Origin of the sequence: Microbacterium sp. No. 7, assembly GCF_001314225.1 — a bacterium.
GTDB lineage: Bacteria > Actinomycetota > Actinomycetes > Actinomycetales > Microbacteriaceae > Microbacterium.
This window is the reverse complement of record NZ_CP012697.1, coordinates 3,689,674-3,805,016: the sequence shown is the minus strand read 5'-3', so window position 1 is coordinate 3,805,016 and position 115,343 is coordinate 3,689,674. Positions and strand designations below refer to the sequence as shown.

Annotated in this window: 92 protein-coding genes, 1 tRNA gene and 2 pseudogenes (2 of these 95 only partly in view); 56 read left to right on the top strand and 39 right to left on the bottom strand. The window is 73.1% G+C overall.

The annotated features are described in order from the left end of the window. The 13 genes from AOA12_RS17630 to AOA12_RS17570 all read left to right on the top strand — a co-directional run. Positions 1–1,591: the 3' portion of an OmpL47-type beta-barrel domain-containing protein gene (locus tag AOA12_RS17630; protein WP_054685780.1), read on the top strand. It extends 1,946 nt beyond the left edge of the window; 1,591 of the gene's 3,537 nt are visible here — the last part of the coding sequence; its start codon lies beyond the left edge, outside the window; the stop codon is at positions 1,589–1,591. An 85-nt stretch (positions 1,592–1,676) separates the two neighbouring features. Then, the gene (locus tag AOA12_RS17625; protein WP_054685776.1) at positions 1,677–2,108 is read left to right on the top strand and encodes a hypothetical protein; all 432 of its coding nucleotides are present in this window, start codon (positions 1,677–1,679) and stop codon (positions 2,106–2,108) included. Positions 2,109–2,224: 116 nt separating this feature from the next. After that, positions 2,225–5,623 (top strand): hypothetical protein, encoded by a 3,399-nt coding sequence (locus AOA12_RS23250; protein WP_054685773.1) that lies wholly within the window; start codon positions 2,225–2,227, stop codon positions 5,621–5,623. Then, complete coding sequence (locus AOA12_RS17615) at positions 5,620–6,198, top strand: hypothetical protein (RefSeq protein WP_054685770.1); 579 nt, start codon at positions 5,620–5,622, stop codon at positions 6,196–6,198. The genes AOA12_RS23250 and AOA12_RS17615 overlap by 4 nt, the downstream gene beginning before the upstream one ends. A 184-nt stretch (positions 6,199–6,382) precedes the next feature. Then, entirely contained in the window at positions 6,383–8,677 is a 2,295-nt protein-coding gene (locus AOA12_RS17610) for a WxL domain-containing protein (RefSeq protein ID WP_054685766.1), read from the top strand. 98 nt (positions 8,678–8,775) lie between these two features. Further along, a complete protein-coding gene (locus AOA12_RS17605) occupies positions 8,776–9,951 on the top strand; it encodes a hypothetical protein (RefSeq protein WP_054685761.1) in 1,176 nt (391 codons plus the stop codon). A gap of 81 nt (positions 9,952–10,032) precedes the next feature. Next, positions 10,033–11,238: a WxL protein peptidoglycan domain-containing protein gene (locus tag AOA12_RS17600; protein ID WP_197280967.1), complete on the top strand. Its 1,206-nt coding sequence runs from the start codon at positions 10,033–10,035 to the stop codon at positions 11,236–11,238. After that, complete coding sequence (locus AOA12_RS17595) at positions 11,228–12,151, top strand: hypothetical protein (protein ID WP_054685755.1); 924 nt, start codon at positions 11,228–11,230, stop codon at positions 12,149–12,151. Before AOA12_RS17600 ends, AOA12_RS17595 begins: the two co-directional genes overlap by 11 nt. A gap of 95 nt (positions 12,152–12,246) precedes the next feature. Beyond that, complete coding sequence (locus AOA12_RS17590; protein ID WP_082406355.1) at positions 12,247–13,038, top strand: glycosyltransferase family 2 protein; 792 nt, start codon at positions 12,247–12,249, stop codon at positions 13,036–13,038. A gap of 19 nt (positions 13,039–13,057) precedes the next feature. After that, on the top strand, positions 13,058–16,963 hold the full coding sequence (locus tag AOA12_RS22745) for a glycosyltransferase (protein ID WP_156366565.1): 3,906 nt from the start codon (positions 13,058–13,060) through the stop codon (positions 16,961–16,963). Positions 16,964–17,831: 868 nt separating this feature from the next. Then, positions 17,832–18,815, top strand: coding sequence for a glycosyltransferase family 2 protein (locus tag AOA12_RS17580; protein WP_054685751.1), 984 nt, complete (start codon positions 17,832–17,834; stop codon positions 18,813–18,815). A gap of 10 nt (positions 18,816–18,825) precedes the next feature. Next, a complete protein-coding gene (locus tag AOA12_RS17575; RefSeq protein ID WP_054685748.1) occupies positions 18,826–21,309 on the top strand; it encodes a hypothetical protein in 2,484 nt (827 codons plus the stop codon). A 183-nt stretch (positions 21,310–21,492) separates the two neighbouring features. Continuing rightward, positions 21,493–23,094, top strand: a complete 1,602-nt coding sequence (locus AOA12_RS17570; protein ID WP_054685746.1) for an HNH endonuclease signature motif containing protein — start codon at positions 21,493–21,495, stop codon at positions 23,092–23,094. Positions 23,095–24,583: 1,489 nt separating this feature from the next. Here AOA12_RS17570 and AOA12_RS17565 read toward each other — a convergent pair. Then, positions 24,584–25,819, bottom strand: coding sequence for an IS256 family transposase (locus AOA12_RS17565; protein WP_054678746.1), 1,236 nt, complete (start codon positions 25,817–25,819; stop codon positions 24,584–24,586). 139 nt (positions 25,820–25,958) lie between these two features. On the opposite strand from AOA12_RS17565, the gene AOA12_RS17560 reads away from it, so the two are divergent. Next, on the top strand, positions 25,959–26,300 hold the full coding sequence (locus tag AOA12_RS17560; protein ID WP_054685743.1) for a histone-like nucleoid-structuring protein Lsr2: 342 nt from the start codon (positions 25,959–25,961) through the stop codon (positions 26,298–26,300). A gap of 141 nt (positions 26,301–26,441) precedes the next feature. On the opposite strand, the gene AOA12_RS17555 is transcribed toward AOA12_RS17560, so the two are convergent. From AOA12_RS17555 to trhO, 4 genes are all read right to left on the bottom strand, one after another. Continuing rightward, positions 26,442–26,738, bottom strand: coding sequence for an antibiotic biosynthesis monooxygenase family protein (locus AOA12_RS17555; protein ID WP_054685739.1), 297 nt, complete (start codon positions 26,736–26,738; stop codon positions 26,442–26,444). Positions 26,739–26,791: 53 nt separating this feature from the next. Then, the gene (locus tag AOA12_RS17550; protein ID WP_054685736.1) at positions 26,792–28,675 is read right to left on the bottom strand and encodes an ABC transporter ATP-binding protein; all 1,884 of its coding nucleotides are present in this window, start codon (positions 28,673–28,675) and stop codon (positions 26,792–26,794) included. Continuing rightward, on the bottom strand, positions 28,672–31,452 hold the full coding sequence (locus tag AOA12_RS17545) for an ABC transporter ATP-binding protein/permease (RefSeq protein ID WP_054685733.1): 2,781 nt from the start codon (positions 31,450–31,452) through the stop codon (positions 28,672–28,674). Before AOA12_RS17545 ends, AOA12_RS17550 begins: the two co-directional genes overlap by 4 nt. Before the next feature lie 265 nt (positions 31,453–31,717). Next, complete coding sequence (gene trhO / locus AOA12_RS17540; protein WP_054685731.1) at positions 31,718–32,635, bottom strand: oxygen-dependent tRNA uridine(34) hydroxylase TrhO; 918 nt, start codon at positions 32,633–32,635, stop codon at positions 31,718–31,720. 103 nt (positions 32,636–32,738) lie between these two features. Between trhO and thrC the strand changes: the two genes are divergently transcribed. Both thrC and AOA12_RS17530 read left to right on the top strand, forming a co-directional pair. After that, the gene (gene thrC, locus AOA12_RS17535) at positions 32,739–34,151 is read left to right on the top strand and encodes a threonine synthase (protein WP_054685728.1); all 1,413 of its coding nucleotides are present in this window, start codon (positions 32,739–32,741) and stop codon (positions 34,149–34,151) included. A 138-nt stretch (positions 34,152–34,289) separates the two neighbouring features. After that, positions 34,290–34,703: an ester cyclase gene (locus AOA12_RS17530; RefSeq protein WP_054685725.1), complete on the top strand. Its 414-nt coding sequence runs from the start codon at positions 34,290–34,292 to the stop codon at positions 34,701–34,703. 72 nt (positions 34,704–34,775) lie between these two features. Here AOA12_RS17530 and AOA12_RS17525 read toward each other — a convergent pair whose 3' ends face one another. Then, complete coding sequence (locus AOA12_RS17525) at positions 34,776–35,345, bottom strand: flavin reductase family protein (protein WP_054685722.1); 570 nt, start codon at positions 35,343–35,345, stop codon at positions 34,776–34,778. A 127-nt stretch (positions 35,346–35,472) separates the two neighbouring features. Between AOA12_RS17525 and AOA12_RS17520 the strand changes: the two genes are divergently transcribed. The 4 genes from AOA12_RS17520 to AOA12_RS17505 all read left to right on the top strand — a co-directional run bounded on the left by AOA12_RS17520 (position 35,473) and on the right by AOA12_RS17505 (position 39,561). Further along, a complete protein-coding gene (locus tag AOA12_RS17520) occupies positions 35,473–36,771 on the top strand; it encodes an O-acetylhomoserine aminocarboxypropyltransferase/cysteine synthase family protein (protein ID WP_054687190.1) in 1,299 nt (432 codons plus the stop codon). A gap of 50 nt (positions 36,772–36,821) precedes the next feature. Beyond that, positions 36,822–37,805, top strand: a complete 984-nt coding sequence (locus tag AOA12_RS17515) for a Gfo/Idh/MocA family protein (protein WP_054685719.1) — start codon at positions 36,822–36,824, stop codon at positions 37,803–37,805. Positions 37,806–38,078: 273 nt separating this feature from the next. Then, positions 38,079–38,669: a PadR family transcriptional regulator gene (locus AOA12_RS17510; RefSeq protein ID WP_054685716.1), complete on the top strand. Its 591-nt coding sequence runs from the start codon at positions 38,079–38,081 to the stop codon at positions 38,667–38,669. Positions 38,670–38,733: 64 nt separating this feature from the next. Beyond that, positions 38,734–39,561 carry a sulfurtransferase gene (locus AOA12_RS17505; RefSeq protein ID WP_054685712.1) on the top strand — a complete coding sequence of 276 codons (828 nt, stop codon included), beginning with the start codon at positions 38,734–38,736 and terminating at the stop codon, positions 39,559–39,561. A gap of 101 nt (positions 39,562–39,662) precedes the next feature. On the opposite strand, the gene AOA12_RS17500 is transcribed toward AOA12_RS17505, so the two are convergent. Beyond that, positions 39,663–40,619, bottom strand: coding sequence for an alpha/beta hydrolase (locus tag AOA12_RS17500; RefSeq protein WP_156366563.1), 957 nt, complete (start codon positions 40,617–40,619; stop codon positions 39,663–39,665). A gap of 135 nt (positions 40,620–40,754) precedes the next feature. Here AOA12_RS17500 and AOA12_RS17495 point away from each other — a divergent pair, with 135 nt between their 5' ends. Further along, complete coding sequence (locus AOA12_RS17495; RefSeq protein ID WP_054685709.1) at positions 40,755–41,648, top strand: MmyB family transcriptional regulator; 894 nt, start codon at positions 40,755–40,757, stop codon at positions 41,646–41,648. 50 nt (positions 41,649–41,698) lie between these two features. Here AOA12_RS17495 and AOA12_RS24100 read toward each other — a convergent pair. The 6 genes and pseudogenes from AOA12_RS24100 to AOA12_RS17470 form a co-directional block, all read right to left on the bottom strand. Next, positions 41,699–41,917: pseudogene (locus tag AOA12_RS24100) on the bottom strand (TetR-like C-terminal domain-containing protein); the annotation flags it as partial. Between the two features lie 362 nt (positions 41,918–42,279). Continuing rightward, positions 42,280–43,035, bottom strand: a complete 756-nt coding sequence (locus AOA12_RS17490) for a tyrosine-protein phosphatase (RefSeq protein WP_054685706.1) — start codon at positions 43,033–43,035, stop codon at positions 42,280–42,282. Continuing rightward, the gene (gene phnE / locus AOA12_RS17485) at positions 43,032–43,868 is read right to left on the bottom strand and encodes a phosphonate ABC transporter, permease protein PhnE (protein ID WP_054685703.1); all 837 of its coding nucleotides are present in this window, start codon (positions 43,866–43,868) and stop codon (positions 43,032–43,034) included. The genes AOA12_RS17490 and phnE overlap by 4 nt, the downstream gene beginning before the upstream one ends. Continuing rightward, positions 43,855–44,697: a phosphonate ABC transporter ATP-binding protein gene (locus AOA12_RS17480; RefSeq protein ID WP_231637115.1), complete on the bottom strand. Its 843-nt coding sequence runs from the start codon at positions 44,695–44,697 to the stop codon at positions 43,855–43,857. The genes phnE and AOA12_RS17480 overlap by 14 nt, the downstream gene beginning before the upstream one ends. Continuing rightward, entirely contained in the window at positions 44,694–45,605 is a 912-nt protein-coding gene (gene phnD / locus AOA12_RS17475) for a phosphate/phosphite/phosphonate ABC transporter substrate-binding protein (protein ID WP_054685699.1), read from the bottom strand. Before phnD ends, AOA12_RS17480 begins: the two co-directional genes overlap by 4 nt. A 128-nt stretch (positions 45,606–45,733) precedes the next feature. Continuing rightward, positions 45,734–46,306, bottom strand: coding sequence for a J-domain-containing protein (locus tag AOA12_RS17470; protein ID WP_054687185.1), 573 nt, complete (start codon positions 46,304–46,306; stop codon positions 45,734–45,736). Between the two features lie 53 nt (positions 46,307–46,359). On the opposite strand from AOA12_RS17470, the gene AOA12_RS17465 reads away from it, so the two are divergent. The 7 genes from AOA12_RS17465 (at position 46,360) to AOA12_RS17435 (ending at position 53,866) form a co-directional block, all read left to right on the top strand. Beyond that, positions 46,360–46,935: a hypothetical protein gene (locus AOA12_RS17465; protein ID WP_054685696.1), complete on the top strand. Its 576-nt coding sequence runs from the start codon at positions 46,360–46,362 to the stop codon at positions 46,933–46,935. Positions 46,936–47,001: 66 nt separating this feature from the next. Next, a tRNA-Arg gene (locus tag AOA12_RS17460) sits at positions 47,002–47,074 on the top strand. A 205-nt stretch (positions 47,075–47,279) separates the two neighbouring features. After that, entirely contained in the window at positions 47,280–48,728 is a 1,449-nt protein-coding gene (locus AOA12_RS17455) for an MmgE/PrpD family protein (RefSeq protein ID WP_054685694.1), read from the top strand. A 102-nt stretch (positions 48,729–48,830) separates the two neighbouring features. Further along, positions 48,831–50,294 carry an aldehyde dehydrogenase gene (locus AOA12_RS17450; RefSeq protein WP_054685691.1) on the top strand — a complete coding sequence of 488 codons (1,464 nt, stop codon included), beginning with the start codon at positions 48,831–48,833 and terminating at the stop codon, positions 50,292–50,294. Between the two features lie 47 nt (positions 50,295–50,341). Further along, positions 50,342–51,499, top strand: coding sequence for an acyl-CoA dehydrogenase family protein (locus AOA12_RS17445; protein ID WP_054685689.1), 1,158 nt, complete (start codon positions 50,342–50,344; stop codon positions 51,497–51,499). A 52-nt stretch (positions 51,500–51,551) separates the two neighbouring features. After that, a complete protein-coding gene (locus AOA12_RS17440) occupies positions 51,552–52,685 on the top strand; it encodes a CaiB/BaiF CoA transferase family protein (protein WP_054685687.1) in 1,134 nt (377 codons plus the stop codon). Further along, a complete protein-coding gene (locus tag AOA12_RS17435; protein ID WP_197280964.1) occupies positions 52,682–53,866 on the top strand; it encodes a CaiB/BaiF CoA transferase family protein in 1,185 nt (394 codons plus the stop codon). Before AOA12_RS17440 ends, AOA12_RS17435 begins: the two co-directional genes overlap by 4 nt. A gap of 28 nt (positions 53,867–53,894) precedes the next feature. Here the strand turns inward: AOA12_RS17435 and AOA12_RS17430 are convergent, their stop codons facing one another. Next, complete coding sequence (locus AOA12_RS17430; protein ID WP_054685684.1) at positions 53,895–55,394, bottom strand: DUF3459 domain-containing protein; 1,500 nt, start codon at positions 55,392–55,394, stop codon at positions 53,895–53,897. A gap of 238 nt (positions 55,395–55,632) precedes the next feature. On the opposite strand from AOA12_RS17430, the gene AOA12_RS23245 reads away from it, so the two are divergent. From AOA12_RS23245 to AOA12_RS17415, 3 genes are read left to right on the top strand one after another with little or no spacing between them, the layout of a single operon-like run. Further along, positions 55,633–56,814 (top strand): sugar ABC transporter substrate-binding protein, encoded by a 1,182-nt coding sequence (locus tag AOA12_RS23245; RefSeq protein ID WP_054685681.1) that lies wholly within the window; start codon positions 55,633–55,635, stop codon positions 56,812–56,814. Next, entirely contained in the window at positions 56,811–58,445 is a 1,635-nt protein-coding gene (locus tag AOA12_RS17420; protein WP_054685678.1) for a sugar ABC transporter ATP-binding protein, read from the top strand. Before AOA12_RS23245 ends, AOA12_RS17420 begins: the two co-directional genes overlap by 4 nt. Then, entirely contained in the window at positions 58,442–59,494 is a 1,053-nt protein-coding gene (locus AOA12_RS17415) for an ABC transporter permease (RefSeq protein ID WP_054685676.1), read from the top strand. The genes AOA12_RS17420 and AOA12_RS17415 overlap by 4 nt, the downstream gene beginning before the upstream one ends. An 806-nt stretch (positions 59,495–60,300) precedes the next feature. On the opposite strand, the gene AOA12_RS17410 is transcribed toward AOA12_RS17415, so the two are convergent. Next, positions 60,301–61,323 (bottom strand): hypothetical protein, encoded by a 1,023-nt coding sequence (locus AOA12_RS17410; RefSeq protein WP_054685674.1) that lies wholly within the window; start codon positions 61,321–61,323, stop codon positions 60,301–60,303. A gap of 218 nt (positions 61,324–61,541) precedes the next feature. On the opposite strand from AOA12_RS17410, the gene AOA12_RS17405 reads away from it, so the two are divergent. The 3 genes and pseudogenes from AOA12_RS17405 (at position 61,542) to AOA12_RS23670 (ending at position 63,749) form a co-directional block, all read left to right on the top strand. Continuing rightward, positions 61,542–61,997 (top strand): Hsp20/alpha crystallin family protein, encoded by a 456-nt coding sequence (locus tag AOA12_RS17405; protein ID WP_054685672.1) that lies wholly within the window; start codon positions 61,542–61,544, stop codon positions 61,995–61,997. A 102-nt stretch (positions 61,998–62,099) separates the two neighbouring features. Further along, positions 62,100–62,666, top strand: a pseudogene (locus tag AOA12_RS23675) (ABC transporter ATP-binding protein); the annotation flags it as partial. A 348-nt stretch (positions 62,667–63,014) separates the two neighbouring features. Beyond that, positions 63,015–63,749, top strand: coding sequence for an ABC transporter permease (locus AOA12_RS23670; protein WP_054687179.1), 735 nt, complete (start codon positions 63,015–63,017; stop codon positions 63,747–63,749). Between the two features lie 35 nt (positions 63,750–63,784). Here the strand turns inward: AOA12_RS23670 and AOA12_RS17395 are convergent, their stop codons facing one another. Next, on the bottom strand, positions 63,785–64,231 hold the full coding sequence (locus AOA12_RS17395) for a MarR family winged helix-turn-helix transcriptional regulator (RefSeq protein WP_054685670.1): 447 nt from the start codon (positions 64,229–64,231) through the stop codon (positions 63,785–63,787). A 34-nt stretch (positions 64,232–64,265) separates the two neighbouring features. Here AOA12_RS17395 and AOA12_RS17390 point away from each other — a divergent pair, with 34 nt between their 5' ends. Next, a complete protein-coding gene (locus tag AOA12_RS17390) occupies positions 64,266–66,047 on the top strand; it encodes a DUF2207 family protein (RefSeq protein ID WP_054685668.1) in 1,782 nt (593 codons plus the stop codon). Positions 66,048–66,255: 208 nt separating this feature from the next. After that, entirely contained in the window at positions 66,256–66,783 is a 528-nt protein-coding gene (locus AOA12_RS17385) for a hypothetical protein (protein ID WP_054685666.1), read from the top strand. A gap of 45 nt (positions 66,784–66,828) precedes the next feature. Here the strand turns inward: AOA12_RS17385 and AOA12_RS17380 are convergent, their stop codons facing one another. From AOA12_RS17380 to AOA12_RS17370, 3 genes are all read right to left on the bottom strand, one after another. Next, positions 66,829–68,130: a dicarboxylate/amino acid:cation symporter gene (locus tag AOA12_RS17380; RefSeq protein WP_054685664.1), complete on the bottom strand. Its 1,302-nt coding sequence runs from the start codon at positions 68,128–68,130 to the stop codon at positions 66,829–66,831. 291 nt (positions 68,131–68,421) lie between these two features. Further along, positions 68,422–69,966 carry a hypothetical protein gene (locus AOA12_RS17375; protein WP_054685660.1) on the bottom strand — a complete coding sequence of 515 codons (1,545 nt, stop codon included), beginning with the start codon at positions 69,964–69,966 and terminating at the stop codon, positions 68,422–68,424. A gap of 30 nt (positions 69,967–69,996) precedes the next feature. Further along, the gene (locus AOA12_RS17370; protein ID WP_054685656.1) at positions 69,997–72,891 is read right to left on the bottom strand and encodes a LysM peptidoglycan-binding domain-containing protein; all 2,895 of its coding nucleotides are present in this window, start codon (positions 72,889–72,891) and stop codon (positions 69,997–69,999) included. A 281-nt stretch (positions 72,892–73,172) separates the two neighbouring features. Here AOA12_RS17370 and AOA12_RS24050 point away from each other — a divergent pair, with 281 nt between their 5' ends. Further along, positions 73,173–73,307 carry a hypothetical protein gene (locus AOA12_RS24050; protein ID WP_257720147.1) on the top strand — a complete coding sequence of 45 codons (135 nt, stop codon included), beginning with the start codon at positions 73,173–73,175 and terminating at the stop codon, positions 73,305–73,307. A gap of 104 nt (positions 73,308–73,411) precedes the next feature. Here the strand turns inward: AOA12_RS24050 and AOA12_RS17365 are convergent, their stop codons facing one another. Then, positions 73,412–74,356 carry a hypothetical protein gene (locus AOA12_RS17365; protein WP_054685652.1) on the bottom strand — a complete coding sequence of 315 codons (945 nt, stop codon included), beginning with the start codon at positions 74,354–74,356 and terminating at the stop codon, positions 73,412–73,414. 21 nt (positions 74,357–74,377) lie between these two features. Beyond that, positions 74,378–75,469, bottom strand: a complete 1,092-nt coding sequence (locus AOA12_RS17360) for a 2,3-butanediol dehydrogenase (protein ID WP_054685650.1) — start codon at positions 75,467–75,469, stop codon at positions 74,378–74,380. 413 nt (positions 75,470–75,882) lie between these two features. Here AOA12_RS17360 and AOA12_RS17355 point away from each other — a divergent pair, with 413 nt between their 5' ends. Next, on the top strand, positions 75,883–76,680 hold the full coding sequence (locus tag AOA12_RS17355; RefSeq protein WP_197280963.1) for an acetoin reductase: 798 nt from the start codon (positions 75,883–75,885) through the stop codon (positions 76,678–76,680). On the opposite strand, the gene AOA12_RS17350 is transcribed toward AOA12_RS17355, so the two are convergent. After that, a complete protein-coding gene (locus tag AOA12_RS17350) occupies positions 76,629–77,147 on the bottom strand; it encodes a thermonuclease family protein (RefSeq protein WP_054685644.1) in 519 nt (172 codons plus the stop codon). The two genes, AOA12_RS17355 and AOA12_RS17350, sit on opposite strands and share 52 nt — an antisense overlap. A 164-nt stretch (positions 77,148–77,311) precedes the next feature. On the opposite strand from AOA12_RS17350, the gene AOA12_RS17345 reads away from it, so the two are divergent. After that, positions 77,312–78,484, top strand: coding sequence for an AAA family ATPase (locus tag AOA12_RS17345; protein ID WP_054685640.1), 1,173 nt, complete (start codon positions 77,312–77,314; stop codon positions 78,482–78,484). A gap of 223 nt (positions 78,485–78,707) precedes the next feature. On the opposite strand, the gene AOA12_RS17340 is transcribed toward AOA12_RS17345, so the two are convergent. Further along, a complete protein-coding gene (locus AOA12_RS17340; RefSeq protein ID WP_054685636.1) occupies positions 78,708–79,604 on the bottom strand; it encodes a carbohydrate kinase family protein in 897 nt (298 codons plus the stop codon). Positions 79,605–79,808: 204 nt separating this feature from the next. Here AOA12_RS17340 and AOA12_RS17335 point away from each other — a divergent pair, with 204 nt between their 5' ends. Together AOA12_RS17335 and AOA12_RS17330 are read left to right on the top strand one after the other, a co-directional pair. Next, complete coding sequence (locus tag AOA12_RS17335) at positions 79,809–80,054, top strand: type II toxin-antitoxin system Phd/YefM family antitoxin (protein ID WP_231637114.1); 246 nt, start codon at positions 79,809–79,811, stop codon at positions 80,052–80,054. Further along, positions 80,051–80,464 (top strand): type II toxin-antitoxin system VapC family toxin, encoded by a 414-nt coding sequence (locus AOA12_RS17330; protein WP_054685633.1) that lies wholly within the window; start codon positions 80,051–80,053, stop codon positions 80,462–80,464. Before AOA12_RS17335 ends, AOA12_RS17330 begins: the two co-directional genes overlap by 4 nt. Positions 80,465–80,470: 6 nt before the next feature. On the opposite strand, the gene AOA12_RS17325 is transcribed toward AOA12_RS17330, so the two are convergent. Both AOA12_RS17325 and AOA12_RS17320 read right to left on the bottom strand, forming a co-directional pair. Continuing rightward, a complete protein-coding gene (locus AOA12_RS17325) occupies positions 80,471–81,193 on the bottom strand; it encodes a helix-turn-helix domain-containing protein (RefSeq protein ID WP_054685630.1) in 723 nt (240 codons plus the stop codon). After that, complete coding sequence (locus tag AOA12_RS17320; protein ID WP_197280962.1) at positions 81,190–82,686, bottom strand: APC family permease; 1,497 nt, start codon at positions 82,684–82,686, stop codon at positions 81,190–81,192. Before AOA12_RS17320 ends, AOA12_RS17325 begins: the two co-directional genes overlap by 4 nt. A 225-nt stretch (positions 82,687–82,911) precedes the next feature. On the opposite strand from AOA12_RS17320, the gene AOA12_RS17315 reads away from it, so the two are divergent. From AOA12_RS17315 to AOA12_RS17280, 8 genes are read left to right on the top strand one after another with little or no spacing between them, the layout of a single operon-like run. After that, positions 82,912–83,523, top strand: a complete 612-nt coding sequence (locus AOA12_RS17315) for a MauE/DoxX family redox-associated membrane protein (RefSeq protein WP_054685625.1) — start codon at positions 82,912–82,914, stop codon at positions 83,521–83,523. 46 nt (positions 83,524–83,569) lie between these two features. After that, a complete protein-coding gene (locus AOA12_RS17310) occupies positions 83,570–84,172 on the top strand; it encodes a redoxin domain-containing protein (protein ID WP_054685622.1) in 603 nt (200 codons plus the stop codon). 51 nt (positions 84,173–84,223) lie between these two features. Further along, positions 84,224–84,886, top strand: a complete 663-nt coding sequence (locus AOA12_RS17305) for a methylamine dehydrogenase light chain (RefSeq protein ID WP_054685620.1) — start codon at positions 84,224–84,226, stop codon at positions 84,884–84,886. Beyond that, positions 84,883–86,202, top strand: coding sequence for a hypothetical protein (locus AOA12_RS17300; RefSeq protein ID WP_054685617.1), 1,320 nt, complete (start codon positions 84,883–84,885; stop codon positions 86,200–86,202). Before AOA12_RS17305 ends, AOA12_RS17300 begins: the two co-directional genes overlap by 4 nt. After that, the gene (locus AOA12_RS17295) at positions 86,199–87,833 is read left to right on the top strand and encodes a multicopper oxidase family protein (protein ID WP_054685613.1); all 1,635 of its coding nucleotides are present in this window, start codon (positions 86,199–86,201) and stop codon (positions 87,831–87,833) included. Before AOA12_RS17300 ends, AOA12_RS17295 begins: the two co-directional genes overlap by 4 nt. A gap of 13 nt (positions 87,834–87,846) precedes the next feature. After that, positions 87,847–88,191, top strand: a complete 345-nt coding sequence (locus AOA12_RS17290) for a cupredoxin domain-containing protein (protein WP_054685609.1) — start codon at positions 87,847–87,849, stop codon at positions 88,189–88,191. Further along, entirely contained in the window at positions 88,188–88,508 is a 321-nt protein-coding gene (locus AOA12_RS17285) for a cupredoxin domain-containing protein (protein ID WP_054685602.1), read from the top strand. The genes AOA12_RS17290 and AOA12_RS17285 overlap by 4 nt, the downstream gene beginning before the upstream one ends. A gap of 44 nt (positions 88,509–88,552) precedes the next feature. After that, positions 88,553–89,413: a hypothetical protein gene (locus AOA12_RS17280; protein WP_054685598.1), complete on the top strand. Its 861-nt coding sequence runs from the start codon at positions 88,553–88,555 to the stop codon at positions 89,411–89,413. Between the two features lie 108 nt (positions 89,414–89,521). On the opposite strand, the gene secA2 is transcribed toward AOA12_RS17280, so the two are convergent. The 8 genes from secA2 to AOA12_RS23665 form a co-directional block, all read right to left on the bottom strand. Further along, positions 89,522–91,813 (bottom strand): accessory Sec system translocase SecA2, encoded by a 2,292-nt coding sequence (gene secA2 / locus AOA12_RS17275; protein WP_054685595.1) that lies wholly within the window; start codon positions 91,811–91,813, stop codon positions 89,522–89,524. Between the two features lie 153 nt (positions 91,814–91,966). After that, on the bottom strand, positions 91,967–93,334 hold the full coding sequence (locus AOA12_RS17270) for an FtsX-like permease family protein (RefSeq protein WP_054685591.1): 1,368 nt from the start codon (positions 93,332–93,334) through the stop codon (positions 91,967–91,969). Next, the gene (locus AOA12_RS17265) at positions 93,331–94,233 is read right to left on the bottom strand and encodes an ATP-binding cassette domain-containing protein (protein ID WP_082406344.1); all 903 of its coding nucleotides are present in this window, start codon (positions 94,231–94,233) and stop codon (positions 93,331–93,333) included. Before AOA12_RS17265 ends, AOA12_RS17270 begins: the two co-directional genes overlap by 4 nt. Positions 94,234–94,559: 326 nt before the next feature. After that, positions 94,560–95,441 (bottom strand): class I SAM-dependent methyltransferase, encoded by an 882-nt coding sequence (locus tag AOA12_RS17260; protein WP_054685589.1) that lies wholly within the window; start codon positions 95,439–95,441, stop codon positions 94,560–94,562. Beyond that, positions 95,438–96,508, bottom strand: coding sequence for an ABC transporter substrate-binding protein (locus AOA12_RS17255; RefSeq protein ID WP_054685586.1), 1,071 nt, complete (start codon positions 96,506–96,508; stop codon positions 95,438–95,440). The genes AOA12_RS17260 and AOA12_RS17255 overlap by 4 nt, the downstream gene beginning before the upstream one ends. Next, positions 96,505–97,317, bottom strand: a complete 813-nt coding sequence (locus AOA12_RS17250; RefSeq protein WP_054687175.1) for an ABC transporter ATP-binding protein — start codon at positions 97,315–97,317, stop codon at positions 96,505–96,507. Before AOA12_RS17250 ends, AOA12_RS17255 begins: the two co-directional genes overlap by 4 nt. Then, positions 97,314–98,369 carry a FecCD family ABC transporter permease gene (locus tag AOA12_RS17245; RefSeq protein ID WP_082406343.1) on the bottom strand — a complete coding sequence of 352 codons (1,056 nt, stop codon included), beginning with the start codon at positions 98,367–98,369 and terminating at the stop codon, positions 97,314–97,316. Before AOA12_RS17245 ends, AOA12_RS17250 begins: the two co-directional genes overlap by 4 nt. A gap of 106 nt (positions 98,370–98,475) precedes the next feature. Then, positions 98,476–99,462 (bottom strand): lytic transglycosylase domain-containing protein, encoded by a 987-nt coding sequence (locus AOA12_RS23665; RefSeq protein ID WP_054685583.1) that lies wholly within the window; start codon positions 99,460–99,462, stop codon positions 98,476–98,478. 260 nt (positions 99,463–99,722) lie between these two features. On the opposite strand from AOA12_RS23665, the gene AOA12_RS17235 reads away from it, so the two are divergent. After that, entirely contained in the window at positions 99,723–101,801 is a 2,079-nt protein-coding gene (locus AOA12_RS17235; RefSeq protein WP_054685580.1) for a glucose PTS transporter subunit IIA, read from the top strand. A 171-nt stretch (positions 101,802–101,972) separates the two neighbouring features. On the opposite strand, the gene coaBC is transcribed toward AOA12_RS17235, so the two are convergent. Then, positions 101,973–103,187 carry a bifunctional phosphopantothenoylcysteine decarboxylase/phosphopantothenate--cysteine ligase CoaBC gene (gene coaBC / locus AOA12_RS17230; RefSeq protein ID WP_054685576.1) on the bottom strand — a complete coding sequence of 405 codons (1,215 nt, stop codon included), beginning with the start codon at positions 103,185–103,187 and terminating at the stop codon, positions 101,973–101,975. Between the two features lie 41 nt (positions 103,188–103,228). On the opposite strand from coaBC, the gene AOA12_RS17225 reads away from it, so the two are divergent. Continuing rightward, positions 103,229–103,954: an NRDE family protein gene (locus tag AOA12_RS17225; RefSeq protein ID WP_054685573.1), complete on the top strand. Its 726-nt coding sequence runs from the start codon at positions 103,229–103,231 to the stop codon at positions 103,952–103,954. A 71-nt stretch (positions 103,955–104,025) separates the two neighbouring features. Beyond that, positions 104,026–104,982, top strand: a complete 957-nt coding sequence (locus AOA12_RS17220; protein ID WP_197280960.1) for a calcium/sodium antiporter — start codon at positions 104,026–104,028, stop codon at positions 104,980–104,982. A gap of 181 nt (positions 104,983–105,163) precedes the next feature. Here AOA12_RS17220 and pgi read toward each other — a convergent pair whose 3' ends face one another. The 5 genes from pgi to AOA12_RS17195 form a co-directional block, all read right to left on the bottom strand. Continuing rightward, positions 105,164–106,843, bottom strand: a complete 1,680-nt coding sequence (pgi, locus tag AOA12_RS17215) for a glucose-6-phosphate isomerase (protein WP_054685567.1) — start codon at positions 106,841–106,843, stop codon at positions 105,164–105,166. 130 nt (positions 106,844–106,973) lie between these two features. Further along, on the bottom strand, positions 106,974–107,846 hold the full coding sequence (locus tag AOA12_RS17210) for a DUF4097 family beta strand repeat-containing protein (RefSeq protein WP_156366560.1): 873 nt from the start codon (positions 107,844–107,846) through the stop codon (positions 106,974–106,976). Next, entirely contained in the window at positions 107,843–108,538 is a 696-nt protein-coding gene (locus AOA12_RS17205; RefSeq protein WP_054685561.1) for a response regulator transcription factor, read from the bottom strand. The genes AOA12_RS17210 and AOA12_RS17205 overlap by 4 nt, the downstream gene beginning before the upstream one ends. After that, positions 108,526–109,791: a sensor histidine kinase gene (locus AOA12_RS17200; RefSeq protein WP_054685558.1), complete on the bottom strand. Its 1,266-nt coding sequence runs from the start codon at positions 109,789–109,791 to the stop codon at positions 108,526–108,528. The genes AOA12_RS17205 and AOA12_RS17200 overlap by 13 nt, the downstream gene beginning before the upstream one ends. A gap of 181 nt (positions 109,792–109,972) precedes the next feature. After that, positions 109,973–111,835: a siderophore-interacting protein gene (locus AOA12_RS17195; RefSeq protein WP_054685555.1), complete on the bottom strand. Its 1,863-nt coding sequence runs from the start codon at positions 111,833–111,835 to the stop codon at positions 109,973–109,975. Positions 111,836–112,010: 175 nt separating this feature from the next. Between AOA12_RS17195 and fepB the strand changes: the two genes are divergently transcribed. The 4 genes in view from fepB to AOA12_RS17175 are tightly spaced (at most 49 nt apart) and all read left to right on the top strand, a layout consistent with a single transcriptional unit that may run on beyond the window. Then, a complete protein-coding gene (fepB, locus tag AOA12_RS17190; RefSeq protein WP_054685552.1) occupies positions 112,011–113,021 on the top strand; it encodes a Fe2+-enterobactin ABC transporter substrate-binding protein in 1,011 nt (336 codons plus the stop codon). Between the two features lie 49 nt (positions 113,022–113,070). Beyond that, a complete protein-coding gene (locus tag AOA12_RS17185) occupies positions 113,071–114,087 on the top strand; it encodes a FecCD family ABC transporter permease (RefSeq protein ID WP_197280959.1) in 1,017 nt (338 codons plus the stop codon). Continuing rightward, positions 114,084–115,139, top strand: a complete 1,056-nt coding sequence (locus AOA12_RS17180; protein WP_054685549.1) for a FecCD family ABC transporter permease — start codon at positions 114,084–114,086, stop codon at positions 115,137–115,139. The genes AOA12_RS17185 and AOA12_RS17180 overlap by 4 nt, the downstream gene beginning before the upstream one ends. A gap of 1 nt (position 115,140) precedes the next feature. Then, a protein-coding gene (locus AOA12_RS17175) for an ABC transporter ATP-binding protein (RefSeq protein WP_054685546.1) crosses the window boundary here: on the top strand, positions 115,141–115,343 show its start. Its footprint extends 592 nt past the window's final position; the window shows 203 of its 795 coding nt (coding positions 1–203); it begins with the start codon at positions 115,141–115,143; the stop codon falls past the right edge of the window.

Sequence of the window (115,343 nt, the reverse complement as noted above, 5' to 3'; positions counted from 1 at the left end):
GACGCAGGGCGGCGAGACGCTCGCGACGAGCACGCCCGTCGCCGTCACCGCGGCGACGACCCGCGTGTACAACCCCGGCGACCACGCCGGCGGCGTGGAGGACCTGCTCGTGCAGCGCGGCGGCACCTGGACCTTCCGCGCGGTCGCCTTCGAGCCGGGCGGCACGCTCACCGCGACCGCCGAGATCGGCGGCGAGACCGTGACGCTCAGCGGCCTGGGCCAGATCGGCGCGACGCAGCACGCGTGGCGCCTCGACGAGCACGGCGACACCCCGCGCGACGTGTACACCCGCGTGCAGCTGCCCTCGAGCGTCGAGCCCGGCGAGCTGGCGGTGACGTTCTCCGACGGCACCCGCTCGGTCACGCGCGTGCTCACGATCGAGGCGCCGCAGAACGCGTCGGTCACGGTCGACGAGTCGGCCGTGGTCGGCGGCACGATCCGCGTCACCGGCTCCGGCTTCGTGCACCCGAACGGCGAGGAGGGGTCGACCGTCGCGATCAAGATCAACGACGGCGCCTACTCGCGCGTCGACGGCTCGACGCACCAGAACCGCACGATCTGGTGGATCGTCGAGGCCGACGAGCACGGCAGCTTCTCGATCGACATGCCCGTGCCGAACGGCACCACCGCCGATGCCGGCGACACGCTGGGCTCGACGCCCGCGCTCGCGCCGGGCGAGGGCTTCACGCTGCGCTTCCTCACGGGCAGCCTCAAGCCGAACGACCTGTCGCGCACGCTGCAGTCGGCGCCGTTCGACATCGCGGCGCCCGCCGACACGACCGCGCCGCGCGTGTCGGGGTCGGTGACCGGCCGCACCGTGACGGTCACCGCGACCGACGAGGGCTCGGGCGTCGCCGTCGTCGAGACGCGCGTCGACGAGGGCGCGTGGACCGCCTACGAGGGCCCGTTCGAGGTGCCCGGCACCGCCGGCCACCGCGTCGAGTTCCGCGCCGCCGACGTGGCGGGCAACGTCTCCGCGATCGGCTCGGTCACGGTCGCGGCCACGGCTCCCACGGGCGCGCTGAGCGCCTCGATCGTGGGGATCGAGCGCAGCGTGCTCGTGGGGGAGAGCGTGCACGGCTACGGCGTCGTGCTGACGGATGCCGGCGGCGCCGCCGTGCGCGGCGTGCCCGTGACCTTCACGGTCGCCGGCGGCGTCTTCGCGACGGGCGCTGCGACGGCGACCGTGTCGACGAACGCGGCGGGCATCGCGATCGCCCCCGCCGCGTCGGCCGTCGCACCCGGCACGCTCGTCATCACGGCGAACTGGGGCACGGGCAGCACCGTGCTGCCGAGCGTGCACGTGTCCGCGCCCGCACCGGCGCTGTCGGCCGACGTGCAGGCCGAGGCGGTCGCGGTCGCCGGCAAGGTCGTGATCGAGGTCTCCGCGACGAACACGTCGTCGGAGCCCGCGACCCTGGCCATCAAGTCGAAGTACGGGTCGAAGACGTTCGCCGACGTGGCCCCCGGGGCCACCGTGTCGCACGGGTTCAAGACCTATCTGGGCAGCGTCGGCGCCGGCAGCGTGACCGTGACGGTCTCGACGGCGTCGGGGTCGGCGCAGGTCGTGGCCGAGTACGCGGCGCGCTGACCGGCGCGGACCACGCCGTCCGGCGCGCGGCGTCCGCGCCGGCGGTGCCCGAAGACACAGCAGAGCAACCGAGGGGAACAGGACGATGACAACGAGCGAGTCGCACATCGACGCGCAGGGCGAGGGACTGCCGCGGCGCACGCTGCTGCGGGCGGGGGCGTGGATGGCGCCCGTGATCGCGGTGACCGCCGCCGTGCCGCTCGCCGCGGCATCCGACACGCCCAGCGGCGTGGAGCTGGTGAGCCCGCCGTACTTCGAGATCGACGAGATCGGCGACACCGTGCCGATCGTGTTCTCGGTCACGGCCGTGGCGGCCGGATCGGCCGCCACGGCCACGATCCTGCAGAGCGGTCCCGTCGCGCAGTGGGAGTCGGGCCAGGCCATCGAGGTCGGCACGGTCGACGGGGACGGCGAGGTCGTCTTCATCGCCGAGACCCTCGGCGAGGGGACGTTCACCGTGACGCTCGCCGTCGGCGGCTACACGAGCTCGTTCGCCCTCACCATCGTCCTCGCCTAGAGCACGTTCGAAGACAGGGCACGTTCGAAGACAGAGCACGTTCGAAGACAGGGCGCGTCCGAAGACAGGGCACGCCGCAGAGCGTCGCGAAGAGCAGCATCCGCCGAGAGGTCACCATGTACGCCCGCAGTTCCACCCCGGCCGGCCGCCCCGTGCGCCGCGGCCTCGCGATGCTCGCCGCCGCCGCCCTCGCGCTCGCCGGCGCGGTCGTCGCCCAGACCGCCGTCACGGCGCCCGCCTTCGCCGCCGAGACCACGGCGACCACCGCCGACGGCGCGACCGTGACGTACGACCCCGAGGTGCGCGTCGGCGACGCCATCGAGCTGTCGGGAACCGGGTGGCTCGCCAAGCCCGACCGGGTCGAGCCGGGCGAGGAGGGCTCCGTCATCGGCGTCAAGCTCATCGACGCCACGGTCGGCCAGCTCGAGCGCACCTACGGGCTGGAGAACCCGCGCCTGGGCGAGGAGGTGGCCAACACCACGGTGTGGGGCACGGTCTGGGCCGACGGCGACGGATACTTCGAGCTCGCCCTCGACTGGCCGACGGCCGCGAACGCCGTGACCGCCCCCGACTGGCAGGCGGGCGACAGCTTCACGGTGCAGGTGCTCTCCGGCACGATGTACAGCGACGAGCCGGGCGTCGACCCGAACGACCGCCCCGACGTGTCGCGCACGCTGCCGCTGACCTTCACCGTCGTCGCCGACGGGCCGACCGGCGTCGCGCCCGCGATCGCCGACGGCCCCGCGCCCGCGAACGGCACGGTCGGCGTCGCCTACCCGGGCTTCACGGTCCCCGCGACGGGGGACCCCGCCCCGGAGCTCTCGATCGTCTCCGGCGCCCTGCCCGACGGCCTCGACCTCGACGCCGCGACGGGCGCGATCTCGGGCGTCCCGGCCGTCGCGGGCACGTTCGCGTTCACGGTGCAGGCCGCCAACGGCGTCGAGCCCGCGGCATCCCGCGCCTACACGGTGCGGATCGAGGAGCCGGCTGCGCCGCTCGCGATCTCGGCGCAGCCGGTCGGCGTCGACACGCCCAGCGGCGCGCAGGTGAGCTTCACCGCCGCGGCCACCGGCGGCACGGACCCCGTCACGGTGCGCTGGCAGCGCAGCACGAACGCGAGCTCGACGACCGCGCCGACGGGCTTCGGCAACCTGACCGCGTCGAACACGGTCGACGGCAGCTTCGAGAGCCCGACGCTCACGATCGTGGCGGGGCAGAGCTCGAACCTCAACAACCGCTGGTACCGCGCCGTCTTCACCGACGGCGCGGGCGCGACCGTGACGACGGATGCCGTGCGCCTGAGCATCGTGCCGCTGCCGACGATCACGGCGCAGCCGGCGGGTCGGACGATCGCCGTCGGCGACACCGCCACGTTCTCCGCCGACGCGACGAGCCCGGTCGACGTCACCGTGTCGTGGCAGTCGACGACGGCGACGCTGCCGAACGGCGAGCCCGACGACGCGACGTGGACCGACGTGGCCGGCGCCACCGGGAAGACCCTGGCGGTCGTCGGCGGCGACGCCGCGCAGCACGGCACGTTCTATCGCGCCGTCTTCACGAACTCGTCGGGATCGACGAGCTCCGCGCCCGCGCAGCTGCGCTTCTTCGAACGGCTCGACGCGACGGCGCCGGTCACGGTGTCGGGCGAGTCGTACGGCCCGGTGCAGCCGAACACGCCGTTCAGCGTGTCGGCGCCGAACGCGGTCGTGAAGGGCGAGCCGATCGTGATCGAGGGGTCGGGGTATCTCGCGACCGACGGGACGACGGGCTCGGTGGCGAACCTCATGATCGACGCGAGCTATTCCGGCGATCCGAACACGCTGTCGACGACGCGTGACATCGTCAACCCCGCGACGGGCGAGGTGTTCGCCGACAAGCGGTCGCACGGGATCGTGCAGGCGGGTGCGGACGGCAGGTGGCGGATCGAGATCCCCTGGCCGGACGAGACGAACACGACCCGCGACGCCGCGTTCTTCGACGCGAACTGGGGCGTCGGCTCGCAGCACATGGTGCGCATCCTCACGGGAACGCTGCTGACGACGCCGGCCGACTACCAGCGCGGCATCTCGGTGCGCTTCACCGTCGTCGATCCCGCGGCGCAGCCGACGCCGACCGTGACGCCCGAGCCCGAGGCCGTCGCCCCGGCCGTCACGACGCACCCCGCCGACGCGTCGGTGACCGAGGGCCAGGACGTCGTGTTCGTCGCGGCCGCGACGGGGGCGCCCGCGCCGACCGTGCAGTGGGAGTCGTCGACGGACGGCGTCGAGTGGGCCCGGGTGGCGGGCGCCACCTCGCCGACGCTGACCCTCGCGAACGCCTCGCTCGCGCTGAACGGCACGACCTACCGCGCCGTGTTCACCAACGGCGCCGGCTCGGCGACGACGGATGCCGCGATCCTCGCCGTCACCGCGGCGCCGACGGCCACGCCGACTGCGACGCCGACGCCCACGGCTACCCCGACGCCGACCGTCACCCCCACGCCGACGGCCACGCCGACGCCGACGGCCACGCCGACGCCGACTGTGACGCCCACGGCTACCCCGACGCCGACCGTCATCCCCACGCCGACGGTCACGCCGTCGCCGACTGCGACGCCGACGCCGACCGTCACTCCCACGCCGACTGCCACGCCGTCGCCGACTGCGACGCCGACGCCGACTGTGACGCCCACGGCTACCCCGACGCCGACCGTCACTCCCACGCCGACGGCCACGCCGTCGCCGACCGCCACTCCCACCCCGACCCCGACGGTCACGCCGGAGCCGACGCCGACGGCATCCCCGACGCCCACGCCGACCGTCACCCCGTCGCCGACACCCACGGTCACGCCGTCGCCGACGCCGACCGTCGTGCCGACCCCCATCCCGACCGCGTCCCCGACGCCCTCGGTGACGCCGGGCTGGCCGATCCCGACGCCGACGGTCACGCCGACGCCGACACCCACGGCATCCCCGACGCCCACGCCGTCGCCCTCGGTGACGCCCACGCCCGCCCCGGTGGTGCCGCAGCCGACCGTGACCCCGGCGGCACCGGTCGCGACGGGCGACGATCTGCCGACCGACCTGCGCGACGGCGTGTCGATCGAGCAGCGCGGCAACCTGGCGCGGGTGACCGTGCCCGGTGCGGCGGCGGGCGGCTGGCACTTCGTCTACGGCTACTCGACGCCGACGGCGCTCGGCTGGTACCACGCCGACGCGAAGGGGCAGTTCACCGTCAACCTCGACCCGCTCGCCGCCGGCGACCACCGTCTCGCCGTGCTCGACGCCGACGGCGCGCTCGTCGGCTGGGGCGCCGTGACGATCGCCGAGAGCTCCTCGAAGACGTCCTCGAAGAGCTCGTCGACCACGACGAAGGGCACCACGACCTCCGCGAGCAAGGGCACGACGGGCAAGCCGTCCACCTCGCTCGCCGCGACGGGCGGCGACGGCGAGGGGCTCGCCGGCCTCGCGGGCGTCGCCCTGCTGACCGTGCTCGCCGGGACCGTGCTGGTGGTGCGCCGGGTGCGCCGTTCGTGAGACCCCTCCGCCGCGCCCTCGCCCGGGTCGCCGTCCTCGCGACGGCGGCCCTGGCGGGCGTGCTGCTGCTGACCGTGCCCGCCGCGGCGGCGGATGCGCCGCCCGCGCCCGAGGTCTCGTCGTTCACGGACGAGACCGCCGGCGGCGTCACGCTGCAGCAGCAGGGCTCGCGCGTCACGGTCCCCGTCGCCCTGCCCCGCGTCTATCCGTACGTGTACGCAGGCTCGGCGGAGCCCGTCGGCGTCGGCTGGCTGGAGCCCGACGGCGGCGTCGTGCGCATCGACCTCGCGCTCATGCCCCCGGGGGACATCGTCGTCGCCCTCCTCGCCGAGGACGGCTCGCTCGCGGGCTGGGCGGGCACCGCCCTCGCCGAGGCCGACTCGCACGCGCCCCCGCCGGATGCCGCCGCATCCGCCGACGACACGGAGTCCGCCTCGCCGGGCGTGACCGGCAGCGCGTGGCCGTTCGTCGTCGGCGGCATCGCGGTGCTCGCGGTCGCGACGGTCGCGGTGCTGATCGGCCGTCGTCGGCGGCGGGACGCCGGCACGGACGGCGCGGAGCCGAACGGCCCCTGAGAGCGGCCGGTGACATCGTGCGTCACAACGTGCATCGCGGGACGCGACTCGTGGCCGAGGGCCCGGTCGTGCGTATATCATCGGATGTAGGTAAGCTTTGCCTTATCTGTGGGCTTCGTCGTGGGAGATCCCGCCGGCCGCTCCGCGCGGCATCCATATCCCGAATGCAGAAAGCGAATGATCCATGACGCATGAGCAAGGCAGGGTCCTCGTACGTCGAGGCACCCGGCGCACCCCACGGCTCGTCGCCGCGGGCGCCGTCGCCGCTCTCGTGGCGGGCTCGCTCGCCGCGGGCGCCGTGAGCGCCGCGGCGGACGACGGCTGGAGCTACACCTCCGCAGCCATCGCCACGAACTCGAGCACGAGCTACGAGATCGCCCTCGATCCCGTGACCCGAACGGTGTACCTCACCGACTCGACGGCCCGCGAAGAGGCCCGCAGCAACGGCGTCGCGACGGTGACGAAGGAGGCGACCGGCAAGGTCGTCTCCTACGACGCCGCCTCGCGCGCCCTCCTCCACGACTACGACCACACGGGCCTGCAGCGCCTCGACGGCAGCGGCACCGACCGCGACCCGCTCGACTGGTCGTCGGTGAGCTCGACGGCGCCGAGCAACACGAGCTCGTCGATCAGCTGGGGCTCGTACGGCATCGCCGTCGACCCGAACACCCCCGGCGGCGCGACGATCGTGACGACGGCGGCCCGTCAGAGCGTGCCCGGCAACTGGTACGGCGGCGGCGTGCTCGTCTACTCGGCGAACTCCGACGGCCCGACCGAGGCCGACAAGGTCGACGTGACCTTCGACGACGGCACCCCCGTGTTCGCGGGCGTGCGTCGCGTGGCGGTCAACACCGTGACGCACAAGGCCTACGTCACCAACCTCGGCAGCGCCGCGGGCTCGGGACCGGATGCCGGGTTCATCGCGCAGATCGACCTGGTGAGCAAGGAGGTCGAGGCACGCATCACGATCCCCGGCGGCGCCGGCGCCCTGGGCGTCACGGTCGACGAGGCGAACAACCTGATCTACGTCGGCGGGTACGGTGCGGGCAACCTCTACGTCATCGACGGCGACGCGGTCGACACGAGCAACGTGCGCGACCTGTCGCTCAACAACGGTGCGATCCGCGCGCTGGCCGTCTCGCTGCCCGGCAACGACCGTCCGCTGTACGACGCGGTCACCAAGCGCGTGTACGTCTCGTCGTACGGCGCGGGCCGCATCACGGTCGTCGACGCCGACCCGGCGAGCCCCGACTACGGCCGCGGCGTGACCAACTTCTCGGCGCCGTCGACCAACTCGGTCGCCGTCGACGCGCAGCGCGGTCGCCTCTACTCGGCCAACCTGGGCCAGCAGAACGTCACGGTCTACGACCTGGCCACCTTCGAGAAGGTGCTCACCATCCCCACCTCGGGCAACGCGGTCAAGATCGCCGTCGACCAGGCGTCGGGCGACGTGTGGGTCTCGAACTTCTACCCGACGCAGTCGGTGGACGTGCTCTCGGTGACCGGCACCGGATCGGGCGCCGGCGAGGAGCCCGGCGGCCCCGGCGAGCCGGGCGAGCCCGGTGAGGGCGAGCCCGCCGAGGGCGAGGTGGCCTACCCCGACGGCTTCGGCGGCCACGCCTACGTGCCGGCGGAGTGGACCGAGGGCCAGCCCCTGACCGTCCGCGGCACCGGCTGGTTCCGCCAGGACGGCGTCACGCCGTCGGCGATCGCCGTCAAGGTCAACTCCGGCGGCATCCGCCTGCTCGACGACCCGTACGGCTACCTGGGCGCCGACGCGGTCTACGGCTACGTGGACGCGAACGCCGACGGCTCGTGGAGCATCGAGCTGCCCTACCCGGGCGAGGGCGTCGTGAACGCCCCCGCGCAGGCCGGACAGCAGCTGACCCTGACGTTCCTCACGGGAGCGCTCGGCGCCGGCGACCGCATCCGCTCGGTGGCCACCACCACGACCATCGTCTCCACGCAGGAGCCCGGCGGCCCCGGTGAGCCGGGCGAGCCCGTCGAGGGCCCGACGAGCGCCGACATCTCGGTGTCGTTCGACGTGCCGGCGGCCGCGGGCGGCTTGACGATCAGCGTCGGCAACGCCGAGGTGAGCCTCGGCACCGCGGCGCTCAGCTCCGCGCTCGACGCCTTCGTCGCCTCGGGCACGCTGCCCGCCGTGACGGTGACCGACACGCGTGCCTCCGGCGCCGGCTGGACGGTGAGCGGCATCGCGTCGTCGTTCGTCAACGGGCAGGGCGACGAGCTCCCCGGCGCGCGCCTGGGCTGGACGCCCCGCGTCGTCAGCACGTCCGACGGCCAGGTCGCCGCTCCCGGCGACGTGAGCACCGACCTCTCGGGCGGCTCGACGCTCGTGTCGTCGCAGGCCGGCGCGAGCCGCGGCACCGCCGTGGCCGAGGCCGACCTCTCGTTCACGGTTCCGACGAACGCGCCGGCCGGCGGCTACACCGGGACGATCACCCTGACCGTCTCGTAGGCCCCGTCGCCCCCCAGACTGTGCGGCGGTCGGGCGGCCCACGACCGCTCGGCCGTCGCACGCACCACACACGAATCACACGTAAGGAACAGAGGAAAATGACACTGACACTGGAGAGCACGGCGCAGAGGCCGCGCCGCGGCCTGCGCGGTGCCGCCCTGACGGCCGTCGGCGCCCTCGTCGCGGCCGGCCTGATCGGCGGCGCCTCGGCCGCCTCCGCGGCCGACTACACGGTCACCGGCTCCAACGGCGTCGAGGTGACCTGGACGCTGCCCGACGAGGTCGTCTACGGCGAGGACATCACGATCTCGGGCACCGGCTGGACCACCGCCGACGGCGCGTCGGGCTCGGGCATCTCGGCGCTCGTCGACGCCGCCTACTCGGGCGATCCCGCTACGGTCTACACGACGCTCGACGTCGTCGGCATCTCGGGCGCGGTGCTGGGCGACAAGCGCCTGCACGGCCAGGTGCGCGCCGACGAGAACGGCGACTGGGAGCTCACGGTTCCCTTCCCCACGCCGGACAACTCGTCGCTCACCGAGCCCTGGGCCATCGGCTCGGAGCACGGCGTGCGCCTGCTGTCGGGCTCTGCGATCCCCGGCGTGACCGACGTCGTGCGCACGACGTACGGCACGTTCACGATCGTCGAGGCGCCCGGCGGCGGCGAGCCCGGTGAGGGTGAGCCTGGCGAGGGCGAGCCCGGCGAGGGTGAGCCCGGTGAAGGCGAGCCTGGCGAAGGCGAGCCCGGCGAGGGTCAGCCCGGCGAGGGCCAGCCCGGCGAGGGTCAGCCCGGCGAGGGCGAGCCGACCGCTGCCGACATCCGCGTCTCGGTGGAGGTCCCCGTCGTGGGCGGCCTCTCGCTGAGCGTGCAGGACACCGAGACGCAGCTGGCTCCCGTCGAGCTGCGCCCCGACGGCCGCCGCTTCACCTCGTGGGGCTACCTGCCGCAGGTGACGGTCACCGACACGCGCACGAGCGACCCGGGCTGGGCGGTCGCCGCCTCGGCATCCGACTTCACGTCGGGTGCGAGCACGGTCACGAGCCGCTCGCTGGGCTGGAAGCCCGAGGTGCTCTCGGTCAGCGACGGCCAGACGGTCGAGCCGGGCCGTGAGCTGCGCGCCGGTCGCGGCGTGGGCGACAACGCGACGCTCGCGTCGGCGCTCGCCGGCGCCGGCCGCGGGACCGCCGTGCTGGGCGCCATCTTCACGCTGAGCGTCCCGACGACGGTCGCACCGGGCACCTACAGCTCGACCATCACGCTCACGGTCTCCTGACCGCCGAGCGACAACCACACACGGGTCCGGGTGCGCCCCAGCGGCGCACCCGGACACCGTCATGAGAAAGGGACACACGGAGTGAAGCGCGGGAACACGCGGCCGACGGCGCCTCGGGCGATCGCTCGGCGCCTCTTGGCGTATGCGGCGGCCGCCGCCATCCTGTTCGCGGGCGGCAGCGGCGTCGCGCTCGCCGACGACGAGGCCGACCTCGAGGAGGTCGCGGGCGCGACCAGCTGGCAGGTGCAGCCCTCGGGGGCCGACGGCCCGGGCGATCGCACCTACTTCGTGTACCGCCTCGACCCCGGCAGCGCCGTCGAAGACGTCATCGCCGTCACCAACCACTCCGAGCACGACATCGACGTGGGCCTCTTCGCGACCGACGCCTTCAACGTCCCCGAGAGCGGCGCCTTCGACCTGCTCGCGACGGGCGTCGCGCCCGCCGACGTCGGCTCCTGGGTGACCCTCCCCGTCGATCGCATCACGGTGCCCGCGCGCTCGCGCGTCGACGTGCCGTTCCTCGTGCGGGTCCCCGCCAACGCGACCCCCGGCGACCACGTCGGCGGCATCGTGACCTCCCTCGTCACGCAGGGCACCGACGACGCCGGCAACGCCGTGCTGTTCGACGCGCGCGTCGCCGTGCGCATGTACGCGACCGTCTCGGGCGAGCTGCGGCCGAACCTCCTCGTCGACGACGTCGAGAGCACCTTCGAGCTCGGCCCCGACAACCTGACCGGCACCCTGACGGTCAGCTACACGATCCGCAACCCCGGCAACGTGCGCCTGAGCGCGCGCGAGAGCGTCACGGCGCAGTCGATCATCGGCACGCAGATCGGGTCGGCCGAGCCGACGGAGATCGCCGACCTGCTGCCCGGCGCCGAGGTGCAGCGCGAGTTCACGATCGAGTCCGTCCCCGCCCTCGTGCGCATCAGCGGCGTCGTCGAGCTCCAGCCCGTCGACGCCGGGGGAGTGCTCGACGACACGGTCGAGCTGCGCCCCGTGGTGCAGGCCGCTCCCGTGTGGGCCGTGCCGTGGCTCGTGCTGATCGCGGTGCTCGTCGTCGTCACGATCGTCGTGCTGATCGTGCGCGCCCGCCGTCGACGCTGGCGCCGGATGAAGGAGCAGCTCGCGGCGGCCCAGGCCGCCGCGGCCGCCGTCGCCTCGCCCGCCGAGGCGGGCGAGGATGCCGCGACGGGCGAGGGCACCGAGGCTCCGCAGCCCGCCGTGCCCGCCGCCGAGGCCCCCGTTCCCGCCGCTCCGTCTCCCGAGGAGGACAGTGCTCGCTGAGCTCGTCGTCGCCGCGGCGCTCGCCCTCGCCCCCGGGGGCGCGCCCGCGGGGGCCGCCGTGCCCGGGGAGGCTCCCGCGGCCGCGGCCGGCACGCCGAGCATCGTCGTCGACGCGGTCGAGGCCGCCACAGGCGATCGGGTCGCGATCACGCTCTCCGGCTGGCCCGTCGGCGACATCGTGTCGGTGTCGGTCTGCGGCGACGGCACGACGTCGGCGCACTGCGCGACGGGGTCGGCGATCGACCTCGTGCCGGATGCCACGGGCGCCGCGACCACGACCATCCTCGTCGTGGCGCCGCCCGCCGCCTGTCCGTGCGCGGTCGTCGCGTCGGGCGTGCGCGGAGCCCGGGCATCCGCGCCCCTCGTCGTCTCCGACGCTCCGGAGCCGACCCCGCCCGCCGTGCCCGACGACGCGCCGCCGCCCGCGCCCGAGCCGCCGCCGCTGACGGGGCGGCTGAGCATCACGGGACCGGAGTTCTGGGAGCGGCAGCTCGCGCTGCCGTCGCGGCGCACGCTCTCGGTGACCGTCACGAACCGGTCGGAGCACCCGACCGTCGCGACCGTGCTCTCCGTCGTGCTCGGGCGCAACGAGCGGTCGGGCGAGGTGATCGGCGAGATCCCGCTGCCCGCGCTCGACCCGGGCGCCCAGGCGACCGCCGGGATCGAGGTGACGATGCCCGCGGGCGCCTTCGGCCGGCTCGTCGTGCACGCCGCCGACGCCGACGGCGGCACCGAGATCGAGTCGCTCCGGCTGGAGACCTGGCCGATCCTGGGCGCCGTGGGGGCGGGCGTGCTCGCGAGCCTCGCGTTCGCGATCGCCCAGCCGCGCCGGTTCGCGCAGCGGCTGAGCCTCGCCCTGCTGGGCAGCGCCGCGACGCTCGGCCTGGTGACCGCCTACGTCGCGCTGGCGTGACGTGCCGGCGTGACGATGACGTGTGATGATGATAAGGTGAGCCTGACCTTAGTTTGATCTGCGAATTGCGTGAAGCCCGAACTGCAGGAGATCGCGTGTCGACCGTGCCCCTACGCCCCCTGACGCCGACGGTCACCGTCGTCGTCCCCGCCTTCAACGAGGCGCGCAACCTGGAGCTCGTGCTCCCCGCCCTCGACCTCGCCGACGAGATCATCGTCGTCGACGGTCACTCGACCGACGACACGGTGCAGACCGTGCAGCGCGTCGCCCCGCACGCCCGCCTCATCCAGCAGACGCGCGCGGGCAAGGGCAACGCGCTGGCGTGCGGCTTCGCCGCCGCGCGGTGCGACGTGATCGTCGCCTTCGACGCCGACGGCTCGGCCGACCCCGCCGAGATCGCCGTGCTCGTCGGCGCGCTCACCGCGGGCGCCGACTTCGTCAAGGGCAGCCGCGTGCTCGTCGGCGGCGGCTCGGCCGACCTGACTCGCGTCCGCTCGCTCGGCAACCGCGGGCTCACGCTCGCCGTCAACGCGCTGTTCGGCACGCGCTACAGCGACCTCTGCTACGGGTACAACGCGTTCTGGCGCGACATCCTACCCTCCCTCGGCCTGCCCGACGTGCACGGCGACGAGGCCCGCTGGGGCGACGGCTTCGAGATCGAGACGCTGCTCAACTGCCGCGTCGCCAAGCTGCGCGTCGCCGAGGTGCCGAGCTACGAGCACTCGCGCGCGCACGGAGCGAGCAACCTGCACGCCGTGCGCGACGGCCTGCGTGTGCTGCGCACGATCTTCGCCGAGCGCTTCGGCCCGTCGGGCGCCGAGCCGGCGTCGCGCCTCGAGATCGGTGCCTGGTACGGCTCCGACCTCGAGGCCCGCCGCGCCGCATAGTGGTGCGGGAAGCCTAGTGGTGCGAGAAGGGAGCCTGCTGCGGCAGGAGAGCGTGCCGCGGGAAGAGCGCGTGCGACCCGACCTGACCGTCTCGGTCGTCGTCGCCGCCTACACCGAGCGACGCAAGGACGTGCTGGCGCGCGCGGCCGCGGCCGCCGTCGCCCAGCTCCGCCCCGGCGACGAGGTCGTCGTGGTCGTCGACAACAACGCCGCGCTCGCCGCGTGGGCGCGCACGGCGCTGCCCGGCGTGCGGGTCGTCGAGAGCGAGGCGGCCGGCGGGCTCTCGGGCGCGCGCAACACGGGCATCCGGCGCAGCCACGGCGGCATCCTCGTCTTCCTCGACGACGACGCGGTCCCCGAGGACGGATGGCTCGACGCGCTGCGCCGGCGCTTCGAGGCGCACGAGGTGGTCGGCGTCGGCGGCGCCGTGCGGGCCGACTGGCTCGCCGCGCGCCCCGCGTGGTTCCCGGACGAGTTCGGCTGGGTCGTCGGCTGCGACTACCGGGGCCTGCCCTCCGGCGGCGACCGCATCCGCAACCCGATCGGCGCGAACATGGCGCTGCGGCGCAGCGCGCTCGAGCGCGCGGGCGACTTCGCCGAGGGCCTCGGCCGCGTCGGCACGCTGCCCGCCGGCTGCGAGGAGACCGAGCTGGGCATCCGGCTCGCGCGAGCCGTGCCTGGCGGCGTCATCGTGCGCGACGCGACCGCGATCGTGCACCACGAGGTGCCGCCCGCGCGCGGCACCGTGGGCTACTTCGTGCGCCGCTGCTGGCACGAGGGGCGCTCGAAGGCCGCGGTCGCGACGATCGCGGGCACCGGCGACGGCCTCTCGTCCGAGCGCGGCTACGCGGCGCGCGTGCTGCCCGCCGGCGTGCTGCGCGAGCTGGCGGCGCCCCTGCGCGGCGACGCGACCGGTCCGCTGCGCGCGGGCGCGATCGTCGCGGGGCTCTTCGCGACGGGCGCCGGCTACCTGACCGGCCGCGTCGCGCAGCGCCGTGCCGCGCGTTCGGCCGATCGCGCCGGGGAGCCGGCGGGGGAGCGGCCGTTCCGGCCCGTTCCGGTCGTCGACGTCGACCTCGACGCCCCGATCGCCCCGCAGCTGCCCGCCGGCCCGGTGGGCGTCGTGGCGCGGCGCGCGGGCGCGCCCGTGGGACACGCGGTGTTCGCGGGCGCGGGCGCGGGCGTTGCGGATACGGGTGTCGCGGGTGTTGGTGTTGCGGATGCGGGTGTCGTTGCGGGTGCGGGGGGTGCGGACGCCGGTGTCGTTGCGGCGGTGGAGCGCTGGGCCGCGGGACTGCCCGGGCCGGCGCCGGTGCTGCGGGCGCCCTTGATGACGGCATCCCCGTCGGCGGGATCCGCGACTTCGGCGCCCTTGTCGGAGGCGTCCGTGTCTTCGGCATTCGTGTCTTCGCCGTCTGCATCGTCGGCATCCGCATCGTCGGCATTCGTGCCGGAGGCGGCCGCCTCCTCGTCCTCCTCGTCGGCGTCTTCCCCGTCGTCGGCGGGCGACGGTCTCGTGTCGGTCGTGCTGTGCACGCTCGGGCGCGACCCGCGGCTGCGCGAGACGGTCGATCGCCTGCTCGCCCAGACCCACCGCGACCTCGAGGTCGTCGTCGTCGACAACGACCCGGCCACGGGTGCCGCGCGCGCCCTCGTCGACGGCATCCGCGATGCGCGGCTGCGCGTCGTCGACGAGCCGTGCCGCGGGCTGTCGTCCGCGCGCAACGCCGGCGTCGCCGCGGCGCGCGGCGGGATCGTCGCGTTCACCGACGACGACGCCCTCCCCGACGCCGACTGGGTCGAGACGATCGCGGGGGCGTTCGCCGCCGACCCCGACGACGACGTCTGGTGCGTCACGGGCCTGGTGCTGCCGGCCGGCTACCGCACGTCTGCGCAGCTGCTGTTCGAGCGGGCGGGCGGCTTCGGCAAGGGCTTCGCGCTCGCGTGGTGGCGGCGCACGCCGACGCCGCGCCTCGTCGCGCTCGGCCCCGAGGGCGCGCAGGGCCCGACCTTCCCGTACCTCGGCTCCGACTTCGGCTCGGGCAACAACATGGCGTTCCGCCGCCAGGCGCTGCATCGCATCGGCGGCTTCGACGAGGCGCTGGGCGCGGGCACGCTCGCGCGCGGCGGCGAGGACCTCGATGCCTTCCGCGCCGTCTACCTCGCCGGCGGCGGCATCCTGTACCAGCCCCGCGCGATCGTGCGGCACGACCATCGCGAGGACCTCGCGGGCCTGCGCGAGCAGCTGTACGGCTACGGCGTCGGCATGACGGCGGTGCTCACGAAGCTCGTGCTCACGCGGCCGACGGCGCTGGCCGGCATGGTGCGGCGGCTGCCGGGCTCGGCGCGCGGCCTGCTCGCCCCGGGCTCCGAGAAGAACGGGGGCAAGGGGCCCGGCTACCCCCGCGCGCTCGACCGGGCGGAGCTGCGCGGATGCCTCGCCGGTCCCGTGCTCTACCTGCGCTCCCGGCGTCGTGCCCGCGTGCGGCGGCGTGCGGGCGCCGCTCCGGCATCGACGGTCGTCTCGGCGGGACAGGGCTTCACGCCGATCCCCGTGCTCGACGTCGACCTCGACGGAGATCTGGACGACGGCGGCGTCGCGCGGATGCCGTCGCAGGGTCGTGTCGCGGTGCTCTCGCGCCGCGCGGGCGCGCCCGTGGGCTTCGACCTCGAGCCGGCCGACGGCGGCGTGCTGCCGCGCCTGCGCGAGCGGTATCCGCGCACGCCGCGGGACGCGGGGGATGCCGGTGACGGTGCGTCGCACGAGGCGGCCGCGGCATCCGATGCGGTCTCGGCAGTCGAGGCGGTCTCGGCGTTCGATGCGGTCTCGGCATCCGATGCGGTCCACGACGGGGAGCCCGGCGTCGCGTCCGGCCCGCCGACGCTGGTGTCGGTGGTGATCCCGACGCTCGGCCGGCACCCGGGTCTTCCCGATGCCGTGCGCGCCGTGCTCGCGCAGACGCACGAGAGCCTCGACGTCATCGTCGTCGACAACGATCCCGCCCAGCGCGGGCGTGCGGCGCACGTGCTGCGGACGATCGACGACGAGCGGCTGCGCCTCGTCGGCGAGCCCCGTCGCGGCGCGTCGTCGGCGCGCAACGCCGGCGCGCGCGTCGCTCGCGGCGAGGTCGTCGCGTTCACCGACGACGACACGCTCGCCGATCCGGCCTGGATCGCCGCGCTGCTGCGCGCGTTCGCCGCCGACGCCGCGCGCGAGGTGTCGTGCGTCACGGGGCTCGTGCTGCCCGCGCGGCTGGACACCCCCGAGCAGGTGCTGTTCGAGACCTACGGCGGCTTCGCGCGCGGGTTCCGCCCGCAGTGGTGGCGTGCGGGCGGGCCGCCGCGGGCCGCGCTCGGCGAGCCGGGCGCGCGCGGCCTCGCCTTTCCGTTCACGGGCGCCGAGTTCGGCGCGAGCAACAACCTGGCGGTGCGCGCCGACGCGCTGCGACGGCTCGGCGGGTTCGCTCCCGAGCTCGGCGCCGGCATGCCCGCGCGCGGCGGCGAGGACCTCGATCTCGTGCGGGCGGCGTATCTCGCGGGCGGCGCGATCGCGTACCGGCCCGACGCGCTCGTCTGGCACGACCACCGGCCCGACCGCGACGCGCTGCGGCATCAGCTGTTCGGCTACGGCGCGGGCATGACCGCGTCGCTCACGCGGCTCGCGGTCACCCGCCCGCTGCTGCTCGGCGGTCTGCTCGCCCGCGTGCCCGCCGCGCTGCGCCTGCTGCTGCGCGCCGACTCCGCGAAGCACGCGCACGAGCGCGCGCACGGCGACCGCTCGGGCCAGGGACCGCTGCCGCGCGACCTCGCGCGCGCCGAGCTGCGCGGCTACGCCGCGGGCCCGTTCCTCTACGCCTGGTCGGCACTGCGCACCCGTGTCTGGCCGGCGCTGCGCACCCGTCCGCACCGGAGCCCCCGCCCATGAGCCCCCGCCCCGCCGTCCTCCCCCCGCTGGCCGTTCTCCTCCCGCTGGTCGAGTGCCCGCGGCGGAGCCGCGGGTGTATCGAGACCCTTCCCACGGCGCGTTACATGGGTTTCGATACGCGCGCTGCGCGCGCTACTCAACCAGCGGGGGTGCGGCCAGCGGGTAGACGGCTGGCGGGGTGGGGATGCCGCGGGGGTGTGCGTTCGGGTCGTGTTCTGACCCCGCTGGTCGAGCTCTGCCGCCCGTTTGCCGTTCTGACCCCGCTGGTCGAGTGCCCGCGGCGGAGCCGCGGGTGTATCGAGACCCTTGCCACGGCGCGTTACATGGGTTTCGATACGCGCGCTGCGCGCGCTACTCAACCAGCGGGGGTGCGGCCAGCGGGTAGACGGCTGGCGGGGTGGGGATGCCGCGGGGGTGTGCGTTCGGGTCGTGTTCTGACCCCGCTGGTCGAGCTCTGCCGCCCGTTTGCCGTTCTGACCCCGCTGGTCGAGTGCCCGCGGCGGAGCCGCGGGTGTATCGAGACCCTTGCCACGGTCCGTTACACGGGTTTCGATACGCGCGCTGCGCGCGCTACTCAACCAGCGGTGTGGGGGCGGGGCGTGGGTGTGCCTTCGGGTCATGCTCTCTCCCCACTGGTCCAGCCCTATCGCCCGTCTGCCGTTCTGACCCCGCTGGTCGAGTGCCCGCGGCGGAGCCGCGGGTGTATCGAGACCCTTGCCACGGTCCGTTACACGGGTTTCGATACGCGCGCTGCGCGCGCTACTCAACCAGCGGGGATGCGGTCGGCGGGGGTGCGGTCGGCGGTGTGGGGGCGGGGCGTGCGCGTCGCGCAGGGGGCCGGCCGCGGGGCGTTGGGCGGTGCGGCGTCATGACCGGGACGCTGAGCCTCGTGCTTCCCGTCTACCGGGATCCGGCGGCGGTGGGGCGGTGCGTGGCATCCGTCGCGGCGCAGAGCCGCCGGCCCGACGAGCTCGTGCTCGTCGACGACCGCGGTGGCGACGGGGCGTTCGACGTCGCGTGCGAGACGGCGCACGTCGCGGGGATCGCGACGACGGTCGTGCGGCACGAGCGCAACCGGGGCCTCTCGGCCGCCCGCAACTCGGGACTGCGCGTCGCCCGCGGCGATCTCATCGCGTTCGTCGACGGTGACGACGCGCTCGCACCCGACGGCATCCGGGCGCTCGTCGACGCGCTGCGCGCCGCCGACGCCGACATCGCCGTGGGGCGCACGATGCGCACGACTCCCGCGGGCGAGGAGCTGGGGCTCACCGAGAGCGGCGAGCCCGTGCCCGTGCGCACGGGCGCCGAGTTCGCCGAGAACCTGCTGCGCGACGAGGAGAAGGGGTACGCCTGGAACAAGGTCTACCGCCGCGACGTGCTCGGCGCCGATCCCTACCCCGAGGGCCGCGTGTACGAGGATTTCGCGCCGACCCTGCGCGCCGTGCTGCGCTCGCGGCGCATCGTGACAGTGGACCGGCCGCTGTATCTGTACACCGACACGGAGGGATCGATCTCGAACCGGTTCGGCCCGCACCTCGGCGACCTGCTGACCCAGCTGGCCGAGGTGGAGCGGATCGTCGACGCCGCGGACCTCGACACGCTGCGGTATCCGCTGCGCGTGTATCGCGCCGCGAACGTCGTGCAGCCCGTCGCCAACATGTCGTTGCGTGCCCAGCACGTGGCCGACGGCTCCGATGTGCGCGCCGAGCGGATGCTGCACGACGCGCGCGCGCTCGTGCGGTCGGGCGATCTGGCCCGGCTGGCGGGCGGCGGCCACGCGCGCCTGGCGGCGACCCTCGCCGTCCTCGCCGCGTCGCCCCGCCTCTACTCGCGTATCCTCAGATCACGATGAGCACGTCACGATGAGCATGATGCCGGACGTTCTGCCGGACGCCGTGTCCGACCCCGACGGGAGCGCTCCCACGCTCGCCCTGCCGCAGACGGGCGAGCCGGCGCCGACGCGCCGTGCCCGTCGCGATGCGCGCCGCGAGACCGAGGTGAGGGGCGGGACCGGCCCGCTCCCGGATGCCGGTGCGCCCGACGCGGATGCCGCGTCTGCGGCCCCGGACGAGCCCGGAACGCCGGACGAGCCCGCGGTGCCCGCGGAGCCCGGAACGCCGGACGAGCCCGCGGTGCCCGCGGAGCCTGGGACGTCGGATGAGCCCAAGGCGTCGGGCGAGCCGGGGGCGCCGGATGGCCCTGCCGTGCGCGACGGCTCCGAGGCACGGGACGAGCCTCATGAACGCACCGAGAACACCGAGCACGACGAACCCGCGGAGCCCGGCGCGTGGCGTGCGTGGCTCGCGGTCGCGGCGCTCGCGTGCGCGCTCGCCGCCCTCGCCGCGGCGTTCCTCGGCACGGCGGGCCCCGCCGTGCTGCCGCTGCTGCTGATCGCTCCGGGACTCGTCGTCGCCTCGTGGGTGCGCACCTCGGGCATCGCCGCGGCCGCGCTCGTGCTGCCTGCGAGCGCGGCGGCGCTCATGGTGGCCTCGTCGGTGAGCCTGTGGCTGGGGGTGTGGAATCCGGCGGTCGGCACGATCCTGCTGGCCGCCGCTGCCGGCGTGCTCGCCTCGGTGCGCGTCGTCGTCGATCGGCGGCTGCTCGTCGCGCGCAGACGACGAACGGCGCGGAGGGGAGCGCAGCGCACGCCCTCGGCATCCGTCGTCGGTCGCGTCCTTCTGGGCGGTGCGGGACTGCTGGCGTGGCTGCTCGCGCTGCCCGCCGTGCGCTCCGCCGAGACCTCGCCGTGGGGTCTGCTCACCGCGGGCCAGCCGCTGCTGCTGCTCGCGCTCGCCGTGCCCGTCGTGCTGCTCGTCTGGGGGGTGCGCGCGGGATCGGTCGGCACGACGGTCGCCGCCACGGCGCTCGCCGTGCTCGCGTTCCGCACGACGGGCGCGCTCACCGACGAGGTGCCGCGCTACGCGTGGACCTACAAGCACATCGGCGCGACCGACGCGATCATGGACACCGGCACGCTGTTCCCGGGCCTCGACATCTATCAGCAGTGGCCCGCGTTCTTCTCGGCATCCGCGTGGATCAGCGAGGCGACGGGCGTCGCGCCGATCACGCTCGCGACGTGGATCACCCCCGTCATCACGGTCGTGATGGCGCTCGTCGTCGCCTATCTGGCGGCGGTCGTCGGTGCCGGCCCGCTCGCGCGCGTCGTCGCGGCGTTCCTCGCCACGGTGCTGACCTGGGTCGGGCAGGACTACTTCGCGCCGCAGTCGATCGCGACGCCGCTCGCCGTCGCCGTGCTCGCCCTCGCGCTCGTGGCGCGTCGTCGCCCGTCGGCCGGGGCGGCGGCGCTCGCGCTGTTCGCCGCCCTCGTGTGCGCGCACCAGCTCACGCCCGTGTGGGTGCTCATCGCGCTGTGGGCCCTCGTCGTCGTGCGCCGCGCGCCGTTCTGGATCGCGCCGCTCGCCACGGTGCTGTTCGGGGCGTTCCTGGCCCTGCGCATCGAGGTCGTGGAGCGGTACGGCGTCATCTCCGACGGCGGTCTGCTCGCGAACGCGGCGACGAACATCGAGCCGACGGTGTCGCCCGCGCAGGAGCTGCTGTCGGCGGCGAGCCGCGGCTCGGCCGTCGTGCTCTGGGCGACCGCCGCGATCCTGGTCGTCGTCATGATGGTGCGCCGCAGGCCCTGGCTCGCCGTCTCGATCGTCGCGTTCTCGCCCGTCGCCCTGCTCGGCATGCAGGACTACGGCGGCGAGGCGATCATCCGCGTGTACCTGTACTCGATGGCGGGCTGCGCGGCGATCATCGCGCCGTGGCTCACCCGTGCACTGCGCGCCCGCTGGTACGTCGCGACGGCGGCGACCGCGGCGCTCGCGCTCGCGGTCGCGCTCGCGGCGCACAGCTACTTCGCGAGCTGGTTCGTCTACCGGATGACGGCGGCGCAGGTGCACGTGTCGGAGGTGCTGTTCGACCAGGCGCCCGAAGAGGTCATGTTCATGCCGGCGATCGGCAACTGGCCCGAGCGCTCGACGGGGGCGTACATCGACCGCCTGCAGTGGTGGTGGGCCTTCGACCGCTCGATGTACATGGACGAGCTGGCGGGCACCGACCTGTCGCAGGAGGAGCAGATCGCGCAGATCGAGCAGCGCCTGGACGATGTGACGTGGGTGCCCGCCTACGTCATCATCACGGGATCGATGGAGCCCTACGCGCAGCTGCGCGGCCTGTACCTGCCCGGGGCGATGGACAACCTCGCCGCGGCCCTCACCGACCGGGAGGGCTGGGACCACGTCGTCACCGAGGGGGACGTGAAGGTCTTCCGCTACGCGCCGGGCACCATGACCCGCCACCCCGGGGCGGCCTGGACCTGGCCGGCCGAGCAGGCCGGGTAGGGGACGTCCGCGCCCTCTCCGCCCGTCGAGTGCTCGCCGGCGCCTCCGGGACGTCGTCTCGCCGGTCGAGCGTCGGTGGCGACGCCCGTGGCGCCTCGAGCCCTCACGTTCGACGCACCACGGCGCCTTCGGTTCCACTTCATCGAACATATGTGCTAGACTAGCACGCATCTGGGGGGATGTATGGGGAACAAAGAAACTCGGGATGCCGGGCACGACACCGGCTGGTCGGCGCTCGACGACCTCCTCACGCGCCTCCAGGGCACGCGGCGCGACATCGCGGCCCTGCAGGCGGCGGAGGCCGGCCTGTTCGCCGAGGCGATCGACCTCGTCCTCGACCGGATGGAGCAGCGACGTCTGCAGGGCGAGCGCGCCTCGGACGCCGATCTTCCCCTGCGCGAGGTGTCCCTCGAGCTCGGGATGGCGCTGCGCGTCTCCGATCGCACGGTGCAGGCGCGTCTCGGCGACGCGCACTCCCTGGTGACCCGTTTCTCCGCGACCCACACGGCGTGGGCCGAGGGGAGGATCGACGCCGGCCACGCCTGGTCGATCGCGCGCGTGGGCGTCTCGATCGGCGACGACACCCTGCGCGCCACGTACGAGGCGCGCGCCCTGGAGGTCGCGCTCACGGAGTCCCCGTCCCGGATGACCACGGCGGCGCGGGCGATCGCGGCGACCGTCGCGCCGGATGACTTCGCTGATCGCACCCGTTCCGCGGTCGAGGACCGGCAGGTGCGCGTCTACGACCTCGACGACGGCCTGGCGCGTCTGATCGCCGACCTTCCCGCTGCGCTCGCCTACGGCATCCGCGATCGCCTCACCCAGCTCGCCACGGTCGCGCTGGCGGCGACCTCTGAAGACGACGAGCCCGACGAGCCCGACGTGTCCGCTGAACCCGGCGGGCTCGGCGGCCTCGGCGCCACCGGTGAGTTCGACGCCACCGGCGGGCTCGATGCTCCCGGCGAACCCCATGCGCTTGATGAGGCCGGTACGCCCGCTGAGGCAGGTCCACTCGGTGGGGCGGGTGGTGCTGATGGCGCTGGTGCTCCCGGTGCTCCCGGTGCGAACAGGCTGTCCGGCACCGTCACCACCGTGACCACCGGGCCGAGTCCGCATCGCGCGACCGGGGATCCGTCCGTCGACACCCGCACCCTTGACCAGGCGCGCGCCGACGTGCTGGCCGACCTGCTCCTGGCCGGCACGCCCGCCGTGCTCGGCGACGCTGCGGCGGCGATCACCGGCCACGTGCACATCACGGTTCCCGCCCGTACCCTCGCGACGGGGGACGTGGCGACCGGGCCCGCCCTGCTGGCGGGGCACGGGCCCATCGACACCGACACTGCCCGGCATCTCGCCGATCTCGCTCCGGCATGGACGCGCGTGTTCACGGATCCCGCTACGGGCCTCCCGCTCGCCGTCGACAGGTACCGCCCCTCTGCGGAGTTGAGGCGGTTCCTCCGCGCCCGGGACGAACGCTGCCGGACACCTGGATGCACGCGCTCCGCGGTCCGCAGCGACATCGACCACACCCGCGACGCCGCTCACGGCGGAGAGACCACGGCCGACAATCTCGCCCACCTCTGCCGGCGTCACCACGTCGCGAAGCACAGAACGGCCTGGCGGGTGCGGCAGCGTCCCGGCGGCGTGCTCGAATGGACCGGCCCGACCGGACGCACGCACCGCGACAGACCGCCCGCGACCGTCCGCTTCACACCCGCCGGGGCGCCGTCACCGCCGCCCGTTGCCCTCTCGTGCGACGACGTCGGCGACGCCCCGCCGTTCTGACCGCTGGTCATCCCGCAAAGCTCCGATGCGCGCGGCTTCCTCGTCTTCCCGCCATCCCGCCTTCGCGCCGAAGAGCAGCACACCCTCGCACCGAAGAGATGGATAAGGCACTCAGCGGGTATGTGAGGGCGCCCCCGCACGGAGAAGAGCGTCACGTGAGCGGAAGGATACCCCTCTTCCCCGGGCGGAAAGGCGATCCGCCGAGGCGATGACGAGAGGCCCGGGAACAGTGCCCGCGCGCACGCGATTCTCCGTTGCGGACGGTGGTTCCCTGCGGACCATCTGCGGTTCTCGTCGCCGACTGCAGCCCTATCCGCCGCGCGCGATTGCGCCTTCGGTCGTCAGCACGGCCGTCAGCACGCGCATGCCCTCGGTGCGCTCCCACTACGTCGCACACGGTTCTCGGCGAGCCGAGGCCTGGTTCCTCTGTACCGTGCGTTGTTCTCGCGGAACGAGTGGTTCTCGCAGAACGAGTGCGACTCCCGCGGCCGAACGTGGTTCCTATGCCGCGCATGCTTCCCGAACCGCGCACGATCCCCGAACCGCGCACGATTGCCGGGCCGCGCACGATCCCCTTCGCATGTCCCGCCCGCTCAGTCCGTCGAGCACGGCTCCCGCATCCCGAACATATCCCGCCTGCTTCGTCCGCCGAGTGCGGTTCCCGCGGTTCAGGCACGGTTCCCGTTCCCTCGCATGTCCTGCCTGCTTCGCCCGTCGGGCACGGTTCCCGCAGTTCAGGCACGATTCCCGTTCCCTCGCATGTCCTGCCTGCTTCGCCCGTCGGGCACGGTTCCCGCAGTTCAGGCACGATTCCCGTTCCCTCGCATGTCCTGCCTGCTTCGCCCGTCGGGCACGGTTCCCGCAGTTCAGGCACGATTCCCGTTCCCTCGCATGTCCTGCCTGCTTCGCCCGTCGGGCACGGTTCCCGCAGTTCAGGCACGATTCCCGTTCCCTCGCATGTCCTGCCTGCTTCGCCCGTCGGGCACGGTTCCCGCAGTTCAGGCACGATTCCCGCCCCTTCGCATGTCCCGCCCGCTCAGCCCGTCAGGCGCGGTTCCCGCAGCTCGGGCACGGTTCCCGCATCCCGAACACAGCCCGCCCGCTTCGCCCGCCGAGCAGGGTTCCGGCCGGCCCGAGGGCGATCACCGTCGCAGGGTGCGGTCCTCATGCGCCGCGCATGTCCCCGCTGGTCGAGTGCGCCGGCGGAGCCGGCGCGTATCGAGACCCCGCACGGATACGCGCCGGCACGGACACCCGCGGATACCGATGCGCGGAATCCTCCGCATAGTCGAAACATCATAGTCCGATTGCGCACGCGATATGACCGGCCGAATGCCTCGCGCCTGTCTATCCTCAGCCGTTTCATACACGTGACGACATATCGCGGAGGAAATCGCGCGGAGTGTTGGGAAAAGCGCGAATGATCTGTAACGGTGACGTCCCGCTGAGTGGTGGAGTTTCTCGACACCGTGCGGTCAGTTGGGTTTGATTATGCCGCAGCGATTTCGGGGATGACCACCTCCTCGATGTGGGCGGTGTTCATGGCGTCGAGTTGCCGCATGGAGTGCTCGGAGAAGTAGCGGCGGTCGCCGGCTTCCCATTCGTCGTGCTGCTCGACCAGGACCGCGCCGGCCAGGCGCAGCAGCGCGGCGGGGTTGGGGAACACCCCGACCACGTCGGTGCGACGCTTGATCTCCTTGTTCACCCGTTCCAGCGGGTTCGTGGACCAGATCTGCCGCCAGTGCTTCTGCGGGAACCCAGTGAACGCGAGCAGGTCGTCTCGTGCGTCGGAGAGCATCTCGGCAACCTTCGGGTGCGACCGGTCGAGCATGCGGACGACTTCGTCGAACTGGGCCTGAACATGCTCCTTGTCGGGTTGGGCGAAGATCGTGCGGATGATCGAGGCGACCATCTCGCCGCTGGCCTTGGGCACCACCGCGAGGACGTTGCGCATGAAGTGCACCCGGCAGCGTTGCCAGGCGGCGCCCTGCAGAACGGTGCTGATCGCTTTCTTCAGCCCGGTGTGGGCGTCGGAGATCACCAGTTGCGTGCCGGCCAGCCCACGGGCCTTCAGAGAGCGCAGGAAGCTGGTCCAGAACGGCTCACTCTCGGTGTCGCCGACGTCGAAGCCGAGCACTTCGCGGCGTCCGTCTGCGGCGACGCCGACGGCGACGACGATCGCCTGCGACACCACCCGATGATTCACTCGTGCTTTGCAGTAGGTGGCGTCGAGGAACACATACGGGTAGCCCATCGTCGCAAGATCGCGGTCGCGGAACGCGGCGACCTCGGCGTCCAGGTCGGCGCAGATCCTGGACACCTCGGACTTCGAGATCCCGGTGTCGGCGCCGAGCGCCTTCACCAGGTCGTCGACCTTCCTCGTGGAGACGCCGTGCAGGTAGGCCTCCATCACCACCGCGAACAGTGCCTGATCGACGCGGCGACGTCGCTCCAGCAGCGACGGGAAGAACGTCCCCTGCCGCAGCTTCGGGATCCGCAGCTCCAGATCCCCGGCGGTCGTGGACAGGGTCCTCGGTCGGGAGCCGTTGCGCTGTGTCGTCCGGGTGGACGACCGTTCGAACGGGGCGGCACCGATCAACGCGGTCGCTTCCGCGTTGATCAGCTCCTGGTAGAGCGTCTCGGTCGCGACCCGGATCCGGTCGGTGACATCGGTGAGTTTCAGTTCCCCGAGCAGCTCGAGCAGGGCAGACTGGTCAAGAGCCATCGTGCGTTTGTGTCCTTCCGTGAGTTTCCTAGACAGTTCTCACTGACCATCGCACGATGGCTCACCACGTTCACGACGTGACACTCGAGCCCGAGAACTACACCACTCCCAGGGACGTCACCTCTGTAACAATGGCGCAATGGCTAAGAAGCAGATCATTCAGCTCGTCGACGATCTTGATGGCACGGTTCTGGAGAACGGTGAGGGCGTCACCATTCGATTTGCGCTCGAAGGTCGTACCTATGAGATCGACCTGTCCGACGCGAACGCGGAGAAGCTGCGCGCCGCATTCGCGCCCTATGTCGCCGCCGGCCGGTCGGTGACCGCCGCGCGCACCGAGGTGGCGCGTCCGCGCCGCACCGCGTCGAAGTCGTCGGAGCTCGCCGCGATTCGCGCGTGGGCGAGCGACAACGGCTTCGCCGTGAGCAGCCGGGGCCGCATCCCGGCGAACGTCATCGCGGCCTACGAAGCCGCGCACTGACCGAGCACACTCCTCCTGCGCCGACCCGCGCGCACCCTTCCCCCGCCCGCTGATCCCCCCATCCGACCTCGCGCGTCGACCTCGCGCGCACGACGGCGCCGCGACCCGGACCAACCGGGTCACGGCGCCGTCGTTGTTCGCTCAGTCCAGGTCGACGACCTCGAACTCCAGCAGCTCCGCGCCCGTCGCGACGGGCGCACGGTCGTGTCCGCCGTGCGCATCGCCGGCACGCGTCGCGCGCCACGCCTGGAACGACTCCTCGGCGTCCCACGTCGTCACGACGAAATAGCGCGACTCCCCGGCGACCGGGCGCAGCAGCTGAAAGCCCTGAAAGCCGGGCTGCCCGTCGACGGAGTGCTTGCGGGCGGCAAAGCGTGCCTCCAGCTCGGGACCCGTCCCCTCGGGGACCGACAGGGCGTTGATCTTCACGACGGACATGGACTCTCTCCTCGTCTTGCGGTGTGGTGCGGGAATGCGATGACGCACGGACATCAGGCGCGCGCCGCGGCGCCGAGACCCCAGCCCGTCGCGGCTTCCTGCTGCCGCCAGAACTCGGCGAACCGGCCGCCGGCCGACAGCAGTTCGTCGATCGTGCCGTCCTCGACGACGCGGCCGTCCTCCAGGAAGACGACGCGCTCCGCGGCCCTGATGCTGGAGAGCCGGTGCGCGACGATCACGCGGGTGCGCGCGATGCGGTCGTCGGCGAGGGCGGATGCCACGGCGACCTCGTTCTCGGTGTCGAGCGCGCTCGTCGCCTCGTCGACGAGCAGCAGCGGCGCGGGCTTGAGCAGCGCCCGCGCGATCGACACGCGCTGACGCTCGCCGCCCGACAGCGACGATCCCGCTTCGCCCACGCGCGCCCCGAACCCGTCGGGCAGGCGCGCGGCCACGGCATCCACGCGCGCGAGCCGCGCGGCGTCCTCGAGCGTCTCGGCGTCCGCCGACGGGTCGCCGACCGCGATGTTCTCGCGGATCGTGCCGTCGAACAGATACGGATGCTGGAACACGACGCTCACCAGCCCGGCGCGCGCGTCGGCGGTGAGCTCGGCGGCGTCCTGCCCGTCGACCAGGATCGTTCCCGACGTCGGCGCGTGCAGGCCCGCGAGCAGGGCCAGCACCGTCGACTTGCCCGACCCCGAGGGGCCGACGATCGCGGTCGTGGATCCCGGCTCCAGCGTCAGCGTGAGCCGATCGAGCACGGGCGTCTCGCCCGCCGCATAGCCGAACGTCACGTCCCGGAGCTCGATGCGGGCCGGCGCGCCCGGCGCCGCATCCCGCGGGCCGGCCGATCCCGGTTCGGCGCCCGGCGCCCGGGTGCCCGCCGATTCCGGTACGGCACCCGCGTCCCGCCCGTCCGTCGCCGTCGCCGTCGACCCCGGCCCGGCATCCGCCGTCCGCGAGCCGCCCAGCTCCCTCGTGCCGGAGGGCGTCCGCGGCGCCTCGAGCACCGACCGGATGCGGCGCAGCGTGCCGAGCGACGCCTCGACGCCGCCGCTGAGCTCGGCGAGCGTCGTGAACGGCTCGAGGTAGCGCACGATCACGACGATGAGCGCGATCGCCGCGGGCACCGACACCTGGCCGTCCGCGGCGAGCACGACCGTCGTGCCGGCGAGCAGCAGCAGCGCGAGCTGGCTCGCGACGCTGAACACCAGCTGCCCCGGCACCTGCATGAGCAGCAGGCGCATCATCGCGCCGTGCTGGCGGGCGAGCGCCGCGCCCACGTGGCTGCGCTCGGGATCCACGCGCCGTGCCGCGCGCAGCGCCTGCTGCGTGCGCGCGAACTCGACGATCCGCTCCGTGAGCGCGGCGTTCGCGTCGGATGCCGCACGGTCCGCGGCCCGGCCGATGCGCCCCGCCAGCACATACGCCCCGAGCAGCACCGGCACGCCGAGCAGGGCGGCGACGCCCAGCTGCCATGCGATCGGCAGCAGCGCGATCGCGATCGCGACGGGCAGGGCCACCGCGCTCACGAGCGGCGTGACGAGATAGATCACGAGCCCCACGAGCTCGGGTCCCGTCGCGGCGATCGCCTGGCGCGCGTTCGACGTGTTGTCGGCGTCGAACCACGTGAGGCGCACCCGCGTGAGCTGGTCGGCGACCGCGTGCTGGCCCGTGTCGAGCAGGCCGAAGCCGAGCTCGAACCCGATCGCCGACGCGACGCCGTCGAGCGCCCAGCCGGCCGCCGTGAGCGCCGCGAACACGCCGACCCACGGCCACGCGTCGGCGGGCACGGGACCGAACAGCGCCGTGATGACGGGCACGAGTACGACGATCGACGCGGCGCGGACGACGACGCTGACGAGCGCCAGCACCGTGTGCAGCACGACGCGGCCGCGACGGTCGGCGGGCAGCAGCGAGAGCAGCGTGCGGATCATCGGACGGCCTCCCCGGCGACGGTCGTGACGGGATCCTCGCCGCCGGAGCCGGAGCCGGGTTCGCCGTCGGCGGGGTCGGGCGCCGGCAGCCCTCCGGCATCCCAGAGCCGCCGGTAGCGGCCGCCGCGGGCGAGCAGCTCGTCGTGGGTGCCCGTCTCGGCGATGCGGCCGTGCTCCAGCACGACGATGCGGTCGACGCCCGTCACGGTGCGCAGCCGGTGCGCGATCACGAGCACCGTGCGCCCCCGGGTGAGCCGGCTCAGCGCCTGCTGCACGAGGTACTCCGACTCGGGGTCGGCGAACGCGGTCGCCTCGTCGAGCACGAGCACGGGCGTGTCGGCGAGGATCGCGCGGGCGATCGTGAGCCGCTGCCGCTCGCCGCCCGACAGCGCCGCGTCGGGGCCGAGCACGGTGTCGTAGCCGCGCGGAAGGCGCAGGATGCGCTCGTGCAGCTGCGCGTCGCGCGCCGCCTGCTGCACCTGCTCGTCGGTCGCGTCGGGGACGGCGAGGGCGATGTTGTCGCGCACCGTGCCGTGCACGAGCTGCGTCTGCTGGAAGACGAAGCCGACGCGCGTGTACAGCTCGTCGCCGGGCAGCGCCCGCACGTCGCGTCCGCCGATGCGGATGCCGCCGGCATCCACGTCGTGGAAACGGGCGAGCAGCGCGGCGAGCGTCGACTTGCCCGAGCCCGACGGGCCGACGAGCGCCGTCACGGTCCCCGGCTCGAGCGTGAGGGTGATGTCCTGCAGCACGGGCGTGCCCGGACGGTAGGAGAAGGCCACGCGATCGAACTCGACCCGGCCGGCGGGCACGGAGGCGTCGTCGTCGCCCGCGGCGTCGCGCGCGACCAGCTCGGGCTCGTCGAGCGCGATCTGCACGCGCCGCGCCGCGAGCAGGCCGCCCCGCAGGCCCGACAGGCCGTAGCCGATGCCGAGCAGCCGTGCGCCGAACGTGGTGCCGAGCAGCAGGAACGGCAGCAGCGCCACGGGGTCCATGCCGCCCGTCGTGACGAACAGCGCGCCGAAGACGACGATCACGGCGAGGAAGGTCGCGGGGCGCGTCACGAGGTCCAGGAGCGACTTCTGCCGCGAGAACGGGCGCTGCCAGTCGGAGAGGAACGCGATGTACTCGTCGAGCCGCGACCGGAACGAGGATGCCGCAGCGCCGCCGAACACGCGCACGACGGGCTGGCCCTCCAGGTAGGCGCCCGCCTCGCTGTTCATGCGCTCGGCCCAGCGCAGGGCCTGCGCCGTCTTCGCGCCCGACTGCACGACCATGACCGACATCGTCAGCACGTACACGAGGATCGGCAGGAACAGCAGCAGCGCGAGCCGCCAGTCCACGGCGAAAAGGTAGACGAGCACGGCGGCGGGCGCGACGACCGCCGCGACGGCGTCGGGCACCGCGTGCGTGACGAGGTAGTGCAGCGAGAGGGTGTCGTCCTGCACGAGCTGCTTGACCTGCCCCGACGTGCGGTTCTCGAACCAGCCGAGGGGGAGCCGCGCGAGCTTGCCGAGCAGCCGCCGGCGCACGTCGCGCTCGAAGCGCGCGTCGACGGCGTGCAGCCAGAGCAGCAGCAGCGACGACAGCAGGGCGCCCGCCGCCATGAGGCCGACGGCCCACAGGCCCACCGTCCACAGCCGCGACGTCTCGGCGCCCGCGAGCATCAGCCGGGCGAGCTCGACGAGCAGGAAGAACGGGGCGAGCTGGATGAGCGTGACGATCCCCTGCGCGACGCCGCCCACGATGAGCGCGGGCCGCAGCGGCCGCAGCAGCCGCGAGCCCGCCTGCGCGCGCCAGCCCGCGGGGGCGGCGGAGGCGGAGGAGGAGGCGGGCGGGGGAGAGGCGGGAGAGGCGGCCGCGGGTGAGGCAGCGGTCCCGGTCGTCGTGACGGTGGCATCCGCCCCGGTGGTATCCGCCCCGGCAGTCGTGACGGTGGCATCCGTTCCGACCGTCGCCACGGCGGCATCCGCGCCGGCGATCGCGGCATCCGTTCCGGCGGCCTCGGCGGGCGTGTCGTCGGTCTGCTGCGCGCGCAGCTTGCCCATCGCGCGGCCGTGATACCAGTAGGCCTGCTGATGCGTCTCCGACTTGGGGAAGCCGAACTCGTCGCGCAGCCGCGTGCGCAGCGCCTTGAGCGACCCCGACTCGGGCGCGACCCACGCGTACCAGTTCGACCAGTCGCGGGCCTCGATCGCCGCCGCGAGCGAGCCGGCGCCGCGCCGCGGCACCCAGTGCGTGCGCACGCGCGGGTGGCTCGGCAGGGGGATCAGCAGATCGGCGTCGTCGTGCTGCTCGAGATAGAGCTCGATCGGCACGTCGTCCGGGACCGTGCGCAGGATGCCGCTGATGGCGGGGATGGATGCCGAGTCGCCGATCACGAGGTAGCCCGCGGGCAGCTCGTCGGGGAGGTCGAAGCGCGACGAGCCGAGCGACGTGACCGAGACCGTCGCGCCCGGCTGCGCGGCGACGGCCCACGCCGACGCGGGCCCCGCGGGCTCGTGCAGCACGAAGTCGACCGCGAACCGGCCGTTCGGCGGATCGGCCTCGCTGAACGTGTACGCGCGCTGATGCTCGGCGTTCCGTCCCTCGGGGTCGGGGAACCAGAACCGCAGCCACGCGGTCGGCGGCGCCTCGATCTCGTCGAACAGCGTCGCGCTCGTGAAGCGCACGCGCAGGAACTTCGGCGCCAGCAGCTCGGTGCCGACCACGGTGGCCTCGTGATCGCGCGCACCGAAGCCGCGCATGACGGCACCCTGAAAACCACGCCCAGCCATCGGGCCTCCTCGGCTACCTTAGGTGAGGCTTAGTTTAGACCTGCTGTGCTGTGCTGTGCTGTGCTGTGCTGTGCTGTGCTGTGCTGTGCTGTGCTGTGCTGTGCTGCGGTGCGCGCACCGCTGTGCACGATTCAGGCCGTGCACGATTCAGGAAGCGTGCACAATTCAGGAAGCGTGCACAATTCAGGAAGAACGGGCGGTCCGGCCGGCCGAGCCCGGTGTTTCGGGGCGAGCTTCCTGAATCGTGAACCGCCCGCGGCGTGGGTCATGAACCGTATGCGGCGGGAACCGCGGGCGCGACGTGCGCCTCGCACGGCACCGCCGCGCAGTCGTCGCACGCGACGAGCTGGCGGCGGCACGAGGGGTCGGGGCAGTTCGCCGTGCGGCTCGTGGCCGCGCCGCAGCCGGCGCAGCGGCCGATCACGGCGGCGTGGTCGCTGAAGTCGATCGCGCCGCGCCCGTCGAAGACGTACAGCGAGCCCTCCCACAGCCCGTCGTCGCCGTAGCGCTCGCCGTAGCGCACGATGCCGCCGTCGAGCTGGTACACCTCGCCGAAGCCGCGCGCGGTCATGAGGCTGGAGAGCACCTCGCAGCGGATGCCGCCCGTGCAGTACGTGACGACCGGGCGGCCCTTGAGGGCGTCGAACATCCCGGAGTCGAGCAGGCCGACGAAGTCGCGCGTGGTCTCGGCGGGCGGCACGACGGCGCCGCGGAAGCGGCCCACCTGCGCCTCGAGCGCGTTGCGCCCGTCGAAGAAGACGACGTCGTCGCCGCGCTCGGCGACGAGCGCGTGCAGCTCGTCGGGGCTCAGTCGCGTGCCGCCGCCCACGACGCCGGCCTCGTCGACGCGCAGCTCCCCGGGCGCGCCGAACGAGACGATCTCGTCGCGCACCTTCACGCTCAGCTTCGGGAAGTCGACGCTGCGGCCGTTCTCGTCGAGGCCCGTGCCCGCGCTCCACTTCACGTCGGCGCCGCGGAACGGCGCGTACGAGCGGAACGAGCGCGCCCAGCGCTTGAGCTGCGGCAGATCGCCGCCGAGCGTGCCGTTGATGCCGTGCGGCGAGACGAGCACGCGCCCGCGCAGTCCCAGCGCCTCGCCCAGGTCGCGCTGCCACACCCGGATCGCCTCGGGATCGGCGAGCGGGGCGAACACGTAGAACAGCACGATCTTGGGGGTGGCCACGGTGCGATCCTAGGCGAGGGGCGATCCGGGGTCGGGCGTGATTCCCCGTGCGGCATCCGCACCTGCGAGAATGGGAACTCCGCGCCGATCGGAAGAGTCTCTCGTGCAGTACATCTCCACCCGTGGCGGCATGACGCCGCAGCCCTTCAGCGAAACGCTCCTCGAAGGGCTCGCGCCCGACGGCGGTCTCGCCGTGCCCGAGCGGATGCCGCGCGTCGACGCCGCGACGCTCGAGTCGTGGCGGGGGCTGAGCTATCCCGAGCTGGCCACCGAGGTGCTCGGGCTGTTCGCCACCGACATCCCGCGGGGCGACCTCGCCCGCATGACGGCCGCGGCCTACGCGGGCTTCCCCGAGCCGGTCGTGCCGCTGCGCCCCATCGGCGGCGGCATCACGCTCGTCGGCCTGTCGGAGGGCCCGACGCTCGCCTTCAAGGACATGGCGATGCAGTTCCTCGGCCAGGTTCTCGAGTACGTGCTCGAGAAGAAGGACAGCGTGCTGAACATCCTCGGCGCGACGTCGGGCGACACGGGGTCGGCGGCCGAGCACGCGCTGCGCGGCAAGGAGCGCGTCGCCGTCTTCATGCTCTCGCCGCAGGGACGGATGAGCCCGTTCCAGCGCGCGCAGATGTACTCGCTGCACGACGAGAACGTGCACAACATCGCCGTCGAGGGCGTGTTCGACGACTGCCAGAACCTCGTCAAGGAGCTCGCCGGCGACCTCGACTTCAAGCGCGCGCAGCACCTCGGCGCGGTCAACTCGATCAACCTCGCCCGCATCACGGCGCAGACCGTCTACTACTTCTGGGCGTGGCTGCGCGCGACCGACGCGCTCGAGTCGCCGCAGGGCTTCGAGGTGTCGTTCACGGTGCCGTCGGGCAACTTCGGCAACATCCTCTCGGGGCTGTTCGCGAAGGGCATCGGCGTGCCGATCCGCCGTCTCGTGCTGGCCGCCAACGAGAACAACGTGCTCGACGAGTTCTTCCGCACGGGCGTCTACCGCCCGCGCAGCGCCGCCGAGACGCTCGCGACCTCGAGCCCCTCGATGGACATCTCGAAGGCGTCGAACCTGGAGCGCTTCATCTTCGAGCTGCTCGGCCGCGACCCGCAGCGCGTCGTGGCCGCGTGGCGCGACCTCGACGAGCAGGGCTTCTTCGACCTGTCGGCCGAGCAGCCGCGGTTCACCGGCGAGTTCGGCATCCTCAGCGGCACGTCGACGCACGCCGACCGGCTCGCCACGATCCGCTCCGTGCACGAGGCGAGCGGCGAGCTCATCGACCCGCACACGGCCGACGGCGTCAAGGTCGCGCGAGAGCACCTCGAGGAGGGCGTGCCGATGCTCGTGCTCGAGACGGCCAAGCCCGAGAAGTTCTCCGAGACGATCACCGAGGCGACCGGTCTGCGGGTCGCGCTCGGCGACGACCTCGCGGCGATGCTCGACGCCCCGCAGCGGGTCACCGAGATGGCCGACGACGCCGCGGCGCTGCGCGCCTTCATCGAGGCGCGCGCCCTGCGCTGAGCTCCCCTCCGCGGAATCCTCCCCGCCGCTGGATCCCTCTCGCGCCGCCTGGAATATCTCGGGTATGCTCGGTTTTCAGCGGCAGGTGCGAAGGCGCACCGGGTCGCCGCACTCGGTCATCAATTCAAAGGAGAAACCATGGCCTTCACCGCTGACGAGATCGTCGAGCGCCACAACCGCGGCCTGCACGAGCGCGACAACGCGCTCTTCTCGAGCATCTTCGCCGACGATGTGGCGGTCGAGCTGCCCGGCATGTCGTTCGCGGGCATCGAGACGCTGCTCGGGGTGCTCGCCGCGTTCACCACGGCGTTCCCGGACATCAAGCTCACGCCCCGTCACGTCTACGCCGACGAGAACGGCGTCGCCGTCGAGCAGACCTTCACGGGCACGCACGACGGTCCGCTCGCGAGCGCGGAGGGAGAGGTCCCGCCGACCGGTCGCGCCGTCACCTTCCCGATGATCGACACCTTCGTGCTGCGCGACGGCAAGGTCGTCGAGCACCGCGTCTACTACGACAACCAGCTGTTCCTCTCGCAGCTCGGCCTCGCCTGACCGCAGCCCGGCCTCGCCTGAGCGCGAGACGCGCCCCGCCCGTGTCCCGGGCGGGGCGCGTCGTCGTCGGGTTCAGCGCCAGGCGTCGATGCGCGTCGCGTCGCCGAGGCGGTGCCACGTGCGGTTGTGGTAGATGAGCGCGTCGCCGTGCTCTCCCTCGCCGACCTCGCGGTTGATCTGCGCCTGCAGGGCGTGGCCGGCGATGATCGTCGAGCCGCCGGCATCCATGCGTCCGATCACGGCGCAGCGCACCCACGCGCGCGTGCCGCGGTAGACGGGCTCGCCCGTGACGAGGCGCGCCCAGCGGTCGGTGTCGGCGAACCGGTCGACGCCGTGCGTGGCGGCGAGCTCGGCCAGCTCGAGGTCGTGGGCGTCGAGCAGGTGCACGACGAAGGTCTCGGCGCGGGCGAGGACGGATGCCGCGGACGAGGACGACGTGACCGAGAAGATCAGCAGCGGCGGCTCGGCGCTCACCGACGAGACCGACGTCGCGGTGAGGGCGACGGGACCGTCGCCGGCGTCGGCGGTGATGACCGCGACGCCTCCGGGGTGTCCCCGGAACACGCGCTTGAACTCGTCGGCGGAGACCGCGTCGCCCAGCTGACGCGGGGCGTCGCCGGCAGCGGACGAAGAGGCAGGCATGCCTCTTAGGGTACCCTCTGCCGACGGGGGCGAGCCCGCTCGCAACAGTTCGACACACGACTCGGGCGCGGTCGCCGTCAGCCGGGATGATGGACGGCATGTGTTGTCGTACCTGGACCGTGACGTCATGACCGACGGATTCGCCTCGACCCAGCTGCACCGAGGCTACGTGCCCGGTACGCCGCAGAACGCGGTGGCGCCCCCCATCTACCAGACCACCGCGTACGAGTTCGCCTCGCTGCAGGACGCCGCCGACCTCTTCGCGCTGCGCAAGTCGGGCAACCTCTACAGCCGCAACGCGAGCCCGACGCAGCTGATCTTCGAGGAGCGGGTCGCCGCGCTCGAGGGCGGCACCGCCGCCGCGGCGGTCGCGTCGGGTCAGGCCGCGGTCGCGGTGGCGCTGCTCGCGCTCGCGAAGCAGGGCGAGCACGTCGTCGCCGCCAACCAGCTCTACGGCGGCACCGTCGACCTGTTCCAGGAGACGTTCGCCGACTGGGGCATCGACGTCACGTTCGTCGACCAGGACGACCTCGACGCGTGGCGCGACGCCGTGCGCCCCACGACGCGCGCGCTGTTCGCCGAGTCGGTCACCAACCCCACGGCGCAGGTGCTCGACGTGCGCGCGATCGCCGACATCGCGCACGCGGCCGGCGTGCCGCTCGTCATCGACAACACCGTCGCCACGCCGTACCTGCAGCGACCGGGCGACTTCGGCGCCGACATCATCGTGCACTCGGCGACCAAGTACCTCGGCGGGCACGGCACGTCGATGGGCGGCGTCGTCGTCGACATCGGCTCGTTCGACTTCGGCGCCGAGCCCGAGCGCTGGCCGCAGTTCACGGCGCCCTACGCGCGCATCAAGGACGTCGTGCTGTGGGAGCGGTTCGGCCCGCAGGGCCAGGCGCTCGCCGTGCTCATCAAGACCAAGTACGTGCACGACCTGGGGCCGTCGCTCTCGCCGTTCAACGCGTTCCAGCTGCTGCAGGGCCTGGAGACCCTCGACCTGCGCATCCAGCGGCACAGCGCCACGGCGCTCGCCGTCGCGCGCTTCCTCGACGGGCACGACGCCGTCTCGCGCGTGCACCACCCCGGGCTCGAGGGGAACCCCTGGCACGGCGCCGTCGCGACCTACCTGCCCCGCGGCGTGCCGGCCGTGTTCTCGTTCGACATCGCCGGCACGGGCGACGCCGCGGCCGACCGCGCGCGCGTGCACCGCTTCGTCGACGCGCTGCGGCTCGTCAAGCTCGTCGCCAACATCGGCGACGCCCGCTCGCTCGTCGCGCACCCGGCATCCATGACGCACTCGCACCTCACCGAGCAGCAGCTCGCCGAGGGCGGCATCTCGCCCACGACGATCCGCCTGTCGATCGGCCTCGAGGACCCGGACGACATCATCGCCGACATCGCGCAGGCGCTGGCGGCGTAGCATCCGGCATCCTGTGCCGCATCCGGCGCCCGCGCGGTAGCGTGGGCCGCATGGACGAACGGGCGCGGTGGGCGGTCCTCGGACCGGGGGAGATCAGCGGGTTCTTCGCGCGCTCGCTGCGGAACGCGCGGCTCGGCGGGCTGCACGCGGTGGGCAGCCGTGACGCGGTGCGCGCGCGGGCGTTCGCCGACGAGCACGGTGCCCGGGTCACGGGCACGTACGACGAGGTGATCGCGCGCGACGACGTGGACGCCGTCTACATCGGCACCGTGCACACGACGCACGCCGACCTCGCGCTCGCCGCGCTCGACGCCGGCAAGGCCGTGCTCTGCGAGAAGCCCGCCGGCGTGACGGCGGCCGAGACCGAGCGCGTGCTGGAGCGGGCGCGCGAGCGCGGCCTGCCGTTCGTGGAGGCGTTCAAGTACCGGTTCGGCCCGTTCCCCGCGCTCGTGCGCGGGCTCGTCGCATCGGGGGAGCTGGGCGCGCTCACGGGGGCGACCGCGACGCTCGGCTCGCGCGTCGAGAACGGGCTGGCGCGGCTGACCGACCCGGCCACGGCCGGCGGCGCGATCCTCGACATGGGCTGCTATCCCGTGTCGCTCGCGGTCGGCCTCGCCGCGTGGTCGGGCGCGCTCGACGACCTGGCGCTGACGGATGCGACGGGGATCGTCGGCGACACGGGCGTCGACGTGCACGCGGAGGCGACCGTGACCTTCGGCGGCGCGGCCGTGCGCGTCGCGTGCTCGTTCGTCGAGGCGCTGCCGCGCAGCGTCACGATCGCCGGCACGCGCGGGAGCCTGGAGATCCCGAACGTCTGGGGCAGTCGTGCCGCGAGCACCGACGGGGCGACGCTGCACCGCGTCGGCGGCACGGCCGAGCCGCTGCGCGCCGACGTCGTCGACCCCATGGCCGCCGAGAGCGACGCCGTGATCCTCGCGCTCCGGGAGGGCCGCACCGAGGCCTCCGAGATGCCCTGGGCCGAGACCCGCGCCACCGCCCGCCTCCTCGACGCCTGGCTCGCCGCCCTCCGCTGACCCCTGCGCCCCCGAGCCCTGCGCCCTCCCGCTTCCGCCCCGTCCCGCCTCTCCTGCTCCCGCGACACGGTGGGTTCGTCGCCGAGACGGTGGGTTTCTCGCCGAGACGGTGGGTTCGTCGCCGAGACGGTGGGTTTCTCGCCGAGACGGTGGGCACCGCGTCGGCGAGAAACCCACCATCTCGCGGGGAGTGCACTGCGGGGGAGGGCTGGGTGGGGATGCCGGGTATGTATATACTCGGCATGTTCTGGCGGGTGCGGCGGAGGAGTGCGGATGTCGGTGCGGCAGAGCCTGCTCGCGATCCTCGACCAGGGGCCGTGCTACGGGTACCAGCTGCGCACCGAGTTCGACCGCCGCACGGGGTCGACCTGGCCGCTCAACGTCGGCCAGATCTACAACACCCTCGAACGCCTCGAGCGCGACGGCCTCGTCGAGAAGGGCGACACCGACCCGCAGGGCCACGTGTACTGGCGCATCACGGACGCCGGCTCCGCCGAGGCCCGTGCCTGGCTCGACGCCCCGGTCTCGCGCGCCCCGGGCACGCGCGACGAGCTCGCGATCAAGCTCGCCGTCGCCGCGACGCTCCCGGGGGCCGACGTGGGCACGGCGCTCGAGACGCAGCGGAACGCGACGCTCGCGCGGCTGCAGGGCCTGCGCGACGACGCCTCGGCGGAGCCCGGCACGGCCGAGGAGCTGGCCCGCGCTCTCGTGGTCGACTGGCAGCGCAGCGTCGCGGAGGCCGAGCTGCGCTGGCTCGATCGCGTCGAGCAGCGCCTCGCCGCCGCACCCGGCCTGACGCTCGGGATCGCGGCCGAGCGGCCCAGGCGCGGCCGCCCCGTGCGCGGCGCCGCGCCGACGGCGTGACAGACGGTGCGCGGCGGGCCCCGCGCACGCCCTGAGCCGCCTCGGCGTGAGTAGGGTCGAAGGCATGAGCGTTCTCATCACCCCGGCCGAGCTCGAACCCCTGATCGGCACCGTGCGCGTGCTCGACGTGCGCTACCGCCTCGACGCGCCCGACGGGCGCGCGCCCTACCTCGAAGGGCACGTGCCGACGGCCGTGTACGTGAGCCTCGACGACGAGCTGTCACGGCACGGCGAGCCCGCCGAGGGCCGGCATCCGCTCCCCGACACCGAGAGCCTGCAGGCCGCGGCCCGCCGCTGGGGCCTGCGCACGGGCGACACCGTCGTCGTCTACGACGACTGGCGGTCGATCGCCGCCGCGCGGGCATGGTGGCTGCTCACCGACGCGGGCGTCGCCGACGTGCGCATCCTCGACGGCGGGCTGCGCGCGTGGCGCGCCGCCGGCCTGCCCCTCGAGCCGGGCGACGTCACGCCCGAGCCCGGTGACGTGATCCTGTCGAGCGGGGCGCTCGCACGACTCGACATCGACGAGGCGGCCGCGTTCCCCGAGCGCGGCGTGCTGCTCGACGTGCGGGCGCCCGAGCGCTACCGCGGAGAGAGCGAGCCGCTCGACCCGGTCGCCGGGCACATCCCCGGTGCGCGCAACGCTCCGGGACCGGAGAACACGGATGCCGAGGGCCGCTTCCTCGACGCCGACGCGCTGCGCGAGCGGTTCGCGAGCCTCGGCATCGCCGTGGACACGCCCGTCGGCGTGTACTGCGGGTCGGGCCTCACCGCGGCCCACGCCACGGTCGCGCTGAGGATCGCCGGCGTCGACGCGGCGCTGTACCCGGGGTCGTGGAGCCAGTGGGCGAACACCCCCGGCCGGCCGGCCGCGACCGGCCCGACGCCCTGACCGGCGAGGGCGGGCACCACGCGAGAACGAGAAGACGGAGGGTCGGGGATGGTGTCCCCGACCCTCCGTCGCGTTCCGGCTCTGCGCGTCGTGGCGCAGGCTCAGAGGTTGGTCGCGAAGAACGGCACGATGTGCTCGTCGAGCGCCTTGCCGGCGCCCTTCGGCTGGTCGTACAGGTCGTAGTGCGACACGTCCTCGAGCACGACGAGCCGGACGTTGTCGCGTCCCGCGCGTGCGACGAGGTCGTGCCCGTCGCGGTAGGCGCCGAAGGCGCCCTGCTTGTCGCCGACGATCGCGAGCGTCGGCTGGTCGAGCAGCACGTCGGCGAGGTGGTAGGCGTCCCAGCCGAGCGTCGCCGCGCCGTGCGCGACGTCGAACGTCGCGGTGCCCTCGGGGTGCTGCGCGCGCGGCGTGCAGTAGTAGTCGAACGCCTCGATGACGTCGACGTCGCCGATCTGCTGGGCGACCTCGGCCGACGGCGGCAGCGAGGCGCTGATCGCGGCGTCGGCGCCCTTCGACTCGGCGGAGCGCTGCTGCGCGATCGTGCCGAGCAGGGCGAGCGGGCCGCCCGCGAGAGCGGCGTTGTCGCGCGACAGGCGGCCGTAGTTGACGCCCGTGACCGACACGACGGCCTTGAAGCGCTTCTCGGTGAGGGCGGCGTTGACGGTGTAGCCGCCACCGCCGCAGACGCCGAGCACGCCGATGCGGTCGGCGTCGACGTAGGGCAGCGTGACGAGGTGGTCGACGACGCGGCGGAAGTCCTCGACGCGCTGGCCCGGGTCCTCGATGCGGCGGGGCGTGCCGCCGCTCGCGCCCTGGAAGCTGGCGTCGAAGGCGATCGCGACGTAGCCCTCCTCGGCGAGGCGCGTGGCGTAGATGTTGCCCGCCGTCTGCTCCTTGCAGGAGCCGATCGGGTGCGCCGTGACGACGGCGGGGTAGGACCCTGCGGCGTCGAAGCCGGCGGGAAGGTAGATGTCTGCGGCGATGTCCCACAGCATGTCCGCGTTGCGGAAGGTGATGTGCTCGACGGTGATGTCGGTGGCGGTGACTGCGCTCACGGTTGTGCTCGCATCCTCTCTCAATCGATGATCGGTAGATCGTTGACATCCACTCTCTGCCAGGATGAAGAGGGGCACAATGTGAGGGATTCAACCTAGGAAAAACTCTCCTAGGCAAGGGATGGGAGGGGCGCCATGCCGACGAGCACGGAGCTGGGCGAGGTCGGCGGGTTCCTGCGCGCGCGGCGTGAGGAGCTGCGGCCCGAGGAGGTCGGCATCGCCGACGCCGACACCGCACGCCGCCGCGTTCGCGGGCTCCGCCGCGAGGAGGTCGCCCGGCTGGCGGCCATCAGCCCCGACTACTACGCGCGCATCGAGCAGGGGCGCCTGGCGCCCTCGCCGCCCGTCGTCGACGCGCTCATCGAGGTGCTGCGGCTCGACGACGGACAGATCGCCTACGTGCGCCGCCTGCTCTCCTATCCCGGGAGGGAGGAGCAGCTCGCCGCCAAGGCATCACCGGGAAAGGCCCGCGTGCGCCCGCAGATCGCGCGCCTGCTCGACCGGTTCGACCGGGTGCCGGCGCTCGTCTTCGGCACGTACCTCGACATCGTCGCGTGGAACCCCCTGGCCGCGGAGCTGCTCATCGACTTCGACGAGGTGCCCGTCGAGCAGCGCAACTACATCCTCCTGACCTTCACCGACGAGCGGATGCGGGCCCGCTACCCCGAGTGGGCCGACGTGGCCCGCACCTGCGTCGCGGTGCTGCGCATGGCGGCCGCCGCCGATCCGCGCAACCCCGAGCTCGTGCGGATCGTCGGCGAGCTCTCGCTGACCTCGCCCGAGTTCCGCACGTGGTGGGCCGAGCGGCGCGTGGCCCAGCAGAACTTCGGCACCAAGACGGTGCGCCATCCCGTCGCGGGCGACATCCGGCTCGACTGGGACACGTTCATCCAGGTGGGCGTGCCCGATCAGCAGCTCGTGCTGTGGTCGGTCGAGCCCGGGTCCGAGTCGGAGGGACGGCTCCGGATGCTCGAGGACGTCATCGCCGCACGGGACGGCGCCGGTGAGGGCTCGGCCGGCGAGGGCTGATCCGGCGGGGACGGCGCCCGCATGCCGTTCCACACGACGTCGAACGCCGCGCGCACGCGCGCCTCGGTCACCGGGCTGCCGGCCTCCTCGCCGCGCACGATCAGCTGGTAGTAGAAGACGCCGACGATGAGGTCGAAGGCGCTCTCGACGTCGAGGTCGGCGCGCAGCTCGCCGCGCCGCACGCGCTCGCGCAGCGCGCGTTCCAGCGGCTCGCGCCGCGGCCGCACGTGCGACTCCCAGTACGCCCGCTGCAGGTCGCGGTCGGACATCGCGAGGCGGATGCGGTGCCGGAACCGGTGCTCGGGGAAGCGCGTGACCCCCGCGCTCTCGCCGTCGAACCACGATGCGAGCACGAACGCGCCCAGGTCCGCGTCGTCGGGGACGTCGCCGGGCGTCTCGCGCCCGACGTTGAGGGCGTCGGCGACGAGGGTCGTGAGCGACGGCCAGCGGCGGTACAGCGCCGCGCGGCTCACGCCGCTCGTGGCGACGAGGCGGCTGAGCGTCACGGGCGTTCCCGCGTCGATCAGCTCGAGCGCGGCCTCGACGATCGCGCGGTCGATCCGCTCGTCGCGCGGACGGCCGGGCCCGCTCGATCCGGCGGGCCCGGCCTGGGCGGCTGCGTCGGTCACGCTCAGACGAGCGCGCGGCGGCGCAGCAGCGCGGTCGTGTCGTCGGACAGCCCGGCGCGGCGCAGCGGCGCGAGCGGGTCGGCGTGGCGATCGCGCAGACGGCTCAGCAGGATGTGCATCGAGACGTCCATCGATCCCTCCCCGAAGTCGACCGTGCCCTGCTTCTCGAGGTCGAAGCCCAGGCTGAGGAGCAGGGGCTGCATCACCGTGCGGGTGCGCTCGACGATCGCGGGCATGTGGGGGCCCGTGCGGGCGTAGTCCTCGACGATCGTCTCGTCGGAGGCGCCGAGCACGAGCAGCAGCATCGCGGCCAGCACGCCCGTGCGGTCGCGCCCCGCCGCGCAGTGGAACGCGGCCGTGCCCGGCGTGTGCGCGATCACGCTGAGCGCGGTGACGAGCTGCGGGGCGGCGTTCTCCACCATCCCGACGTACATCTCGCCCATCGCGGCGTGGTCGAGCACGGGCCGCTCGCGGTCCATGCCCTCGCCGACGTTCGACATGAGCGGAAGGTGGTGGTACGAGACGGCGTGCGCGCCCAGCGGGCCGCGGCCCGTGATGCCCGCCTCCTGCGGGCTGCGCAGGTCGATGACGGCGGTGAGCCCATCGGCGACGAGCGCGTCGGCGTACTCGGGCGTGACGATCGACAGGTCGTCGGTGCGGATCGCGACGCCGGGGCGCACGACCGTGCCGGCGACGGGCGTGCCGCCCAGGTCGCGCAGGTTGACCGGAGGGCTGAGGCGGATGTCGAGGGTCGTCATGTGATTCTCTTTCTGATGAGGGCGCTGCCCTGGTCGATCAGGGTGACGAGCAGGATGATGCAGATGATGATGGCGCTGAGGTGCCCGTAGTCGTACATGCGCATCGCGGTGGTCAGCTCGAGGCCGATGCCGCCGGCGCCGACGAGGCCGAGGATCGTCGCCCCGCGCACGTTGCCCTCGAACATGAGCAGCGTGTACGAGACGAGCAGCGGCGCCGCCTGGGGGAGCACGCCGTACTGGATGACCTGGCGCTTCGAGGCGCCGGCAGCCTCCATCGCGACCATCGGCCCCTTGTCGACCGACTCCATCGCCTCGGCGAAGATCTTGCCGATCGAGCCGATCGAGCCGAGCGTCATCGCGAGGATGCCGGCGAACGGCCCGAGCCCGACGGCCGAGACGAACATGAGCGCGAAGACGAGGTCGGGCACCGCGCGGATGATGTTCATGACCCAGCGCGACGGGTAGTAGAGCCATCGCGGCGCGATGTTCGCCGAGGCGCCGAACGCGACGACGAGCGAGAGGATCGCGCCGAGCACGGTGCCGACGATCGCCATCTGCAGCGTCTCGAGCAGGAGCAGCAGGATCGTGCCGATCTTGGAGAAGTCGGGCGGGAAGAGCCGCGAGAGGAACTCGCCCATGTTCACGGCGCCCTGGCCGAGCTTGACGAAGTCGAAGCCGACGCCGCCGGCCGACCAGATCAGCACCGCGAGGGCGATGGGGATGCCGAGCAGGAAGCGCGTGCGCGGGATGCGGAAGGCCCGCTCCAGTCGCGCGCGCTCCTCGATCGGCAGCGTCGGCACCTCGCGGGCGCCGCGGGTCTCAGTGCTCGTCATGGTCGTCCTCCCCGTCGTAGAGCACGCCGAGCCGGTCGGCGTCGAGCTCCGACGTGCGGCCGGAGATGAGCATGCGGCCGTGGCGCAGGCCGACGATGCGGTCGCTGTGGGCCAGCGCGAGCGGCAGCACGTGCAGGCTCACGAGCACGGGGATGCCGTCCTCGCGCGCGATCTCGCGGAGCAGGCCGAGCACGGAGTGCGAGAGCTTCGGGTCGAGCGACGCGACCGGCTCGTCGGCGAGGATGACGCGGGGCTGCTGCATGAGCGCGCGGGCGATCGCGACGCGCTGCTGCTGTCCGCCCGAGAGCGACCGCGCGGGGGCCGAGGCCTTGTGCGCGATGCCGACCCGGTCGAGCAGGTGCAGCGCGCGCTGGCGGTGCGCGGCCGAGAAACCGCCGATCAGGTTGATCGGGCCCGCCGCGTGCAGGGCGCCGGTGAGGACGTTGGTCATGACGCTGAGCCGCGGGATGAGGTTGAACTGCTGGAACACCTGCCCCACCTGGGAGCGCAGCTCGCGCAGCTCGCCGCGTCGCAGGTTCGTGACGTCGTGCCCCGCGACGCGCACGCTGCCGCCGGAGATCGGGGCGAAGCCCGTGAGGCTCTTCATGAGCGTCGACTTGCCCGAGCCCGACGAGCCGAGCAGCGCGACCGTCTCGCCCGGGAAGAGCGACAGGTCCACGCCGTCGAGCACGAGCCGGTCGTCGTAGGCGACCTGCAGGCCTGCGACCGACACGAGCGGCAGCGCCTGGCGCATCTCCGCCGTCGTCGCGGGAGCGGCGGGCGCTGCGGGCGCGGCGGTGTGCGCCTCGCCGGGGATCGCTGTGCTCACTGCAGGTCCTTCAGCTCGACGCCCGCGACGCCGGCGATCTCGGCGAACGGCGCGAAGAGCGCGGCATCCGGCGCGACGATCTGCTCCAGGCCGACGAACGAGCCGAACGCGCCGAGCGCCTCGGCGTTCTCGGCGGAGAAGACGGCGGCGATGCCTTCGGCGACGGTCTTGCGGGTCTCCGCGTCGAGCGACTGACGGCCGAGAACGGCCCCCTGCACGCTCATCGACGGGCTCTCGCCGACGGCGCGCCACTCGCCCTCCTCGAAGGGGAACATGGGCTTGCCCAGCTGCGTGAGCATGATCGCGGTGCACGCGGCGTCGACCTGGCCCTGCGCGAGGGCGGCGAAGCTGCCCTCGTGGCCGCCCGCGAAGATGGCCTTGTAGTCGGTGCCCTGCTCCAGCCCGGCCTCGTGCAGCATGTAGACGGGCATGAAGTATCCCGAGCTCGACGCCTGGTCGGCGAACGCGACGGTCTTGCCCTTGAGGTCGTCGAGCGTGGTGACGGGCGAGTCCTCGAGCACGACGCACGTCGACACCGGGTTGTCGTCGCCGCCGAACGCGACGACGGCGTCGACCTTGCCCGTGTTGACGGCGAGGGCCGACGGGAAGCCGCTCATGATGCCGATGTCGACGTGGTCGGCGCGGATCGCCTCGACGACGCTCAGGTAGTCGGGCACGTCGACGATCTCGACGGTGCGGCCCGTCGCCTCCTCGAAGAGCTCCGCGAACACGTCGATCGGGTTGACCGCGGTCGGGTCGTCGCCGAGCGGCAGCGTGGCCATCGTGATGGGGGCGTCGGGATCGGCGGTCTCGGCCGGGACCTCTCCGGCGCTGGCGCCCTGGCAGCCGGTGAGGGCGAGGGCGGTGATGCCGAGCAGGGCGGCGGCGGGCAGGGTGGCGCGGTGCATGGTGGCCTCTTTCGAAGATGTCGGCTCGGAGGATCGAGCAGACACATTCGGCCGCATGGACGTGAACGCGAATTACGAGACCGCGGGACTTCAAAAGGAACGCGAGGTGAACAGATGGCGCGCCGTCGTCAGGCGCGGAAGCGCCACCGTCGCCGTCGCGGCCTCTCGGGCTCCGCGACGGGCAGCCGTGCGGCGCGCCGCGCGTGCCACGCGCTGACCTCGGCATCCGGATCGTGCAGCGGCGTGACGACGGGCGGGCCGCCGAGCAGCTGGCGCCGCGCCTCGACGACGCGCCGGTTGAAGTCCTCGACGTAGGCGCGCACGTCATGCTCGCGGGTGAGCGCGTCGAGGCGCTCGGCGAGCTCCGCGTGCTCGACCCGCAGCATGAGCGCCGGCGGGCCGAGGCCGGTGAGCTGCTCGCGCTGGATCTTCCGCCGGATCCACCAGTCGGGGTCGTGGTGGTCGCCGAGCCCCTCGATCGGCCTGCCGTAGCCGGGCAGGTCGTCGAAGTCGCCGCGGCGCATCGCCTGCTGGATCGCGGTCTCGACGTACATGGCGCGCTGGTCGGGCGTCGGCACCGCCGTCGTGTCGCGCTCGTCCTGCGCGTGCCGCCGCTCCGAGGCGTCGTCGTGCGTGTCGTCGGCGCCGTCGATCCGGCGCAGGCGGTAGCGGGCGGCGCTGAGCCGAGGGTCCTCGCTCATGCCCACTACGCTACGCCGCACCTGCCGCCGTAGGATCGTTGCGGGGTGATCAGGTGGCCGAGAAGGGCAAGCGCATACGCTCTCGCGACGTCGTCGCCGAGGGTCTGTACATCGCCGCGGCCGCGACGCGGCTGCGGCTGAAGAACGAGATCCTCATGCACGTGCTCGCCGACGGCGAAGACTTCGACGGCGAGCGGTTCGTGCCGGTCGCGCGCGAGACGCTGCTGTCGCTCGCCGACGAGGCCGACGCCGAGGCGGAGCGGGTCGCGGGTCAGATCTCGCAGGCCCGCGGCAAGCACCACTCCTCCGACGGCACGCACGACTACCGCAGCCGTGACGTGCGCAACCTCAAGCGCCGGCGCAAGCAGTCGCTGCACGTCGCCCAGCAGCTGCGCGAGCGCGCGGACGACCCGGAGGAGCTCGACCGCCTCGTGGCGAGCGCCCGCGGGGCGGCGTGGGACGAAGTCGAGCGCAACCTGCACGTCACGCTCGGCATCGTCGCGGCCCGCCCCGACCTCGAGCCTGACTACGCGCGGATGCGCGAGGCGCGCATGCAGTCGCTGCGGCTCGTCGACCTGCCGAAGCTGCGCGCGGCCCGGCGCGCGGCGGCCGCGCACGCCGCGGAGTGACCCGATTCGCCGGATCGGCGTCGGACGTGTATTCTGGACGTCGGCCTTCGCGAGAGCGAGAGCCATGCGCCCGTAGCTCAATGGATAGAGCATCTGACTACGGATCAGAAGGTTAGGGGTTCGAGTCCCTTCGGGCGCGCACTGTGTTGAGACAGTGAAACGAGTGAAAGGCCCGCGGATTCCGCGGGCCTTTCACGTTCCCGGGGCGCTCGGCACGGGCCGCCGCACACGCCGCCGGCGGTGTCCGTCTCCGTTCGGCGCCGGGTCCTCCCGTGCCCTCTTGAGATCATGTGTGATATCTCATATACAATTCTGAGTATCCGTGACGAGATCAGGAGGGCGCCGTGGCCCAGCCGGAGCAGACAGGCGAGCACGATGAGGATGCGACCGAGGCGTTCCCGCCCGTCGAGGAGGCGATCGCCCGCCTCGTCGTCGAGCTGACCTACGAGCGCATCCCCGCGGATGCGCTCGAGGGCGTGCGGCGACTCATGGAGGACCAGCTCGCGCTGCAGGTCGGCTGCGTGCCGCTGCCGTGGAACCGTGCCGTGCTCGCCCTCACCCGCGCGTCGCACGCGCCCGGCCGCTCGCACGTCACGATGGCGGGCGACGAGACCTTCAGCGCCGCCGACGCCGCGTTCGTCAACGCCACCTACGGGCACAGCTTCGAGTACGACGACGCGCACGAGGAGAGCTTCTCGCATCCGGGCAGCTGTGTCGTCTCCGCCGCGATCGCGATCGGCGAGGAGCTCGGCTCGACGATGGAGGAGGTCGTCACGGGCCTCGTCGCCGGCTACGAGGTGTACACCCGCATCGGCATCCTCATCGGCCGCGACATGCTCTCGCGCGGCTTCCACCCGCACGCCCAGCTGTCGAACTTCGGCGCCGCGGCCGTCGCCGCCAAGATGCGCGGGCTCGACGTCGCGCAGACGCTCGACGCCCTGTCGATCGCGATGAGCCACGCCTCGGGCACCACCGAGTACACGTCGGGCGGCGGCTCGGTCAAGCGCGTGCACGCGGGCATCGGCACGCGCAACGGCATCCGCTCGGCCGAGATGGCCGCGGCCGGCATCACGGGCCCCCCGGCCTTCCTCACCGGCTCGAAGGGCTGGGCCTCGACGTTCATCCAGCGGCGGCTCGACGCGTCGGACGCGGGCATTTTCGCCCTCGACCGCCCCTTCGAGATCACGAAGGTGTGCATCAAGTCGTACTGCTGCTGCTTCCTCAACCACGCCTACATCCTCGGCGCGAAGCAGCTGCAGGATCGCACCGACGACATCGCCTCGGTGCTGCTGCGCATCCAGCCGGCGAACGACGTCGTCGTCGGCAATCGCAACGCCCACGCGTTCGCGCCGACCCGGCTCGATCACCTGCAGTACAGCCTGCCGTTCCAGTTCTCGCTCGCGCTGCTCGGCCACGGCAACGGCTTCTCGACCCACCACCGCTACTTCGAGGGCGGGCTCGACATCGGTCCGTCGAGCGACGTCGCGCAGCTCGCGCAGAGGATCACGATCGAGCCGGATGCCGCCCTGGACGCGGCGAATCCCGGCAAGTTCGTCGCCGACATCACCGTGACCCACGACGACGGCGCGCGTCGCCACGTGTTCGTCGGCAGCGCGCCCGGCACCGCCGACAGCCCCACGTCGCCCGAGGACCTGGAGGAGAAGTTCCGCGATCTGACGACCGCGTCGCTCGGCGCCGACGGCGCCGACGCCCTGCTGGCGGCGATCCTCGAGCTCGACCCCGCGCAGCCCGTCGCCGGGTTCGCCGCGCTGCTGCAGGGGCCCCGGGGATGAGGGGGCGCGGCCTCCCCGAGCGCCCCTGAGCCGGCGGGGGCCTCTCACGCGATCCGCGCGTCGCCCACGGCGGCCGGCGCGCACGACGAAAGGACGGACACCGTGGTCTGGCAGGACAACAGCGACAGGCTCTTCATCGGCGGCGAGTGGGTCGCCCCCTCGGGCACCCGGTGGATCGACGTCGTCAACCCGCACACCGAGCAGGCGTTCGCCCGCGTGCCGGAGGGCGAGCGCGCCGACATCGACCGCGCCGTCGCCGCGGCGCGCGACGCGTTCGACGACGGCCCGTGGCCGTGGATGAGCCTGGTGGAGCGCATCGCCGTGCTCGAGCGTCTCGGGGTGCTCATCGCCGAGCGGCGCGATGAGATCGCCCGCCTCGTGACCGACGAGATGGGCTGCCCCATCACCCTGTCGCTCGGCATGCAGGCGACGACCCCCAGGCTGCTGGTCGACAGCTTCGTCGCGATGGCCCCCGAGTACCCCTGGGAGACGCTGCGCGAGTCGGCGACGGGCCGCGCCCTCGTCGTGCGCGAGCCGGCGGGCGTCGTGGCCGCCGTCATCCCCTGGAACAACCCCATGGTCATCGCGCTCATCAAGCTCGTGCCCGCGCTGCTGGCCGGCTGCACCGCGGTGCTCAAGCCCGCCCCCGAGACGCCGCTCGACTCCTTCCTGCTCGCCGAGCTGTTCGCCGAGGCGGGGCTGCCGGCGGGCGTCGTCAACGTCGTGCCGGCCGACCGCGAGGTCAGCGAGTACCTCGTGACGCATCCCGGCGTCGACAAGGTGACGTTCACGGGCTCGACGGCCGCGGGCCGCCGGGTGGCCGAGGTCGCGGGGCCGCTCATGAAGCGCGTCACGCTGGAGCTCGGCGGGAAGTCGGCCGCGATCGTGCTCGACGACGCCGACTTCGGCCCGGTCGTCGAATCGCTGCGCATCGGCTCGTTCCGCAACAGCGGACAGGTGTGCTCGCTGAAGTCGCGGGTGCTCGTGCCGCGCTCGCGCCACGAGGAGTTCCTCGACGCGTTCACGGCGATGGTCGACACGATGCCCGTCGGCGACCCGACCGATCCGGCGACGCAGGTCGGCCCGCTGGTCAACAGCCGCCAGCACGGCCGCGTGCTCGGCTACATCGACGCGGGGCGCTCCGAGGGGGCCCGGCTCGTGCGCGGCGGCGGTCGCCCGAGCGGCCTGGAGCGCGGGCTCTACGTGGAGCCGACGGTCTTCACCGACGTCGCCCCCGGCATGCGCATCGCGCAGGAGGAGATCTTCGGCCCGGTGGCGACGGTGATCCCGTACGACGACGAGGCGCAGGCGATCGCGTTCGCGAACGACTCGCAGTACGGGCTGAACGGCTCGGTGTTCACGAGCGACCCCGCGCACGGCGTGCGGATCGCCCGCCGCATCCGCACGGGCACCGTCGAGATCAACGGCAGCCCGGTCGGCTTCACGGCGCCGATCGGCGGCTTCAAGTCGAGCGGCATCGGCCGCGAGGCGGGCCTGGAGGGCTTCGACGCCTATGTCGAGCTGAAGTCCATCGGCCTGCCGCGCGATCTCGACATCGTCGAATAGTTTTGATATAATATATAATCTGAGACGACGGAGAGCGGAAGAGCACCATGAGCGATCAAGAAGAGAGCAGCATCGACATCGTCCGTGAGGCGACGAGGGCGCTGGCGGGCAGGTTCAGCAAGGACTACTGGTACGAGAAGGACGAGAAGCACGAGTACCCGTGGGAGTGCGTCCGCGCGTTCGGCGAGGGCGGCTGGCTCGGCATCATGTTCCCCGAGGAGTACGGGGGCCTCGGGCTCGGCCTGCAGGAGGCCGCGGTCATGATGCACGAGATCGCGAGGTCGGGCGGCATGGCCGGCGCCTCCGCCATCCACTCGTACGTCTTCCCGCCCGCGCCGATCGTGAAGTACGGCTCGGACGAGATGAAGCAGAAGTACCTGCCGAAGCTCGCGACCGGCGAGATGCTCACCTGCTTCGCGATCACCGAGCCCACCGCGGGCGTGGACACCTCGCGCATCACGACGCGCGCCGAGAAGGTCGACGGCGGCTGGCGCATCAACGGCCAGAAGGTGTTCATCAGCAACGCCGCCAACGCGCAGCGCATGGTGCTGCTCGCCCGCACGTCGCCGCGCGACCCCGAGAAGCCGCTGCGCGGCATGACGATGTTCTTCGCCGAGATGGGCGACGCCATGACGCTGCGTGAGATCCCCAAGCTCGGGCGCGCCGCCGTGGACACCAACGAGGTGTTCATCGACAACCTGTTCGTCGCCGACGAGGACGTCATCGGCGAGGTCGGCAAGGGGTTCCACTACATCATCGACGGGCTGAACCCGGAGCGCATCTGCGTCGCGATGGAGGGCATCGGCATCGGCCGGGCGGCCCTCGAGCTCGGCGTGGAGTACGCGAAGAACCGCGTGGTCTTCGACCGTCCGATCGGCCAGAACCAGGCGGTCGCGCACCCGCTCGCCGACTCGTGGATCCGTCTCGAGGCCGCCGAGCTGGCCGCGATGAAGGCCGCGAAGCTGTTCGACGAGAACAAGCCCTGCGGCTCCGAGGCCGCGGTCGCGAAGTATCTCGGCGCCGAGGCGGGCTTCGACGCCTGCGATCGCGCGTTCGCCACCCTGGGCGGCTACGCCTACGCGAAGGAGTACCACATCGAGCGCCTGTGGCGTGAGGTGCGGCTGCTGCGCAACGCGCCGTTCTCGCAGGAGATGGTGCGCAACTTCGTGTCGCAGAACGTGCTCGGGCTGCCCCGCTCGTACTGACCGGCGCTCCAGCGACCGATGCGCCCGCGGGCGCGGAGAGGAAGAGGCCGTCATGACGGGGCCGTTGACGGGCACACGCGTGCTCGTGCTCGCCGGGATGGGCCCGGTACCGTATGTCTCGATGCTGCTCGCCGATGTCGGCGCCGACGTCGTGCGCGTCGTGCGACCGCAGGGCCGTGCGGCCCGCGCGCTCGCGGCGACCGCGTCGCTGACCGAGCAGACCGACATCGTGAACCGTGGCGTGGATGCCGTCGCCGCCGACCTCAAGGCCCCCGAGGGCCGCGAGGCCGTGCTGGCGCTGGCCGAGCGGGCCGACGTGTTCGTCGAGGGATACCGCCCGGGCGTCGCCGAGCGCCTCGGGCTCGGGCCCGACGACCTGCTCGCGCGCAACCCGCGCATCGTCTACGCCCGGCTGACCGGATACGGTCAGTCGGGCCCGCGGGCACGGGAGGCCGGGCACGACATCAACTACGTCGCGCAGTCGGGCGCGCTGCACATGCTCTCCACGCCCGACGACGGGCCGCGGCCGCCCATGAACCTGCTCGGCGACTACGCCGGCGGGGGAGCGATCGCCGCCTTCGGCATCGTCTCGGCGGTGCTGTCGGCGCGCACGACGGGCCGCGGACAGGTCGTCGACGCCGCGATGCTCGACGGCGTCGCCCTGCTGACCGCGAAGATCCAGGGGCTGCGCGCCGCCGGCATCCACTCCGACGAGCCGGGGACGAACTTCCTCGACGGCGCCGCGCCGTTCTACGCCTGCTACCGCTGCGCGGACGGGCGGTACCTCGCGGTGGGCGCGATCGAGGGCGACTTCTATCGCGAGTTCCTCGCGCGCCTCGACGTGGACACGAGCGACTGGCCCGCGCAGAACGACCGGTCGGGCTGGCCGCGGCTGCGCGAGCTCATCGCCGCCGCGATCGCGACGCGCACGCGCGACGAGTGGACCGAGGCGTTCGCGGGCGCCGACGCGTGCGTCTCGCCCGTGCTGACCTTCGACGAGGCGGCCGACGAGCCGCACAACGCCGAGCGCGGGCTGTACCGCCGGGTCGACGGCGTGCTGCACCCCGCGCCCGCGCCGCGGTTCAGCGCGACCCCGGCGCGCGAGCCGCAGAGCCCGCGCCCCGGAACCAGTGAGATCGCCGACGTCGTCTCCCGCTGGAGCGGCGAGGACGGGAGGACGACGTGACCGAGAGACAGCGCCCGCTGGAGGGCTTCCGCATCCTGGAGGTGGGCGGCTACATCTCCATGCCGTTCGGCACGTCGTTGCTGAACGCGCTGGGCGCCGAGGTCGTCAAGGTCGAGAAGCCCGTGACGGGCGAGGACTTCCGCCGCCACCAGAACGACGAGGGCGTGTACTTCCGCCAGTACAACACGGGCAAGAAGAGCATCTCGGTCGACCTCAAGCAGCCCGAGGGCGTCGAGGTCGTGCGCGCGATCGTGCCCGGGTTCGACGTGTTCGTCGAGAACCTGCGTCCCGGCAAGGTCGCGGCCCTCGGCCTCGGCCCCGACGACCTGCGCGCCCTGCGGCCCGACATCGTGTACGGGTCGGTCACGGGGTTCGGGTCGAGCGGCCCGCTCGCGCACCGTCCCGCCTACGACACGATCGGCCAGTCGTTCGGCGGCTTCTACTCGCTGCTGAGCGACGCGGGGCATCCGCAGCTGTCGGGCACGATCTTCGCCGACCTCGTGACCGGGTTCTCGACCGCGACGGGCATCCTCGCGGCGCTCCTCGGGCGCGTGCGCACGGGCGAGGGCACGCGCCTGGAGACGTCGATCATGGAGTCGGTGAGCGTCCTCACGGCCGACGCGGTGAGCCAGTGGTTCGAGCTCGGCGGCGTCTCGCCGACGCGCGAGAGCCGGCACCCGCAGGCGCAGAACTTCGTCGTGCAGACCTCCGACGACCACGGCATCGCGCTGCACCTGTCGTCGTCGCAGAAGTTCTGGCAGTCGCTGTGCCGCGCCCTCGACCGCCCCGACCTCCTGGCCGACCCGCGCTTCGCGGAGTACCGGGCGCGCGAGGCGAACTACTTCGACCTCGTCCCCGAGGTCGAGCGCGCCTTCGCGACGAAGCCGGTCGCGCACTGGGAGCGCGTGCTCTCCGAGCACGACGTGCCGTTCGCGCCCGTGCTGTCGATCGGCGACTACCTCGCGAACGAGCAGGTGAACCATCTCGGCATCCTCGAGCCGCAGGCCGACGGGCACCCGCTGCTGCGGCCGCCGTGGACGTTCGACGGCGTGCGCCCCGACCGCCGCGGACGCGCGCCCAAGGTGGGCGCCGACACGCGCGCCGTGGTGTCGGAGGCGCTGCCCGCCGAGCGCATCGACGACCTGCTCGCCCGCGGAGTGCTCTACGCCGACGAGTCGTGACGGCGACGCGCGGAGGCCGAGCCCGTCGTCAGCGGTCCGTGACGCGCAGCCAGGCGACGGCGAGCGGCGGCAGGTCGATGCCGCCGCTCACCCGCACGTCGCGGCGGCGGACGAGATCGCGCGCGAGCGGCGCGACGCCTGCGAACGGCTCGCGGCCGATCGTCACGGGCGCGTCGCCGAGGTTCGCGAAGAGCAGCACGCGGCTCGCTCCCGCCCCCCGGGCCAGGCCGAGCACGGCCCCGCGGCCCGTGTCGACGACCGAGACGGGCTCGGCGAACTCGGGCGACTCGGCGCGTGCCGCGATGAGCGCGCGCAGCCGGCGCGACACGCGCCCGGGCACGGTGCCGGCGTCGTGCTGCCGGGCGTAGCGGTCGCGGGGCCGCTGGCCGCGATGCGCCCAGCGCGGATCGCCGCGCCGGAGGGGATCGTCGAGGTAGGTGTCGTCGTTGAGCTGGGCGACCTCGTCGCCGAGCCACAGCACGGGCAGGTCGCCGCTCGCGAGCACGATCGCGTGCGCGAGCACGAGGCGGTCCTCGCCCCGGGGGTCGTCGTCGAGCCCCGCGAGGGATGCCGCGGTGCCCGCCACGCGCGTGTCGTCGGGGGCCGCGGCCACCGAGAGGCCGCCGCGGGCCTCGGCGGTGTAGTGCGCGTGCAGGGCGTGCGCACGGCCGGCCTCGTCGGCGTCGCCCGGGAACGTCCACGCGATCGGGTCCTGGTCGCGCACCGCCGCGACGCGCGTCGTGCCCTCGGCGAGCGGTGCGCGCCCCGCCAGGGCCGCCCGCAGCGCGGTCGCCTCGCCCGTGGCGAGGGCCTCCCACAGCAGCGCCTGCTGGGACGGATCGGCGAGCAGGGGCCCCGAGGCGTCGTCGCTCAGCACGGTCTGCGCCGTGATCATGGCGAGCAGCGCGCGCAGCGCGCCGCGCACGGACGGCGATCCGGTGCGCCCGACGTTCACGATGCCGATGCCCTCGTCGGCGAGCGATACGACGTCGGCGATGTGCCTGCCGAACGCCGCCGTGTCGTCGGTGAGCGCGTAGTCCACGATGACCGCGATCCCCGTCACGTGCAGCGCGCCCGCCGCGGAGAAGAGCCGCTCGAGGGAGCCCAGCCGCCGGTGCACGCGCACGCCCGACTCGAAGACGTCGAGCAGGTGCAGGTGGGTCACGCCGAGCGCGCGCAGCGCGTCGACGTGGTCGTGCAGCCCGTCGAGATTGCCCGCGAAGCGGTCGACGTAGCAGGCCGCGCCGAGCGCGCGGTGCGAGGTCAGCGGTGCGACGGGGAGGCGCTCGGCGTCGCGCAGGCGCAGGTCGATGAGCCGCGTGTTCGTCGTCGTGGACGCCAGGGCGACCGCCTGGCCCAGCTCGTGCAGGCCGTCGTGGCTGTCGGCGTAGATCTCGCAGAACCGCGCGTGCAGCTCGGCGAAGTGCTCGTCGAACCGGGAGAGGAACCCCTCGTCGAGGGGGCCCTCGGCGGCGGCCGCGGCGAGGGCCGGGGCGCGGTCTTCGTCGGCCGTGCGAAGCGTGGTCATGGATTCGAGCTTATGCCCGGTCCGCGCTCCGGCCAGGAGCGCAAGTGTCCCGGCGCTCGTGCCGCCCTCCGTCGCGATCGGGCGCACGAGCCCTCGCGGTCGTCGTCGGGGATACCGAGACACCAGATACCAAATCGTTACACGGTTTTGGGTTGACGGATTCTGTATTCTATATAACGCTCTCTCTAGCCGCGTCAATGGTGAGGCGGCACACGCACCAATGGAGGGCGAACCACTCATGGCGATCACTCGTCGTACCGCGGCACTGGCCGCGGCACTTCCTCTCGCACTGCTTCTCGGCGCCTGCGCCGCGACGGGCGACGCCGGCGACACGGCCGGCACCACGCAGACCGCACCGGCCGAGTCGGGCGACGCGGGCGGCGGCGACGCGACCGCGGCGGTCGCGGCCGCGCAGGCCGAGGTCGACGCGGTGTCGACCGCGCCCGACCAGATCTTCGTGACCGAGCCGCTCAGCGGCTCCGTCGCGGGCAAGAAGCTGATCTACGCCGAGCCCGCGCTGCCGATCGGCGCCATCATCGGCGACCGCATCGCGGAGGCGGCCGGCGAGATCGGCTTCGATCTCGCCCGCGTCGACATCGGCGCCGACCCCGCCGCGATCGCGACGGGCATGGACGAGATCGTGCGCCTGCAGCCCGACGCCGTCATCGTCACAGCCTTCGACCCGGGCACCTTCTGGAAGTCGCAGGCCGAGCAGCTCGAGGCGGCCGGCGTCCCGACCATCCTCATCGGCGGCATCGCCTGCGACGACATCCTGGCCGACTGCGGCAGCGGCGACGTCGGCGTCTCGCTCGCCCTCGTCGCGGGCGCCGTGTCGGAGCAGATGGGCAAGATCCTGGCGGCGAAGGTCATCGTCGACGCGGGCGGCGAGGCGAACGGCGTCTACTTCGGCGACCCGACGCTCGGCAACAGCCCGTACCTGTCGAAGGGCTTCGTCGACCGGCTGGCCGAGTGCTCGACGTGCTCCGGCCGCAACCAGGACGTGTCGGGAGCCGACGCCGGTCAGGCCCTGCCCGGTCAGATCGTCAGCTTCCTGCAGGCCAACCCCGACGTGAACTACGCCATGCTGCAGTACGGCGACTTCGCGATCGGCGTTCCGCAGGCGCTGCAGGCGGCGGGCATGTCCGACTTCCACTTCGTGACCCAGGGCAGCAGCCCCGCGCAGTACGACGACATCAAGGCGGGCGGCTCGCAGATCGCGGACGTCCCGGTCCCGCTGGGCTACATCGGCTACCTCGCGGTCGACTCCGCGGCGCGCTTCATCCTCGGCGACGAGGTGACCGCGGCCCAGGTGGAGCAGCCGATGGTGCTGTTCACGAAGGACTTCCTCGACACCTCCGACGACGGCTTCTGGCCCGGCGTCGAGGGCTACCGCGACCAGTTCAAGGCCCTCTGGCAGTGAGCGACGCGTTCGGGACCCCGGCCCCCTCAGGGGCCGGGGTCCTCCCCGCGCCCCGCGCCCTCGACATCCGCGGCATCGGCAAGACGTTCGGCGATCACCGGGCGCTGCGCGACGTCGACCTGCGCATCGAGGCCGGCAGCATCCACGCCCTGCTCGGGCAGAACGGCTCGGGCAAGTCGACGCTCATCAAGGTGCTCTCGGGCTACCACGCGGCCGATCCGGGCACGCGGGTGCTCTACGACGGCGAGGCCGTCGACGTGGACGCCGGCGCCCAGGCCGGATGGCGGCGGCACCTGCGCTTCGTGCACCAGGACCTCGCGCTCGTCGAGACGCTCAACACCGTGGAGAACCTCGCGCTCGAGCGCGGCTTCACGACCGGGGCGATGGGCCGCATCGACTGGACCGGCGAGCGGCGCCGCGCCCGCGAGGTCATGCAGCGGCTCGGCGTCGACCTCGACGTGACCGTGCCGATCGCCGCGCTCAGCCCCGCCGAGCGCACGATGGTCGCGATCGCGCGGGCGCTGCAGGACTGGGACGACGCGCAGTTCACCGTGCTCGTGCTCGACGAGCCGACCGCCTCGCTCGCCCGCGAGGAGGCCGACCGGCTCTACGCGATCGTGGCGGGCGTCGCCTCGCGCGGCGCGGGCGTGCTGCTCGTCACGCACCACCTCGACGAGGTCGTGCGCGTCGCCGACCGCTACACGGTGCTCCGCGACGGGGCCGCGGTCGCCGGGGGGCTCGTCGCCGACGTCGACGAGGACCGGCTCGTCGAGAAGATCATCGGCCGCAGCGTCGAGCGCTTCTACGCCGAGCTGCCGACGCCGACGGGCGACGTCGTGCTGCGCGTCGACGGGCTCTCCGCAGGGCCGGTCGGCCCCGTGTCGTTCGAGGTGAAGGCCGGAGAGGTCGTCGGCATCGCGGGCCTCGACGGATCGGGACGCGAGGCCGTCGCGAGCCTGCTCTCGGGCGCGAGCGACGTGGATGCCGGCGTCGTCGAGGTGCGCGGCCGTGCCGTGCCGCCCGGCGACGTGCGCGCCGCGATGCGCGCCGGCGTCGTGCTGCTGCCGGCCGACCGCAAGCTGAAGGGCGTCGTCGGCGAGCTGAGCGTGCGCGAGAACCTGCTGATGTCGCGGTACGCCGACGTGCGCCGGGGATGGCGGGGGGCCTTCGCGATCCGCCGGCGGTCGGAGCGCATGACGGTCGACCGCTGGCTCGAGGCGCTCGAGGTGCGCCCCGCGACGCCCGAGTCGATGGTCGGCGCGTTCAGCGGCGGCAACCAGCAGAAGGTCGTGCTGTCGCGCGTGCTGCGGCTCGGGCCGCGGGTGCTCGTGCTCGACGAGCCGACGCAGGGCGTCGACATCGGCGCCCGCGCGAAGATCTACGAGCAGATCGCCGAGGCCGCCCGCGGCGGGGCCGCGATCGTGCTGTGCTCCAGCACCGACGAGGAGCTCGCGAACGAGTGCGACCGCGTGCTCGTGATGCGCGGCGGCCGCATCGCGGCGACGCTGTCCGGCTCCGACCTCACCGAAGACGCCATCACCACCGAATGCCTGCGGCCCCGCGACGCGGCCCCCGCGGGCGACGCGGCCCAGACGGGCGACGCCGCCCAGACCGAAGAGGACCCCTCATGACCACCACCGCAGCCGCACCGAACCGGTGGCTCCGGCTTCTCGGACCGCGCAACATCAGCGCCGTCTACCTGCTGATCGTCATGGTCGTGTTCGCGATCATCGTGATCCCGAACCTGTTCCTGCAGTCGACGACCCTGCTCTCGATCGTCGACAACGGCACGATGACGGCGCTCCTCGCGGTCGCCCTCACGCTGCCGCTCGCGACGGGCGTCTACGACCTCTCGGTCGGCACGCTCGTCGCGTTCTCGGGGGTCGTGACCGCGGTCGTCCAGACCGGCCTGGGCGTGCCGCTGCCGATCGCCATCGCCGTCAGCATCCTCGCGGGACTGCTCAGCGGGCTGCTCATCGGACTCGTCAACGCCTTCCTGGTCGTGCGCCTGCGCATCTTCTCGCTCATCGCGACGCTCGGCATGAACTCGGTGCTCATCGGCCTCACGACGGCGGTGAGCGGGAACCGCACGATCGCGGGACTGAGCGACGAGTTCAAGGCGCTCGTGAACACGCAGGTGTTCGGCAGCATCACGCTCGGGCCGGTCTACCTGCTGATCATCACGATCGTGCTCTGGTTCGTGCTCGAGCACACCCCCGTGGGCCGGTACCTGTACGCGACGGGCGGCAACCCCGACGCCGCCCGCCTCGCGGGCGTGGCCACGGCGCGGTACGTCACGCTCGCGCTCGTGCTGTGCGGCGGCATCGCCGCGTTCGCGGGCATCGTGCTGGCCGCCCGCACGGGCGGCGCGTCGCTGGCCGGCGGCCCCGGGTTCCTGCTGCCCGCGTTCGCGGCGGCCTTCCTCGGCGCGACGCAGTTCAAGAACGGCCGGTTCAACGTGTGGGGCACCGTGCTCGCGGTCTACACGCTGGAGACCGGCTCGAAGATCCTCTACCTGTGGACCCAGGCCGGCTGGCTGTCGAACATCTTCTACGGCCTCGTGCTCATCGTCGCCGTCGGCATCGCGTCGTCCCGCGGCCGCCGGCGGCCCGGCATCCGGCGGCCCGGCATCCGTCGTCGACGCGCGGCGCCCGCCGAGGAGGCGCCGGCCCCGGCGTGAGGCGAGGCGGCTGGTGCGCCGCCCCTCACGATCGTGGGCAGTCGTGGTCGCGTCCCGGTGCATGACGCGACCACGGCTGCCCACTTCTTCGCGCGGCTCCGCGCGCCCGCCCCGCCGGTGGGCGGGTACGGCCGGATGCCGACGTCCGAGGCGGCCACGAGTGCCCACGTTTCGTGGGTTGGGCAGGTTGTGGGCGGGCGTGGTCGGGTGCGGATGGGTGAGGCGGCCACGAGTGCCCACTGTTTCGGCGGGGCGGCGTGCGGCCTCGGCGGGGTGGCGCCGCGGGATCGTGGGCGCTTGTGGTCGGATGCGGGCGGGTGGGGCGGCGACGAGTGTCCACTTCTCGCGCGGTGGGCGAAGTCGTGGGCGCTTGTGGGTGGATGCGGGTGCCTGAAGCGGCGACGAGTGTCCACTGTTTCGGCGGCGCGGCGTGCGGCTTCGGCGGGGTGACGCCGCAGGATCGTGGGCAGTTGTGGTCGGATGCGGGCGGGTAAGGCGGCCACGAGTGTCCGCTTCTCGTGGGGTGGGCGAAGCCGTGGGCGCTTGTGGTCGGGTGCGGGCGCGCGAGGCGGCGACGAGTGTCCATAGGCTTGCGGCCTGGGATCGTGGGCGCTTGTGGTCGGATGCGGGTGCCCGAGGCGGCTACGAGTGTCCGCTTCTCGTGGGGTGGGCGACGTCGTGGGCGCTTGTGGTCGGATGTCGGCGCGCGAAGCGGCCACGAGTGTCCACTGTTTCAGCGGGACGGCGCGGGCGGTGCCGAGCGGCGCCGAGCCGGGCCGGGCCGGGCCGCGCGGCCGCGCGGGCGGTCAGGGGCGCCAGCCGCGGCGGAGCAGGACGGCGCGGAGGATCTCGGGGGCGCGCGGGGCGTGGCCGCGGATGTGGGCGCCGGTGAGGCGCACGACCTCCCAGCCGTCGGCGACGTAGGCGGCGTGCTTCTCGATGTCGCGGGACCATTGTGCGCGGCTCGTGCGGTGGTGATCGCCCTCGACCTCGACGATCGTGCGGTGCCGGCGGTGCAGCGCGTCGGCGATGCCGAGCAGCCGACCCGTGGCGTCGTGCACCTCGACGTCGAGCTCGAACGCGGGGAGTCCCGCTCCGACGGCTCCGAGGCGCCAGTCGGTCTCGAGCGGCGACGCGCTTCCCACGCGGATGTGCTCCAGCGCCCCGAGCAGCTTCGTGCGGTGACGCCGCTGCGGGGCCTCCGCCGCTCGGCGCAGCTGCGCGGGAGTGGCGAGCTGGAGTCCGGGCTGACGCCGCCCGCGATCATCGCGGGGCACGTGCACGACGGCATCCCCGAGGCGCACGAGGGCGGGCACGTCGAGCTCGCGGGCCAGGAGCGCCCAGGTCGCCGCGGGCGAGCTGATGCGGAGGCCCGCGTGCACGCGCACGGGCGCGAGCGCGGGCGTCGTCCGGATGCCGCGGACGCCCCGTGCGCGCGGCGACCGCGCCGGCAGGTGCGCGCCGACGTCGATGGGCGCATCGCCTCCGGCGATGCCCTCGCCCGCGAGCTCCTCGCCGTCGAGACGCTCGAGCGGGAGCCCGTGGAGCGCGAGCGCGAAGCGGCCCGTGAAGAAGCAGTGCGGGCGCATCACGGCGGCGTACGCGCGCGCCCGCCGCAGCGCCGCCGCGCGCACCCTGTCGCGATGATCGGCGTCGGCCTCCCGGATGCCGGGGAGCCCGGCCTCGGCCGGACGCGTGCGCACGCCGCGGTGCGGCGCCCCGAGGTCGCGGGCGCGCAGCCGCCGTCTGCTGACGCCGGCGTCGAGCGCCGCGGCGCATGTGAAGGCGTCGCCGAGATCGGAGGGGAGCGGGGCGGGAGGAACGGGCATCCCCTCACTGTCCCGGGCCGCGGCGCCGGCCGGAGCGCGGCGGGGACGATCCGTGGACAGTCGGGCGAGATCGTCGCCTGGGGACGAGGAGTCGGGCGCGTGTTCGCCGTGCGCGAAGCGTTGGCACTCTCGGGGTGAGAGTGCTAATCTGAATGCAGTTGAGCCGACATGACTCAACTTTGAGACCTACAAGGAATCCCTGACCGTAAGGAGAGACCATGGCCACGTACGACCCCTTCCGTGAGCTGAACCGTTTCGCTTCGAGCCTGCTCGACGCGCCGCGCGGTCCCCGCCGCATGCCGATGGACCTGTACCGCGACGGCGACCACTACGTGCTGAGCGCCGACCTTCCCGGCATCGACCCGGGCTCGGTCGACATCGACGTCGACGGCCAGCTGCTCACGATCCGCGCCGAGCGCACGCTGCCGGAGGGCGAGGGCGTGAAGTGGATCACGCGCGAGCGCGAGGCCGCGAGCTTCCTGCGCCAGCTCAACCTCGGCCAGGGGATCGACACCGACGGCATCGCCGCGACCTACAGCAACGGCGTGCTCACCGTGACGATCCCCGTGAGCGAGAAGGCCAAGCCCCGCAAGGTCGAGGTCGTCGCCGAGGGCGGCGCCCCCACCATCCGCGCCCACGAGAGCACCGACGGCCCGCAGCCGATCGAGCACTGATCGCCGCGGCCTGCCGGCCCCGCCCGAACCGCCCCGCGTCCGCCCGGACCGGGGCGGTTCGCCGTCTGAGGGGTATCGACACCGGCATCCGCGGGGAGAATAATGCGGCGCGTGACGACAACCTCAGCGGCGGTCTCCATCCGCGGGCTGCGCGTGCGACGCGGCCGCCGGCTCGTGTTCGACGGCCTCGACCTCGATCTGCCGGCGGGCCGCATCACGGGCCTGCTCGGGCCGAGCGGCGGCGGCAAGACCACGCTCATGCGCGCGATCGTCGGCGTGCAGAGAACCGCCGGCGGCGCCGTCGCCGTGCTGGGCGAGGAAGCGGGGTCGCCGCCGCTGCGCCGCCGCGTCGCGTACGACACGCAGGGCGCCTCGGTCTACGACGACCTCACCGTGGCGCAGAACCTCGCCTACTTCGCCCGGCTGCTCGGCGCGCCGGCGCGCGAGGTCGATGCCGTCGTCTCCGACGTCGGCCTGACCGGGCACGAGGGGCAGCTCGTCGGCTCGCTCTCGGGAGGCCAGCGCGGGCGCGTGTCGCTCGCCGCCGCGATGCTCGGGCGTCCCGAGCTCGTCGTGCTCGACGAGCCGACCGTCGGCCTCGACCCCGTGCTGCGCGAGAGCCTGTGGGCGCTGTTCCGGCGGCTCGCCGAGCGCGGCGCGACGCTGCTCGTGTCGAGCCACGTCATGGACGAGGCGCTGCGCTGCGACGAGATCGTGCTCGTGCGCGACGGCCGCGTGCTCGCCCAGACCACGCCGCGAGGGCTGCTCGAGTCGACGGGCGCCGGCGACCCCGACACCGCCTTCCTGCGGCTCGTGGATGCCGGGCCGCCCGCCGAGCCCGTCCCTGCCGAGATCGTCGCCGCCGAGCCCGTCGCTGCGGCGGCCGATGCTGCCGCGCCGGATGCCGTGGATCCCGCCGCTGCGGAGCCGGATGCCGCGGTGCCCGCCGCCGCGGGGCCGGAGCGCGGCGCGGCCGGCGCGGCTCCCGCCGGCCGCGACACCGGGGGAGGCGCCGCCATGACCGCGTCGCGCACCCTCGCGACCGCCGGGCGCGTGCTGCGCCAGCTCGGACACGACCACCGCTCGGTCGCGCTCATGCTCGTGGCGCCCAGCCTGCTCGTGGGGCTGTTCGCGTGGCTGTTCGTCGACCAGCCCGGCGTGTTCGACCGGCTCGGCGGCCCGATCCTCGCGCTGTTCCCGTTCGTGGTGATGTTCCTCGTGACGTCGATCACGACGCTCCGCGAGCGGCGTTCGGGCACGCTCGAGCGGCTCATGACGACACCCCTCGGCAAGGCCGAGCTCATCCTCGGCTACGCCCTCGCCTTCGGGGTGATGGCGGCGCTGCAGGCCGTCGTGACCGTCGCGTTCGCGGTGGGCGTGTGCGGGCTGTCGGTGGAGGGGCCGCTGTGGCAGCTGGGGCTCGTCGCCGTGGTCGACGCGGTCCTCGGCACCGCCCTCGGGCTGCTCGCGAGCGCCTTCGCGCGCACGGAGTTCCAGGCGGTGCAGTTCATGCCCGTGCTGGTGATCCCGCAGATCCTGCTCGGCGGGCTGTTCATGCCGCGGCACGACATGCCCGACGCGCTCGCCGCCCTCAGCGACGTGCTGCCGCTGAGCCACGCGATCGACGCCGTCGCCGCCGTCGTGGCGGGCGACGAGGGATGGGACCTGTACGGGCCGCTCGCGATCGTCGCGGCGTTCGCCGTGGCATCCCTCGTGATCGCGTCGCTCACGCTGCGCCGCCGCACGCCGTAGCCCCGCGGGCCGGGCCTCGCAGGACGCCGCGCCGGTCAGGCCTCGCAGTGCTCGGCGGCCTCGCGGAGCTTGGTCGTCAGCGCCTTGAGCTGGGCGAGCTCGTCGTCGGTGAGCACGGCCATGCGGGCCGCGATCGCGCGGCCGTGCGCCGTCGAGACGCGGCGGAACAGCTCGCTGCCGCGCTCGGTCGCGCGCACCATCGCGCCGCGCCCGTCCATGGGGTCGGGGCACTTCGAGATGAGGCCGCGCGCGACCATCCGGTCGACGAGCCGCGACACCGTCGGCTGGCTGATCAGCATGTTGGCGGTCACGTCGCGCAGCCGCGCCGTCGCGCCCTCGCCGCGGGTCACGGTCAGCAGCACGTCGTACTCGGGGCCCGTCAGGGTCTCGTCGCTGAAGTCGCCGCTGATGTCCTCCAGCACGTCGTGCTGGGCCCGGAACAGGGACTCCCACGCGGAGATCGCGAGGGTCCTGTTGGTCATGGCGTCCACTGTAACCGGCGCTTAGGCTGGGCGCATGCGCAGTCTGCGGGCGGTCGTCATCGGGATCCTGGCATCCCTCCTCTGGATCCTCGGCGTCGCCGTGCCGGCCCACGCCGACGTGGACGACTTCGCGTTCGACTCGCTCACGGTCGACTACACGCTCACGCGCGACGACGACGGGACCAGCCGGCTGCACGTCGTCGAGACCTTCGTCGCGGTGTTCCCCGCCTACGACCAGAACCGCGGCATCCGTCGCCTCCTCCCGCTGAAGTACAACGGGCAGCCCCTGCGGCCGTCGGTGATCTCGATCACGGACGAGAACGGCGCCGCGCGCCCGATCGAGACGAGCGAGGAGGACGGCGCGCTCGACGTCGTCTCGCGTGCCGACGACTATCTGCACGGGCGGCAGGTCTACGTCATCACCTACGAGATGCAGAACGTGACGTGGGACTTCCCCGACACCGGCATGGAGTTCTACTGGAACGTCAACGGCGTCGACTGGCCGCAGTACTTCGGCTCGGTCACCGCGCGCCTGCATCTCGACGCCGACCTCGCCGCGCAGCTGTCGGGCCGCCAGGCCTGCTACGCCGGGAGGAAGGATGCCACGACGCCGTGCACCTCGATCTCGCAGGCGCCCGCCGACGGCGGCGTCACGGTGACCGCGGTCGCCCAGCAGCTCGGCCCGCACGAGACCCTCACGATGGCGGTGGGCTTCGAGGACGGCGCGTTCGTGCCGTTCGACACCTCGTACCTCGCGCAGCCGGCGAGCTGGGTGCAGGCCGTCGCGGGCGTGGGCGCGCTGGGTGCCCTCGGCGCCGCCGCGGTGACGCGCCGGCGCAAGCTGCGCGACGCGCCGGGGAGGCCCACGATCATCGCCGAGTACGACCCGCCGAAGGGGACGGACGCCCTCGAGGCATCCGTCCTGCTCGGCCGCACCTCGAAGGCGATCCCCGCGGAGGTGCTGGAGCAGGCGGTCGTCGGGTCGATCCGCATCGTCGAGGACGGCAGGTCGCTGCTCGGCAAGCAGAAGCTCTCGGTGCAGCTCGTCGACGCGTCGCGCGCCGACGGCAACGGCAGGCAGCTGCTGCGCGCGATGTTCCCGTCGGGGCGGCCGGGCGAGGAGTTCACGCTCGGCAAGCAGAACGACAAGGTCGCCTCGACCGCGTCGTCGATCGTGCAGCGCGCGAACGCGCTGATGCGCGAGCGCGGCCTGCGCGTGAAGGTGCCGATCTCGACGTACGTGTGGCCCCTCGTCGCGGCCGCCGCGGCGCTTCTCGTGCTGTTCGTCTCGGGCATGATCGCCGCCGAGGCGGGTGCCGCGCCCGCGCTGCCGATCGTGCTCATCGTCGTCGGCGTCGTCGTGCTGTTCGCGGTGATCATGCTCGTCGCGCGACGCCCGCTCACCTCGGCGGGCGCGGAGCTGCGCGACCACCTGCTCGGGCTCAAGGAGTTCATCGGCTGGGCCGAGCAGGACCGCATCCGCATGCTGCAGTCGCCGCGCGGCGCCGAGCGCGCCCGCGTCGACGCGAACGACCCGCGTCAGCGCCTCGTGCTGTACGAGCGGCTGCTGCCGTACGCCGTCGTGTTCGGCCAGGAGAAGGAGTGGTCGCAGCAGCTCGCGACGCTGTACACGGCCGTCGGTGCCGCGGGCCCCGTCTGGTACGCCGGGACCGGCGCCTTCAACGCGGCGTCGTTCGCGTCGAGCGTGAGTGGGCTGTCGGCCGCCGCGACCTCGTCGTCGTCGACGTCGGGCGGGTCGAGCGGCGGCGGCTCCGCCGGCGGTGGCGGCGGTGGTGGTGGCGGCGGCGGGGTGTAGTCAGGGCGGGCGCAAGTAAGGGCCGGTCGGAGAGGCTACCGACCGGCCCTTGTCCCTTGCACCAAGAGTGTCCTGCAATCACATGCCGTTAGCTGCCACAGCAAAACAACTAACGTGCAAGCACTCTATAACGGTCAGGTAACGGAGGGCAAGGGGTTTTCGTTATCTTTCTGTGATGAGATCGCGCGGGCCGCGAGAGGATGGACCGGTGAGCTACCACGCGGACGAGACGGTCTTCGAGCACGTGGCGCGGCGCGTGCGCCTCGAGTCGAACGCGCAGTTCGACGCGCTCGTCGCGGCGTTCGAGCAGGCGGTCCCCGCGCTCTCCGACGAGCAGGCGCTGGCCGAGCTGCGCGGCGACGACTGGGCGGGGTTCGTGCGCGGCCTGCAGTGGCAGGCGCCGAGCGGGTTCGTGCGGGTCTGGACCTCGCATCCCGGCGACCTCATGCGGCACGCGGGCAGCGCCGCCCGCAGCGTCACGTGGATGATCGTGCACCACGGCGTCGCCGCACGGCTCTTCCGGCACGACCCGGGCACGATGCTCTACTCGCCGCTGCGGATCGAGGCGCACACCTCGGCCGGGCCGGGGACGACGCTGAGCTTCGAGGTGCCGAGCGCCCGGCTCGCCGCCTTCGGCCTCAACAAGGTCACGCAGGCCGGCGCCGAGCTCGACCGGGCCCTCGGCGACCTCGTCGAGGACCTGGGCCTGCCGCGCCCCTCGGTGCTGCGGCGCTGACCGGCGCGGCGCCGCCGCGGCGGACGCGCCACGGCGTGCGGGTCGTCAGTCGGCGGCATCCGCCTTCTCGAACTGCTCCTTCATCCGGTCGAGGTCGAGGGCGTCGGTCGACACCTTCTTCGTGCCCGTGTAGACGTCGCGGTCGATCTCGTCCCCGGCGCTCGCGACGAGCATCGCGACGAACGTGTCGCCGTTGACGTTGAGGAACGTGCGGAAGATGCCGGCGAACCAGTCCACTGCGATGAGCAGGCCGACGGCCTCGAAGGGGAGCCCGAGCGAGGTCGCCAGGAACATGGCGACCACGGGGAACCCGCCCGGCACCGTGATGGTGCCCATGTTGAGCAGGATCGCGAGGGCCATGCCGAGCACGATCGTGCCGACGTCGAGGGTGATGCTGCCGGACTGGGCGAGGAACATCACGACGATCATGTAGTTGAGCACGGCGCCGTACGACCCCATCGTGAGCCCGACGGAGAGCGTGAAGTTCGCCACCCGCTGGCTCACGCCCACCTTCTCGACGGCGGTGCGCAGCACGGTCGGGAACGTGACGGCCGAGCTCGTCGTCGTGATCGCGATCATGGTCTGGTCGGCCAGCTTGGCGGGCAGCAGCGCCGGGTTCAGCCCGGTGCGCAGCCAGACGACGAGCACGAACAGCACCATGACGATCAGGACGCCCAGCAGGGTGGCCGCGAGGTACTTCAGGGCGCTGGTGACGACCGCGAACCCGACCGTGCCGGCCAGGTTGGCGAGCAGGCAGAAGACGCCGACGGGGGCGATCAGCATGACGAAGCGGATCATCGTCAGCACGATCTGCTGGATCGCGTCGAAGAAGTCGAGCACCAGGCGGTTGCCCGTCTTGGCGATGACGGCGTTCAGCGCGACCCCGAACAGCAGCGAGAAGACGATGATCGGCACCATCGCCGCGGTCGACATCGCGGCGAACACGTTCGTGGAGACGAACCCGAGCAGGGTCTCCTGCCATCCGGTCGCCTCGCCCGCGGACTCCTGCAGCGACGGGTCGACGCCGCCGGAGAAGTCGATGCCCGCGCCCGGCTGCACGATGACGCTGATGCCCCAGGCGAGCACGGCGGCGACGGCGGAGAACCCGAGCATCCACGAGAAGGTGCGCAGGGCCAGCTTTCCCATGCCCGATCCGGTCATCGACCCCGTGGCGACGATCACCGACGACATCACGAGCGGCACGATCGACATCTGGATCAGCCGGATGAACATGTCGCCGACGAACTTCAGGTTCCCCGCCCACTCGCCGACGATCAGGCCGAAGACGATGCCGAGGACGGCGGCCGCCCCGATCTGGAGCGCGGGGTTCTTCAGAGCCTTCTTCATGGGGTCCTCCCGGGGAACTGCCGCCCGCCGGAGGGATGACCCGCGGGATGGACCAAAAGTAGGCTCAGCGGGCGCGCGGCCTCGCCCGATCGGCGAGACCGTAACAGGGTGTTTACGGCGACCGGGCGGGCGAAACCAGCCCGACACGTGGATGCCGGAGATGCGGCGACGGCGACGAGCTCATCCCGCCACACCACGATCGGGTGCCCGAGCCGATGCGCGATCTCCGCCGGGCTCCTGCACCGCCCGCAGGCTGCTTCGACGCCCTCCCGGGCTACCGGGCGGCTCGCGCTACGGCGCGATGAACACGATCTCGATCGGCAGCCCCTCGTTCGTCATGAACGCCCTCAGCGCGTCGGCGACGTGCCGGTCGGCCACCCGCCACTGCACGCCCACCCCGTGCCGCGACGCGACGCGCAGCTGCGTGGTGGCCTGCTTGCGGATCTTCTCGCCGGCGCTCCAGGGCACCTCGCGGATGAAGTTGTCCATCCGGCCGCCGCGTGTCCAGTGCTTCGCATCGAGCAGCTTGCCGCCCTTGAACCCCTCGAACTGCACGCCGTCGACGTAGTAGCCCATGCCGCGCGGCGTGCCGCACGACGAGAGCTCGTAGGCCTCGGCATCCGCCTTCATGTTGGTGCCGCCCTGCCCCGTGGGCTCCCAGCGTCCCGGTCCGCGCTCGGCGCGCGAGGCGGGTCGCACCTGCGTCTTCGTGGCCATCTGCGCGACCGACTGGCTGGCCTGGAAGACGCCGAGCAGCACCTCGGCGGTGAGCCGGAACGCGACCACGATGAACTCCGCGTTCTGCGCCTCGATCTGCGCCAGCGCGGCCTTCTTCGCGGCGTGCAGGCGCGGCGTCGTGCCGAGGCTCAGCGCGCGCGGATAGGTGAGCGCGAGGGGGCCGTGCACGGGCGGCGCGCTCTCCTTGTCGGGCGCGTCGCCGATGTCCTCCGCGTAGACCGTGAGCGCGCGGGGCGGCCTCTCGAAGCTCAGCACCAGCTGCACGTTGCTCTTCCGCGTCGACGTCTCGTCGTGCTTCCACGTGGCGGGGCTGACCTGCCACGAGACGAAGCCGTCGACGTAGTACTCCGCGGGCGGGCGCACGAAGCTCTGCAGTGCCCGCAGCACGCCGTCCTGTCCCTCGACGTCGGAGCGCTGCACGGCGTGCGCGAAGTTCAGCAGCAGCTCGCCGGCGACGCCGGGGTGCGAGGCCTCGAGCTCGTCGATCACGTCGTAGAGGTCGACCTCGTTCAGCAGGCACAGGTAGTCGACGGCGTCGGCCCACCGCTGCGGCTCGTGATCGTAGACGGCCCGGTCGACGAGGGCGACGGCCTGCGCGAGCGTGTCGCCCCGCGTGTCGTCGAGGCCGCGCGAGACCGACAGGAGGAGCGGCTGCGCGTAGTCCAGCGTGAACGGATCGGGCCCGTCGATCGTGAGGTCGAAGCGCAGGCCCGACCGCACCTGTCCCCCCGCGAAGACCCACCGCTCCGCCCGGCGATCGACCGTCAGATCGTAGGCGCCGGGCGCGAGGTCGGTGTCGACGCTGCCGCGATACGGGGGCCCGTCGGCCGTCGACAGCGCGACCCGCCCCGCCGCGACGTTGATCGACATGCCCGTCACCGTGGTGCGACGCCGGGCGCTGTCGCTCGCGGGGCGCCGCGGCGAGCCGCGGATCTCGGGGCTGGGCTCTCCGACGCGCTCCGACGACGGAGCGGGGCGCGTCGGCGCTTCGATCGCGGGCCGCTCCGCGGGCTCGGGCGGGTCGATGCGCGGCAGCTCGGGCGCGGCGGGCCGCGCGACCAGCGGGCGCCGGATGCCGGTGGCCGCCTCGTCGCCCATCCCTCCGTCCCCTCCGCGGGTGCCGCGCGCTCAGCGCGGGTACTCGGTCGCGACGACCTGCTCGGTGGGCAGGATCTCGGTCCACTGGCTGAACACCGCGAACGGCTCCTTGCCGAACGAGATGCCGCCCGCGAGCGGGTCGAACCCGTGCGCGAACACGGTCTCGGTGGGCAGCGCGAGCTCGGAGTTCGGGTCGCCGGGCCGCACCGGGACGGGCGTCATCGACGCGTCGTGCTCCTGTGCGATGCGGGCCGCGATGAGGAGCAGCACCTCGCGCAGGCTCTTGCCGTCGTACTCGGGCGGGTCCTGCTGCGCGTCGAAGGGGTACGGCTCGTCGAGCCCGTCGGTGCCGGCCACCTCCGGCCTGCTGAGGAACGCCATCGCGTCGCGTTCCCGCCCGGGCCGGATGGGCAGCACGGCCTTCACCCAGGGGGAGTTGAGGAACGCGTTGCGATTGGTGTCGGCGTCGAGCTGCAGGAACCAGCCCAGCGACGCGCCGAGCGGCGCGGGGTCGGACTCGTCGGTGAAGAGATATTTTCCGCGGCCCTCCATGATCGTCGACTGGAGCGCGCCCGAGGCGTTCATCGAGACGCGCTGCATCGCGCGCGGACGCCACCAGTCGGGAGCGACGAAGTAGAGCATCGCGTCGATGTCGAAGAAGTAGCGGATCAGCTCGGACGCCACGTGGTAGTCGTCGTTCTCCCATCCTGACGTCTTGCCGTACAGGCGCGAGACGATCGATCGGTAGATGATGTTGCGCTCCTCTTCGCGCAGATCCGCCTCGCGTCGCGACGGCACGCGGCTGCTGAGCTTGATGCGCTTGCGCAGGGTCGCGTAGAACAGCCGCTCGCGCTCGGCCGCCGCGGCGTCGGTGTAGTCCTTCATCGCCTCCGCGTTCTTGGCGTCGATGGCATCCTTCACGCTCTTCGTCGGCGTGTAGACCATCGTCGCCTCGAAGGGCATCGACCTCTTGCCGCCGAAGTTCGCCTTCGTGAGCCGGATGGAGAACTTGTTGGTCGTCTTGTTCGGGTTGGGCTGCAGGTCGGCGTCGGTCAGGGTGAACTGCGCCTGCTCGCTCTTGAAGTCGATGCTCGCGATGCCCTTGAGCTCGTAGCCCTCGGGCGCCGGCGGCAGGTCGATCTCGAAGCGGAACAGGATGATGCTGTTCGCGCCGGCGTTCACGTTGATCCCGTGGTTGCGGTTCTCGTGGGACAGCACATAGGTGAGGTCGGTGTCGTCGTCGCCGCCGTTGTGCTGCAGGAACGGGAGCGCGAACGTCGTCGTCACGGGCTTGTCGGGCGGATAGGGGATGGCGTCGGGGCGCTTGAACGAGGGATCCAGCGCCTCGGCCTTCTCGTGCACGAACTCCCCGGTGTCGAGGGCGTTGCCCGGGTTGTCGACGTACAGCTGCCAGCACAGCTGCTGCCCGAGGTCCTGCACCTGCACGGCGACCCGGCGCATCTTGCGGCTCAGCTCGTAGCTGACGAGGCGGTCGGTGGTGTTCTGCAGCACGTAGCGGCGGCTGGAGGTGTCGGTCGTCTCGGTCACCGTGCGGAACGTCGTCTTGAAGTTCTGCTTCACCTCGCTGGCGAGCTTCGAGGTCTGCTCGCGCATGCGCTTGTGCGTCTGCTCCTGGGCCTGCTTGCGCGACGAGTCGAGGTTGAACGAGCCGCTGCCGCTGGCCTGGAAGATCGACCCGAAGCCGCCGCTCGCCGACGTCGTCACGCCCAGCTTCATGTCGTTGGCGTTCTCGACCTTGACCGCGTCGGCGATCTCGTCGCGCAGCGTGGAGGAGTCCTCCGACCTCGTGACGGTCTCGGTGGACTGCTCCACGGTGCGCTCGACGAGGGTGCGCCGCGTGTTCACCTCGACGAGCTCGACGGTGCCGCCGGGGCTGATCCACACGTGCCCCACGGGCGGGCCGAGGAAGGTGCCGAGCTCGAAGAAGTACTCGCGGAAGCGGTGCAGGATGCCGATGGGCGAGAGGAAGAGCTCCTTCGACGGATGCCGCTCGGCGATGAACCGCACGGCCGCGAGCGCGCGCTCCCACGGCTGGATCTCGCGGGCGAAGAGCTGGCCGACGACGGACGCGTCCTCGCGCGAGAGCTGCTGGAGCAGTCGCGCCGTGACGATCTCGCGGTCGTCCGGCGCGGCGCCCTCGGATGCCGCGGGGGCCGCGAGCGTCGTCATGACGGGCGAGTCGGCGCTCTCCTGCAGCAGCGTCTGCCACATGTCGGCCACCGCCGTGGGCTGGATCTCCACGGCGTCGGCCCGCAGGGCGATCGCGCGGCCCAGCGCGGTGCCCGTGGCATCCATGAACCGCGTCGACGCCAGGCGCGGGCCCGACTCGGGCTGCGGCTCCAGATGGGCGAGGCTCGCCGCCTGCCGGAACCGGTTCGCCATGCCGGCGTGCACGCGCTCGGCCTGCAGGTTGCTGCGCCATCCGATGAGCGGCTGGTACACGCCGAACGGCTCGCTGGCGTACGGCATGACGCCGTTCGGGCGCACGCCCGGGACGACCTCGACCGGCTCGGCCGGCGGCCCGTCGGCGGGCGGGGGATCGGCGGGCGGCGGGTCGACAGGGGGCGGAGGGGGAGGAGGCGGGGCCGGGACGTCGGGGAGGGCGAGCACCCATCCCACCTCGATGTGGTCGGGGTTGCGGATCGCGTTGGCGTTCGCGATCAGCGCGACCTTGCCGACGTCGCCGTAGACGGCGAGCGCGATCGCCGAGAGCGTGTCGCCGGCGACGACCGGATGGACGCGTCCCGCATCGGGCAGCGTCAGCACCTGCCCGACGGAGATGAGGTTCGGGTCGGCGATGCCGTTCGCGGCGGCGATGAACCCGAACAGGCCGGGTGTGTTGTAGAAGCGCTGGGCGATCGCGCTGAGCGTGTCGCCGGACTGCACCGTGTACGTACGAGACATCACAGACTCCTGACGTGCCGAGGCCACCTGAGGGGGCGACATCGTGCCGGGAGGCGGCCTGTCTCGAGGCACAAGGCGCTCACAGTCGAAACGTGTGTGGGTCACACGGTCCTCCCCGTGCGGCGGCGTGTCAAGAGGGGCGAGCGTGTCACGCCACCCCCGCATTCCGCGAGACTGCATCTGCGCGCCGAGACTGCACGTGTGGAGTGCAGTCTCGGCGCACCAGTGCAGTCTCGCGGGGAGTAGTAGTTGAGGGGTGGTGGCTGCCGTGTTCGCGAGGAGTGATCCGCATCGCGCACGCCGTCTTCCTGCACGCGCTCGTGCCGCTCGTCACCGCCCGCCTGGGCGAGTCGGGCCGCCGCGCCCGCTCCGGCGTGCTGGAGGTGCTCGGCGGCATCCTGAGCGACGAGGGCTAGCGACGAGGGCTAGCGACGAGGGAGCCCGGAGGATGCCGTACGGCCGGCGCGGTCCGCGTGCGCTCCGACGACGACATCCTCCGGACATCGGTGGGCCGACCGGGTCAGGCGGCAGCGGTGACGAGGGTCGCCGCTCCCAGGATGACGGTCGTGGTCGGCCAGATCGCGGCTGCCGGCGGGTCGACGTGCGTGTCGCCGTGGGCCAGCCACAGCCGGCTGAAGACCTCTGCGAGCCAGGCCCCGAGAAGGCCGCCGACGGTTCCGATCAGCATCGCCGCCCACGCCGCTCCGCCGACGAGCGGCAGGAACGTCACTGCCGCGACGCCGGCGGGGAGCGTGATGTGGTGGGTGACGGGAACCGAGAGGCCGAGCGAGAGGAACACGAGCGACACGGCCGAGACCCCGAACATGACGGTCTGCGCGGCCCCGCCGAGCTGCGGCACGCTCTGCACGAGGGTCACGGCGACGTACGACGACAGCAGGCCCACGAAGACGCCGAGGACGGTGTTGGGGACGAACCGCTCCTGCCCCTCGATCCAGCGCCCCTTGTCGGAGGGCGAGTACGCCGCCCAGCCCGACGCTCCGGAGCCGTTGCGTGCGAGCAGCCGCGTCCTGCCGAACAGCACGCGCACGACGATCGCCGAGACGACGACCGTGAGGGCGATCGAATCGGTGTGCGAGCCGAACCACGGCGTCAGGGCGATGAGCAGCTGCGCCAGATAGCCGAAGACGCCGAACGCCGCGCCGACCAGCAGCACGTCGGGCCGCGCGAGCTTCGCCAGCGGCGTCACGATGTCCTTGCCCACGAGATCGCTCGTGCGCGCGGCGTACGCCGCGGCCGCGACGCCACCCGCGAACGCGATGTGCGGCCCGAACACGGGGCCGAACGCGATCGTGCTCAGGATCGTCGACTGGGGATCGACGATCAGCGCCACGATGCCGACGAGCACGAAGAAGCCGGTGAAGACGAACGACTGCAGCGCTCCGACGGCTGCGCCGAAGAACCCGCCGGAGGCCGCGGCGAGCGCGGAGACGAGACTGATGTCCATGGATGACTCCTCGGCCGCGCGTCACGCCGTCGCCGGGCGGGCGGCGGATGCCTTGCGCGGATCCACGAGGATCTTCACGGCGGTCTCGTTGCGGTGGATGAGGGTGTCGAAGCCCTTGTCGATGAGATCGTCCAGTCCGATGACGTCGGTGATGAACGGAGCGAGGTCGACCCTGCCGTCGCGCACGAGCGCGATCGCGGCCGGGTGGCTGTTCACGTAGGCGATCGTCCCCCGCAGGTCGATCTCCTTCAGCACCAGCTTCTGCATGTCGACGGTGGCCGGGTGCCCCCAGATCGAGATGTTCACGACGACGCCCTGCGGTCGCACCGCGTCGAGGAGCGTGTCGAGCACGACGTCGACCGACGTCGCCTCGAACGCGACGTCGGCGCCCCGCCCGTCCGTGATCCTTCGGACCTCTGCGGCGACGTCCTGCTGCGACGGGTCGATGACGTGCTGCGCGACGCCGGTGTCGAGCGCCTTCTGCCGGCGGAGCGGACTCAGCTCGGTGATGGCCACGCGCAGTCCCTCGGCCGTGAGGACGGCCGCGGTGAGCAGCCCGATCGGCCCGGCGCCGCCGACGAGCGCGACGTCGCCGGCCTTCGCGCCGCTGCGCTCGAAGGCGTGATAGGCGACGGCGAGCGGCTCGATGAGAGCCGCCTGGTCGAGGGGGATGTCTCCGATGGGGTGCACCCATCGACGCTCGACCACGATCTTCTCCGCGAGCCCGCCGCCGCGGCCGGCCAGGCCGATGAAGTTCATGTCGGGGGAGAGGTGGTAGGCGTTGTTCTGCGCGCTCGTGTCCACGCCGGGGCGCAGGATGTACGGCTCGACGACGACCCGGTCGCCGGGTGACAGGTCGTCGACGCCGGCGCCGACCGCGCTGACGACGCCGGACATCTCGTGGCCGATCGTGATCGGCGCCGCCTCGCCGGAGACGGGGTGGGGGTGGCCGGCGCGCGGGATGAAGATGGGGCCGTCGAGGTACTCGTGCAGATCGGTGCCGCAGATGCCGCAGTAGGCGACGTCGATGCTCACCGTTCCCGGCTGGAGCGGCGGCTCGGGGATGTCTTCGATCCTGATGTCGCCGCGGTCGTAGTAGCGTGCGCTCTTCATGGGGTTCTCCTTCGGTCGATCGCAGCGAGAGGTCACTGCGCGTGGGGCATGTCGGCCATGACATGTCGTGCTGTTCGCCGTGCGCGCGGGCGGGATGCTCACGTGCGCGGGCCTGTGCCCGCCCGTCGGGGACTCGGTCGGGAAGGCGGACCACCCGGCCGTGTCGGCGCGGTCGGCGACGTCGACGGTCTCGGATGGGTGGTGCGATCGCCTCGTCGCGATCGGCTTGCGGACAAGTGAAGGGCGAACGCGCGGCGCGAGGAAGCGTTGCGCGTTGTTGCAGCGGCGCGGCCGGACCCCGCCGACCGCACGGCGTCGCTGCAACCTCGTGCAACCGTGGCGACGTCGCGCCGATCGCGAGATGCTGCGGCCGGTGCCGCCGGATCCTCCGGTGGCCGGCAGAGAAGAGGTGCATGACAATGGCAATCGAGGGCAAGGTCGCACTGGTCACCGGCGGCGGACAGGGCATCGGTCGCGCCATCGCGCTGCGTCTGGCGCAGGACGGCGCGGACATCGCGGTCGTGGACGTGAACGCCGACAGGGCGCAGGCCGTGGCCGACGAGGTGCGCGCACACGGCCGGTCGGCGACGGCCTTCGTCGCCGACGTCGCGGATCGAGACCAGGTCTACGCGGCGGTCGACCACGCCGAGGCGGCGCTCGGCGGCTTCGACATCATGGTCAACAACGCCGGGATCGCCCAGGTCGACCCGATCTCCGCGGCGACGCCGGACGACGTGCGGGCGATCCTCGGGGTGAACGTCGAGGGCGTTCTCTGGGGCATCCAGGCCGCGGCGAAGAAGCTCGCCGCGCGCCGCAACCCGGGTCCGATCCGGGGGAAGATCATCAACGCCTCGTCCATCGCCGGTCACGACGGCTTCGCGTTGCTGGGCGTCTACTCGGCGACCAAGTTCGCGGTGCGCGCGCTGACCCAGGCGGCCGCCAAGGAGTACGCGGCCGACGGGATCACCGTCAACGCCTACTGCCCCGGCGTGGTCGGCACCGACATGTGGGTGACCATCGACGAGCGCTTCGCCGAGCTGACCGGCGCACCGAAGGGGGCGACCTACGAGAAGTTCGTCGACGGCATCCTTCTCGGGCGCGCGGAGACGCCCGACGACGTCGCGGGGTTCGTGTCGTACCTCGCCGGGCCCGACTCCGACTACATGACGGGGCAGTCCGGGCTGATCGACGGGGGGCTGGTCTTCCGCTGAGCGGCGCGGTACTCGTCCTCGTGCGGATGCGCGGGGTAGCCGTCGCGCGAGTCGTACCGCGCGACGGCATGGCCCGCCTCGAGCTGCGCGAGGCCGAGGTCCACGCCCGCGCCGGTGACGACGTGGCGGAGCAGCCGGTCGTGCCGGTCGCGGTCGTTCTGCCCCGCGGGGAGCTCGAGCGTCACGGGATCGCCGGGCGCGATGAAGCCCTCCAGCGCCGCGGTCGCCTCCGCGTGTCCGCACTGGTCGCGCTCGGGCGCGTCGATGCCGATGATGCGCACGCGCCCCGCGCTCGTCGCGATCGTGTCGCCGTCGACGACGAACTCGACGGTCGCGGTCTGCGTCGCCGACGCCCCGGCATCCGCGATCTCGGGCGCCGACGCGTGCCGCACGATCGCCGCGGTCAGTGCGACGGCCAGCGCCAGCGCCAGGATGCCGGCGACGGCCAGCGCCCGTGTCCGTCTCACCGCGCCTCCCGCCCGGGCAGCTCGTCCTGCCGCCCGTCCTGTCCGCCCGCTGCGACTCTATCCGCCGACGCCGACGCCGACGCCGACGCTCTGGTCCGTGTCGGCGGTGGCGGATACAGTTGGATACCTGGTCGAAAGTATCCAGAGTTATCCCGGAGGTCCCGATGGCGCAGCCGAGTCCGTACACGCCCGGCGAGGTCGCCCACTCCGTCGTGGGCCGGCGCGAGCAGCTCGCGTTCTACCGCGAACGGGCGGAGTTCATCTCCCGGCTCGGACGGCTGGCCGCGCGGGTGCGCGTGGACCACGCGGCGCGCGGCATCGGCAAGACCTCGCTGCTGCGCGAGGGCGAGCGCATCATGCGCGCCGCGGGCGTGCGCACGCTGTGGGTGACCGCGAACCCCGACGAGAGCCTCGCCCGCACCGTGCTCGCCAAGCTCCCCGCCGTCGCGGGCGACGGGCCGTCGCGGGCGCGGGGGCTCGCCCGGCTCGTGGAGAGCGCCACCCTCACGCTCGGCGTGCCCGGCGTCGTCACCGCGAGCGTCGGCGTCAAGAGGCGCGACGAGCCGCTGCCGGCGTCGGCCGCCGAGGCCTTCAAGGCCGCGATCACCGCGGCCACCGACGCGATCGCCGACGACGGCGGCTCGGGGCTCGCGATCTTCCTCGACGAGATCCAGTCTGCCGACCCCGAGAGCCTGCGCGTCATCGCCTACGCGTGGCAGGAGCTCGCGAGCGAGCGGCCCGACACGCCCGCGGGCATCTTCGCGGCCGGGCTGCCGAGCAGCGCCGAGACGATCTCGGCCGCCGTCACCTTCGCCGAGCGGTTCGAGTACCGCGCCCTGCCGACCCTGCAGGACAGCGACGTCGCCCTCGCGCTCGTCATGCCCGCGCAGGAGCTGCGCGTGCAGTGGATGCCCGACGCCCTGCGCCTCGGCGTCGAGAGCGCCCGCGGCTTCCCGTACAAGGTGCAGCTGATCGGCCACGAGGCCTGGGCCGCCGCCGGCCGGCCCGATCCCGGCGGCGCCATCGCCGAGGGGCACGTGCGGCAGGGGCTCACGGTCGTCGACGACCAGATGCGCGAGCTGTTCCGGGCCCGCTGGGGCGCCGCCACCCGCGCGGAGCGCGGCGTGCTGCGCGCCATGGCCCGTCTCGGCGGCGACGACGTCAAGCGCGAGGACCTCGCGGCCGAGCTGAACGTGTCGTCCCGCGCGATCAGCGGCGCCCGCGCCCGCCTCATCCGCAAGGGCATCATCGAGGCGACCCGGTTCGGCTACGTCTCGTTCACCGTCCCCGGCTTCGCCGAGTACATCCTCGCGAGCGACGGCCCCGGCGCGGACTAGCTGCAGCGCCCCCGTTTCTCCCCGCGAGGGTGCCAGTTGTCCGCGCGAGGGTGCCAGTTGTCCCCGCGAGGGTGCTGGTTTTCTCCGCGGGGGTGCTGGTTTTCTCCGCGGGGGTGCTGGCTATCTCTCCGAGGGTGCCAGTTGTTCCCGCGAGGGTGCTGGTTGTCTCCGCGGGGGTGCCAGTTGTCCGCGCGAGGGTGCTGGTTGTCCTCGCGAGGGTGCCTCAGGCGTGCGCCGTGATCGCGGCATCCACCTCGTCGCGCGTCGGCGGGTTCGCGCCCGCGCGCGACACCGTGATGCCGGCCATCACGGCCGCGCGCCGCAGCGCCCGCTCGAAGGCGTCGGGCGACGAGAACAGCTCGTCGTCGGTCAGCGCGCTCGCGATGAGGCTCGCCATGTACGCGTCGCCGGCGCCGATCGTGTCGACGACCTCCACCGTCAGCGGCGCGACCCGGCGGATGCCGCCGGGCCCGATGCCGATCGCGCCCTCGCCGCCCCGCGTGACGACGGCGAGGCGCGGGCCGAGTCCCGCGATCTCGGCGAGCACGTCCTCGGGCGCGACGCCGGGGTAGAGCCACTCGGCGTCCTCGTCGCTGAGCTTCACGATGTCGGCGACCGCGGCCGCCTGCCGGAAGCGCTCCCGCGCGCTCTCGCGCGGGCCCACGAGCGCGGGGCGGATGTTCGGGTCGACCGACACGAGCGCCGTGCCCGCCGCGCGCCGCAGCGCCTCGAGCGCCGTCGACCCGCCCGGCTCCAGGAACAGGGCGATCGAGCCCGTGTGCACCAGACGCGCGTCGGCGACGTCGGGCTCGGCGAGCGTCCCGTCGATCTCGAAGACGTACTCGGCCGATCCGTCGGCGCGCAGCCGCGCGTGCGCCGTCGACGTGGCCGCGTCGGTCCACGACGCGTCCGCCAGCTCCGACCCCGATGAGCGCACCTGGGCGGCGATGCGCTCGCCCCGCGCGTCGCGGCCGATGCGGGTGAGCAGCCGCGTGGGCACGCCCTGCCGCGCCACGCCGACCGCCACGTTCGCGGGGCTGCCGCCGACGAGCTCCCGGGTGCCCTCGGGCGACTCCACGATGTCGATCAGGGCCTCGCCGACGATGAGCGCATGAGTCATGGCATCCATCATGGCGTGCCCGCCGCGAAACGCCCAGGACCGGGAGCGGCGTCGGAGCCCGACGAACCTCGGGGAATCGCGCGAAGCGCGGATGATCTCGCGGCATCCGATCCGAGGTCCGTCGGATTCTCCGGAGTTCGGGGCTACTCCTCATCAATTCCTCATCAATCATGCGCGATGTCTCACGCGTGATACACTGTCGGCATGACATTGACGCAGACTGTCACCGTGCGCGACGTGCGTAACCAGGGCGGGCGCGTGCTCGACGAGGTGGCGCGGGGATCGACCTTCATCGTGACGCGCGACGGTGCGCCGATCGCGGAGTTGCGCCCGATACGTCGGAAGGGGCTCTCGGCGGCGGAACTCATCGCACGTCGTCGTATGCTTCCCGACATGGAGCCCGACACGCTGCGTCGCGATATCGACATGATCGTGGACATGACGCTGTGACCGAGCCGGAGCGCGGGCTGATCGACACAAACATCGTCGTGCTGTTGAAGCATCTCGACCCGAGCGTCCTGCCCGACGAGCCCGTCATCAGTGCCGTGACCCTCGCAGAGCTGTCGGTCGGTCCGCTCGTGACCGATGATCTGCGTGAACGTTCGGTCCGACAGGCCCATCTGCAGCAAGCCGAGGCCGATTTCGATGCGCTTCCGATGGATGCGGACGTTGCCCGCGCCTTCGGACGTGTCGCCGCTGACCTCCGACGCCGGGGACGCAAGACCTCGGCCCGAGCATTCGACGCGCTCATCGCCGCGACAGCAGTGGCACACGGGCTGCCGCTGTACACCTGCAATCCCGACGACTTCGACGGTGTCGAAGGGCTCGACGTACGGGCGATTCTCCGCCCGGGCGCGTAGCCGGGCTCATCCCCACAGCGCGGCGACGCGGTCGGCCGCCTCGCGCAGGCGGCCGAGGTGGCGCGCCTCGGCGGAGATGCGCCGTGGCTCCGACGCGAGGGCGAGGGCGCCCGCGAGGCGGTCGCCGACGCGCACGGGCACGGCGATGCACGCGCGCCCGGGCTCGATCAGCCCCACCTGCTGCGCGTAGCCGCGCACGGCGGTGGCCTCGGCCAGCTCGACGACCTCCTCCCGCGGAACCCGCGCGACCCGCGCCGCGCGGGCGGGCGGAAGCTCCACGAGCAGCACGTGGCCGATCGCCGAGCGCGCCGGCTCCGCGACGAGCGTCGCGGCGTCGGCGAGGGGACGATCGGGGTCCTCGTCGACGATCTCGATGCGCTCGTTCGCGAACCGGGCGAGATGCGCGGCCGCGCCCGTCTCGCGGCGCAGCTCGGTGAGCACGACGGCCTCGGGGCGCGGCGCGAACGACAGCAGCTGGGCGAGCTCGACGACGCGCACGCCGAGGATGAACCCCGTGAGGTCGGGCCGGCGCAGCAGGAACTCCTGCTGCACGAGCGAGTTCACGACGCGGTACACGGTCGACCGCCCGACGCCCAGCGTCTCGGCCAGCTCGTTCGCCGAGATGCCGGTGCGGCGCTGCGCCACGAGCTCGAGCACGCCGAACGCGAGCGCCAGCCGGTCACCGCTGCCGATCGCGCCCGACGCGCGCTCGGCCCGTGACTGGCTCATGTCTGGCCGCCGATGGTGTCGGCCGTCACGGGCGAGTCGTACATCCCCAGCCGGCCGGCGACGCCGGGATGCCGGGCGCGCACGAGCAGCGCGACCGCCACGCCGGCGATGAGCGCCACCGAGGCCCACATCGTGGCCACGTCGCCGCGCGGCGGCACGACGACGTAGTGCACGAGCGTGGCCGCGAGCGCGGCGCCGACGAGCGCGGCGGGCAGCGCCGAGATCCACCGGAACTCGCCGATGCGCAGCAGGAAGGCGGGCGCCGCGAGCGCGACGAGCAGGTACGCGAGCGTGTACCCGATGACCGACACGGTGTCGGCGGCGCGGTCGACAGCCGGGTCGAGCGGGGCGACGAGCACCGCGGCCAGCGGGATCACGGCGACCGCCGCGGTGATCACGGCGCCGCCGCGGGCGGGCGTGCCCCGCGAGCCGGTGCGGCCGAACAGGCCCGGCAGCAGGCCCTCGCGGCTCATCACGAACGTGAGGCGCACGAGCGCCGTCGTCGTCGCGAGCGTGCACGCGAGGAACGACAGCGCCACGATCACCTCCACGAGCGGGCCGATGCCGCGCCACCCCACCGCCTCGCCGATCGCCGCGAGCGCGATGTCCGAGCCGCCGGACGAGCCGCCCGCCGAGCCGCCGGATGCCGCCGCGCCCGCTCCGGACGACGCGCTGCCCACGGTGTGCGCCGAGGCGCCGATGAGGTAGCTCAGGCACACGGCGACGACCGTCCACAGCAGGGCGCGCGGCACCGTCGCCAGCGGCCGCCGCGTCTCGGGGCCGAGCGCGACGCCCGACTCGAAGCCGACGAAGGCGATGAGGCCCACCGCCATGCCCGACAGCACGGCGTCCAGGTCGATGCCCGCGTCCATGCGCGGCACGAGCGCCGACAGGTTCCAGCCGTGCGCGGCGAACACCGTCACGGCGACCGCGACGATCGCGATCATCCCGATCGCCTCGACGACGAGCAGCACGCGCGTCGAGATGCGCACGCCGCGCATGACCACGACCGCGACGAACGCCGCGAAGCCCACGACGAGCACCGCCGCGAGCCACGGCGGCGGCGTCCCGCCCGCGAGGAGCGTCGCGATGCGCCGCGCCGAGTCGAGCAGGCAGCCGAGCGCGATGCCCGCGTACCCCAGGCCGAGCGCTGCGCCCGTGACGATGCCGGCCGTGCGGCCCAGGCCGCGCACGGCGAACGTGTACAGCGAGCCCGTGCTCGCGATGCGCCGGGCGAACACCGAGATCGTCGCGGCCAGCAGCACGACGACGACGATCGTCGCCGCCATCGCGATCGTCGCGAACCCGCCGGCCTGGTCGCCCACGACGCCCGGGTTGACGAGCGCGACGCCCGCGGGGGCGACCGCCGCGACCGACTGCGCGACGACGTCGATGCCGCCCGCCCGCCGCCGGCGCAGCCCGTTGAGCGGCGACGTCGCCTCCAGGCCCGCGACCGGCACCCGCTGGGCGATCGCCCGTTCCAATGACCGCACTGCGCCTCCCGTCGAGACACCGACGCTATGCGCGCGGTATTGCCCCGTGCGCACCGCCGTGTTTCGCCCCGATCACACGGTGTGGAACGCCGGATGCCGAGAACGGATGCCGCGTCCCGCTCCACGTCGGCGGATCTTCACACCGCGGCACCACCCGCGAAAACCGCCGCTGGGAGTGTCGGGGCACCCGATGTCCCCGACGACTTGTGACGAGGAGCGCGACGAATGATCTGGATGCTGATCTCGGCCCTGCTGGGCGCTCTGCTGCTGCTGGCCGGCATCCCCAAGCTGCGCGACCGCGCGGGCATGCTCGCCGCCGTGCAGGGCTACCGCCTGCTGCCCGCACCCCTGGAGCGCGTCGTCGCGGCCCTGCTGCCGCTCGGCGAGGTCGCGCTCGGCGCCCTGCTCGTGACGGGCCTCGCGGTGCCGTTCGCGCCCGCCGCGGCATCCGCGCTGTTCCTGGTGTTCTTCGGGGCGCTCGCGATCAACCTGCTGCGCGGGCGGCGCGAGCTCGACTGCGGCTGCTTCTCGTTCGCGGCCGCGGGGCACGCCCCGCGCATCGGCTGGCTCCACGCCGTGCGGGCCCTCGTGCTCGCCGCCGCGGCCGCCGCGCTCGCGCTCGCGCCGGGCGGCTACGGCCTCGCCGTGACGCCGCTGCCCGAGTCGCTGCTCGCCCTCGCGCTCGCCGGGGTCGTCGTCGCGGCCGGCCTCTCGACGGTCGCGCTGCGGCCCGTCTTCCACCCCGGCCGCCGCTCGGTCGACACGCACCTGGCGGGCGCCGCCGCCGAGCTGCGCGCGCACACGACGCCGCGCGCACGCGACACCGCGCACGCCTGACGCCGCGCACCCATGACACCACGCACCTGAACCGAAGGATCCTCGAATGACCGTCTTCCTCCTCACCGCGGTGATCGTGCTCGCGATCGCCGTCGCGTTCCTGTTCCTCATGAACCTCGCCCTCGCCCGCGAGATCGGCCGCGTGCAGGTGCGCCTCGGGCCGCTCGGCGCGCGGATGATGGACAACGGGCCCAAGATCGAAGAGGTCGGTCCCTCGTTCCGCGGCCTGTCCGACCACCTCGGTCGCGTCGTGAGCGTGGGCGGCCACCGCGACAAGCCGCAGCTGCTCATGTTCACGGGCCCCAAGTGCTCCACGTGCAAGAGCCTGCTGCCGGGCATCAAGGCGCTCGCGAAGGCCGAGCGCAAGGACCTCGAGGTCGTCATGATCTCCGACGGCACCCCCGAGGAGCATGCCGCCTTCCTCGCCGGCTCCGGCATCCGCGACGAGCTCTCCTACGTCGACGCCCGCGACGTGGGCATCGCCTACCAGGTCGGCACGACCCCCTACGGCGTCATCCTCGACGCGCACGGCCGCATCCGCGCCAAGGGGCTGTGCAACCAGATGGCGCATGTCGAGAGCCTGCTGAACGCCCTGGAGACCGGAACGCCCTCGCTGCAGCACCTGCACGAGCAGGCGCTGACGCACTGAACCCTGGCCCCCTCCCCGAACGAGCACGGACGCGAAGGAGATCGCACCGACATGACTGAGAACAGATACCCGGTCGACGAGTCGACCATGCAGGAACAGGCCGAGTGGATGGCCGGGCGCGGCGGCAGCCTCATGAGCCGCCTCGGCCGCCGCATGTCCGAGCGCACGTCGCGCCGCTCGATGCTCGGCCTGCTGGGCCGGTGGGGCATCGGCGCCGCCGGCGTCGCCATCATCGGCAGCCTCCCCGTCACCCGCGCCGCGCTCGCGGCGGCGGCCGAGGAGCCGGCCGAGCAGCTCTTCCCCGCCTTCGACCAGACCGGCGACTCGTCGGTGTGCGAGTACTGGCGCTGGTGCAACATGGACGGCACGCCGTGCACGTCGTGCGCGGGCGGCGGCATGACCACCTGCTCGCCCGGCTCGAAGCCCGGCGCCGAGTTCTGGGTCGGATGCTGCACCAACCCCGAGGACGGCAAGACCTACCTCATCGCCTACTACGACTGCTGCGGCGCCCCCGGCTGCTCCAACACCTTCTGCGGCCAGCCCGACAACCAGGCCATCATGTACAACCCCGTCTCGGGCTCGTTCGACCAGGAGATCATCTGGTGCGTCTCCGACGAGTCGCAGGCGTACACGTGCACGATGGCGCCGATCATCGGCAAGGACTGCCAGGTCACCCCGGCCGTGCGCCCGAAGGCGGGGGCGGGATCGCGATGACGACGACACGCGCACGCGGCATCCGCACCGCCGGCCTCGTCCTCGTCGGCGCCCTCGCGCTGAGCGCCTGCACGGCGAGCCCGGATGCCGAAGAGGGCACCACCCCGCTCGGCCTGGAGCAGGGGCGCGTCACGCACCCCGTGCAGGAATGGCACGAGACCGACGAGACGACGACGCTCGGCTCGTCGGACGAGGAGATCCCCTCCGACGACGAGATCCCGCAGAAGCTGCACGTCGGCCGCATCCAGCCGATCGGCGAGGACCAGATCGTGATCATGGGCTCGGGCTGGGGGCTGGAGATCACCTCCGCCGCCGTCGACCCCGCCACGGGCGCCGTCACGGCGCTCTTCGCGACCGGCCCCGGCATCTGGGACCCCGTGCTGCACCCCTTCGTCGGCGCGACGTCCGACGACCCCGCGCTGCTCGCCCAGGAGGTGTGGCGCCCGCGCGGGTCGCGCGGCGCCGCCGACTTCACGATCTCGACCTACTCGGGCAACCTGCTGGAGCCCGACGAGATCCTCACCCCCGACTACACGCGCCCGCACTCGCGCTGGGGATCGAGCGCCGTGACCGACGACGGAAGGTTCTTCGCCTTCTGGGACGACGCGTTCTTCGGCATCCGCGTCTACGACCTCGAGAACGGCACCGAGACCGGCGCCCTGCAGCTCACCGGCTGCGGCCCCTTCACGTGGGCCGTCGAGCACCGCGTCTACTCGGTGTGCGAGGACAAGCGGCAGCTGCTGGAGCTGACGATCGCCGACGACGGATCGATCGAGGAGACGGGACGCGAGGCCGTGCTGCCGGGCGACTTCGTCAGCAACCGGCACGCGAGCATGGCGCACGACGCCGGCACGGCGCTGCTCGTCTCGGCCAACGGCGACGTCTACGTGCTCGACGTCTCGGACGGCCTGCCCGCGGCATCCGTCACGCCCGTCGGCAACGCGGGACAGGACTCGGGCCGCTTCGACCAGGCGATCATCAACAATCCCGCGACGAGCCTCGTCATCAGCTACACCGACTCGGCGATCCACCCGCACTCGAAGGACGGCGGCGACGAGGTGAAGCTCATCCTCTCCGACCCCGCCACGTTCCGCACGCTCGCCACGCTGGAGCTGGAGGGCATGAAGCTCACGTCGATCGACGGCGTCGGCTACTCCGTCGACGGGGCGACGCTCTACGTCGTCGGCACGGGGGCGGAGGATGCCACCGAGATCGTCGGCTTCGACGCCCTCACCGGCGCGGAGACCTCCCGGTCGACGCTGGAGGGCTTCACCGACTCGCCGAGCCGCATCATCACCCCGCAGGTGATCGGATGAGCCGGCCCGGAGCCGGCCTGCCGGCACGCACCCTCGGTCGGCGCGGATTCCTGCGGCTCGGCGCCGTGGGAGCCGGCGCCGTGGGGCTCGGCGCGCTCGGCCTCGGCACGCTGGGGCTGAGCGGCTGCGCCTCGGCGAGCGGCGCGGCCGGCGGTGCGGCGCAGGCGGCCGGCTCCGGGCACGACTACATCCTGGCGACCGACCCCGAGGTCGCCGCCGCCGAGGCCGCGCGGGCCGCGAGCGGCCGCACCGCGACGTTCGCGCTCGCGGCCGCCCCCGCGCTCGTCGACCTCGGCGGCCGGCAGGTGCACACGTGGGCGTTCGGCGGCAACGCCGTCGCGCCCGAGCTGCGGCTCGGCAAGGGCGACCGCGTCAAGGTCGCCGTCACCAACGGCCTGCCCGAGGACACCACGGTGCACTGGCACGGCATCCGCATCCGCAACGACATGGACGGCGCGGCCCCGGCCACGCAGGCGCCCATCGCACCGGGCGGGCCCGCGTTCGACTACGACTTCATCGCGCCCGACCCGGGCACGCACTGGTACCACTCGCACAGCGGCCTGCAGGCCGACCGCGGGCTGTTCGGCGCCCTGATCGTCGAAGACCCCGCCGACGCGACGGGGGCCGACGCCGACGCCGTGCTCGTGCTCGACGACTGGGTCGACGGGCTCGGCGTGACGCCCGACGCCGTGCTGCTCGCCCTCAACCCCGCCCTCGGCGGCGGGCACGGCGGGCACGGCGGCGCCTCGGCCTCGCCGTCGGCGGCGCCGGGCGTCCCCGACGGCGAGCTCGCCGCGGCGATGCGCCTCGTCGCCCAGGGGCACGGCGACTCCGCGCCCCTGGGCGGCATGACCCAGCACATCGCCTACCCGCTGCACCTCGTCAACGGACGGCCGCCCGAGGACCCGCTGCCGGTCGAGGCCGTCGCGGGCCAGCGGCTGCGGCTGCGCGTCATCAACGCCGCCGCCGAGACCCCCTACCGGTTCGCGGTCGCGGGGCACGAGCTCACGATCGTCGCGGTCGACGGCTTCGACGTCACGCCGCAGACCGCCGACACCGTCATCCTCGGCATGGCGCAGCGCGTCGACGTGCTCCTCACCGTGCAGTCGGGCGCGTGGCCGATCGTCGCCGCCGTCGAGGGACGCGAGGGGCACGCCGCCACCGTGCTGCGCACGGCCGACTCCGTGCCGCTCTCGGGACCGCTGCCCGCGTCGCTGCCCGAGCACGGCCGGCGCCTCGTCATGGAGAGCGAGCTGCGGCCCGCGGCATCCGTGGTGCTCGACGACCGGGCGCCCGACCGCGACTACCGCGTCGAGCTGATCCAGGCCGGCGACCGGTACGCGTGGGGCATGGCCGGCGACGACGCGGGACGGCTCGTCATGAAGCAGGGCGAGCGCGTGCGCATCACCATGACGAACGCGACCGACATGTGGCATCCCATGCACACGCACGGTCACACGTTCGCCGTGCCCGACTACGGCGGGCTGCGCCGCGACACCGTCAACGTGCTGCCCGGCACCGAGCTCGCGATCGAGTTCGACGCCGACAACCCGGGCGAGTGGATGTTCCACTGCCACAACTCCTACCACTTCGAAGCAGGGATGACCGCGAACCTGCGGTACATCCGGTGAAAGGACGCCATCCATGAAGCTCCGCACTCTCGTCGTCCCCGTCGCGCTCGCCGCCGCCGTCGTCGTGCTCGCCGGGTGCAGCGACGCCGCACCCGAGCCCGCGGTGACGGTGATGGTCACCGACATGTCGTACCAGCCCGCCGACATCACGGTGAAGCCCGGCGACACGGTCGAGTGGGTCTTCGACGACGGCGGCATGCCGCACGACGTCGCGGGCGACGGTCCGCTGGAGGGCGTGCTGCAGAGCGAGCTGCTCACCGAGGGCAGCTACACCTACACCTTCGACGAGGCGGGCGAGTTCGGCTACCACTGCACGCCGCACCCCATGATGGTCGGCACCGTCACCGTCGAGGGATGACGGTGCGTCGCGTGGCCGCCCTGACCCTGCTGCTCGCGCCGGCCGTGCTGGCCGGCTGCGCGGGCGCGGTCGTCGAGGTCGGCATCCGCGACCTGCGGTTCACGCCCCAGGAGGTGACCGTCAGGGTCGGCGACACCGTGCGGTGGCGGTTCGACGACGAGGGCCTCTACCACCACGTCGAGGCCGACGACGCCTCGTTCGACAGCGACATCGTCGGGGAGGGCACGTACGACGTCACCTTCACCGAGCCGGGCACGTATCCGTACGCGTGCTCCGTGCACCCCTATATGACCGGGACCGTCGTCGTCTCGGAATGATCCCGCCGCGGCTCCGACCGCGGCCCCGTGAATGGAGGAATCCCATGACAACGATCGACGCACCGCTGCGGGAGAGCCTGTCGCACCCCGTGCTGGACGCCGACCTGCCCCAGCTCCGCCCGACCGTCGCCGAGGCGGTGCCCGGCCGGGCGCGCGCCCTGCTGCCCGTGAGCGCCGCCGTCGTCGGCGCGGGCGCCGCCCTGGTCGCCGCACCCGCGGCATCCACCGCCATGACCGCCGCGGTCGTCGGCGCGGGCCTGCTCACCGCGATCGCGGCGAACTGGTCGACGTGCGGCATGTCGGTCGCGGGCGTCGTCGCGGCGCCCAAGCAGCCCGACCGCCCGGGCTCGTCGACGCCGGCCCGCCGCCTGGCCTGGCACGCCTTCGGGTCGATCCTCACGGGCGCGCCCACCGGCGCGATCCTCGGCGCGCTCGGCCTGCTCGTCGGCGGGGTCGTCGGCGTCGGCTGGGCGCTCGGCATCTGGGCCGTCGCCGCGCTGCTCTACGGGCTGCACGAGCTCGGCGCGCTGCGCATGCCCACGCCGATGCGGCGCCGGCAGCTGCCGCGGCACCTGCGCCGCACGATGGCGCCGAACCGGGTGTCGTTCCTGTTCGGCACGATGATCGGCCCCGGCTTCGTCATCTTCATCCGCTCGAGCGCCTACTACCTGCTGGTGCTCGGGCTCGTGCTCGCGGGCGATCCCGTGCTGGGCGCCGTGCTGTTCACCGTCGTCTCGCTCGGCCGCTGCCTGCCGAGCCTCGCGGCGATCGTGCACACGCGCGCCGGCGGCACGATGCCGGGCTTCCTCTCGGCGATGTGCCTCGTCGACCGCCGCGTGCAGGCGATCACGGGCGCCGGCCTCGTGGGCCTCGCCGCCTTCGCCGCCGCGGCCCTCGCCGTCTGAGGCGCGCTGCCGTTCACAACTCAGGAAGAATGCCCCCGGTGCGGGCCGTGCGCGGCCGGCACCGGGGTTTCTTCCTGAGTCGTGCACGGGGTCGGGGGGGCGGATGCCTCACTCCAGCCCGTACACGTGCGTGCGCACCCAGCGGCCGGCGGTGCGGACCGCGCGGTCCATGGGGGTGCCGAGCGGGTTGTCGCTGATCATGTACGTCCACGTCGCCGAGGGGCGGCGCAGCGCGGTCGGCGCGGCCAGCAGCGCCGCGGCGCGCGCATAGGCCTCGTCGAAGAAGCCCGCGAAGGCGCGCAGCGCGATGCGGTGGAACTCGTCGGCCGGGTTCAGTCCGGCGAGGGCCTGCAGATGGATGCCGTCGCGCACGGCGCTCAGGTGCGCGAGATGCTCGCACCACTGCTCGTCGAGGCACCACAGCACGACGTCGCGCGCGGCGGCGGATGCAGGCATCCCGAGCCGAGCGCCGTCGACCTCCCCGCGCAGCACCTCGTCGCGGTGCGCGAGCACGGTGTCGCGCTGCCGCGCGATCGCGCGCGAGTACGCCCACGTGGCGCGATGCCGGTCGCGCCGGGCCCCCTCGGCGATGCGCTGCGCCTGGTCGACGACGCGCACCGCGGCGTCCGTGCGGGCGCCTGCCGTCCTGCGCCCCAACAGGGCACCGTGCCCCGCCGCGGCACCGTGCCCCGCCGCAGCGCCGTGCCCTGCCACGGCCGCGTGCAGCCGGGGCAGCAGGTGCGGCGGCGTGTGCGTCCGCACGAGCTCGTCGGTCGCGGCCACCAGCGTGAGCGTCTCGCCCGGATCGCCCTGCCGACCCGCGCGGCCGCGCAGCTGCGCGTCGAGGCGCTGCGACGGATAGCGTCCCACCGCGATCACGGCCAGGCCCCCGGCATCCGCCGCCGCGTCGCGGGCGGCCTCGTCGGGACCGCCGAGCCGGATGTCGGTGCCCCGGCCCGACAGCTGCGTCGAGATCGTGACGGCGCCCGGCTCGCCCGCACGGGCGATCACCGCCGCCTCCTGCGCGTCGTTGCGGGCGTTGAGCACGCGCGCCGAGACGCCCGCCTCCGCGAGCACGGCGCCCAGCCGCTCCGACTCGGCGACGCTCTGCGTGCCCACGAGCACGGGGCGGCCCGCCTCGTGCCGCGCCCGCACGGCCTCGACGACCGCGCGCTCGCGGCTTCCGGCATCCGGGAACACCCGATCCGGGTGGTCCACGCGCCGGTTCGGCAGCCGCCGCTCGATGCGCCCGGCGGGCAGCTCGTAGAACTCCGCGAGCTCCGCGGCGACCGCCAGCACCGTGCCGCTCATGCCCGACAGCGTCGCGTAGCGGCGCAGCAGGTCGTGCACCGTGAGCGTGTCGAGCACCCGACCCGGTGACGACACCGCGACGCCCTCCTTCGCCTCGACGGCGGCGTGCAGGCCGTCGGGCCAGCGCTGCAGGTGCGCGACGCGGCCGCGCGCCGTGTTGATCAGCCGGATGCCGTCGTCGTCCACGAGATAGTCCACGTCGCGCGCGACGAGCACGTGCGCGTGCAGCGCGAGGTTGACGCGCGTGAGCAGCGGCGCGTGCGCCTCGTCGAAGAGGTTCACGCCGCCGAGCCGGCGCTCCAGCAGATCGAGCCCCGCATCGGTGAGCGAGACGGTCGCGCGATCGTCGTCGACGGCGAAGTGCACGCCGGCATCCAGTGCGCGCACGAGCGCGTCGGCGTCGGTGACGTCGTCGGCCTCGTCGTCCGACGAGCCCGCGAGCACGAGGGGCGACATCGCCTCGTCGATCATGACGGCGTCGGCCTCGTCGACGATCGCGGCGTCGAGCACGGGGCGCACGGCGTCGGCTGCTCCGGTGACGAAGCGGTCGCGCAGCACGTCGTAGCCGACCTCGCTGACGGGCGCGTAGACGACGTCGGCGAGGTAGGCGCGACGACGGTCGTCCGCCGACGTGCGCTGGCCGATCCAGGCAGGGGTGAGCCCCAGCAGTGCGAAGAGCGGACCCATCCAGGTCGCGTCGCGCTCGGCGAGATAGTCGTTCACCGAGAGCACGTGCACGCGGCGGCCGGCGAGCGCGAGGCCCGCCGCCGCGAGGGCGCCCGCGAGCGTCTTGCCCTCGCCCGTGTCGAGCTCGACGGCGTGACCGCTCACCAGGGCGGATGCCGCGGCGAGCTGCCCGTCGAACGGGCGCTGCCCGATCGCGCGGGTCGCGGCCTCGCGCAGCAGGGCGAGCAGCTCGGGGGAGCCGGGCGCGGTCCGCGCGGCGGCCCGCGCGGCGGCGGCGAGATCGGCGTCGTCCCGCGCCGCGGCACGGTCGGCGTGGGCGGCCGCGGCGGCGGCATCCCTCTCGAAGCGGCGCAGCGACGACGTGCCCGGCGCGTTCGCGACCCGGGCCAGCCACCGTCTCATGCCGCCCATCCAAGCACGTGCGGCCTGTGTTTCCGGGGCATGTGCCGTTCACGACTCAGGAAGAACGGGCCGGATGCGGGGCGTGAGCGGCCGGGCCGGGCATTCTTCCTGAATCGTGAACAGCAGCAGCCGGGTCTGGCACGTGCCGCGCGGTCACCCGCGCCGCACGGCCGACAGCAGGGGACGGGTGGATGCCAGGGCCGCGAGCACGAGGCCGAAGCCCGCCACGAACGTGAGGGCGACGATCGCGATCGGCAGCGGCGCGACGAGCACCGAGAACCCGACGATGGGGAAGGCGAGCACGGCGCCGACGGCCGCGCCGCCCACGGCGGCCCAGCGCAGCGGCACGGTCACGGTCATCCGGCGCGCGCGCCGCACCTCTGCCTCGGGCACGCCGAGGCGGTCGAGCGCGACGATGAGGTCGCGGTCCTCGAGCACGGACGCCGCCTGCGTCACCCCGACGGAGCATGCGAGCAGCACGAACCCGGCGCCGAGGGTCACGAGCACGCCCGTGCGGATGTCGGCGAAGATCGTGCCCGCCTCGTCGCCCGCCAGGTCGGCGATGCTCGCGCCCGCGCCGCCGACCACGGCCGTGAAGGCGATCGCCGCGATGCCCGACACCCGCCGCCACGCCGTCGCCGCGTTCGCGGCGAGCTCGCGGCCCGCGATGAGCTTCGCGGGCGTGTCGGCGCGCCGGGCGATGCGCCGGCCCCGCGCCGCGACGAGGGGCGCGCCGATGAGGTTGATCACGAGCATCGCGGCCGCGAACAGGCCCAGCAGGATGCCGGGCCCGAGCAGCTGCATGAGCGCGGACGGGTTCGCCACGAGCAGCGCCACGACGGCCAGCAGCACGGCGCCGACGACGATCAGCGCGAGCCGTCGCGGGGGAGCGTCGGTGCGGCGCCGCACGCCCAGCGGGGTGAGGCGCACGCGACGCAGCCCCACGGCCGCGCTCGCCGTCGCGAGCAGCGTGACGGCGCCGACGGCGAGGGCGACGAGCGGCCAGCCGGCCCACACGGCGTCGACGCCCACGGGTCCGCCGAAGAACGGCAGCAGCCCGACGAGGGGCAGCACGAGGCCGTAGAGGCCGACGCCCGCGATCGCGCCCGCCAGGGCGGTCGCCGACGCCTCGATGACCGTCATCGTCGAGACCTCGGCGCTCGTCGCGCCGAGCAGCCGCAGTGTGGCCAGCCGGTCGCCGCGGCGCCGGCTCGACAGGCGCGCCGCCGCGGCGCCGAGGGTCGCGACGGGCACCGCGAGCAGCGTGAGGGCGAGCAGGCTCAGCCACACGTACAGCTCGCCGAACTCGCCGCTCGCGGTCGTGAGGAACATGCGCGTGCCGCCCGCGACGACGAGCAGCAGCGCCGTCGTGACGGCGAAGGCGACGACGGGCAGCACGATCGCGGCGCGCCCCTGCCGCGAGGGGCGCGCGAGCAGCGCCGTGAGCGTCAGCACGCGATGCACGGGAGACACGGATGCCGCGGTCGCGGCCGGCGGCACGGGCAGCGCCACCGCGGTCATCGCCGGGCCTCCGCCGCGGCGGGGACGCCGGCGGCGGCGGGTGCGCCGAGAGCAGCGTGCGCGGCTGGGATGCCGGGTGCGCCGGGTGTGCTGGGTGCGCTGGGTGCGCTGGCTGTGCCGGGGACGCCGGGTGCGGCGGGTGTGCCGAGAGCAGCGTGCGCGCCGGCTGTGCCGGGGATGCCGGGTGTACCGGGTGCGCTGACTGCTCCGGGGATGCCGGGCGCGTGGATGCGGCCGTCGCGCATATGCAGCACGCGGTGGCAGCGCCGGGCGACCTCGGGGTCGTGGGTCACGACGACGAGGCTGCGCCCCTGGCCGATCGTGGCCTGCAGCAGGGCGCTCATCACCTCGTCGCCCGTCGCGGTGTCGAGGGCCCCCGTGGGCTCGTCGGCGAACACGACCGGCGCGCCGGTCACCTGCGCGCGGGCGATCGCCACGCGCTGCGCCTGGCCGCCCGACAGCTGGCCGATGCGGCGCTGCTCCATGCCGGCCAGTCCCAGCGCGGCGAGCCAGCCGGCGGCGTGCGCCTCGGCCTGGGCCCGCGGCATCCCCGTGACGAGCAGCGGCAGCGCCGCGTTCTCGACCGCGGTCAGCTCGGGCAGCAGCAGGTGGTCCTGGAACACGAAGCCCACGAGCGTGCGGCGCACCGCCGACCGCTCGTTCTCGTTCAGCCCGACGAGCTCGAGGGGCTCCGCGCCGGGGCGGGCGAGGCGCACCGATCCGGCGTCGGGGGCGATGACGGCGGCCAGGCAGTGCAGCAGCGTCGTCTTGCCCGAGCCCGAGGCGCCCATGATCGCGACGGCCTCGCCCGGGGCGATCGTCACGTCGACGTCCGCGAGGGCGAGGAGGTCTCCGTAGGTCTTGGTCAGGCCGGTGGCGGCCACGGCGGGAGTATGCATGCCTCCAGCCTCGCCGCCGGGTCGCGCTGCGTCGTCGCCCGCCGGGTGTATCCCGATACGCCGCGAGGATGACCTTCCCGCATCCCCTCCCCGCGAGGGTGCCGGTTGTTCCCGCGAGGGTGCTTTCGCTCAGCTGGCGAAAGCACCCTCGACGAGACAACAGGCACCCTCGGTGAGATAACCAGCACCCTCGCGAGGGGGTCGGGCGGGGCGTCTACGGGCAGCCGGGTCCGCGGGGGTCTTCGATGCAGGTGTACTGCACGAGGGTGGCGGACACGGCGAGAGGAGCGCGGCCACGGCGGGCATGATCCGCCGCCCCCCGATGCCTATCCCGGCGCGCCGGCCGGGTGATCCCAGATCTCCGAGTAGTCCGGCCGGCGCACGTCCCACCACAGCACGACCGATCGCGTCTCGATGCGGAACGTCCGCGATCCGTCGGGCGCGATCGTGGTGAAGCGATCCGCGTTCGCGCGAAAGGCGGCCTCCGCCGCGGGTCCCGCTGCCATCGGCCGCAGGTCGCGCAGGTAGTCGTACTGCTCCTCGGCGCTCGCGAACGTGCGGGCGAAGCCGTCGGGGACGATCGCCACGTTCGGCTCGTAGCCCAGGTCGTACGCGACGTTGAACGACACGTTGTACGACAGGGCGCGGACGGCGCGATGACCGGGAGCGGCGCCGAGCCGCTGCTCCTGCGCGCCGGCGAACAGCCGATCGAGGATCGGCGGGATGCTGGGGGCGTTCGCCCACAGGACGATCGCCACGCGCTTGCGGGCGAACCCCGACAGCCGCTCCAGGTCGTCCAGGGCGGCCGTGCGGGAGCAGACGACGACGTCGTGACGGTCGACGTTGCCGCCCGCGACGGCGTCGTGCCAGTCCAGCGGCAGCGTGGTCACGTTGCCGACGCCGGCGGCCTCGCAGGCGGCGGCGCAGCCCGCGAGCATCTTCGGGGAGCTGTCCATCGCCGTCACCGACGCCGCACGGCGGGCCATCGGCACCGTGAGCCGGCCGGGCCCGCATCCGATGTCGAGCACCGTGTCCGTCGCACGGCACGGGATCGCCGCGACCTGGTGCGGCGTGTAGTCGCGCTCGAGCTCGGCCATCTTGGCGTACATGACGGCGTGCTCGTCCCAGCGCACGCCGCTCCCCGGCCCGCCCGCGGGCGGCACGTACCGCAGGTTCTGGAACTGCGCCCAGTTGATCAGCACGCTCACTCGCTCCCGGCGAGCACCGCCGCGGTCTGCTCGTCGCTGAGCTCGTATCCGTAGAACCGCTCGTAGAAGGCCTGCGTGACCTCGGCCAGCGACAGGTCGGCGAAGGCCTCGGGGTGCAGGATCGTGCCGAGGAAGACCGGCATGAGCACGCCCTCGGCGGAGCGGACCGACCAGGGGTAGGTGCCCGAGGGCTCCGTGAACACGGCGCCGTTCTGCACGGCCGGCACGCTCGCGAGCGCGGGGTCGGCGACGATCTGCTCGCGCGCCGCGCGGCCCATCGTGAAGATCACCTCGGGCGCCCACGCCAGGATCTGCTCCGCCCCGACGGTGCCGTCGGGCGAGTCGACGTCGGCCGACACCACGTCGCCGCCCGCCGACGCGGCGTACGCGGAGGAGATGTCGTTGCCTCCGACGGTGCGGTATCCGTCGCCGCCGACGCGCAGGTTCAGGACCTTGACGGGCTCCGCCCCGGCGACACGGTCCTCGACGTCGGCGATCGTCTCCGCGTAGAAATCGGTGAAGGCGGATGCCCGGGCGGGGCCGTTGTCGCCGACGATGTCTCCGATCAGCTCGATCGCCGTCATCATCTCGTCGGGCGTGCCGAACCTGTCGATCGTGATGACCACGATGCCCGCGGCCTCCAGCTGCGCGGTCACCTCCTCGGTGACGTTCGGGCCGTAGACCACCTGTGCGCCGGAGGCGATGATCTCTTCGACGTTCGCCGTGTCGTGTCCGTCGGGGTTCGCCTGCGGCCACACCTCGTGGAACAGGCCCTCGCCGAGCGACGGGATCGTGGCCACGATCTTGTCGGCGGCGCCGACGACCGCCGTGATGTGGCCGAACGCGCCGATCGTGGGGGCGACGCGCTGCACGTCGGCGGGGATCTCGATCCGTGTGCCGTACTGGTCGGTGACGGTGCGGGTCGCCGACGTGCCCGAGGCCGGCGCCGAGCTGCTCGGCGCCGAGGTCTCGGACGTCGTCGCCTCGGGAGCGGCGGTGGAGCAACCGGCCAGGAGCAGGAGCGGCAGCGCGAGGGCGGCGGACAGACGCAGGGAGCGGGTTCTCATGGGGTTCCTTCGGGGTCGGGCCGGGCGGCCATGGTGGGGAGGAGGGGGTAGCAGTAGCTGATGCGGCGATCGTGCGGCGACGGCACGACGCGCACGTCGACGCCGTACGCGTCGCTCAGCCGCTCGGACGTGAGCACGTCGCGGGCCGGCCCGCGCTGCATCCGGGAGGGGCCCGTGAGCAGCACGACCTCCGCATCGCACAGGAAGGCGTGGTCGGGCGCATGCGTCGTCATCACGACGCCGATCCCCGCCTCCGCCAGTCGCACGACCTGGTCGAGCACGCGCACCTGGTTGCCGAAGTCGAGGCTGGCCGTCGGCTCGTCGAGCATGATGAACGCGGGCTCCTGCGCGAGCGCCCGCGCGATCATGACCATCTGCCGCTCGCCGCCCGACAGCGAGGTGAAGCGCCGGCCGGCGAGACGCGTCACGCCCAGCGCATCGAGCGCGGAGAGCGCCGCGTCGCGGTCGGTCCGGCCGGGCGCGCCGAATCGCGGAAGCCGCGCCGTCCGTCCCATCAGCACGACGTCGAGCGCCGTGAAGGCGAACGGCGTCTGCTGGCTCTGCGGCACGTAGCCGATCAGGCGTGCGATCTCGGGCCGCGACAGCGCGGCGAGGTCGCGGTCGGCGACGAGCACGCGACCGCTCAGCGCGGGCTGCAGGGCGAGCATCGTCTTGAACAGCGTCGTCTTGCCGACGCCGTTCGGGCCGAGCAGGCACACGACCTTGCCGGCGTGCACGGTGAGGTCGACGTCGCGGACGACCGCGCGCGATCCGTAGCCGCCCGTGAGCGCCTCGACGCGCAGGGTCATGCCGACCACGAGCGCTGCCCCTTGAACAACAGGTAGAGGAACACGGGGGCGCCGATGAGCGCCGTGACGATGCTGAGCGGGATCTCGCCCGCCGTCGTGGCGCGCGCGACGTTGTCGACGCCGAGCATGAAGCAGCTGCCAACGACCATCGAGCAGGGCATCAGGATGAGGTGGTTGGGCCCGACCAGGAACCGGCAGATGTGCGGGATCACCAGTCCCACCCAGCCGATGACGCCGCAGAGCGCGACCGTCGTCGCGGTCAGCAGGGTGGCCGCGACGATGACGACGAGGCGCACGCGACCGGTGTCGACGCCGAGGGCCTGCGCCTCCTCCTCGCCGAAAGCCATGACGTTCAGCTGCCAGCGCAGCAGGAGCAGCGGCACGGCGCCGATCACGAAGACCGCGCACATCAGCGCGAGGTTCGTCAGGCTGCTGCTGCGCGCGAAGCTGCCCATGAGCCAGAACGTGATCTCGGGGAGCTTGGTCTCGGGCGGAGCGAGGTACTTCGTGAGCGACGTCGCGGCCGAAGCGAGCGACGAGATCACGATGCCCGCCAGCACCATGATGAGAAGCCCGCCGCCGTTCGTCCGCGTGACGGTGGTGCTGATGCCGACGACCAGCAGCACCGCCGCGAGCCCCGACGCGAACGACAGCAGCTGGATCATGGGGCCCGACAGCGACAGCAGGATGCCGATGCACGCGCCGACGCTGGCTCCCGAGGCGACGCCGAGCAGATCGGGCGAGACCATGGGATTGCGGAAGAGGCCCTGGAAGGCGACGCCGGCCGCCGACAGCGCCGCACCGGCGACGATGGCGAGCCCGATGCGCGGCAGCCGCACGCTGAACAGCACGGCCGCGGCCTGGTCACTCGCCGGAAGGGTGCCGTTCAGCGCTCGTGCGACGACGCCGAGGATCTCGGCGGGGGACAGCCCGTAGCGGCCGATCTGGAGCGACAGCGCGGTGATGACCACAAGGAGGATCAGCAGCCCGAGCACGACCGCCGCGCGGCGGGGCGACGATGCGCTGACGGTCTCCGGGACGCGCGCCCTCACGAACGAGGCTCGTCATTTTGTCGCATATGCGGAAGTATATGGACCTTTTATCCGCAAATGCGAATCTATGCGCCCCGCCTCGGCACTCCGAGGCGAGGCGCACAGCTCAGTACCAGCCGACGGACTCGGAGTGGCCCCAGGCGCCGCAGGGGGTGCCGTAGCGGTCGGCGATGTAGCCGAGGCCCCACGCGATCTGGGTGGCCGCGTTGGTCTGCCAGTCGCTGCCGGCGCTCGCCATCTTGCTGCCGGGCAGCGCCTGCGGGATGCCGGTGGCACCGCTCGACGCGTTGTAGGCCTGGTAGTTCCAGCCCGACTCGCGCTGCCACAGCGCGTCGAGGCACTGGAACTGGTCGTCGCCCCAGCCGTACTGCGACGCGGCCATCGCGGCCGCCGTCGCACGGGCGCCGTCGGGGGAGTTGTCGCCCGACGCGGCGACGGGAGCGGACGAGGCCCACGACGCCGACGAGTCCGACGAGTCCCACGAGCCGCTCTCCGAGCGGGCGGCCTCGGCGGCCGCGGCCTCCGCGGCGGCGGCCTCTGCCGCGGCCTTCTCCTCGGCGAGGCGCTTCTCCTCGGCGAGGCGCTTCTCCTCCGCGATGCGCTTCTCCTCGGCGATGCGCGCGGCCTCGGCGGCGGCGAGCTCGGCCTCGCGCTGCGCGACGGCCCTGTTCAGCCGCTCGCGCACGTCGGCGATGCGCTCCTCGATGCGGGCGGCCTCGTCGAGCGTGCGCTGCGTGAACTCGTGCAGCAGCGGAGCGGGTACCGACGTCGTCGTGTCGAGCCAGCTCGCGTTCGCGGTGAGCGTCTCCAGGTCGATGCCGGTGTCGGCGAGCTTGAGCGCCGACGCGGTGACCTCGGCGCGCACGACGGCCGCGTCGGCCTTCGCCTGCTGCGCGCGGTCGAGGGCGGCCTCGGCGACGTCGTGCACGTCGGTGCTCGCGGCCGCGCCGGGCACGGCCGCGGGTGCGGCCGGCGTGAGCGGCATCGCGTGGGCGGCCTGCGCGCCTCCCGCGACGAGTCCGATGAGCAGCGCACCTCCCACGAGAGCGGTCAGCGAGCGGCGATGAGCGGGCGCGGTGGCGCGTTCGGGCATGGGTGTCCTTACGTTCGGGGAGCGCCGCCGGCTCGGGTGACGGGCGGCACAAGTCCCCCAGCCTGGGTGCCGTTTCTGGACGGTCTCCCGGCAAACCCTGGCAAAACCGTGTGAGCGGATGCCGTGACCGTGCGGCGGCATGTCCGTGCGATCGCCGCGGCGGCGCACGAGCGCGGGCGAGGACCGCGGGGCACACCCCTGTTCCTGGGAATCTGCTGAGGGTAGAGTCGCGCCAAGGCATCAGAACAGGAGCATCATCCATGTCCAGCAGTCCTGCCGCCGCGATCGTCGACGCTCTCGGTGGCCCCCAGAACATCGACAGCCTCTCCCATTGTGCGACGCGGCTGCGCTTCCAGCTCCGCGACGGCGGTGCCGTCGACGTCGCGACCGTCGAGGCCGTCCCCGGTGTGATGGGAGCGGTGCCGCAGGCCGGCGACCGCTTCCAGGTCGTCATCGGCGGCGCCGTGCAGACGGTGTACAACGAGATCCTCGCGCTGCCGTCGATGGCATCCCGCAGCAGCGCCGAGGAGTCGCCCGACGACATCAAGGCGCGCGAGCGCGCGAAGGGCGTGCGCGGCAAGGTCGCGTGGGTCGACTCGCTGTTCGAGTTCCTCTCCGACTCGTTCCGCCCCATCCTGGGCGCTCTGCTCGGCGCCTCGCTGTTCATCACGTTCATGGCGCTCATGGCGACCCTCGAGGTGATCCCGGCGTGGAACGCGCCCGGCGTGACGCTGCCGCCTTCGTGGCAGTTCGTGAACCTCATGTGGCAGTGCGTGTTCGTCTTCCTGCCGCTCATGGTCGCCTACAACGCGTCGGCCAAGCTCGGCGCCGACCCGTGGGTCGGCTTCGCCGTCATGGCCGTGGTCATGCTGCCGGGGTTCACGGCGCTCGCCGAGCAGGAGGGCGCGCAGAACATCGTCTTCCTCGGCTCCGACATCACGACGATCTCGATCTTCGGCATCCCGCTCACGGTCTTCAACTACAGCTCGCAGGTGTTCCCGCCCCTGCTCATGGCGGCCGTGCTCGGACCGCTCACGAAGGGCCTCAAGCGCGTCATCCCCGCGAACGTGCAACTCATCTTCGTGCCGTTCCTCGCGATGCTCATCATGATCCCGCTCACGGCGTTCCTGCTCGGGCCGATCGGCGTCTACGTCGGTGCCGCCCTCGCGAACGCGCTCAGCGCGATCAACTCGTTCTCGCCCGTGATCTTCGCGATCATCATTCCGCTGGCCTACCCGTTCATGGTGCCGCTGGGACTGCACTGGCCGATCAACGCGATCATGCTGCTCAACATCCAGACGCTCGGGTACGACTTCATCCAGGGCCCCATGGGCGCGTGGAACTTCGCGTGCTTCGGCGCCACGGCGGGCGTGCTCGTGCTCGCCTGGCGCACCAAGGAGGCGCAGATGCGGCAGACCGCGACGGGTGCGCTCGCGGCGGGCCTGCTCGGCGGCATCTCCGAGCCGTCGCTCTACGGCATCCATCTGCGCTACCGGCGCATCTACCCGCGCATGCTCGTCGGCTGCCTCACGGGCGGTCTCATCATGGGCATCGGCAGCCTCGTGCTCGGCCTGCCGCACGGCATCACGACCCAGGCGTTCGTCTTCACGTCGCTGCTGACGATCCCCGCGTTCGACCCGATCGGCCTCTACGCCCTCGGCGTGCTGGGCGCCTTCGTCGTGGCGATGCTGCTCGTGATCGCCTCCGGGTACAAGCCCAAGGAGGAGACCGCGGAGGCCGGGGAGCCCGCGATCGTCGCCGCAGCGCCCGAGACGGCGCCGGCGACGGCGGGCGCGGCCGTGGCATCCGCCGCCGGTGCCGCCGCCGCGCCGGCTGCCGTGGCGACGGCCGTGGCGACCGCGACGGCGGCCCCCGCCGACGTGGGCACCGTGACGCTGCCGTCGCCGCTCGACGGCACGGCCGTGGCGCTCTCCGACGTGCCCGACCCCGTGTTCGGCGGCGGCATCATGGGCCCCGGCGTCGCGATCGAGCCCACCGGGACGACGGTGTACGCGCCCGGCGAGGGCGTCGTCGTGGCGGCGCAGCCGACGGGCCACGCCTTCGGCCTGCAGCTCGACAACGGCGCCGAGGTGCTCATCCACGTCGGCATCGACACCGTCAACCTCAAGGGTGAGGGCTTCGAGGTCTTCGTGAAGAACGGCGACCGGGTCTCGGCCGGCACGCCGCTCGTGGCGTTCGACCCCGAGGTGATCCGGGCCGCGGGCTATCCGCTCATCACGCCCGTCATCGTGCTCAACGGCGACACGTTCGCGTCGGTCGAGCCCGCCGCGCTCGGCCCCGTGAGCGCGGGCGACCCGCTGCTGAACGTCACGCGCTGATCCCCGAGGGTGCCAGTTATTCCCGCGAGGGTGCTACTTGTTTCCGCGGGGGTGCTTTCGATGGCACCCTCGCGTGGATAACCGGCACCCTCGCGTGGATAGCTGGCACCCTCGCGAGGATAACTGGCACCCTCGCGAGGGAGTCGCGCGGGAGCGGGGGGAGGGAGGGGGTCAGGCGCGCTGGGCGAGCACGGCGTTCCAGAGGGCGTCGGCGACGGCGCGCTTGGACCCCTCGGCGCGCGCGACCTGCCGGTCGTCGCCGTCGAGCACGACGAGCGTGTTGTCGGGGCGCTCGAACGCCTCCTCCCAGCCGACGCGGTTGACGGCGAGCAGGTCGACGCCCTTGCGTGCGCGCTTGCGGCGGCCCCGCTCCAGCAGCTCCTGATCGTCGGCGGCCGTCTCGGCCGCGAAGCCGACGATCGTCTGCCCCGTGTGGCGCAGCGCGACGAGCTCGGAGAGGATGTCGGGGTTCTCGACGAGCCGCAGCGACAGCGCGCCGTCGCCCTCCTCCTTGCGCAGCTTGACGTCGGAGACGTCCTCGACGCGGTAGTCGGCGACGGCCGCGACCATCACCGCGACGTCGGCGTCGACCGCCGCGGCGTGCATCGCGTCGCGCAGCTGCAGCGCCGTCGACACGCGCGCCACCTCGATGCGCGGATGCCGGGACGCCTCGACGAGCACGCCGTCGTCGACGTGCCCGGCGACGAGCCGCACGCGGGCACCGCGGTCGGCGGCCGCGAGCGCGACCTCGGCGCCCTGCCGGCCGCTCGAGCGGTTGCCGATGAACCGCACGGGGTCGATGGGCTCGCGCGTGCCGCCCGTCGAGATCGCGACGGTGAGGCCGTGCAGGTCCTGCGGGGCGGATGCCGCGAGGGCCAGCGCCGCCGCGACGATGTCGTCCGGCTCCACCATGCGGCCCGGGCCGCTGTCGCCGCCCGTGAGCGGCCCGTCGGCGGGGCCGACGACGTGCACGCCGCGGGCGCGCAGCGTCTCGATGTTCGCGACCGTCGACGGGTGCTCCCACATGGCCGTGTGCATCGCGGGGGCGACGACGACGGGCGCGGTCGTGGCCAGCAGCGTCACGCCGAGCAGGTTGTCGGCGATGCCGCACGCCATCCGCGCGAGCGTGTTCGCCGTCGCGGGCGCGACGATCACGAGCTCCGCGCGCGCGCCGAGCGACACGTGGCGCACCTCGGCGACCTCGTCGTGCACGCTCGTCGTGACAGGATTGCGGCTGACGGCCTCCCACGTGGTCGTCCCGACGAAGCGCAGCGCGTCGTCGGTCGGCACGACGTGCACGTCGTGCCCGGCCGTCACGAGTGCGCGAACGAGATGAACCGTCTTGTACGCGGCGATGCCGCCCGTCACTCCGACGACGATGAACATGCTCCGATCCTCCCACGAGCGATCGGACGGAAAGGCCGCTCATGTGCACCGCGATCATCCACGTGCCCCCGGCGCCCGGGCAGCCGATCCGCCTGCTCGCCGTGCGCGACGAGGACCCCGCGCGCACGTGGCATCCGCTCGGCGCATGGTGGCCCGACACGCATCCGGGCGTCGTCGGCGTGCGCGATGGGCTCGCGGGCGGCGCGTGGCTCGCGGCATCCGACGCGCGGCGCCGGGTCGCGGTGATCCTCAACCGCGCGCCCGTCGACCTGCCGCCCGGGCCCGAGCCCGTCTCGCGCGGGCACATCGCCCTCGCCGCCGCCGAGGGGCGGGGCGTCGAGACGGCGCCCCGCGCGAACGGGTTCAACCTCGTCGAGGCGACGGCCGAGGGGGTGCGCGTGACGATGTGGGACGGCGGCGGGCTGCGGCGCGTGCAGCTCGACCCCGGCATCCACATGATCGCGCACGACGACGTCGACGACCCCGGCACGGCGCGCATCACGGCATGGCACGACGCGTTCGCCGACCCGGGCGAGGGACCGCGCTGGTGGGAGCGCTGGCTCGACGTGCTCGAGGACACGACGCGCGTCGGACCGCTCGACGACCGCGCCGTCGTGCGCGACAACCGGCCGCACGGCTACCCGACGCTGTCGCTGCTGGTGTGCGCCGCGACCGTCTCGAGCGAGGGCGCCGAGGTCGTCTACGGCGAGTTCGACGAGCCCGGCGTGTGGAACCGCGTCACCATGCGGCCGCCGCTCGTGCCGTAGCCCGGCCGCCGCTCGTGCCGTAGGCGTCGCCGCCGCGCCGGGCAGGCCTCCGCGACCGATATCCTCTGCCTGTGGCATGGCTCGCGGTGATCGGCGGACTCGCGCTGCTCCTCGTGGGCGCGGAGCTGGTGACGCGCTACGGCGCGCGGCTCGCGGGCGCCATGGGCATCTCGCCGGTCGTCATCGGACTGACGGTCGTCTCGATCGGCACGAGCGCGCCCGAGCTGGCCGTCGGCATCGACTCCGCGCTGAAGGATGCCGGATCGCTCATCGTCGGCAACATCGCCGGCACCAACATCGTCAACCTGCTGCTCATCCTGGGGCTCAGCGCCGCGATCCGCACGCTGCCGTTCGGCCTGCAGACGCTGCGGCTCGACCTGCCGATGATGGCGGGCGTCGCGCTGCTGCTGCTCGTCTTCACCGTCGACGGCGCCGTGGATCGCCTCGAGGGCATGGTGCTCCTGGGCATCGCGATCGGCTACACCTTCGCGGTGTTCCGGTTCGCCCGCAAGGAGAGCGCGGCGGTGCAGGCGGAGTTCGGCGCCGAGTTCGACCGGCCGCGGCGCGGCGTGTGGCCGCTCGTGCTCGCGGGCCTGCTGCTGGTCGGCGGCATCGTCGTGATCGTGCTGGGTGCGCAGTTCCTGGTCGACGGATCGGTCGACCTCGCGCGCCGGCTGGGCGTGTCGGAGGCGATCATCGGCCTCACGATCATCGCGATCGGCACGTCGGCGCCCGAGCTGGCGACCACGATCATCTCGACGTTCCGCGGCGACCGCGACATCGCCATCGGCAACCTCATCGGATCGAGCACCTACAACCTCACGCTCATCCTCGGCGTCACGGTGCTCGTCGCGCCGATCACGCTCGACGCCGAGCTCGTGCTCGTCGACATCCCGGTCATGATCGCCGCCACGTTCGTGACCGGCATGCTCATGATGAGCGGCCGCCGCGTCACCCGCGTCGAGGGCTCGATCATGGTCGCCCTGTACGCCGGCTACCTGGGCTATCTGCTGCTCAGCCGCGTGTAGTCCGCTGCATCCGCCCGCGTCATCGTACGAGCGCGGCATCCCTCGCCGCGCGAAAACAGGAGAAATCACGGGGACAGGACGATAAGGCAAGAATCGTCCTGTCCCCGTGATTTCTCCTGTATGCGTGATGGATGCCGGATGCCGGATGCCGGATGCCGGATGCCGGATGCCGGCGCCCCGCCTACCGCCGCTGCGCGCGGTAGTAGTCGAGCAGCGCGCGGGTCGAGGCGTCCTGCGCCTCCAGCGCCGCGGCGTCGCCCTCCAGGGCGGGTGCGATCTGCAGGGCGAGCTGCTTGCCGAGCTCGACGCCCCACTGGTCGAAGGAGTTGATGCCCCACACGGCGCCCTGCGTGAACGTGATGTGCTCGTAGAGCGCGATGAGCTCGCCGAGCACGCGTGGCGTGAGCGCGGGCGCGAAGATCGACGTCGTCGGCCGGTTGCCGGGGAAGGTGCGCGCCGCGACGAGGGCGCCCGTCGTGCCTTCGGCCTCGACCTCCTCGGCGGTCTTGCCGAAGGCGAGGGCCTTCGTCTGCGCGAGGAAGTTGGCGAGGAACAGCCCGTGCACGTCGCGCCCGTCGTCCTGCAGCGGGTACGCGGGGTTGACGAACGCGATGAAGTCGGCCGGGATGAGCCGCGTGCCCTGGTGGATGAGCTGGTAGAAGGCGTGCTGCCCGTTGGTGCCGGGCTCGCCCCAGAAGATCTCGCCCGTGTCGCTCGTGACCGGCGAGCCGTCCCAGCGCACGCGCTTGCCGTTGGACTCCATGGTGAGCTGCTGCAGGTAGGCGGCGAAGCGGCTGAGCTGCTGCGCATAGGGCAGCACGGCGTGCGACTGGGCGCCCAGGAAGTTCGTGTACCAGACGTTCAGCAGTCCCATCAGCACCGGCACGTTCTCGGCGAGGGGCGTGGATGCCACGTGCTCGTCGACCGCGTGGAAGCCGGCCAGCAGCTCGCGGAACGCCTCGGGCCCCAGCTCGATCATGAGCGACAGCCCGATCGCCGAGTCGACCGAGTAGCGGCCGCCGACCCAGTCCCAGAAGCCGAACGCGTTGGCGGTGTCGATGCCGAACGCGGCGACCCGGTCGAGCGCCGTCGAGACGGCCACGAAGTGGTGCGCCACGGCATCCGTCCTCTGCTCGTCGCTGCCGTCGATCGCCCCCGCGGCGGCGAGCCCCGCCCACAGCCAGTCGCGCGCGAGGCGGGCGTTGGTGAGCGTCTCCAGCGTCGTGAAGGTCTTCGACGCGACGATGAACAGCGTCGTCTCGGGGTCGAGGTCCTTCGTCTTGTGCGCGAGGTCGAAGGGGTCGATGTTCGAGACGAACCGGGCTTGTATGCCGGCGGTGGCATACGGCTCCAGCGCCGCGGAGATCATCGCGGGGCCCAGGTCGCTGCCGCCGATGCCGATGTTCACGACGTGCGTCACCCGCTTGCCGGTGATGCCGACCCACTCGCCCGCGCGCACGCGCTCGGCGAACGCCGTCATGGCCGCCAGCACCTGCTGCACGTCGCCGTCGACGTCCTGCCCGTCGACGACGAGCGACGGCTGGATGCCGGCCGGCCGGCGCAGCGCGGTGTGCAGCACGGCACGGTCCTCGCTGGTGTTGATGTGCTCGCCGGCGAGCATCGCGGCGAAGCGGTCGGCGACGCCGGTCTGCTCGGCGAGACGCACGAGCGAGGCGAGCACCTCGGTCGTGACGAGGTTCTTCGACAGGTCGACGCGCAGGTCGGCGAGGTCGAGCGTGAGCTGTTCGACGCGGCTGGGATCGGCGGCGAACCACCCGCGCAGGTCGGGGGTGAGGTGGGCGGCGTGGGCCGTGAGCTCGGCCCACGCGGGCGTGGTGGTGGCATCGATGGGAGTGGTCACGGCTCCACGCTAGCGTCCGACCCCGCGGCGGGGACAGACGCAGTTCGACCGCGGCGATCTGCGGGTGCCGGGACGGCACACCCGCAGATCGCCGCGGTCGAAGAGATGGGCGAGGAGATGGGCGACGGGATCAGCGCTCGGGGCGGAGCACCACGTGTCCGGCCGAGACCGAGACGTCGATGCGCGCGGAGGCGCTGGGCGAGGTGTTCAGCGTGTGGTCGAAGCCGCCCGCCGAGACGTCGGACGACACCGCATAGGTGCCGTTCGGCAGCACGAGCTCGACGCTGCCCGCGCTCAGGTCGATCGCGACGGCGTCGGGCTGCGTGCCCGTGATCCGCCCCTGCACCAGGCCGGCGCTCACCTCGACCTCGGCGGTCCGCACGTCGGCGAGCTCGAGGTCGAGCCGTCCCGCGCTGAGGTGCGCGTCGAGCTCGCGCGCCGTGCCCTCGACCGTGACGAGGCCCGCCGACATGTCGATGTCGAGCGATCCGTAGCGGCCCTCGGCCGTGATCTGGCCCGCGCTGAGCGAGAACTCGGCGTCCAGCGGGGTCTCGGCGTAGCGCTGGGGGAGGGTGAGCGCGGCGTGCTCGTTCTCGGCGCCGCCCCACAGCCGCCAGCCCGTCCACCAGCTGCGGTCCGTGCGCACCGTGAGGGTGTCGCCGTCGCGCGTGAGCCGCCAGTCGTCGGTGCCGGTGCCGCGCACGACGAGCGTCGCCTCCTCGACGTCGCCGTACGCGACGAGCATGTCGCCCGTCGAGAGGTCGACGTCGAGCGCCGCGATGCCGTCGGCGGATGCCGTGAGCGTGCGCTCGTCGCTCGACGCGACGCGCAGCGCCGAGAACACGCCGCTGACGATGGCGCCGGCGATGAGCACGCAGCCGACGACGATCGCGAGGATCGAGATGACGCGGGCGCTCTCGCGGCGCGGGGCGGGCGGCTGCGCTCCCGCGGGGGGCTGGGGGCCCACGGGGTGCTGGGGCGGGGGAGTGAGTGTCGTGCTCATCGGTTCGTTCCGTTCGTGGGAGGCGTGGGGGCGGTGTGCTCCTGCTGGGTGTGCTCCAGGTGCACGAGGGCGGCCAGCACGCGCCGGTTGCCGTGCTCGTCCTGCTCCAGGTCGAGCTTCTGGAACAGCGAGGTGATGTACTTCTCGACGCTGCCCTCGCTCACGAAGAGCGCCTGGGCGATCGCCTGGTTGCTCTTGCCCTCCGCGATGAGCGCCAGCACGGCGCGCTCGCGGTCGGTCAGGCGGGCGAGGCGCTCGTCGCGCGAGCGGCGCGTGAGCAGCTGCGCGACGACCTCGGGGTCGAGCACCGTCGCGCCCTCGCCGATGCGCCGCACCGAGTCGAGGAAGTCGCCGACGTCGGCCACGCGGTCCTTCAGCAGGTAGCCGAGCGCGGCGGGCTGGCCCGCGATGAGCTCGCTCGCGTAGCGCTCCTCGACGTACTGGCTCAGCACCAGCACGGGCAGCCGGGGGTCGGCCTGGCGCAGCGCGAGCGCCGCGCGGATGCCCTCGTCGGTGAACGTGGGCGGCAGCCGCACGTCGAGGATGCACAGGTCGGGCGAGGCGGAGGCCACGATCGTGCCGAGGTCGTGGGCGTCGGCGACGGCGGCGACCACGTCGTGGCCCGCGTCTTCGAGCACGCGCACGAGGCCCTCGCGCAGCAGCGTGGAGTCCTCGCAGATCAGGATGCGCACGGCACGCTCACCTCCAGCGACGTCGGCCCGCCGTTCGGGCTGTCGAGCCGCATGGCGCCGCCCGCGGCGGCGACGCGGCTCGCGATGCCGTCGAGCCCGCCGCCGGGCTGCATGTGCGCGCCGCCGATGCCGTCGTCCTCGATGCGCGCCCACAGCAGGGCGGCGCCGTCTTCGTCGCGGCGGCGCACGGTGACCCGTGCCGCGGTGCCGCGGGAGTGCTTGGCGGCGTTGGTGAGGGTCTCCGCGATCGCGAAGTAGACGGCGGCCTCGGCCGTGCGCGAGCAGCGGGCGTCGAGCCGCACGTCGAGGTGCACGGGGATGGGGGAGCGGGCCGCGAGGGCGGAGAGGGCGGCATCCAGTCCCCGGTCGTCGAGGACGGAGGCGTGGATGCCGCGGGCGAGCTGCCGCAGCTCCGTGATGGCCGCCTTGGTCGAGGTGTGCGCCTCGTCGACGAGCAGCCGCGCCGACCCGGGGTCGCTCTCGATCTTCTGCTGCGCGAGGCCCAGCGTCATCGCGATCGACACGAGCCGCGGCTGGACGCCGTCGTGCAGGTCGCGTTCGATGCGCGTGCGCTCGACCTCGCTCGCCCGCACGGCGCCCTCGCGCTGCACGCCCGCGGTGCGGGCCTGCTCGGCGAGCAGCGCCTCGCGCGAGGGGACCAGGATGGCGCGGGTGAGCACGGCGTGCAGCAGCGCGATGCCGACGACGAGCGCGGCGCCGAGGATGAGGCCGAGCGCCCCGACCGCGATCGCCCAGCCGGGCTCGACCCACAGGTCGGTGCGGAAGAGGTGCACGCGGGAGTCGGTCGTGAGCGGGGCGAACAGCAGGCCGATGCTCGAGATCATCCACGAGATGGTGGGCAGCAGCACGAGGCCCAGGGCGGTCGAGATCGCGGCGCTCGCGATGCCGCGCCACATCTGGCCGTCGATGAACTGCTGCCACAGGGTGCGCAGCCAGCCGCCGAAGCCGGGCCGGCCGCTGGAGCGCACGCGCAGCCGGGGAACGCCGAAGCCGTAGAGGCCCTCGACGCGCTCGTGCTCGAGCCAGGCGGTCGCCCACAGCGTGTAGAGGAAGGCGAGCAGGAACGGGATGCCGACGCCGAGGATGACGACGGTGCCGACCCCGACGCTCAGGAGCACGGACAGGATCGTGAACAGGGCCGTTCCGACGAGGCCGACGGCGGCGAGCTGGGCGAGCGCGCCCGCATGCTGGCGCAGCGGCGTGCGGACGGGAGGGGGTGCCGGTGAGGTCATGTCTCCACGGTAGGGCGGCGCCCTCGGCCGGTCACCCGAGCCATCCGGAGACTCGTGTTCGGGTTATCCCCCACGGGTGTCCCCCGCGAGGGCGCCGCTTCTCCTCGCGAGGGGAACGGGCACCCTCGGCGAAACAGGTAGCACCCTCGGCGAAACAGATGGCACCCTCGCGAGGAGGGGGCTAGCGGGTGACGGTGACGGCGTAGGCGGAGAAGCCCCAGCCGACGGTGCGGCGGGCGGGCTCGGGGAGGCCCGCGGCGGCGAACAGCCGCAGGTTCTCGTCGTGCGTGCGCACGCCGCCGCCGTGCAGGGCGAACTCGACGAGGTCGTCGGCGTAGTCGTGGTCGTCGGCGAGCCCGGGGTCGAGCGCGCGCGTGAACACCAGCAGGCGGCCGCCCGGGACCACGCGGTCGGCGGCCCGGCGCAGCGCGTCGGCGGCATCCGCATCGGTCAGCGAGCCGAGCGCCTCGGCGAACCCGACGCCGTGCACGCGCTCGGGGAGGTCGCCGACCTCGCCCGCGCTGCCGACGACCGTGACCCGCGTGCCCGGGTGGCGTCGCACGATCTCGTCGGCGAACACGCCGGCGCCCTGGCCCGTGAGGGCGAGCGCGGCGCCCGGAGGCAGGGTGAGCGTGGATGCCAGGACGCCCGCCACATACTCGGCGCGCTCCGCCTCGCGGTCGAGGCGGGCCTGCAGCCGTGGCCGGTCGGCGCGCTCGTGCTCGGCGTAGGAGGCGCCGAACCAGCGGGCGTAGTCGCCCGTGCCCGTGCGCACGGCCGACAGCAGCGACAGCATGCCGCCCAGCTCGCGGTGCGCGACGGGGCCGGCCAGATCGAGCTCGGCGATCACGCGGTCGTCGTCGAGCAGCCGGCCGAGACCCGTGAGCCGGTGGCGGGCGGCGCCGGCCGCACCGGCATCCTGCCCTCCGGCGTCCTGCCCTCCGGCGTCCCGCACTCCAGCGTCCCTGGTCTCGGCATCCACCGCCTCGGCGGCGCCGATCGCGGTGAGCAGCCGCAGCAGCTTGCCGAGGCCGGTGACGTCGGTGCCCGTCGCGGCGGCGGCCTCGGCGACCGTGCGGGTCTCGCCGCCGAACGCGGCGCCCAGCCCGATCGTCGCGGCGACCCGCAGGGCGAAGGCGGGCGCGAGCTCGCTCAGCTCGTGCAGGCGCTCGGCGTCGTCCTCGGTCGCGTCGAGGTCGGGCATCGACGCGTCGTCCGACGAGACGACGACCTCGTGCCGGCGCCAGTATCCCGTCACCTCGACCTGCTCCTTGCCGAGCCCCTTCTCGCCGCGCAGCCAGCGGCGGATGGGGATGAGCGTCAGCGTCTCGCCCGCGACCCACGCGAACACGCGGCCTTCGGGCCAGTCGGCGGCCCGGATCGCGTCGAACAGCAGCGTCGTCGTGCCCGGCTCGGCGCCGTCGCGCGAGAGCCAGGTGATCTCGACGCCCGGCGGGACCGTGAGGTCCTGCCGGTGCGACGGCTCGGCGATCTCGACGAACACCTGCGCCCGCTGGCCGTCGGGCCACTGCTCGAGCCAGCGCCCGATCGCGGGGAGGGCGGTCTCGTCGCCCGCGACGAGCGTCCAGTCGACGCCCTCGGGATGCCCCACCGACATCTTCGGACCCGCGATCTGCACACGCTCGCCGGGCTGCACGCGACGCGCCCAGCTCGTCGCCGGGCCGACGCCGTGCACGACGAAGTCGACGTCGATCTCGCCGCGCTCGGCATCCCAGCGGCGCACCGTGTAGGTGCGCATCAGCAGGTGCGGGTCCTCGCGGGGCCAGTTCAGCACGCCGTCGGCCTGCGTCGGGCCGACGGTCTCCGCGGCGTCGGGGTGGCGCAGGACGATCTTGAACTCGTCGTCGAAGCCCGCGGAGCGGAACGCGTCCACGGCGAAGCCGTTCGCCGCCGTGTGCGCGGCGAGCCCGGGGCCGCCGAGGGTGACGCGCCGCATGCCCGGCGTCACGTCGGCGACTCTGATCACCTCGAGGACGCGCGTGGTGATCGGGAAGACGTCGACGGGCCGGAGGGTGCGCGGCATGGGGGTGCTCCTGGAAGGTGAGTGCGAGATCGGCTTTCGGCCGACGGATACATCAGAGGTAGGGTAGGTAAGGCATTCCATAGTTAACGGCATTTCCTGCGGCGATCCGGCACGCGTCCTCCGTCACGCGTCACGCGAAGCGCCGCCCGCGCCGTGTCGACCGAAAGGAACCTCCATGCTGCACGTCCCCACCCGGCGCACCCGATGGGCGAGCGGGCTCGCCCTCCTCGTCACCGGTGCCGTCGCGCTGGTCGGCTGCTCGCCGGCGAGCGAGAACGCCGACGGCCCTGCCGAGACCGCCGACACGGAGGAGACCGCGGTCGCGGGCGACTGGCCCCGCGAGTTCGAGAACACCGACGGCACGGTCACCGAGATCCCGGAGCAGCCGACGAACATCGTCTCGACGACCGTGACCGCGACCGGCACGCTGCTCGCGATCGACGCACCCGTCGTGGCGTCGGGCTCGGCGGCGAACGGCCAGTTCTTCGGCCAGTGGGCCGACATCGCCGAGGAGAAGGGCGTCGAGAACCTCTTCCCGGTCGGCGAGGTCGACCTCGAGGCGATCATCGCGCAGGACCCCGACCTCATCGTCGTCGCCCGCGGCGGCGCCGACTCGCTCATCGACAACGTCGAAGAGCTCAAGGCGATCGCCCCGACGATCATCATCGACTACGGCGTCGTGACCTGGCAGGAGCTCGCCCTGGAGCTCGGCGAGGCCACGGGCCTGGAGGAGGAGGCGGCCGCGGCCGTCGCCGACTACGACGCCTACGTCGCCGACGCGGCGACGAAGATCACCGTCCCGGCGGGCACCGCCAACATCTTCAGCTTCAACGGCCCGGGCGAGAACAACAACATCGCGCGCAAGGGATCGGTGCACGGCGACGTGCTCGAGTCGCTCGGCTTCACGCTCGAGGACCCGCCCATCGAGTGGCACACGATCACCGAGCAGCGCTCCGACTTCGTCTTCGCGACCTACGAGAACCTCACCGAGCTCACGAGCGAGACCACGTTCATCCTCGCCCAGGACGACGAGGGCGCGCAGAAGTTCGCCCAGGACCCGACGATGGCCAACGTGCCGTCGGTCAAGGCGGGCCAGGTGTACGGCCTCGGCAAGAACTCGTTCCGCGTCGACAAGTTCAGCGCGACGCAGATCGTCGACCACATCGTCGAGCTCTTCGGCAGCTGACGCCACCGGGCGACGTCGGCGGCCCGCCGGCGTCGCCCTCCGCGCGCCCATGGCATCCGTCCCCGCACGATTCGCCCGTCGACGCCTCGGCATCGTCGTGCTCATCGCCCTCGTCGTGATCTCGGTGTTCGTGAGCGCCTGCTTCGGCACGCGCGACATCCCGATCGCGACCACCTGGCAGGCGATCGTGGCCTTCGACCCCGAGAGCTCGGAGCACCTGCTGGTCGTCAACCAGCGGATCCCGCGCGCCCTCGTCTCGGTGCTCGTCGGGCTCTGCCTGGGCGTCGCGGGCGCCGTCATGCAGGCGCTCACCCGCAACCCGCTCGCCGAGCCCGGCATCCTCGGCGTCAACGCGGGCGCCGCCGTGCTGATCGCCTGCGGCATCGCGTTCTTCTCGCTCACCGAGCCCGTCGACTACATGTGGCTCGGGCTGCTCGGCGCCGCGCTCGCGGGCGCCGCCGTGTACCTGCTCGGCGGCGTGCGGCGCGGCACCAACCCGGTGCGGCTCGTGCTCGCCGGCGCGGCGCTCACCGTCGTGCTCGGCGCGCTCACCCAGCTCATCATCATCAACGGCCTCGAGGAGGTCTTCGACCGCTACCGGCACTGGATGGTCGGATCGGTCGCGGGCCGCGGATACGAGGTGCTGCTTCCCGTGGGCCTCCTCGCCGCGGTCGGCCTCGTGCTCGCCTTCGCACTCGCGCGCCCCCTCGACGCCGCCATGCTCGGCGAGGACCTCAGCCGCTCGCTCGGCGGCAGCCCCAACCGCGTGTGGGCCCTCGCGGGCGTCGCGGTGATCGTGCTCGCGGGCTCCGCGACCGCGGCCGCCGGGCCGATCGCGTTCCTCGGCCTCGCGGCGCCGCACCTCGCGCGGCTCGTCGCGGGCGTCGACCACCGGTGGGTGCTGCCCTACTCGGGCCTGCTCGCCGCGCTCCTCATCGTCGTGGCCGACACGCTCGGGCGCGTCATCCCTCCCAAAGGCGAGGTGAGCGTCGGCATCATGGTCGCCCTGCTGGGCGGACCGTTCTTCGTCTACCTCGTGCGCACCCGCAGGCTGGCCCAGCTATGACCGCATCCGTCCGCTCCCCGCATCCGCGCGGATTCGTCTGGCGGCGCGGCCGCGTCTCCCTCGTCGTCTCGCCTCGTCTGGCGATCGTGACGGCCGTGCTGCTCGTGCTCGTCGTCGTGCTCGGCATCGTCGCGATGCAGGTCGGCACCGTGCGGCTGAGCCTCGGCGAGGTCGTCGCGGCGCTGCTCGGCGCCGAGGCGGAGCCGAAGCACGCGCAGATCGTGCACGGCATCCGGCTTCCGCGCGTCGTCACCGCGCTGTTCTGCGGCGCGGCGCTGGGGGTCTCGGGCGCCGTGTTCCAGTCGGTGTCGCGCAACGCGCTCGGCTCGCCCGACGTCATCGGGTTCACGACGGGCGCCGCGACGGGCGCGATCACGCAGATCGTGCTCTTCCAGGCGGGGCCCGTGCAGGTGTCGCTGGGCGCCGTCGCGGGCGGCCTCGGCACCGCCATCGTCGTGTACCTGCTGTCGGTGAAGGGCGGCGTCACCGGCGGATACCGGCTGATCCTCGTCGGGATCGGCGTCGGCGCCGTGCTCGGCGCCGTGAACGGCCTCATGCTCGTGCTCGGCGACCTCGACAACGCGATCGCCGCCAACCTGTGGCTCGCCGGCTCGCTGTCGGCGCGCAACTGGGCGCACGCCGCGCCCGTGCTCGTGGGCACGCTGATCATCGTCCCGATCGTCGCCGCGCTCGCGCGCCGCGCCTCGATGATGGAGATGGGCGATGACCTGGCGCAGCAGCTCGGCGTGCGCGTCGAGCGCACACGCGTGTGGATGATGGTGCTCGCCGTCATGCTCGCGGGGCTCGCGGTCGGCGCCGCCGGCCCCATCGCCTTCGTCGCGCTCGCCGCGCCGCAGCTCGTGACCCGGCTCACGCACGCCCGGGGGATGCCGGTCGTCAGCGCCGCCGCGATGGGCGCCTGCATCCTCGTCGTCGCCGACGTGCTCTCGCAGAGCCTTCCCTTCGCTGCGACCGTCCCGATCGGGCGGATGACGGGGATCATCGGCGGCGTCTATCTCATCTGGCTCCTGACCCGTTCGAAGCAGGTATGACATGACATCGGCACCCGCGCTGCACGCGCAGTCCGTCACGCTCTCGTATGACGCCCGCCAGGTCGCGGAGGACCTCACCGTCGAGATCCCCGAGGGCGGCGTGACCGTCATCATCGGCCCCAACGCGTGCGGCAAGTCGACGCTGCTGCGCGCCCTGTCGCGCCTGCTCGCGCCGAAGAGCGGCCACGTGCTGCTGCACGGCGA

Coding starts and splice junctions, on each gene's coding strand:
- AOA12_RS17625 (WP_054685776.1), top strand. CDS start 1,677: ATGACAACGAGCGAGTCGCACATCGACGCGCAGGGCGAGGGACTGCCG.
- AOA12_RS23250 (WP_054685773.1), top strand. CDS start 2,225: ATGTACGCCCGCAGTTCCACCCCGGCCGGCCGCCCCGTGCGCCGCGGC.
- AOA12_RS17610 (WP_054685766.1), top strand. CDS start 6,383: ATGACGCATGAGCAAGGCAGGGTCCTCGTACGTCGAGGCACCCGGCGC.
- AOA12_RS17605 (WP_054685761.1), top strand. CDS start 8,776: ATGACACTGACACTGGAGAGCACGGCGCAGAGGCCGCGCCGCGGCCTG.
- AOA12_RS17580 (WP_054685751.1), top strand. CDS start 17,832: ATGACCGGGACGCTGAGCCTCGTGCTTCCCGTCTACCGGGATCCGGCG.
- AOA12_RS17575 (WP_054685748.1), top strand. CDS start 18,826: ATGAGCATGATGCCGGACGTTCTGCCGGACGCCGTGTCCGACCCCGAC.
- AOA12_RS17570 (WP_054685746.1), top strand. CDS start 21,493: ATGGGGAACAAAGAAACTCGGGATGCCGGGCACGACACCGGCTGGTCG.
- AOA12_RS17565 (WP_054678746.1), bottom strand. CDS start 25,819: ATGGCTCTTGACCAGTCTGCCCTGCTCGAGCTGCTCGGGGAACTGAAA.
- AOA12_RS17560 (WP_054685743.1), top strand. CDS start 25,959: ATGGCTAAGAAGCAGATCATTCAGCTCGTCGACGATCTTGATGGCACG.
- AOA12_RS17555 (WP_054685739.1), bottom strand. CDS start 26,738: ATGTCCGTCGTGAAGATCAACGCCCTGTCGGTCCCCGAGGGGACGGGT.
- AOA12_RS17550 (WP_054685736.1), bottom strand. CDS start 28,675: ATGATCCGCACGCTGCTCTCGCTGCTGCCCGCCGACCGTCGCGGCCGC.
- AOA12_RS17545 (WP_054685733.1), bottom strand. CDS start 31,452: ATGGCTGGGCGTGGTTTTCAGGGTGCCGTCATGCGCGGCTTCGGTGCG.
- AOA12_RS17530 (WP_054685725.1), top strand. CDS start 34,290: ATGGCCTTCACCGCTGACGAGATCGTCGAGCGCCACAACCGCGGCCTG.
- AOA12_RS17525 (WP_054685722.1), bottom strand. CDS start 35,345: ATGCCTGCCTCTTCGTCCGCTGCCGGCGACGCCCCGCGTCAGCTGGGC.
- AOA12_RS17520 (WP_054687190.1), top strand. CDS start 35,473: ATGACCGACGGATTCGCCTCGACCCAGCTGCACCGAGGCTACGTGCCC.
- AOA12_RS17515 (WP_054685719.1), top strand. CDS start 36,822: ATGGACGAACGGGCGCGGTGGGCGGTCCTCGGACCGGGGGAGATCAGC.
- AOA12_RS17510 (WP_054685716.1), top strand. CDS start 38,079: ATGTCGGTGCGGCAGAGCCTGCTCGCGATCCTCGACCAGGGGCCGTGC.
- AOA12_RS17505 (WP_054685712.1), top strand. CDS start 38,734: ATGAGCGTTCTCATCACCCCGGCCGAGCTCGAACCCCTGATCGGCACC.
- AOA12_RS17495 (WP_054685709.1), top strand. CDS start 40,755: ATGCCGACGAGCACGGAGCTGGGCGAGGTCGGCGGGTTCCTGCGCGCG.
- AOA12_RS17490 (WP_054685706.1), bottom strand. CDS start 43,035: ATGACGACCCTCGACATCCGCCTCAGCCCTCCGGTCAACCTGCGCGAC.
- phnE (WP_054685703.1), bottom strand. CDS start 43,868: ATGACGAGCACTGAGACCCGCGGCGCCCGCGAGGTGCCGACGCTGCCG.
- phnD (WP_054685699.1), bottom strand. CDS start 45,605: ATGCACCGCGCCACCCTGCCCGCCGCCGCCCTGCTCGGCATCACCGCC.
- AOA12_RS17470 (WP_054687185.1), bottom strand. CDS start 46,306: ATGAGCGAGGACCCTCGGCTCAGCGCCGCCCGCTACCGCCTGCGCCGG.
- AOA12_RS17445 (WP_054685689.1), top strand. CDS start 50,342: ATGAGCGATCAAGAAGAGAGCAGCATCGACATCGTCCGTGAGGCGACG.
- AOA12_RS17440 (WP_054685687.1), top strand. CDS start 51,552: ATGACGGGGCCGTTGACGGGCACACGCGTGCTCGTGCTCGCCGGGATG.
- AOA12_RS17430 (WP_054685684.1), bottom strand. CDS start 55,394: ATGACCACGCTTCGCACGGCCGACGAAGACCGCGCCCCGGCCCTCGCC.
- AOA12_RS23245 (WP_054685681.1), top strand. CDS start 55,633: ATGGCGATCACTCGTCGTACCGCGGCACTGGCCGCGGCACTTCCTCTC.
- AOA12_RS17415 (WP_054685676.1), top strand. CDS start 58,442: ATGACCACCACCGCAGCCGCACCGAACCGGTGGCTCCGGCTTCTCGGA.
- AOA12_RS17410 (WP_054685674.1), bottom strand. CDS start 61,323: ATGCCCGTTCCTCCCGCCCCGCTCCCCTCCGATCTCGGCGACGCCTTC.
- AOA12_RS17405 (WP_054685672.1), top strand. CDS start 61,542: ATGGCCACGTACGACCCCTTCCGTGAGCTGAACCGTTTCGCTTCGAGC.
- AOA12_RS23670 (WP_054687179.1), top strand. CDS start 63,015: ATGACCGCGTCGCGCACCCTCGCGACCGCCGGGCGCGTGCTGCGCCAG.
- AOA12_RS17395 (WP_054685670.1), bottom strand. CDS start 64,231: ATGACCAACAGGACCCTCGCGATCTCCGCGTGGGAGTCCCTGTTCCGG.
- AOA12_RS17390 (WP_054685668.1), top strand. CDS start 64,266: ATGCGCAGTCTGCGGGCGGTCGTCATCGGGATCCTGGCATCCCTCCTC.
- AOA12_RS17380 (WP_054685664.1), bottom strand. CDS start 68,130: ATGAAGAAGGCTCTGAAGAACCCCGCGCTCCAGATCGGGGCGGCCGCC.
- AOA12_RS17375 (WP_054685660.1), bottom strand. CDS start 69,966: ATGGGCGACGAGGCGGCCACCGGCATCCGGCGCCCGCTGGTCGCGCGG.
- AOA12_RS17370 (WP_054685656.1), bottom strand. CDS start 72,891: ATGTCTCGTACGTACACGGTGCAGTCCGGCGACACGCTCAGCGCGATC.
- AOA12_RS17365 (WP_054685652.1), bottom strand. CDS start 74,356: ATGGACATCAGTCTCGTCTCCGCGCTCGCCGCGGCCTCCGGCGGGTTC.
- AOA12_RS17360 (WP_054685650.1), bottom strand. CDS start 75,469: ATGAAGAGCGCACGCTACTACGACCGCGGCGACATCAGGATCGAAGAC.
- AOA12_RS17355 (WP_197280963.1), top strand. CDS start 75,883: ATGACAATGGCAATCGAGGGCAAGGTCGCACTGGTCACCGGCGGCGGA.
- AOA12_RS17345 (WP_054685640.1), top strand. CDS start 77,312: ATGGCGCAGCCGAGTCCGTACACGCCCGGCGAGGTCGCCCACTCCGTC.
- AOA12_RS17340 (WP_054685636.1), bottom strand. CDS start 79,604: ATGACTCATGCGCTCATCGTCGGCGAGGCCCTGATCGACATCGTGGAG.
- AOA12_RS17335 (WP_231637114.1), top strand. CDS start 79,809: ATGACATTGACGCAGACTGTCACCGTGCGCGACGTGCGTAACCAGGGC.
- AOA12_RS17325 (WP_054685630.1), bottom strand. CDS start 81,193: ATGAGCCAGTCACGGGCCGAGCGCGCGTCGGGCGCGATCGGCAGCGGT.
- AOA12_RS17315 (WP_054685625.1), top strand. CDS start 82,912: ATGATCTGGATGCTGATCTCGGCCCTGCTGGGCGCTCTGCTGCTGCTG.
- AOA12_RS17310 (WP_054685622.1), top strand. CDS start 83,570: ATGACCGTCTTCCTCCTCACCGCGGTGATCGTGCTCGCGATCGCCGTC.
- AOA12_RS17305 (WP_054685620.1), top strand. CDS start 84,224: ATGACTGAGAACAGATACCCGGTCGACGAGTCGACCATGCAGGAACAG.
- AOA12_RS17300 (WP_054685617.1), top strand. CDS start 84,883: ATGACGACGACACGCGCACGCGGCATCCGCACCGCCGGCCTCGTCCTC.
- AOA12_RS17295 (WP_054685613.1), top strand. CDS start 86,199: ATGAGCCGGCCCGGAGCCGGCCTGCCGGCACGCACCCTCGGTCGGCGC.
- AOA12_RS17290 (WP_054685609.1), top strand. CDS start 87,847: ATGAAGCTCCGCACTCTCGTCGTCCCCGTCGCGCTCGCCGCCGCCGTC.
- AOA12_RS17285 (WP_054685602.1), top strand. CDS start 88,188: ATGACGGTGCGTCGCGTGGCCGCCCTGACCCTGCTGCTCGCGCCGGCC.
- AOA12_RS17280 (WP_054685598.1), top strand. CDS start 88,553: ATGACAACGATCGACGCACCGCTGCGGGAGAGCCTGTCGCACCCCGTG.
- secA2 (WP_054685595.1), bottom strand. CDS start 91,813: ATGAGACGGTGGCTGGCCCGGGTCGCGAACGCGCCGGGCACGTCGTCG.
- AOA12_RS17270 (WP_054685591.1), bottom strand. CDS start 93,334: ATGACCGCGGTGGCGCTGCCCGTGCCGCCGGCCGCGACCGCGGCATCC.
- AOA12_RS17265 (WP_082406344.1), bottom strand. CDS start 94,233: ATGCATACTCCCGCCGTGGCCGCCACCGGCCTGACCAAGACCTACGGA.
- AOA12_RS17255 (WP_054685586.1), bottom strand. CDS start 96,508: ATGAGAACCCGCTCCCTGCGTCTGTCCGCCGCCCTCGCGCTGCCGCTC.
- AOA12_RS17250 (WP_054687175.1), bottom strand. CDS start 97,317: ATGACCCTGCGCGTCGAGGCGCTCACGGGCGGCTACGGATCGCGCGCG.
- AOA12_RS23665 (WP_054685583.1), bottom strand. CDS start 99,462: ATGCCCGAACGCGCCACCGCGCCCGCTCATCGCCGCTCGCTGACCGCT.
- AOA12_RS17235 (WP_054685580.1), top strand. CDS start 99,723: ATGTCCAGCAGTCCTGCCGCCGCGATCGTCGACGCTCTCGGTGGCCCC.
- coaBC (WP_054685576.1), bottom strand. CDS start 103,187: ATGTTCATCGTCGTCGGAGTGACGGGCGGCATCGCCGCGTACAAGACG.
- AOA12_RS17225 (WP_054685573.1), top strand. CDS start 103,229: ATGTGCACCGCGATCATCCACGTGCCCCCGGCGCCCGGGCAGCCGATC.
- AOA12_RS17210 (WP_156366560.1), bottom strand. CDS start 107,846: ATGAGCACGACACTCACTCCCCCGCCCCAGCACCCCGTGGGCCCCCAG.
- AOA12_RS17200 (WP_054685558.1), bottom strand. CDS start 109,791: ATGACCTCACCGGCACCCCCTCCCGTCCGCACGCCGCTGCGCCAGCAT.
- AOA12_RS17195 (WP_054685555.1), bottom strand. CDS start 111,835: ATGCCGCGCACCCTCCGGCCCGTCGACGTCTTCCCGATCACCACGCGC.
- fepB (WP_054685552.1), top strand. CDS start 112,011: ATGCTGCACGTCCCCACCCGGCGCACCCGATGGGCGAGCGGGCTCGCC.
- AOA12_RS17185 (WP_197280959.1), top strand. CDS start 113,071: ATGGCATCCGTCCCCGCACGATTCGCCCGTCGACGCCTCGGCATCGTC.
- AOA12_RS17180 (WP_054685549.1), top strand. CDS start 114,084: ATGACCGCATCCGTCCGCTCCCCGCATCCGCGCGGATTCGTCTGGCGG.